We start from the raw sequence: 115343 nt of genomic DNA, 5'->3' as shown, positions 1-115343 counted from the left end.
ACCTTCGGCAAGGTGTTCTGGCAGGAGGCGGCCGGCGTGCTGATCTACCTGCTGATGGCGGTGATCCTGCTGTGGAAGCCGCAGGGGCTGTTCAAGGCGGGATGACATGAATCCGACGACATCGCCGGCGCGCCGGCACGCTGCCCGCAACGCCACGCTCGCCACCGCGCTGGGCTGGCTGGTGGCCTTCGCGTTGCTGGCCGGGCTGCCGCTGCTGCTGACCGCGGACAGCCACAAGTTTTATATCGAGCTGCTCAGCAAGGTGATGATCATGGCGATCTTCGCGCTGTCGCTGCAGTTGCTGATCGGCTACACCGGGCTGGTCAGCCTGGGGCATGCCGCGTACTTTGCCATGGCGGCGTATGCCACCGCGATGCTGGCGCCACAGGCCGGCCCGGGCAATGGCTGGCTGCTGCTGGCCGGCGCGCTCGCGGCATCGGCCGCGCTGGCGCTGGTGGTGGGGGCGCTGGTGCTGCGCACGCGCGGCGTGTATTTCATCATGGTGACGCTGGCGTTCGCGCAGATGGTGTATTTCGTCTTCCACGACACCAACGTCGCGGGCGGCAGCGACGGTACCTATATCTACTTCCGGCCGGAGTTCCCGGTGCCCGGCGAACACCCGCTGACGGTCAACGACCCCATGCACTTCTACTGGATGGTGTGGCTGGGGCTGGTGGTGACGGTGGCGGTGCTGATGCTGGTGCTGCGCTCGCGCTTCGGCCACGCGCTGGTCGGCATCCGCCACAATGAGCAGCGCATGCGCGCGGCCGGCTATGCCACGTACCGTTACCAGCTTGGCGCCTTTGTCGCGGGCGGGCTGCTGGCGGGGCTGGCCGGGTTTCTCTATGCGATCCAGTTTGGCTTCGTCAATCCGGAGATCGCGTCGTGGCACCAGTCCGGCAACGCCATGCTGATGGTGATCCTGGGCGGCGTGGGCAGCCTGGCCGGCGCGGTGCTGGGCGCTTTCTCGTTCGTGCTGCTGGCCGAGTGGTTCAGTACGCTGACCAAGCACTGGCAGTTGCTGATGGGCGGCTTCATCATCGTGGCGGTGGCGCTGCTGCCGCGCGGACTGGTCAGCCTGCCGTCGGTGCTGCGGCACGGGCGCCGCGGACGCCGCAATGGCGATGCCGGCAACGGCACGGATGAGGCCGCGGGCACCGCGGACAGCCGCGGCGAAGGGCACCGGAATACGGAGGCCGCATGACATCGCAAGGCACCCCGATCCTGCAGGCGCGGCAGCTGACCCGGCGCTTCGGCGGCCTGACCGCCGTGGCTGACGTCGACCTGTCGCTGGCACTGCATGAGATCCATGCCGTGATCGGCACCAACGGCGCGGGCAAGTCCACGCTGATCAATATGCTGTCCGGTGAATTGCCGCCGTCGTCCGGCCGCCTGCACCTGAAGGGCGAGGACGTGACCGGCTGGTCGCAGCCGCGGCTGGCGCGCCACGGGGTGGGGCGCAGCTACCAGCGCAACAACATCTTCCTGCCGCTGACGGTGCGCGAGAACTGCCGGCTGGCCGCGCAGTCGCGCGCGCAGCGCGCCTGGCGCCTGTGGGAAGGCGCCCAGCGCTGCCGCACCAGCGCCGCGCTGGCCGACGAGGCCATGGAGCGCGCCGGCCTGGCGCACCTGGCGGACCGGCTCGCCAGCGATCTTGCGCATGGCCAGAAGCGCCAGCTGGAGGTGGCGATGTGCCTGGCCACGCAGCCGGTCGCGCTGCTGCTGGACGAGCCGCTGGCCGGCATGGGCGCGGAAGAGTCGGCGCGGATGCTGGCGCTGTTGCGCGGCCTGCGCGAGGGCCACGCCATCCTGCTGGTCGAACATGACATGGACGCGGTGTTCTCGGTCGCCGACCGCATCACCGTGATGGTCAACGGCGCCGTGATTGCCACCGGCAGCCCCGAGGCGATCCGGACCAACCACGAGGTCCAGGTCGCCTACCTGGGTGAGGAAGAGAGCGAGGCTGCATGAACGCACCGACCAATGCGCCGATGATCGAAGCCACCGGCATCAACGCCTGGTATGGCTCCAGCCACGTGCTGCGCGACGTCGACTTCACCGTGGGCGTGGGCGAGACGGTCGGACTGCTGGGGCGCAATGGCATGGGCAAGAGCACGCTGTTGCGCACGCTGCTGGGCCATGTGCGCCAGCGCCAGGGGCAAATCCGCGTGGCCGGCCGCGATGTCTCGCGCGCGCAGCCGTTCGAGGTGGCGCGCCTGGGCGTGGCCTATGTGCCGGAGGGCCGCGGCATCTTCCCCAGCCTGTCGGTGCGCGAAAACCTGCTGATGGCCGCGCGCAAGGGCTGCAACGGCCGCAATGACTGGGACGAAGCGCGCGTGCTCGACCTGTTCCCGCGCCTGAAGGAACGCCTGTCCCATGGCGGCCAGCAACTGTCCGGCGGCGAGCAGCAGATGCTGTCCATCGGCCGCGCGCTGATGACCAATCCCGACTGCCTGGTGCTCGACGAAGCCACCGAAGGGCTGGCGCCGCGCATCGTGCGCGAGATCTGGGAAGTCATCGCCACCGTGCGCGGCACCGGCATCGCCTCGGTCGTGGTCGACCGCAATTTCCGCTCGGTGCTGGCGCACGCCGACCGCGCCGTGGTGCTGGAGAAGGGCCGGGTGGTGATGGCCGGCCCCGCGTCGGACCTCGCCGGCAAGCCCGAAGCCCTGGACCGCTATCTCGGCGTCTGAACGCGGAGTGCCTTATGCGGCTCCTCTGTTGCGCTGCCGCAACGGCACTTGCGGGCGCGAAGTCACGCAGTTTTGCTCAGCCGGGGCTTGACCATCGGCCGCTTCCCTCCCATCCTTGCGAAGTCACGAAAGCGGCATCCCTTTTTGCCGCAGTGGTCGATAGTCGACAGTTCAACTAGAATTGCGCGCGTTTGTGCAATGCAATAAGAACCGCAAGAAGAACCGGAAACGGGCGCAGCCTCCTGTTGCGCCGGATGGGAACGGATTGCGGCAGAGCCAACAGAGCTGCCGGCGAGCCGGCCGAGCAGACCCAATTTCATGACCCAGTCCACAACCAGCCATTATTTTGTCGAGAGCCCCAGTACGCGCGCCCTGGTGATCGGCGCGGTAGGCGTCGTCTTCGGCGATATCGGCACCAGCCCGCTCTACTCGCTCAAGGAATGCTTCAGCCAGGAACACGGCATTCCGTTCAGCCCTGAAGCCGTGCTTGGCATCATCTCGATGCTGTTCTGGGCGATGATCATCGTCGTTTCGCTCAAATACGTGATGTTCGTGATGCGCGCCGACAATGACGGCGAGGGCGGCGTGCTGGCCCTGATGGCGCTGGCGCTGCGCACGGCGGCACCGCGTTCGCGCATGGCGCACCTGCTGATGATGCTGGGCATCTTTGGCGCATGCATGTTCTATGGCGATGCGGTCATTACGCCGGCAATCTCCGTGCTGTCGGCGGTGGAAGGCCTGGAAATCGCCGCGCCGGGCCTGTCGCATTTCGTCATACCGATCACGCTGGTCATCCTGTGCGCGCTGTTCTTCATTCAGCGCAGCGGCACGCATGCCGTGGGCAAGCTGTTCGGCCCGATCATGGTTGTGTGGTTCATCGCGCTCGGTGCGCTGGGGCTGCTGCACCTGGTGAAGGCGCCGGGCATTCTTCTGGCAGTCAGCCCGCACTATGCGATCAGCTTCCTGATGGAGCATTCGCTGCAGGCCTTCGTCGTGCTGGGTTCGGTGTTCCTGGTGCTGACCGGTGCCGAGGCCCTGTATGCGGACATGGGCCACTTCGGCGCGCGCCCGATCCGCTATGGGTGGTTCGTGCTGGTGATGCCCTGCCTGATGCTCAACTATTTTGGCCAGGGCGCGATGTTGCTGAACAACCCGGCAAACGTCTCCAATCCGTTCTACCTGATGGTGCCGGACATGCTGCAGTTGCCGATGGTGCTGCTGGCGACCGCCGCCACGGTGATTGCTTCACAGGCCGTGATCTCGGGAGCCTTCTCGCTGACCAGCCAGGCTATCCAGCTTGGCTTCGTGCCGCGCATGCGCATCCGCTATACCTCCGCAGCGGAAATCGGCCAGATCTACCTGCCGGTGATCAACTGGATCCTGCTGGTACTGGTGGTGATCGTGGTGATGGCGTTCAAGAAATCCGACAACCTGGCTGCTGCCTACGGTATCGCCGTCACGACGACCATGGTGATCACGACCTTCCTGGCGGCGGTCGTGATGCGGAATGTCTGGAAGTGGAATCCGGTGCTGGTCACGCTGATCGGCCTGTCATTCCTGCTGGTCGACCTGGCGTTCTTCGCGGCCAACTTGCTGAAGATCGCCGAAGGCGGCTGGTTCCCGCTGTTGATGGGCGCTACGGCCTTCTTCCTGCTGATGACCTGGTACAGCGGCCGCAAGCTGCTGCGCGCGCGCAGCCTGGAAGACGGCATCCCGCTCGAGCCCTTTATCGCCGGCCTGCTGGCGCACCCGCCGCACCGCGTCGAGGGCACCGCGGTGTTCCTGACCGGCAATACCGATTCCGTGCCGGTGTCGCTGCTGCACAACCTGAAGCACAACCGCGTGCTGCACGAGCGCGTGGTGTTCCTGACCTTCGTCACGCGCGATATCCCCTACGTGGACGATGACAAGCGCGTGAGCAGCAAGGACCTGGGCGGCGGCGTCTATATCCTGAAGTCCGAATACGGCTTCAAGGAAACGCCGGATGTGCAGAAGGTGCTGGACCTGGCCGACCGCAAGCTGGGCATGCACTTTGAACTGATGGAGACCTCGTTCTTCATCGCGCGCGAATCGGTGATCCCGTCCAAGCTGCCGGGCATGCCGATGTGGCGCGAGAGCCTGTTTGCCTGGATGCATCAGAACGGCGCCAAGCCGTCCGACTTCTTCCAGATCCCGGCCAACCGGGTGGTGGAGCTGGGCACCAAGGTCGAGATCTGAACGCGCGGGCAGCGGCGCCCGCATCCGTCGATCCTTCGCAACCCCCGGGGCGCGCCGCCAGGCCACCCCGGGGGTTTTGCCATCCGCACCGGCGCCTGAGCCTGCGGCGCCGGGACTTTAGTCCTGAGTCACCAGGATGCGGGCATCGCTCACGTGGCCGCGATACGCCTCGAAGATGCGGCGCAGCGCCGCTTCCATGCTGATCTCGGGCTTCCAGCCCAGTTCCTCGACGGTGTTGTCGATCTTCGGCACGCGGTGCTGCACGTCCTGGTAGCCCTTGCCGTAGAAGTCGCCCGACGAGGTCTCGACGATCTGCGTCTTGCGCGCTTCGTCAGCGTACTCGGGATAGTCCGCCGCCATCTTCAGCATCATCTCGGCCAGCTCGCGCACCGAGTGGATATTGCCCGGGTTGCCGATGTTGTAGATCTTGCCGCTGGCCACGCCGTTGGGGTTCTCGATGATGCGCATCAGCGCGCTGATGCCGTCGGCGACATCGGCGAAGGCCCGCTGCTGGGCGCCGCCGTCGACCAGCTTGATCGGCTCGCCGCGCACGATATGGCCGAGGAACTGCGTCACCACGCGCGACGAGCCTTCCTTCGATTCGAAGATCGAGTCCAGCCCGGCGCCGATCCAGTTGAACGGGCGGAACAGGGTGTAGTTCAGGCCTTGCTCCATGCCGTAGGCGTGGATCACGCGGTCCATCAGCTGCTTGGAGCAGGCATAGATCCAGCGCGGCTTGTTGATCGGGCCGTAGACCAGCGGCGACGCCTCGGGGTCGAATTCTTCGTCGCTGCACATGCCGTAGACCTCGGAGGTCGACGGGAACACCAGGTGCTTGCCGTACTTGACCGCGGCGCGCACGATCGGCAGGTTGGCCTCGAAGTCCAGCTCGAACACGCGCAGCGGCTGGCGCACGTAGGTGGCCGGGGTGGCGATGGCCACCAGCGGCAGCACCACGTCGCACTTGCGGATGTTGTACTCGATCCACTCCTTGTTGATGGTGATGTCACCTTCGAAGAAGTGCATGCGCGGGTGGTCGACGAGGTCGCCCAGGCGGTCCGACGACATGTCCATGCCGTAGACTTCCCACGGCGTGGTTTCCAGGATGCGACGCGTCAGGTGGTGGCCGATGAAGCCGTTGACGCCAAGGATCAGTACTTTCTTGCCTTGCATTGGGTTTAACTGTGGCAGGGATTCAGGGGTGCGCCGGCGCGCCTAGCGCTCGCCGGCGAAGGGAAAGTTGGTAACAGCAACGCGCCGCCAGTCGCGTGCGATGACATGCATCGGCGCGCGCGTGCTCAGTTCGGCGAACGCCGATGGCGACAGCAGTGCCACGGCGGGCGGGCCATGCTGCCAGGCTTCGACGAAGGCATCGCGGGTCGGCAGCCACTTCTGCGGCTCCTGCTCGGTGCCGAAGGCAAGCTCGTCGGCCTGCGCCACCATGGTGAGCGGATGGCGCAGGTAGAAGGGCAGGGTATGGTCAAGCAGGCCGACCGCGTAGAGCGGCATGCCGGGACGCAGCACGCGCTCGATCGGCGCGATCATGTCGATGCCGGAGGCCGAACGGCCGATGGTTTCATGGCCGAGCAGCGCCACGGAGAATGCCAGCAGCATGCCGAAGGCATAGCCCGTGACGCTGGCCATGCGGCTCTGCCGCCGCAGCAGCCACAACGCGACGGCGGCACTGGCAATCACCAGCGCGAAAGCCAGCGCCGCCCAGATCGCATAGGCGCGGTACAGCACATTCGGCGTGTTGTTGGAATTCAGCGTGGCCACGATCGGGCTTGCCAGCAGGCCGATGGCGCCGATGACCAGCATGACGCGCAGTTGCCGGGTCCAGGCGCGCTCGCCGGTCTGGGTCAGGGCCACGCCTGCGAGGATGGCCAGTGCCGGGAACACGGGCACGATGTAGCCCGGCAGCTTCGACCCCGACAGGCTGAAGAACACGAAGATCGACACCGCCCACAAGGCGGCCATCAGCGCTGGCTGGAACGGCTTGATACCGCCGGTGCCGCCGGTGTCGCTCACGCCGGCGCGCTGCCTGACGGCGCGGAACATGCCGGGCACCAGCCCCAGCCAGGGCAGGAATCCGCCCACCAGCAACGGCACGAAGTACCACAGCGCACCCTTGCGCGCATGCACGGTCGAGGTGTAGCGCTGCCAGTGCTCATGGATAAAGAAGAAGCGCAGGAATTCCGGGTTGCGCTGGTCCACCAGCCAGAACCAGGGCACCGTCACCAGCAGCATCAGCGCAATCCCGGCCGGCGCGTGCAGGCGCCGCCACAGTGCGAGGTCTCGCGTCACGCAGGTGTATATCACCAGCACCAGCCCCGGCAGCGCCAGGCCTACCAGTCCCTTGGTCAGCACCGCCACGCCCATTGCCGCCCAGCACGCCAGCATCCAGTTGCGGCGCGCCGCCGGCGTGGCGTCCGGATGCTGGGCCAGCAGCATGAACGCAAGCACGCAGGCCATGACGCCCGACAGGGTCATGTCCAGCGTATTGAAATGCGCGGCAACGTTCCACATGGGCGCAGCCGCGAGCACCAGTCCGGCCAGCAGCCCGGCACGCGCACCGAACCAGCGCGCGGTTGCCAGCATCGACACACCCAGCCCGATCATGCCGGACAGCGCCACGCACAGCCGCGCCTGCCAGTCGCCGATGCCGAACAAAGAGAATGACACCGCGGTGGCCCACATATGGAACGGCGGCTTCTCGAAGTACTTCAAGCCGTTGTAACGGATCGTGACCCAGTCGCCGGTGCTCAGCATCTCGCGCGCGATCTCGGCATAGCGGCCTTCGTCGGGGCCCAGCAGGTGGCGCACATCCAGCGTGCCGAACCACAGCAGCACGAAGGCCAGCACCACCAGCGCAACCACGGGAATACCCGCGAAGCGGGCGGCATGCCACGGCGCGGCGGGGCGGGCGGTGTCGTGCCCAGGCTCGTCGGCGAGGCGATCGGAACGATGCTGCATGCGGGATGGGCTCGGCGTGAAAGGGGTGAACGAGGTGTGGAGGGGGCGTGGGTGACAAGGCTTGTCCACGCCAAAGTTCAGCGCCGCGTTGAACGGCCAGGCGCTGGCAAGGAGAGCGGGAGGATAATTGCCGAACCTTAACGGAATATTAAGGCGGCTCGCGCACAATGCCGTGATACGTTCGAGATACTTGCGCCTGGCGTGGCGCACACGCAACACACGCCGCAACTGATCAAAGAATGAGACTCCTTATTGTTGAAGACGACCCGATGCTGGGAGATGGTCTGCGGCGCGGTCTGCAGCTGCTCGACTATGCGGTCGACTGGTTCAGCGCTGGCGCCGAAGCCGACCATGCGCTCGACGTGGTTCACTACGATGCCGTGGTGCTCGACCTGGGCCTGCCGGGGGAAGACGGCATGTCGCTGCTGTCGCGCTGGCGCGCGCGCGGCTGCCGCATCCCGGTGATCGTGCTGACCGCGCGCGATGCGATCGACAGCCGCATCGGCGGCCTGGACGCCGGTGCGGACGACTACCTCGTCAAGCCGATCGCCCTCGATGAGCTGGCCGCCCGGCTGCGTGCCGTCACCCGCCGCGCCGCCGGCCTGTCGTCGCCAGTGTGGAAGCACGGCGCGCTGGAGTTCCACCCGGCCGCACGCCAGGCGTACTGGCAGGGCAAGTCGGTGGAGCTGACCAGCCGCGAAGCCATGCTGCTGGAGCTGTTGCTGGCGCATCCCAACCGGCTGCTGACGCGTGACTTCCTGCGCGACAAGCTCTATGACTGGCAGGGCGGGGTCGAAAGCAATGCGCTGGAGGTCCACATCCACCATCTGCGCCGCAAGATCCACCCCAAGATCGTGCGCACCTTCCGCGGCGCCGGCTACACGCTTGGCGCGGCCGAGGACTGCGCATGACGCTGCAGCGCCGGCTCATCCTTGCGGTGCTCATTGCCGCGCCGGTGGTGTGGCTGCTGACTATCGGCATGACCTATGTGCGCGCCCGCCACGAAATCAACGAACTCTATGACACCGACATGGTGCGCATGGCGCTGCAGCTGCACTCGGTGCTGCCGCTGGTCGACGTCGCCGCGGCACCGTCGCGCGCCATGCAGCCCCACCTGGTCGAGGGCGACCAGGGCGACGCGGGGCTGGGCGACCTCGCCATTGCTGTGTGGCTGCCGGACGGCAAGCCCTTGCATATCGATCCGGACGGCGACCTGCTGCCACGCGCCCCGGGCATCAAGGGCTTTACCGACGTCGCCATCAACAAGGCGCGGTGGCGCCTGTACTACCTCGACGATCCCGGCAGCGGCTGGCGCGTGTGCGTCGGCCAGCAACTGGGCGAGCGCAATGAGCTGATCCTGTCCTATATCGCCGCGCAGGTGCTGCCTTGGGCAGCGGGCCTGCCGGTGCTGATCGGCCTGCTGATCTGGTTCATGCGGCGCGCCATGACGCCGGTGCGGGCCCTGTCGACGGACATCGAGGGCCGCGCCCCCGAGGACCGCCGCCCGCTCAGCCTGCAAGCCGTGCCGGGCGAACTGGTGCCGCTGGTCCATGCGATGAACTGCTTGCTGGCGCGGGTATCGGATTCGATCGAGCACGAACGGCGCCTGACCGCCGATGCCGCACATGAGATGCGCACGCCGCTGGCCGCGCTCAAGGCGCAGTGGGAGATCGCCGAGCGCTCCACCGATGAGGCCGAGCGCGCGCAGGCACGCGCCAACGTGGCCACCGGCATCGACCGCATCAGCCGGCTGGTGTCGCAGCTGCTGACGCTGAGCCGCCTGGAAGATGCCGCCAGCCTGCCGTCGCGCCAGCCGGTCAGCTGGTTGCCGGTGGCGCAGCAGGCGCTGTCGGACTGCCTGGCGCTGGCGCAACAGAAACAGGTCGACGTGGAACTGGAATGGCCGCCGCAGGGACAGGCGCCATTGCCGGTGGCGGGCGACACCAACCTGTTGTCGCTGTTGCTGCGCAACCTGCTCGACAACGCCATCCGCTACAGCCCGCCGGGCGCGCTGGTGACGGTCGACTTCCGGCCCGACAGCGTCACGGTGCGCGACCAGGGCCCGGGCGTGGCGCCTGACGTGCTGGCGCGCCTGGGCGACCGCTTCTTCCGCGGCGGCGCCGGGCAGCGCGAGCAGGGCCACGGCCTCGGCATTTCCATCGCGCAGCGCGTGGCGCGGCTGCATGGGCTGGAGATCGCGTTTGCCAACCGCTCGGATGGAGCAGGCAGGGGGCTGGCCGTGCGGATTGCGTATAGCGGCTGAAATGAAAAACGCCCCACACGGTTTCCCGTGCGGGGCGCGTGTTGCCATCCTCGTGCGGCTCAGCGCTTGAGCTTGGCGAAGGCCGCGGCCATGGCGCCGGCCGGCTCTGCCTCGCGGCGCCCGCCGCCAGAGTTCTTGCCGCCGCCGTTGCGTTGGCCACCGCGGTCGCCACGGTCGCCGCCGGCGCGCGCCGCGGCCTGGCCGGGCTCGTCGTCCAGGCGCATCGACAGGCCGATGCGGTTGCGCTTGACGTCGACCTCCATCACCTTGACCTTGACGATCTGGCCGGCCTTGACCACTTCGTGCGCGTCCTTGACGAACTTGCTGGACAGCGCCGAGATATGGACCAGGCCGTCCTGGTGCACGCCGATATCGACAAACGCGCCGAAGGCCGCCACGTTGGTGACCACGCCTTCCAGCACCATGCCGGGAAGCAGGTCCTTCACGTCTTCCACGCCTTCCTGGAAGGTCGCGGTCTTGAACTCGGGGCGCGGGTCGCGGCCCGGCTTTTCCAGTTCGGTCAGGATGTCGCGCACGGTCGGCAGGCCGAACGACGCATCGGTGAATTTTTCGGGCGACAGGCCGCGCAGCGCGTCGCGGTTGCCCATCACATCGCGCAGCCCCTTCTTGACGTGCTCCAGGATGCGTTGCACCACCGGATACGCTTCCGGGTGCACCGAGGAGCGGTCCAGCGGATTGTCGCCATCGTTGATGCGCAGGAAGCCGGCCGCCTGCTCGAAAGTCTTGTCGCCCAGGCGCGGCACTTTCTTCAGCGCATCGCGGTTGGTGAAGGCGCCGTTGGCGTCGCGGAAATCGACGATATTGCGCGCCAGCACCGAGTTCAGGCCCGACACGCGCGCCAGCAGCGGCGCCGAGGCGGTGTTGACGTCCACGCCCACGGCGTTCACGCAGTCCTCGACCACGGCGTCGAGCGCGCGCGCCAGCTCGCGCTGGTTGACGTCATGCTGGTACTGGCCCACGCCGATCGACTTGGGATCGATCTTGACCAGCTCGGCCAGCGGATCCTGCAGCCGGCGGGCAATTGACACCGCGCCGCGCAGCGATACATCCAGGTCCGGGAATTCCTTGGCAGCCAGTTCCGACGCGGAGTAGACCGAAGCCCCGGCTTCGCTGACCACGATCTTGGTCAGCTTCAGTTCGGGCATCTGCTTCATCAGGTCCTGCACCAGTTTGTCGGTCTCGCGGCTGGCGGTGCCGTTGCCGATCGACACCAGCGCCACGTTGTGCTGTTTTGCCAGGCGCGCCAGCGTGGCGAGCGAGCCGTTCCAGTCGCGGCGCGGCTCGTGCGGGTAGATGGTGGCAGTTTCCAGCAGCTTGCCGGTGTGGTCAACGACCGCGATCTTGCAGCCGGTGCGGATGCCCGGGTCGACGCCCATCACCGACTTGGGGCCGGCCGGCGCGGCCAGCAGCAGCTCATGCAGGTTGCGGCCGAACACTTTGATCGCCTCGCCCTCGGCGGTTTCGCGCAGCTGCGTCAGCAGTTCGGTTTCCAGGTGCGGCTGCACCTTGACACGCCAGCACCAGCGGCACACGTCGCCCAGCCACTTGTCGGCCGGGCGGCCGAGGTTCTGGATGCCGACGTGGCGCGCGATCATGCCTTCGCACGGATGCGGCACCATCGCGTCCTGCTCTTCGCCCAGGCCCAGCTTGACCATCAGCACGCCCGCATTGCGGCCGCGGAACAGCGCCAGCGCGCGATGCGACGGCACCGTGCGGATGGTCTCGCTGTAGCTGTAGTAGTCGCGGAACTTCTCTTCCTCGGCAGTTTCCTTGCCTTCCATCACGGTGGAGGCCACCACGCCGTTGTTCCACAGGTGCTCGCGCAGCTTGCCCAGCAGTTCGGCGGTCTCGCCGAACTGTTCCGACAGGATGTCGCGCGCGCCGTCCAGCGCGGCCTTGACGTCGGGCACGCCGCCGTCGGCGGTGGGATTGCCGTTGACGTACCTGGCGGCCTCGGCCTGCGGGTCCAGCGTGGGATCAGCCAGCAGTGCCTGCGCCAGCGGCTCCAGGCCGCATTCGCGTGCAATCTGGGCGCGCGTGCGGCGCTTGGGCTTGTAGGGCAGGTAGAGGTCTTCCAGCGTCTGCTTGGTCTCGGCGGCCTCGATGGCGGCCTGCAGCTCGGGCGTGAGCTTGCCTTGCTCCTGGATCGACGCGAGGATGGTCGCGCGGCGGTCTTCCATGTCGCGCAGGTACAGCAGGCGCTCTTCCAGGTTGCGCAGCTGCGTGTCATCCAGGTTGTCAGTCACTTCCTTGCGGTAGCGGGCGATGAAGGGGACGGTGGCACCTTCGTCAAGCAGCGCCACGGCCGCGGCCACCTGGCGGGGCTGCACGGACAGTTCAGCCGCGATGAGCGAGACAATCTTTTGCGAGACGGATGCGGGCAGGTTGGACATCGGAGAGCGCAGCGTGAAACGCAGTCAGTCGAAAGCGGGGCATTTTGCCACAAGCGCGGGCGTGGTTTGCCGGGGCGGGCGGTGGACGCGCGGCAGGCGGCTTCCCGGGCACGTTTGGAAGGGGGGCGGGGCAGGCCGGTGCGCGGCCCGGATGCTAGAATCCGGTCATGATCGTCAAGTCCCGTCCGGCCGCCGTCCAGGCCACCCTGCTGGCCATGCCAACCTTCGCCAACGTGCCCGAATCTTCCCTGTTCCGCTTCGGCCCCCTGGCTGCACTGGCCGTGGCGGCTTGCGCCGTGCTGGTGCCGCTGCGCGAGGCCCAGGCGCAGGCTTCGGCGCCTGCCGCGCCGCCCGCCGCCAGCGTTGCCCCGGGTGCCCAGCGCGACTTTGCCGCCGAGCGCCAGGCGATTAGCGATTCGCGCGCCTGGACCAACTACCGCTTTGCCGCGGCTGAGCGTGAGTGCTACGGCAAGTTCTTTGTCAACCACTGTATCGACAAGGCCAAGGAAGCCCAGCGCGAGGAACTGCTGGTGCTGCGCAAGCGCGAGCTCGAAGTGGGCGAGGCCGAACGCGCCCACCGCGCGGCCGAACGCGACCGCGAACAGGCGCTGCGCCGCGCCGAGTTCGAGGCCAGCCAGCCCCAGCGCGCCGCCAGTGAGCAGACCAGCCGCGAGGCCTTCGAGAAGAAGCAGCAGGAACAGCAGCTGCGCGATGCGCAGCGCCAGGGCGAGGCGCCGCAGCGTGCCGCCAACACGCAGGCTTATGAGAAGAAGCAGTCTGACTACGATGCCCGCATGCAGGAGGCGCAGCAGAAGGGCGCGGAGCAGGCCCGCCAGCGCCAGGAGAACGTGAAGGCATACGAGGCCAAGCAGCGCGACCTCGAACAGCGCCAGAAGGAACTGGAAGAGCGCCGCGCCAAGGCGAAGGAGCAACAGGGCCAGGCGTCAGCGCCGCGCCCGTTCGGCTTCTGAGGCCCGGCACCGTGACTGCGCAGCGGAGGCATAGATGGACAGCAACCTGAACACCCTGGAGCGGCGCATCATGGAGTTGCAGATCGAGCACCGCGACCTCGACTTCCTGATCGACCGGCTCGCCAGCGACGCCGTGCATGACGAGCTGCAACTGCGCCGGCTGAAAAAGCGCCGCCTCAAGCTGAAGGACGCGATCACGCTGCTGCAGCTGCAGCTCGAACCCGACGTGCCGGCCTGAGCGCATCCGCGCCAGGCTGCCGAATGCTGCCGGCTTCGGCCGGCGGCCCATAAAATATTCCCCCTGCCTTGTCCGATCTTCCAGATTCCCCTGAGCTGTCCGATGACCTTGGCGCAAGCGACGCCGAAGCGCCCGCGCATGCCGCCCCCGCCGACGCCGGCGCCAGCCGCGGCGCCGAGCTTGCCACCATCTTTGCCGATACCGGCACGCTGGCCCAGGCCATTCCCGGCTACCGGCCGCGTGCCTCGCAGCACAAGATGGCCGAGGCCGTCGCCGACGCGATCGCACAGAACGATTCCGTGATCGTCGAGGCGGGCACCGGCACCGGCAAGACCTACGCCTACCTGGTCCCGGCCATGCTGTGGGGCGGCAAGGTGATCCTGTCCACCGGCACCAAGAACCTGCAGGACCAGCTGTACCTGCGCGACATTCCTACCGTGCGCCACGCGCTCAACGTGCCGGTCTCGGTGGCGCTGCTCAAGGGCCGCGCCAACTACGTCTGCCACTATCACCTGGAGCGCGCGCAGGCGGGCGGGCGCCTGGCCTCGCGCCAGGATGCGGCGTGGCTGCGCGATATCGGCCGCTTTCTCAAGGAAACCTCCACCGGCGACAAGGCCGAGCTGGCCTCCGTGCCCGAGAACGCGCCGGTGTGGCAGATGGTGACTTCCACGCGCGACAACTGCCTCGGATCGGAGTGCCCCTACTACAAGGACTGCTTCGTGATGCGCGCGCGCAAGGAAGCGCAGCAGGCCGACGTGGTGGTGGTCAACCACCACCTGTTCTTTGCCGACGTGGTGCTGCGCGACACCGGCATGGCGGAACTGCTGCCCACGGCCAATACCGTGATCTTCGACGAGGCGCACCAGCTCCCCGAGACCGCCACGCTGTTCTTCGGCGAGACCCTCTCGACCAGCCAGCTGCTGGAAATCGCCCGCGATACCGTGGCCGAGGGCCTGTCGCATGCGCGCGATGCGGTGGACTGGGTGGCGCTCGCCGCACCGCTGGAACGCGCCGCGCGCGACCTGCGGCTGGCCTTCAGCAAGGACAACGCGCGGCTGGCGCTGGGCCAGATCGAGGCCGACCGCCGTGTCGCCGAGCCTTTCAACGAGACGCTCGATGCACTGGACGAGGCGTTGTCCGGTTTCGTCGAGATGCTCGAAAGCCAGGCCGAGCGCGCCGAATCGCTGCAGCAATGCCATCGCCGCGCGCTGGAGCTGGCCAACAAGCTGGCGGCCTGGCGCACCGATGCCGCGCCGGCCCCGCGGCCGCCGGAAGGCGAGGGCGAAGCAACGCCCGCGGTGTCCGCCGGCCCTGAAACCGTGCGCTGGGTCGAGGTGTTCTCGCAGACCGTGCAGCTGCACCGCACGCCGCTGTCGATCGCGCCGATCTTCACGCGCCAGCGCGACGGCCAGCCGCGCGCTTGGGTCTTCACCTCCGCCACGCTGTCGGTAAAGGGCAATTTCACCCACTATGCCGCGCAGCTGGGGCTGGACAAGGACCGCTCGCTGACGCTGCCCAGCCCGTTCGACTACGCGAAGCAGGGCCTGCTCTACGTGCCGCGCGACATGCCGGCGCCGCAGTCGCCGCAGTTCACCGACGCCGTGGTGCAGGCGGCGCTGCCGCTGATCGAGGCGGCAGGCGGGCGCACCTTCCTGCTGTGCACCACGCTGCGTGCCGTGCAGCGTGCTTCCGACCTGCTGTACGACGCCTTTGCCGAGCGCGGCCTGAACCTGCCGCTGCTGGTGCAGGGCCAGGCCAGCCGCACCGAGTTGCTGGACCGCTTCCGCGAGCTGGGCAATGCAGTGCTGGTCGGCAGCCAGAGCTTCTGGGAAGGCGTGGACGTGCGCGGCGAGGCACTGTCGCTGGTGATCATCGACAAGCTGCCGTTCGCACCGCCGGACGACCCGGTGCTGGCCGCGCGCATGGAAGTGCTGCAGAAGAAGGGCCTGAGCCCCTTTGCCGTGCACCAGCTGCCGCATGCGGTGATCACGCTCAAGCAGGGCGCGGGGCGGCTGATCCGCTCGGAGTCGGATCGCGGCGTGCTGGCGATCTTCGACACGCGCCTGGTCGAGAAGCCCTATGGCCGCCAGATCTGGCAGAGCCTGCCCCCGTTCACGCGCACGCGCGAGGCGGCAACGGTGGTGCGGTTCCTGGAGTCGCTGCGCGGTCCCGGCAAGGAGGCTGCGGCCGGGCAGGTCGAAGCCAGCGCCGAAGACCCGGCCGAGGACTGATCGCCGCAGGCTGTCGCGGCGCCGGGCAAAGAAAAACGGGACGTATCGGATGATACGTCCCGTTTTTTATAGCCGCTGGCCAGCCTGTGTCAGAACACTTCCCACCAGGACTTGTCCTTGCGGCGTGCGCCGTACTTGATGAAGTCGCTCTCGGGGAAGTTCTTCTCCATCACGCGCGCGGTGTCATCGCGCAGGTCCTTCATGCCCATCGCGTCATACGAGCGGATCATGATGTACAGGGCCTCTTCGTTGGCCGGTGCGCCGTCGTAGTCCTTCAGCGACTGCTGGGCACGGTTGAGCGCCGCCAGGTAGGCGCCGCGCCGGTAGTAGTAGCGCGCGGCATGCACTTCGTGCTGGGCCAGTGCGTTGACGATGTACTGCATGCGCAGCGTGGCGTCTGGCGTGTACTTGCTTTCCGGGTAACGCGTGATCAGCGTATGGAAGGCGTCGTACGCGGCGCGCGCGGCCTTCGGATCGCGCTCGCTCAGGTCCTGGCCCGAGAAGCGGCCCAGCCAGCCGAGGTTGTCGTTGAAGTTGATCAGCCCCTTCAGGTAGTAGGCGTAATCGATATTGGGATGATTCGGGTGCAGCTGGATGAAGCGGTCCACCGCCGCCAGTGCCGCCGCGGTTTCGCCATCCTTGTAGTTGGCGTAGGCGGTATCGATCTGCGCCTGCTGCGCATAGCGGCCGAACGGATAGCGGCCTTCGAGCTTTTCATACAGCTTGACGGCGCGCGTGAAGTCGCCGCCATCCAGCGCATCCTTGGCTTCCGAATATAATTTGTTGGCCGACCAGCCGGCGGTCTCGTCGGGCTGGTCCGCAAGCAGGCCGCATGCAGACAGCATGACGCAGCCGCCTGCGAGCAGAACCGCTCCTATTGTCGTGCGCCAGCGCGCGCGTTTCATGCTCTGCAATTGCATGGGCAATCGTATCCCGGATGAAGAAAAATAGCGTCAAGCATTATAGCCCAAGCCCCCAGCCCAACTCCGAAGCAGGAGATGGCGTGGGAGGACTCCCACCAGAACGGGTGCGCGCAGCCGCGTCCGTGGCCGATTTTGAGGCCAATCCTGAGGAATTTGAAGACCTTGTTGAGACACCGTCCGGCAGCGCAAGGGAGGCCGTGAGCCTGTCGTTGGAGGTGGATAGCGCCTCCCACGGCGAGCGGCTCGATAAATTGCTGGCGCGTCACTTCAGCGAGTTCTCGCGCAGCCGCCTGCAGCAGTGGATCGAAAGCGGCGCGGTGCGCGTCGACGGCCAGGTGCGCCGTCCGCGCGATGCGGTCCAGATGGGCAACCGGATCGAGATCCAGCCGCAGGCCGCGCCGGAATCGTCCGCCTTCTCGCCCGAGGACGTGCCACTGGACGTGGTCTATGAAGACGACACCCTGCTGGTGATCAACAAGCCCGCCGGGCTGGTGGTGCATCCGGCTGCCGGCAACTGGAGCGGCACCGTGCTCAACGGCCTGCTGCACCGCGACCCCGCCGCCGCCGCGCTGCCGCGCGCGGGCATCGTGCACCGGCTCGACAAGGAAACCTCGGGGCTGATGGTGGTGGCGCGCTCGCTGACCGCGCAGACCGACCTGGTGCGCCAGCTGCAGGCGCGCACGGTCAAGCGCACGTATATCGCGCTGGTCTGGGGCCGCACCTACGACGAAGGCACCATCGACGCCCCCATCGGCCGCGACCCGCGCGAGCGCACGCGCATGGCGATCGTGCATACCGCCAGCGGCAAGCCGTCGCGCACGCATTTCCGCACGCTGGCCACGGTGCCGCTGGGGCGGGGCTTCGTGTCGATGGTGATGTGCAAGCTCGAGACCGGGCGCACGCACCAGATCCGCGTGCATTTCGAATCCATCGGCCATCCGCTGGTGGGCGACCCGGTTTATTTCCGCGCCACGCAGCGCGGCCAGCGCCCGGCGATCCGCGTGACGCTGCCGGTGCCGTACGAGCGCCAGGCGCTGCATGCCTACAAGCTCGGCCTGGTGCATCCGGCCACCGGACGGCACATGTCGTGGACCGCGCAGCCGCCCGAGGACCTGCAGGCGCTGATCGATGCGCTGGACTTCGAAGGCGCGCAGGCCGACGACGAAGAAGAGGCCTGGGACGAGGTGTGGGAAGGCGGCGAAGCCCACTGGGAATACGCTGGCGATGACGAAGACGCAGCCGACGACGGTAATGACGATGAGCGCGACGCCTGATCCGGCCTGGCTGGTGCCCGACTGGCCCGCGCCGGCGCGGGTGCGCGCGTTATCCACGACACGCCAGGGCGGCGTCAGCAAGGGCCCGTATGGCCTTGCCGACGGCGCGCCGGGCGGCCTGAACCTGGGCACCCACGTTGGCGACGATCCCGCCGACGTGGCGCGCAACCGCGAACGGCTCGCTGCGTGCCTGCCGTCGATGCCGCAATGGCTGGAGCAGGTGCACGGCTGCGCGGTGGCGACCGTCGATCATGTGGCGGCGCCCGCCGATCCCGTGCCGCAGGCCGACGCGAGCCTGGCGGTGGCGCCGGGCCATGTCTGTGCCGTGATGACGGCGGATTGCCTGCCGGTGCTGCTGTGCGATGCGCAGGGGACGGTGGTGGGCGCCGCGCATGCGGGCTGGCGCGGCCTGTGCAACGGCGTGATCGAAGCCACGCTGGCACGGATGCAGGCGGCTGCCTGCGGTGGTGCGGCGCGCTGGCTGGCGTGGCTGGGTCCGGCGATCGGCCCCGATGCCTTCGAGGTGGGTGCCGAAGTGCGCGAGGCCTTCCTCGCGCAGGCATATCCCGGCGAACAGGCCGCGGTTGCCGCGGCCTTCCGCGCCGGTGCGCCAGGCAAGTATTTCGCCGATATCTATGCGCTGGCACGCACGCGGCTCGCCCGCGCGGGCTGCGTGGAAATCCATGGCGGCGACGCCTGCACTGTGGCCGACGCCGGGCGCTTCTACTCCTACCGGCGCGACGGCGTGACCGGCCGCATGGCCAGCCTGGTCTGGCTGGCGGACTGAGCCGGCCGCCGCCTCATTCGTCCTTGCCCTTGGCCGCCCCTTTGGCTGCTTCCCCGGCCTCCTGGGCGCGCTCGGCTTCGGCCTTGCGCCGCCGCCGGCCGGGCGTGCCCATGATGTAGAGCACCAGCGCCACGGGCGCGAGCCCATACATCAGAAAGGTGGCAACCCCCGCCACCACGTTGTGCTCGGTGATCGCCATCATCAGCGCCACGTAGAGCCAGCCAATGGCCACGATGTACATCAAACTTTCATCCTTCTCGCCTATGCTCTGTGGCCTCGGCAGATGCGAGCGCTGCATACCGTCCGGTAGGTCGGGGAGCGCGCAGCGCCGGGGCTGATTCCCGCATTGACAGCGCGTGCGTTGCAAGGCAACAATGGGCTCAAATGTCTCGGGATCGCTGACGATTCCCAGGTTTTACCGGCAAGCATACCGCATGGCACTGCCATGCCCGGGTGTCGCGCTTGCCGGATAAAAGGGAGCCGCTATCGGGATGGGCGCAAGCCATGGCCGCAGCAGGTGCGGCCGAGGCTTCTGGCCAGTTCCAGGGCAGATGTGCCGGCAGACCCTCCCGTTTTCAGGGAGGCGCAGCCGGGTCCATTCGGATAGCATCTCCCCATGCAGAAAGTGCCGGCCAGGGCAATGCCCGGAGCCGGTTCGAATAGTGACGGCAGAGAGACAATCAGATCATGGCGACCGGCAAAGGTGCGGCAGCTTCCACGCAGAAAGGCAAGTCCCAACCATTCAAGTTCACGCCGGGGCCATTCGATCCAGCCACGTGGCTGGAATGGTCCCGCCAGTGGCAGGGCACTCAGGGCAACGGCCACGCGGCCGCGGCAGGCATTCCAGGCCTGGACGGGCTGGCGGGCCTGAAGATCGAGCCGGCGCAGCTGGCCGGTATCCAGCAGCGCTACATGAAGGACTTTACGGCGCTGTGGCAGGCCATGGCCGAGGGCAAGCCCGAGGCTACCGGTCCGCTGCACGACCGGCGCTTTGCCGGCGACGCGTGGCGCAACAACCTGCCGTTCCGTTTTGCCGCGGCCTTCTACCTGCTTAACGCGCGCGCCATGACCGAACTGGCCGACGCCGTCGAGGCCGACGCCAAGACGCGCCAGCGCATCCGCTTTGCGATCTCGCAATGGGTCGATGCGATGTCGCCCGCCAACTTCCTCGCCACCAACCCTGAAGCGCAGCGCCTGCTGATCGAGTCGGGCGGCGAATCGCTGCGTGCGGGCGTGCGCAACATGATGGAAGACCTGACGCGCGGCAAGATCTCGCAGACCGACGAGACCGCGTTCGAAGTCGGCCGCAATGTCGCGGTGAGCGAAGGCGCGGTGGTCTACGAAAACGAGTACTTCCAGCTGCTGCAGTACAAGGCGCTGACCGAGAAGGTCCACGCGCGGCCGCTGCTGCTGGTGCCGCCGTGCATCAACAAGTACTACATCCTCGACCTGCAGCCGGAAAGCTCGCTGGTGCGACATGCGGTGGAGCAGGGCCATACCGTGTTCCTGGTGTCGTGGCGCAATCCGGACGCCAGCATGGCCGGGAGCACCTGGGACGACTACATCGAGAACGCCGCCATCCGCGCCATTGAAGTCGCGCGCGACATCAGCGGCCAGGACAAGATCAATGTGCTGGGCTTCTGCGTGGGCGGCACCATCATCTCGACCGCGCTGGCGGTGCTGGCCGCGCGCGGCGAGCACCCGGCGGCCAGCCTCACGCTGCTGACCACGCTGCTGGACTTTGCCGACACCGGCATTCTCGACGTCTTTGTCGACGAGGGCCACGTGCAGTTGCGCGAGGCGACGCTCGGCGGCGGCGCTGGCGCGCCGTGCGCGCTGCTGCGCGGCCTCGAGCTGGCGAACACCTTCTCGTTCCTGCGCCCGAACGACCTGGTGTGGAACTACGTGGTCGACAACTACCTGAAAGGCAACGCGCCGGTCCCGTTCGACCTGCTGTTCTGGAACGGCGACGCCACCAACCTGCCGGGGCCGTGGTACTGCTGGTACCTGCGCCACACCTACCTGCAGGACGATCTCAAGGTGCCCGGCAAGCTGACCGTATGCAACGAGCCGGTGGACCTGGGCAGCATCGACGTGCCGACCTATCTCTACGGTTCGCGCGAAGACCATATCGTGCCGTGGACCGCGGCCTATGCCTCGACCGCGCTGCTGAAGAACAAGCTGCGCTTCGTGCTGGGTGCATCGGGCCACATTGCCGGCGTGATCAACCCGCCGGTGAAGAAAAAGCGCAGCCATTGGACCAACGATGCGCTGCCGGCGTCGCCGCAGCAATGGCTGGCCGGCGCCACCGAGCATCATGGCAGCTGGTGGCCGGACTGGTCGGCATGGTTGGCCGGCCATGCCGGCGCCAAGCGTGCCGCGCCTGCCGGGTACGGCAATGCGCGCTACCCTGCGATCGAACCCGCGCCTGGGCAATACGTCAAGGCCAAGGCATGATGCCTGCATGACGGCCGGCGTGCGTCATGCACGGCGCCGGCAGACTTGCAGGTTCCCCCGATTTCATTGAGAGGACTACACCATGACTGACGTTGTCATCGTATCCGCGGCCCGCACCGCGGTAGGCAAATTTGGCGGCTCACTGGCCAAGATCCCGGCGCCTGAACTGGGTGCCATCGTCATCAAGGCCGCGCTGGAGCGCGCCGGCATCAAGCCGGACCAGGTCAGCGAAGTAATCATGGGCCAGGTGCTGACCGCCGGCTCGGGCCAGAACCCGGCGCGCCAGGCGTCGATCAAGGCCGGCCTGCCGGCGATGGTGCCGGCCATGACCATCAACAAGGTGTGCGGCTCGGGCCTGAAGGCCGTGATGCTGGCCGCCAACGCGATCATGGCGGGCGACGCCGAGATCGTGGTGGCCGGCGGCCAGGAGAACATGAGCGCCGCCCCGCACGTGCTGCCGGGCTCGCGCGACGGCTTCCGCATGGGCGATGCCAAGCTGGTCGACACCATGATCGTCGATGGCCTGTGGGACGTGTACAACCAGTACCACATGGGCATCACCGCCGAGAACGTGGCCAAGGAATACGGCATCACGCGCGAAGCGCAGGATGAATTCGCGGTCGGCTCGCAGAACAAGGCCGAGGCCGCGCAGAAGGCCGGCAAGTTCGACGAAGAGATCGTGCCGGTGCTGATTCCGCAGCGCAAGGGCGATCCGGTGGCCTTCAAGACCGACGAGTTCGTGCGCCAGGGCGCCACGCTGGACAGCATGTCCGGCCTCAAGCCCGCCTTCGACAAGGCCGGCTCGGTGACCGCCGCCAACGCCTCGGGCCTGAACGACGGCGCCGCCGCGGTGGTGGTGATGTCGGCCGCCAAGGCCAAGGAACTGGGCCTGACCCCGCTGGCCACGATCAAGAGCTACGCCAACGCCGGCGTGGATCCGAAGGTGATGGGCATGGGCCCGGTGCCGGCTTCCAGGCGTGCCCTGTCGCGCGCCAACTGGACCCCGCAGGACCTGGACCTGATGGAAATCAACGAGGCCTTCGCCGCGCAGGCGCTGGCGGTGCACCAGCAAATGGGCTGGGATACCTCCAAGGTCAACGTGAACGGCGGCGCCATCGCCATCGGCCACCCGATCGGTGCGTCGGGCTGCCGTATCCTGGTGACGCTGCTGCACGAGATGAAGCGCCGCGATGCCAAGAAGGGCCTGGCCTCTCTGTGCATCGGCGGCGGCATGGGCGTGGCGCTGGCAGTCGAGCGCGATTAAGGGTGTGCCGGCCCGCGCAGGTTCGCGCGGGCCCGGCGGCAAATAACGAAAAGCCAATCAAGGAGTGGACATGACTCAGCGCATTGCGTATGTGACCGGCGGCATGGGTGGTATCGGAACCGCCATTTGCCAGCGGCTGGCCAAGGATGGCTTTCGCGTGGTGGCCGGCTGCGGCCCCAACTCGCCGCGCCGCGAAAAGTGGCTGGAGCAGCAGAAGGCCCTGGGCTTCGATTTCGTAGCCTCGGAAGGCAACGTGGCTGACTGGGACTCGACCAGGACGGCATTCGACAAGGTCAAGGCCGAGGTCGGCGAAGTCGATGTACTGATCAACAACGCCGGCATCACCCGCGACGTGGTGTTCCGCAAGATGACCCGCGCCGACTGGGATGCGGTGATCGACACCAACCTGACCTCGCTGTTCAATGTCACCAAGCAGGTGATCGACGGCATGGCCGACCGCGGCTGGGGCCGGATCGTCAACATCTCGTCGGTGAACGGGCAGAAGGGCCAGTTCGGCCAGACCAACTACTCCACCGCCAAGGCCGGCCTGCACGGCTTCACCATGGCGCTGGCGCAGGAAGTGGCAACCAAGGGCGTGACGGTGAATACCGTTTCGCCGGGGTATATCGCCACCGACATGGTCAAGTCGATCCGCCAGGACGTGCTCGACAAGATCGTCGGGACCATCCCGGTCAAGCGCCTGGGCCTGCCGGAAGAGATCGCCTCGATCTGCGCCTGGCTGTCGTCGGAGGAGTCCGGTTTCTCGACCGGCGCCGACTTCTCGCTCAACGGCGGCCTGCATATGGGCTGATCTGCCGGACTGGTTCAGCCAGTCGGCAGTCCGCGCCGGCGCCCGCGTATTGCGGTGCAGCCAGCGCGGCGCACAAGGCGGAGGAGGCTTCGTTCCGCCACCTGTTTCGCGGGCCGTCAGGGCCCGCGAATCGTTTCTGCCTGCGCGGCATTCCCCCCTTTTTGCGCCAGTTCACCGGGTTTTCCTTAAGCCCGGTCGCTTTTCTTAGTGCCTTGTTGGGCATAGAATCAGGGCAGCGGCGCAGCCAGCACCATAGTCGTGCAGCGCGGCCCTCGCGGGGGCGAGGTTGCAGGCCGCCACGCGCAGCCATGCGCGAACAGGCCACAAGCTGGCCGGCACGACAACAAGCAGATGGCGCGGGCGGTACCGATTTGCGCACTGCACCCCGTGCGGTGCAGCAGCGCGCAAACAGCGACGACACAAGGACAGAGCACCGATGGCCACGACCAAAAAAGGCGCAGAGCGACTGATCAAAAAGTATCCCAATCGCAGGCTCTACGATACCCAAACCAGCACCTACATCACCCTGGCCGACGTCAAGCAACTGGTCATGGATACAGAGGATTTCAAGGTCGTCGACGCCAAGTCTGGTGACGAACTGACCCGCAGCATCCTGCTGCAGATCATCCTGGAAGAAGAGACCGGCGGCGTGCCGATGTTCTCCAGCGCCATGCTGTCGCAGATCATCCGCTTCTACGGCCATGCCATGCAGGGCATGATGGGCACCTACCTGGAAAAGAACATCCAGGCCTTCATCGACATCCAGAGCAAGCTGGCCGAAAACTCCAAGGGCCTGTACTCCGGCGAAGCCTTCAGCCCCGACATGTGGTCGCAGTTCATGAACATGCAGGGCCCGATGATGCAGGGCATGATGAGCAACTACATCGAGCAGAGCAAGAACCTGTTCGTGCAGATGCAGGAACAGATGCAGAGCCAGGCCAAGAACATGTTCGGGACGTTCCCGTTCAACCAGCCGGAAAAGAAGTAACACACCAGCGGCGGCGGGCCCTGCGCCTGCCGCGCTTCCCGCACGCTGGCAGTCAGTCAGCGCTCGCATGCAGGCGGATGCCCAGCGCCCGCATCACCTTCCAGATCGTCCCGAACTCCGGATTGCCTTCGCCTGACAGCGAACGGTAGAGGCTTTCGCGCGACAGGCCGGTTTCACGTGCCAGCCGCGTCATGCCGCGAGCGCGTGCCACCACGCCGAGCGCATAGGCGATGAACCGATCGTCGTCGCCGGCTTCGGCGAGGCAGGCATCCAGGTAGGCGGCGATCTCTTGCCCGGTCCTCAGATGTTCAGCGGAGTCCCAGGGGCGGGTTGGTTCTTTCATGGCTCACTCCGAAAGCAATATTCGATGTCCGGGTCGCCCAGATGTCGGGCATACCATACTGTAGCCTACCGGCTACAGTACCTGAATCACCGATCCCTGAAAACCCCGAAAACCCCGAAAACCCAAAGCAGGTAGAATGCGCGCTTTGCGCCCGTCAGGGCTGCAGACAATCACGCATACTCTCTACAGCGGCGGCTCAGTGTGGACTCGCCTTCTGCGCGAACTCCCATGACCTCCGTTATCCAATGTGCTCGTCTGGCGCCGGCCGTGAAGGCCCGGCCCTCCGCTTCGGCAAATGGCCTTGCCATGAGCCGGCTGTTCCTGGCCCCCATGGAAGGGCTTGCCGACTATGTCCTGCGCGACGTGCTGACCGACACCGGCGGCTACGACGGCTGTGTGTCCGAGTTCGTCCGGGTGACGGGTTCGTTGCTTCCGGCGCGCGTCTACGAGCGGGATACGCCCGAGATCCTCGCCGGCGGTTATACCCGAAGCGGGACGCCGATGGTGATCCAGCTGCTCGGCAGCGACCCGGAATGGCTGGCGCGCAATGCGGCCTATGCCGCGACCTTGTCGCCACATGGCATCGACCTGAACTTCGGCTGTCCCGCCAAGGTCGTCAACCGGCATGGTGGCGGCGCGATGCTGCTGACGAACCCCGAACTGCTGAACCGGATCGTTGCGTCGGTGCGCGCCGCGGTGCCGGCTCATATCCCGGTGACGGCGAAAATGCGGCTGGGCGTCTCCGATACCTCGCTGGCCATCGACTGCGCCACGGCGCTCGCCGAAGGCGGCGCGGCCTCGCTCGTCGTGCATGCCCGGACGCGCGACCACGGCTACCGGCCGCCCGCCCACTGGGACTGGATCGCGCGCATTGCGGCGGCCGTGGACGTGCCCGTGATTGCCAACGGAGACGTCTGGTCGGTGGCCGACTGGGAGCGCTGCCGGGACGTCAGCGGTTGCGCCGACGTGATGATCGGGCGGGGCGCCGTGTCCGACCCTTTCCTCGCTTTGCGCATTCGCGGGCTGATGGACAGCTCGCCATCGGACGAGGAATGGCGGCTGGTGCTGCGCCAGATCGCCACTTACCTGAAGAAGCTGCATGCCCGGATCGCCTCCTGCCACGAGCACGGGCGCGTGAAACTGTGGCTCAGCTATCTCAAGCGGACGTGGCCGCAGGCCGCCGAACTGCACGACGCCATCCGGCGCATGCAGGACTCGCTGGAGATAGAGCGTGTCCTGGAAAGCCTGCCGGGGGCCGCTACCGCGCCGCAATGACGCGGCGTTACCGAGCCTGCGCCACATGTGTGGAGTCAGGCGCCGGGAAATCATGGCAAACGGTTAAAATGGCCGATTGGCTTTTACCGCCTGGCGGCTTTGTTCCTGCATTGTTCATACATAGGCCGCCGCGCCTGCCCCACATTCGGATTGCACTGTGAAAAACCCTTCAGAATCAACGACCCAGAAAGACCATAGTCCGCGTGTGGGATTTGTTTCCCTTGGCTGCCCGAAAGCGCTGGTCGACTCCGAGCAAATCATCACGCAACTGCGCGCCGAGGGCTACGCCATCAGCGGCACCTATGACGGCGCCGACCTGGTCGTGGTCAATACCTGCGGTTTTATCGACGAGGCCGTGCAGGAGAGCCTGGACGCCATCGGCGAGGCACTGACCGAGAACGGCAAGGTCATCGTCACGGGCTGCCTGGGCGCGAAGAAGGATGCTGCAGGCCGCGACATCGTGTCGTCGGTGCACCCCAAGGTGCTGGCCGTGACCGGCCCGCATGCGCTCGGCGAGGTGATGCAGGCGGTGCACACGCACCTGCCCAAGCCGCATGATCCGTTCACTGACCTGGTGCCGGCCGCCGGCATCAAGCTCACGCCCAAGCACTACGCCTACCTGAAGATTTCCGAGGGCTGCAACCACCGCTGCTCGTTCTGCATCATCCCGTCGATGCGCGGCGACCTGGTCTCGCGCGCGGTGGCCGAGGTCATGCTGGAGGCCGAGAACCTGTTCAAGGCCGGCGTCAAGGAACTGCTGGTGATCTCGCAGGACACCAGCGCCTACGGCGTCGACGTCAAGTACCGCACCGGTTTCTGGAACGGCCGCCCGCTCAAGACCCGCATGACCGAACTGGTGGCGGCGCTGGGCGAACTGGCGGCGCAGTACGGCGCCTGGGTGCGCCTGCACTACGTCTACCCGTATCCGCACGTGGACGAGATCATCCCGCTGATGTCGCAGGGCCACGTGCTGCCATATCTGGACGTGCCGCTGCAGCATGCCCACCCGGACGTGCTCAAGCGCATGAAGCGCCCGGCCAATGCCGAGAAGACCATGGACCGCATCCGCGCCTGGCGCGAGATCTGCCCGGAACTGACCATCCGCAGCACCTTTATCGCCGGCTTCCCCGGCGAGACCGAGGCGGAGTTCCAGACCCTGCTCGACTTTATCGCCGAGGCTGAACTGGACCGCGTCGGCTGCTTCGCCTACTCGCCGGTGGAGGGCGCCACCGCCAACGAACTGCCAGGCGCGCTGCCCGATGAGGTGCGCGAGGAACGCCGCGCCCGCTTCATGGAAGTGGCCGAGGAAGTGTCGGCGCGCCGCCTGCAGCGCAAAGTCGGCCAGACCCTGCGCGTGCTGGTGGACGAGGTCAACCAGGAAGGCGGCATCGGCCGTTCGTCCGCCGATGCACCGGAAATCGACGGCCTGGTCTATATCGCGCCGCCGGAACGCAATTCCCTGCGCTACCGCGCCGGCGAGTTCGTCGACGTGAAGATCACCGGCGCCGACGGCCACGACCTGTGGGGCGAGGTCTGAAACGGGTTGATTAAGTAAAAGTACGCTCGTTCGATTTCGCTCCGATCCCGCTATACTGTGCGGTGCAACATAACCTCATGGAGACAAAGTCATGACGCGTGAAGTGGTGGTGGTGAGCGGTGTCCGTACCGCGATCGGGACCTTTGGGGGCGCCCTGAAGGATGTGGCGCCGGCAGAACTGGGCGCACTGGTGGTGCGCGAGGCACTGGCGCGCGCGCAAGTGTCGGGCGACGATGTCGGCCATGTGGTGTTCGGCAATGTGATCCAGACCGAGCCGCGCGATATGTACCTGGGCCGCGTCGCGGCCGTCAACGGCGGCGTGTCGGTCAACGCGCCCGCGCTGACCGTCAACCGCCTGTGCGGCTCGGGCCTGCAGGCCATCGTCAGCGCCGCGCAGACCATCCTGCTGGGCGATGCCGACGTGGCCATCGGCGGCGGCGCGGAAAGCATGAGCCGCGCGCCGTACCTGGCGCCGGCGGCACGCTGGGGTGCCCGCATGGGCGACGCGGGCCTGGTCGACATGATGCTGGGCGCGCTGCACGACCCCTTCCATCGCATCCACATGGGCGTGACCGCCGAGAACGTCGCCAAGGAATACGACATCTCGCGCGCGCAGCAGGACGAGGCCGCGCTGGAATCGCATCGCCGCGCCTCGGCCGCGATCAAGGCCGGCTACTTCAAGGACCAGATCGTCCCGGTGGTAAGCAAGGGCCGCAAGGGCGACGTGACCTTCGACACCGACGAGCACGTGCGCCATGACGCCACCATCGACGACATGACCAAGCTCAAGCCGGTCTTTGTCAAGGAAAACGGCACCGTCACCGCGGGCAATGCCTCGGGCCTGAACGACGCCGCCGCCGCCGTGGTGCTGATGGAGCGCGCCGAGGCCGAGCGCCGTGGCCTGAAGCCGCTGGCCCGCCTGGTGTCCTACGGCCATGCCGGCGTGGACCCGAAGACCATGGGCATCGGCCCGGTGCCGGCGACGAAGATCGCGCTGGAACGCGCCGGCCTGCAGGTGTCGGACCTGGACGTGATCGAAGCCAATGAGGCCTTCGCCGCGCAGGCTTGCGCGGTGACCAAGGCGCTCGGCCTGGACCCTGCCAAGGTCAACCCGAACGGCTCGGGCATCTCGCTGGGCCACCCGATCGGCGCCACCGGTGCCCTGATCACGGTGAAGGCACTGCACGAGCTGAACCGCGTGCAAGGCCGCTACGCGCTGGTGACGATGTGCATCGGCGGCGGGCAGGGCATTGCCGCCATCTTCGAGCGTATCTGAGGTTAGCCTTGCGCCTGGCTTTGCAGACGAAGACCCTTTGGACGCTCGGTCTGGCCGCCGCGCTCGCCCTGGCGAGCGCGGCGCAGGCCGGGCCGGCGACCGAGCTGTCGACCGGCCCGGTTAGCGTTGCGCCAGCGGCTGCATCGGCCGGCGGCGAAGGCCTGGGCATCAACCAGGCTATCCGTGATGGCGAAGCCCGGCGCGGCGCCTCGCTTTCCACTGGCGCGCCGAAACCGCTGGCGCCGCGGCCGGAATATGCGTCGCTGCCGGTCTATGTCGGCAAGGTTGGCGACCAGCCGGTGCGCTTGCGCCTGGGTCCCAAGCCCGACGAGCGCGACAGCGTGCGCGGCGAGTACGCCGGCCGTGGCGCCGGTGTGCGCCTGCTGGCCGGCGAGTGGGAAGACGGCGCCTTCCTGATGGAAGAGTCCGACGACGGCACGCGCGTGTCGGGCAACTGGGAAGGCAACATCGACGCCAGCGGCGCCGTGCGCGGCACCTGGACCGATGCGTTCAACCCGGCGATCGTGCTGCCGTTCTTCATCCGCCCGCTGGGCATGTTGGTGATTCCCCCGTTCGACATGACGCCCAACAGCGGCGTCACCTACGCGCCGCCGCCGCCGAAGTCCTCGATTTCCGGCTGGTAAGCCGCTTCGCGGTGCCTGCCGCCGCCATCGCCGGTGGCGCGGCCGGCATTTGCTGGTAAGCTCGAAGGCTCATCGAGTCTCATTCCTGACCGTTCCACCCCATTGCCTGAGTGACATCACCAGGCAGCGTGCGTGGCCGGCCAGCAGCCAGCAAGGAAACCGCCGTGTCCGATTCGCCATCCGACAAGCCCGCGTCCCCCGCCCATTACCTGCAAACCGTTGCGGTCCAGCCCGAGCTGGAGATTGCGCCCGGCTTTGCCTCGTTTTCTCCCGCCACGCACCGCGGCTCGACCGTGGTGTTCCGCAACCTGGCCGAACTGCGCGCACAGGGCGACGGCACCACCACCTACTGGCGCTATGGCCTGCACGCCACGCCGACCAGCGAGGCGCTGTGCCAGCACCTGGCGCTGCTTGAAGGCGCGCGCCACACGCTGCTGCAGCCGTCGGGTCTCGCGGCGATCTCGCTTGTCTACTTCGCGTTGCTCAAGAGCGGCGACGACGTGCTGGTGCCGCACAACGTCTACGGCCCCAACCGCGACCACGGCGAGTGGCTGGCACGCGAATTCGGTGTGACCGTGCGCTACTACGATCCGATGGACGCCGCCGCGGTGGCGGCGATGATCAGGCCCAATACGCGCCTGATCTGGATGGAGTCGCCCGGTTCGGTGACCATGGAAGTGCCCGACTGCGACGCCATCGTGGCCGTGGCCAGGGCGCGCGGCGTGCTGACCGCGATCGACAATACCTGGTCGGCTGGTATCTACTTCCGTCCGTTCGAGCGCGGCATCGATATCTCGGTGCAGGCGCTGACCAAGTATCAGTCCGGCGGCAGCGACGTGCTGATGGGCGCGGTGCTGACCTGCGACGATGGCCTGCACGACCGCCTCAAACGCACCCGCATGCTGATGGGCTGGGGCGTGTCCGCCGACGACTGCCACCTGGTGCTGCGCGGGCTGCCGAGCCTGCCGGTGCGCCTGGCCGCGCACGACCGCGCCGCCCGCGAAGTGGCCGAATGGCTGCACCAGCGGCCCGAGGTGGCACGCGTGCTGCATCCGGCGCTGCCGGATTGCCCCGGTCACGCCAACTGGCGGCGCGAGTTCACCGGCGCCAGCGGGCTGTTTGCCATCATCCTGCGTGCCCGCTATACGCGCCAGCAGGTGGATGCGTTCGTCGAGGCGTTGCAGCTGTTTGCCATCGGCTGGTCCTGGGGCGGGGCCCATAGCCTGGCCGTGCCCTACCACGTGCAGAGCATGCGCCCGGCGGGCACATGGCCGCCGGCCGGCTGGCAGGATACCGGCGAGCTGGTGCGGCTCTATATCGGCCTGGAAGACACGCGCGACCTGATCGCCGACCTGCGCCAGGCGATGGCGGCCACGCTCGCCGCTTAGGTGGTGCTAGGTCGGCTGTCTCAGCGCGAGGTTGAGCTGGTCGACGACTTCGGCCCAGTCGGCGTCGTCCAGCAGTTCGTCGCGCAGCAGCGTGGCCTGGGCGGGGGTCCAGAACGGTGCCTCGGCCAGCTCGATATCGTCGGGCAGCGGTGCATGCGTGCCGATGAAGCCGCGGATGCTGGCTTCGTCCGAGGGCAGGCCGAGTTGGGCGAACAGTTCGGAAAACTGATGGAAGGTCGATTCCATGGCGGTCGGCTCCGTGTTGTTGGCCTGAGGTAGTGTAGGGCAGCGGCCAGGCTGGCGTGCCCAGGAAACAAAAACGGACGCTGCTGCGTCCGTTTTGCATGCCGGGGCCGTGCGCTCAGGGCGTATCCGTGCCGGGTATCGTCCTGGCGCTCGCGGGCCTGGCGGCCTGGGCTGCCTGCAGCATCGCCCAGACCGACTCCGCCGGCCCGCTGTTGCCGCGGCCCGGGATCAGTGCGGGAACAGCGCCAGCAGGCCGTCCAGCCCGACATGGTTGAACGCGACGCTGGCCTGCGCGCGCACCACCGGCTTGGCCCGGAAGGCCACCGACAGGCCGGCTACGGCCATCATCTTCAGGTCATTGGAGCCATCGCCCATGACGATGGCCTGGTCCGGCGTGGCACCGATCTGGGCGCAGACTTCCTGCACGGTGCGGGCCTTGACGTCGGCATTGACGATCTCGCCGACCACATTGCCGGTCAGCTTGCCGTCGACGATCTCCAGCGTATTGGCGCGGGTCACGTCGAGCTTGAGCCGGGCCTTGAGCTTCTCGGTGAAATGCACGAAGCCGCCCGACACCAGCAGCGTGCGCAGGCCCAGCGCCTGCACGGTCTGCAGCATGCGCTCGGCGCCCGGCGACAGCCGCAGCCGCCCGTCATAGACGCGGTCCAGCACGCTCGCGTCCAGGCCCTTGAGCAGGGCCACGCGGCGGCGCAGGCTCTCGTTGAAATCGGTGATCTCGCCGCGCATTGCAGCTTCGGTAATGGCCGAGACCTCGGCCTTGAGGCCGCAGAAATCGGCGATCTCGTCGATGCACTCGATCGTGATCAGCGTCGAGTCCATGTCCATCGCCACCAGGCGAAAGTCGGACAGCCTGCGCCCCGCGGGCACCACCGCCCAGTCGATCGCGCGCGGGCCGCAGAAGTCATCCAGCGCATCGCGCAGCGCCGGCGTCAGCGGCGCGCAGTCCTCGGCGGCGGCCACGGTGTCGCTGCGCAGCACCAGTTCAGAGGCGCGGGCCAGGGTGCGGGCGGTGTCGAGGTCGGCGGCGGAAAGCGGGGCGGTGCTCTGGAGGATCAGGGGCATGACGAAAGAGGATCGGGCGCTTGCCAGGCTGGCGACACCAAGCTGGCGGCAAGGCGGGGGGCTGCAACGCGGCAAAACCGCTATTGTAGCCCCCCGCAGCGCGCCGGGCGAGCCGCTCAGCGCTGCGCCATCACCATGTAGTCCACGGTCAGGCTGGACAGCGCGCGCACGCCGTTGATCAGCGCCGGTTCGTCCACATAGAACTCGGGCGAGTGGTTCGACGGCGCCTTGGTCACATCCTGGCCCTTGGGCGTCACGCCGAGGTTGAAGAACAGGCCCGGCACCTTCTCCTGGTAGAACGAGAAGTCCTCGGACGCGGTCGCCTTGGGCGTGATCAACCAGTTGCCTTCGCCGGCCACGCGCTGCAGCGTGGGCGCCATCTTCTCGGTCAGGGCCGGCTGGTTGACGGTGGCGTTGTACAGCTCCACCACGCGGAAATTGGCCTCGGCGCCGGCGCTGGTGGCGATGGCCTCGGTGGTGCGCTTCATGCGGGCATGAATGTCCTTCTTCATGCCTTCGTCATAGGTGCGGATGGTGCCCATCATCTCGCCCTTCTCCGGCACGATATTCATGCGGTTGCCGCCATGGATGGCGCCCACGGTGATCACCGACGGCTCCAGCATGGCATTGACCTGGCGGCTCTGGATGGTCTGCAGGCCCATCACGATCTGCGACGCCACCACGATCGGGTCGATCCCGCCCCACGGCCGCGCGCCGTGGGTCTGGCGGCCCTTGACGTCGATCCAGAACTGGTCGGCCGCCGCCATCGACGGGCCGCTGCGCCAGCCCAGCTTGCCCGATTCGATGCCGCTGCTCACATGCAGGCCGAAGATCGCATCGACCTTGGGATTGTCCAGCACGCCCTCGGACACCATCTGCTTGGCGCCCCACATGTTGGAGCCATTGGGCTCGAAGTCGGCCGGGCTTTCCTCGGCCGGCTGGAAGATGAACTTGATCGTGCCGGGCAGCTGGTCCTTCATGCCGGCCAGCACTTCCGCGGTGGCCATCAGGATGGCGACGTGGGTGTCATGGCCGCAGGCGTGCATCACGTCCACTTCCTTGCCCAGGTACTGGCCCTTGGCCTTCGACGCAAACGGCACGTCCACGCGCTCCTTCACCGGCAGCGCGTCCATGTCGGCACGCAGCGCCACCACCGGGCCGGGCTTGCCGCCCTTGAGCACGCCGACCACCCCGGTCTTGGCCACGCCCGTCTTCACTTCCATGCCGAGCTTGCGCAGATGATCAGCCACCAGCGTGGCCGTGCGGGTTTCGTAGTTGCCCAGTTCCGGACGCTGGTGGATATCGCGGCGCCAGGCGATCAGCTGCTGCTCCACCGCCTTGGCGCGGGTCTCGATCTGTGCGTGCAGGGCGTCGGCGCTGGCCGGTGTGGCTGGCGCCTGGGCCAGCGCACTGTCGTATGGCAAGGCCGGCATCGGGCAAACGGTGTTTTAGCCATGCGCGAGCCGCTTGCGGTGAAAGTCGCTTGGGCGGTTCTTTGGGGAGGGGATGGCGGTGACGCCGTCCTCTTACCCGCTCTTTATTGTTGGTGTGATGCAGGCAGTGCTGAGGCCACGCCGGATAGCGTGGCCGGAAGGGCGCCGCGCCATGTGCCTTCGCCGGGCACACGGCGCGGCAGAGGGGATATCAGGCCGCCACGCGCAGGCTGTCGACGACTTTGTGCAGGAAAGCCTCGCAAGCCGCCAGCTGCTCCAGCGAAACAAACTCATCCGGCTTGTGCGCCTGCTGGATATCGCCAGGCCCGCACACCACGGCCGGAATGCCCGCGCGCTGGAACAGGCCGGCCTCGGTGCCGTAGGCCACCTTGTTTGTGTCGCGGTCGGCGGTCAGCGCGCGCACCAGCTGCGTGATGGCCTCCTGCTCGGCCACGTCGAGCGACGGCGCGGCGGCGATCTTGCTCAGCGTCAGGCCGGCATCGGCATGCTCGGCGCGCATCTTCGGCAGCAGCACGTCGTTGGCGTAGGCCTGGATGCGCGCATAGATGGCTTCCGGGTCCACGCCCGGCAGGTTGCGGAACTCGAACACGAACTCGCACAGCGCCGGGATGGTGTTCAGCGCGATGCCACCCTGGATGGTGCCGGTCTGCGCGGTGGTGTAGGGCACGTCGAAGGCCTGGTCGTAGGGGCCCTTGGCCTTGAACTCATCGGCGATGTCGCGGATGAAGCAGATCAGGCGCGCGGCGTATTCGATCGCATTGACGCCGCGCGGCGTCAGCGACGAATGCGCGGCCTGGCCCCTGACGCAGCAGCGGTAGGCGTTGATGCCCTTGTGCGCCACGATCACGCGCATGCTGGTGGGTTCGCCGACGATGCAGCCGCCGGGCGTCACGCCGCGGTCGCGCAGTTCGGCCAGCAGGTAGGGCGCGCCCATGCAGCCGATCTCTTCATCGAAGGACAGTGCGTAGTGCACCGGCTCGCGCAGCTTTGCCTGCAGGATGGCCGGCAGCAGCGACAGGCTGGTGCCGATAAAGCCTTTCATGTCGCAGGTGCCGCGGCCATAGAGCTTGCCGTCGCGCACCACCGGCTTGAACGGGTCGGTGGTCCAGTCCTGGCCGTCCACCGGCACCACGTCGGTATGGCCCGAGAACACGATGCCGCCGTTGGTGTCGCCGTTGGCGGCGGGCACGGTGACGAACAGGTTGGCCTTGTCTTGCTGCGGGTTGTAGCTCAGATGCGGCTTCAGCCCCTTGGCCAGGAAATGGTCGCGCACCGACTCGATCAGGCCCAGGTTGGAATGGCGGCTGGTGGTGTCGTACGCGACCAGCCGCTGGGTCCATTCAAGCGCGCTGCCGCGCGCGGCGGTTTCGGTGACGGGCTGGCGATGGGAGGCGGCGTGGGCGGGCATGGGGCGATATCACTAACTTGTTAAGGATTCGATGCTACACCCGGCCACGCGCTGCGTCCATGCAGGATACTAGGCCAGTTGCCGCAACGTATGCTTGATGGTCTGCGCGCGGATCGCCACGTCGGGCATCTTGGCCTCGATGCGCAGCTTGTCCTGCCCGGCCAGCTTGATATGGCGGTTCTTCTGCACCAGGTCGATGATGCGCATCGCGTCGATCGGCGGGTTGGGCACGAACTGCACGCTGATGCTGGCCTCGCCCGCGTCGATCTTGCGCACGCCCAGCGGCGCCGCGGCAATGCGCAGCCGGTGGGTTTCGACCAGCGCCTGTGCCTGCGCCGGCAACCGGCCGAAGCGGTCGATCAGCTCTTCCTGGATATCGTCCACGCGCTCCGCGGTCTCGCAGTTGGCCAGCCGCTTGTACAGCGACAGGCGCTCGTGCACGTCGGCGCAGTAGTCGTTGGGCAGCAGCGCCGGCGTGCCCAGGTTGATCTCGGTGGTGGCGGCCAGCGGCGCCATCAGGTCGGGCTCCTTGCCGGCCTTGAGCGCCTTGACCGCGGCGTTGAGCATGTCGGTGTAGAGCTGGAAGCCGATCTCGTGGATCTCGCCCGACTGCTTGTCGCCGAGCACCTCGCCCGCGCCACGGATCTCCAGGTCGTGCATGGCCAGGTAGAAGCCCGAGCCCAGTTCCTCCATCTGCTGGATCGCCTCCAGCCGGCGCTGCGCCTGCTTGGTCAGGCCTTCGACGTCATGCACCAGCAGGTAGGCATAGGCCTGGTGGTGCGAGCGCCCGACCCGGCCGCGCAGCTGGTGCAGCTGCGCCAGGCCGAACTTGTCGGAGCGGTGGATCAGGATGGTGTTGGCGGTCGGCACGTCGATGCCGGTCTCGATGATGGTGGTGCACAGCAGGATGTTGTCGCGGCGCGCGACGAAGTCGCGCATCACGCGCTCCAGCTCGCGCTCATGCATCTGGCCATGCGCGACGGCAATGCGCGCCTCCGGCACCAGCTCGGCCAGCCGCGCGCGCTTGTTCTCGATGGTCTCGACCTCGTTGTGCAGGAAGTAGACCTGGCCGCCGCGCTTGAGCTCGCGCAGGATGGCCTCGCGGATCACGCCATCTTCCTCGCGCCGCACGAAGGTCTTGATCGCCAGCCGCTTCTGCGGCGCGGTCGCGATCACCGAGAAGTCGCGCAGGCCTTCCAGCGCCATGCCCAGCGTGCGCGGGATCGGCGTGGCGGTCAGGGTCAGTATGTCGACCTCGGCGCGCAGGGTCTTCAGCGCCTCCTTCTGGCGCACGCCGAAACGGTGTTCCTCGTCGATGATGACCAGGCCCAGGCGCTCGAACCTGACCTGGTCGGACAGGATCTTGTGCGTGCCGATGACGATGTCGACGGTGCCTTCGTTGATCTGCTTGATGGCCGCGTCGATCTCTTTCTTGGTCTTGAAGCGCGACAGCTCGACGATGCGCACCGGCCATTCGGCAAAGCGGTCGGACAGCGTCTGGAAATGCTGCTCGGCCAGCAGCGTGGTCGGCGCCAGCATCGCCACCTGCTTGCCGCCCAGCACCGCGACAAAGGCCGCGCGCAGCGCCACCTCGGTCTTGCCGAAGCCGACATCCCCGCACACCAGGCGGTCCATCGGCTTGCCCGAGGTCATGTCGGCGATCACGGCGGCAATGGCGGCGGCCTGGTCCGGCGTTTCCTCGAAGCCGAAGCTCTCGGCAAAGGTCTCGTAGTCCTTGGGTGAGAGCGGGAAGGCAAAGCCCTCGCGCGCGGCACGGCGCGCGTACAGGTTGAGCAGCTCGGCCGCGGTGTCGCGGATCTGCTGGGCAGCCTTGCGCTTGGCCTTGTCCCACTGGCCCGAGCCCAGGTGGTGCAGCGGCGCGGTATCCGGGTCGGCGCCGGAGTAGCGCGAGATCACGTGCAGCTGGTGCACCGGCACGTACAGCTTGCTGGCCTTGTCGTAGTCCAGGTGCAGGAATTCCTCGTCGCCCTGGCCCATGTCGAGCGTGACCAGGCCCTGGTAGCGGCCGATGCCGTGCTCGCTGTGCACCACCGGGTCGCCGATCTTCAGCTCGGCCAGGTCGCGCACCATCGAGTCGACGGCGGAAGCCTGTTCCTGCTTGCGGCGTCCGGTGCGGCGTGCGGTGCCGGCATACAGCTCGGCCTCGGTGACAAAGGCGATTTGCCCCTGCGGCAGCGCAAAGCCGCTCTGCAGCGGCGCCACCGCGATCGAGAAATGCGAGTCGCCGGCCAGGAACGCGGCAAAGTCGTCCACCGGCTGCGGGCGCAGGCCGCTTTCGGCAAAGAGCTGCAGCAGCGTCTCGCGCCGCCCGGCCGAGTCGGCGCACATCAGCACGCGGGTCTGCTTGTCGAGCAGCAGCGCTTCCAGGTTGACCAGCGGGTCGTCGGCGCGGCGGTTGACCGCGACGTCGGGCAGGATGGCCGAGAACGCTGCCTGGTCCGCATTGGCCTCGGCCTGCAGCACCAGCCGCGCCATCGGCTTGGCGGCGACGAAGAACTGCTCCTCGGACAGGAACAGGTCCGCGGGCGGCAGCAGCGGGCGCTCGCGGTCGTGGCGCATGAAGTTGTAGCGCTGCGTGGTATCGGCCCAGAAGCGGCGGATGGCCTCGTCGACATTGCCGGCAAAGACGAGTTGCGTCTCGGCGGGCAGGTAGTCGAACACGGTGGCGCTGTGCTCGAAGAACAGCGGCAGGTAGTACTCGATGCCGGCCGACGGCACGCCGTTGCCAATGTCCTTGTAGATCGGCGACTTGGTCGGGTCGCCCTCGAACAGCTCGCGCCAGCGGCCGCGGAAGGCGGTGCGCGCGGCTTCGTCGAGCGGGAACTCGCGCCCGGGCAGCAGGCGCACTTCCTTGACCGGGTACAGGCTGCGCTGGGTGTCGGGGTCGAACGCGCGGATGGTCTCGATCTCGTCGCCGAACAGGTCGATCCGGTACGGCAGCGCCGAGCCCATCGGGTACAGGTCGATCAGGCCGCCGCGCACGCTGTATTCGCCGGGGCGCATCACCGCGCTGACGTGCTCGTAGCCGGCCAGCGTGAACTGGGCCTTGAGCGCGTTCTCGTCCAGGCGCTCGCCCTGCTTGAAGAAGAAGGTGTAGGCGGCCAGGAACGCCGGCGGCGCGAGCCGGTACAGCGCGGTGGTGGCCGGCACCAGCATCACGTCGCATTGCCCGGTCTGGATGTCGTGCAGCGTGGCCAGGCGCTCGGATACCAGGTCCTGGTGCGGCGAGAAGCTGTCGTAGGGCAGGGTTTCCCAGTCGGGCAGCAGGCGCACGCGCAGCTCCGGCGCGAACCAGGGGATTTCCTCGGCCAGGCGCTGGGCATCGACGGCATGGGAGCAGACCACGGCCAGCATCGGCGCGCGCTCGCGGTGCTGGCGCGCGTACGCGGCCACCGCCAGCGCATCGGCCGAGCCGCGCAGGCCGGCCACGCTGTGGCGCAGCCCCGGCTTGACCAGCGGCAGGTTGACAAAGGGGAAGGCGGGCTTGGCGTCAGGCATGTCGGCAGCGGGGCGTTCAAAACGACGACACCCCGCCGGCGTTGCGGGCGGGGGGCGGAACAGGGGATCTCAGGTGCCCATGGCGCCTGCCGCGTACGATAGCGCGGCATGGCGGCGGGCAAGGGCCGTATTATAGAATGCGCACCGGTTGTCCCGCTGACCATGCTGGCCGGCGGGCGCCCGCGCCTCTTTCACTCCACGCCGATCCTGTGTCCGCTCGCCGCTTTGCCCTGATTCCCTGTGCCGGTACCGGCAGCCGCGCCGGCGGTGCCGTGCCCAAGCAATACCAGACCGTGGCCGGCCGGCCGATGATCTGGTATGCGCTGGCGGCATTCTCGGCGTGCGACGCCATCAACGCCACCGCATTGGTACTGGCGCCCGACGACATGCCGCTGGAATCGCGCTTCGGCGCGGCCGCGTTTGCCGGGCTGCGCTTCGACACCGCCTTTGTCGGCGGCGATACCCGCCACGCCTCGGTGCTGGCTGGCCTGCACCACCTGGCGCAGCTGGGCGCGACCGACAGCGACTGGGTGCTGGTGCACGACGCCGCGCGCCCGGGCCTGACCCCGGCGATGATCCACGCCCTGGTGCGCGCAGTGGAAAGCGACGGCGACGACGATCCGGACGCTGCCATCGGCGGCATCCTGGCAGTGCCGGTGCCCGATACGCTCAAGCGCGCGCAGGACGATGCCCGCATCGGCGCCACGGTGCCGCGCGAAGGGCTGTGGCAGGCGCAGACGCCGCAGATGTTCCGCCTCGGCGTGCTGCGCCAGGCGCTGCAGGACGCCATGGCGGCGGGCGCGGTGGTGACCGACGAGGCCAGCGCGATCGAGCGCCTGGGGCTGCATCCGCGGCTGGTCAACGGCTCGCTGCGCAATTTCAAGGTGACCTACCCGGAGGACTTCGCACTGGCCGAAGTGCTGCTGGGCAACGACGGCAAAGGAGCCTAATCGCATGATGCCTTTCGATATCCGCGTGGGACAGGGCTATGACGTCCACGCACTGGTGCCCGGCCGCAAGCTGATCCTGGGCGGGGTCGAGATCCCGCACGACCGCGGCCTGCTGGGCCATTCCGATGCGGACGCGCTGCTGCACGCGGTCACCGACGCGCTCTTCGGCGCGGCCGCGCTGGGCGATATCGGCCGGCATTTTCCCGACACCGACCCGCAGTTCGCGGGGGCCGACAGCCGCGCGCTGCTGCGCGAGGCCGCGCGCCGCGTACGCGCGGCGGGCTATGAAATCGGCAATGTGGATGCCACGGTGATCGCGCAGGCGCCCAGGCTGGCGCCGCATATCGGTGCGATGGTGGCCAACCTGGCGGAAGACCTGGGGATTGCACCCGGGCGTTGCAACGTCAAGGCCAAGACCAACGAGAAGCTGGGCTTCGAAGGGCGCCAGGAAGGCATCGTGGCCCAGGCCGCGGTGCTGGTCTGGCGCGCCTCGGTGGCGGACGTGCAGGACTGAACTAGGCGCGCGGGGCGTCGGGCGCCGGCGCGCTATCCGGCGTGATGGCGTAGGTGTAGTCGATCAGGCGGGCCATGGCGCCGCTGCGCGCGCCGGCTTCGGTACGCTTGGCGAAGCCCATCTGCTGACACAGCCGGTTGGCCGATGCCATTTCCGGCATCGTACGCACCACCAGCGTGGGCGCGCCGATATCGCGTGCGCGTTGCACGCAGATCTGCATCAGGGTGCGGCCCAGGCCCAGGCCGCGCGCCTGCGGGCTGACCGACAGCAGCCGCGCTTCCGGCTGGGTCAGGGTGATGGTGCTGCCGTCCAGTGCCGGCAGCGTGGCGCCCGGATGGCAGAACAGCACGGCGCCCATGATGCCGTGATCGGTTTCCGCCACCCACCATTCCATGTCCGGATGGCTGGTCGCCAGCACCGCCTGCATGCCGCGCTGGAACGACGCGCGGCAGTCTTCCATGATGGCCAGCTCATATTGGCCGTAGGCTTGTTGCGTGACGGCGGCGATGTCGCCCCAGTCATGCACCGCCGCGAGGCGGTAGTGAAAGCGGGGAGAAGTCGGCGAAGGCAGGGTCATGGCAACCTGAAAGTGCGTGTACTGCCTGGATTGTAGGCCGATCGACGCACGTGTGCAGCCCTGGTGCGGGGCGGTTGCAGGATGGGAACAGCCGGCAATTCCCGATGGGAAGCTGCCGGCTGCTGTGCTACGGCCGCCGTGGCAGGGCTTACTGCGCGGCGATCACGTTGGCGGCCGCCACGATCACGGCGGCGATGCGGCCGACGTCGCGCAACTGCTGCGCGGTCATGCCCTGTTCGTTCTTCAGCAACTGGTAGTGCGACTTCACGCAGAAGTGGCACTTGCCCACGATCGAGGCGGCCAGCGCGTACATCTCGAAACGGCGCTTGTCCACGCCGCCATGGGTAGCGTAGGCGTTCATGCGCAGGCCGGCCGGCTGGGTGGCCAGGTCGGGATCGTCGGCCATTTCGACGTACGGGTACCAGGTATTGTTCATGCCCATCAAGGCGGCCGCGGTCAGCGCGCCATTGGTTTCCTCGGGCGACAGCACGCCGGCATTGCGGATGGCATCCACCAGCACCTTGCTCTGCGCCGCGAAGGCCGCCGCCAGCGCCACGCCCACCGCATCGTTGCCTTCCAGCGACGAGCGCGCAATGGTGCCGTCCACGTTCAGGCGGATGTCCTTGGCGAAATCGGGGATGAGATTCTTAATCGTGCTGAGGAATTCCATTTATTTCTCCTATCGATCGGGGCTCAAAAAACCCGCGCGAGCGGGTTTTGATGCGGAGGGCAGGGCCCTCCGCGAATCGCCACAGTGTCTGGCGACTGACAGCAAATTACAGCGTGGCGCCACCAACGGCACGGTTGCACGGGCACAGCTCGTCCGTTTGCAGGCCGTCCAGGATACGCAGGACTTCTTCCGGGTTGCGGCCAACGTTCAGGTTGTTCACCGACACGTGCTGGATCACGTTGTCCGGGTCGACGATGAAGGTCGCGCGCAGGGCAACGCCGGCAGCGCGGTCACGCACGCCCAGCTGGTCGATCAGCGAACCGGTCACGTCGGCGAATTGCCACTGGTTCAGCTTGTTCAGGTCCTTGTGCTCGCGGCGCCATGCCAGCTTGACGAATTCATTGTCGGTCGAGCCGCCCAGCACGATCGCGTCGCGGTCGGCGAAGTCGCCGTTCAGCTTGGCGAAGGCCACGATTTCGGTCGGGCACACGAAGGTGAAGTCCTTCGGGTAGAAGTAGATGACCTTCCACTTGCCTTCGAACGACTTTTCGGTGATGTCTTCGAAAGCCGACTGGCCGTTCTCTTCGTGATTGTTGAAACCCGGCTTGACACCGACGACGTGGAAGGCTTCGAGCTTGTCACCAACGGTCTTCATAGACTTTCTCCTGATACGGTTGCAATGAAAGCGGTGCGGCTGCAGCGCTGCCGGCGTGGGACCGGGACTGGACTTTGCTGCAATGCACCGCGACAAAACGTGATTATGCGTCATCATCCGGCACGGGGGCTAATTGATATTCTCAAACAGCCCGATAGGCACAAGGCATGTGGCGCATAGGAGCGGCCCCTCATGACTGGGTCATGCGGAAGGCCGAGTATGCCATGCGCGATGGGCCCGCTTATGGCAAGTTGGTGACGATTGCCGCGAAATCAAGCCGGATGCAGCACAGCCCCCGCGCGGCGCGCGCGGAAAATCACCAGCGTGGCGACCAGCCCGCACAGCGCAGCGAACATCAGCCACAGCCCCGGTGCCGCCTTGTTGCCGGTGGCGTGGATCAGGTAGGTCGAGATCGCCGGGGTGAAGCCGCCAAACAGCGCCGTGGCCAGGCTGTAGGCCAGCGAGAAGCCGGTGGTGCGCACGGCGGGCGGCATGATCTCGGTCAGCGCCACGACCATCGCGCCGTTATAGCTGCCGTACAGGAACGACAGCCACAGCTCGACCATCAGCAGCCGCGAGAACGACGGCTCTGCCACCAGCCACGACACGGCAGGGTAGGCGGTCAGCAGTGTCGCCACGGTGAAGAACACCAGCAGCGGCTTGCGCCCGATGCGGTCCGACAGCGCGCCCATGAGCGGCAGCCAGATAAAGTTCGACAGGCCCACGCACATGGTGACGATCAGGTTGTCGGTGTCGCCCAGCTTCAGCACGGTCTTGCCGAAGGTCGGCGTGTACGCGGTGATCATGTAGAACGACACCGTGGTCATCACCACCATCATGCAGCCGGCCAGGATGATGCGCCAGTTGTCCAGCATCGAGCGGTAGATCTCGCTGATGGCGGGGCGGTGCTTGCGCGCCTTGAAGGCTTCGGTCTCTTCCAGCGAGCGGCGGATCAGGAACAGGAACGGCACGATCAGGCAGCCGACCAGGAAGGGAATGCGCCAGCCCCATTCGTCCATCTGCGCCGGCGCCAGCGTGGCATGCAGGATCACGCCCAGCAGGCCGGCAAAGATCACCGCCACCTGCTGGCTGCCCGACTGCCACGCGACATAGAAGCCCTTGCATCCGGGCTTGGCGATTTCCGACAGGTAGACCGAGACCCCGCCCAGTTCCACGCCCGCCGAGAAGCCCTGCAGCAGGCGCCCGGCCAGCACCAGCAGCGGCGCGGCCACGCCGATGGTGGCGTAGCCCGGCACGCAGGCGATCAGCAGCGTGCCCAGGGCCATCAGCACCAGGGTCATGATCAGGCCCTTGCGGCGGCCATGGTGGTCGATATACGCGCCCAGCACGATCGCGCCCAGCGGGCGCATCAGGAAGCCCGCGCCGAAGGTGGCGAGCGAGAGCATCAGCGAGGCGAACTCGTCGCCGCTGGGGAAGAACGTCCTGGCGATGGCGGCGGCGTAGAAGCCGTACACCATGAAGTCGTACATTTCTAGGAAGTTGCCGCTGACGACGCGGAACACGGTGCGGAACCCGTGCTGCGAGCCGGAGGTGGCTGCGGAGGTATCTGACATGGCTGTCTCTCAGTCACCGCCGGTGGGGCCGGCGGCATGATTTTTTCGGAGAAGTCAGCCAGGCGCGCGGGCCGCGCCGTGAGGGGAAGGATCGCCGCGGGCCTGATGACGGGGGCCAGTGTGCGCCGAGCCCCTGTCATTGCCCTGTCAAATGCCTTTCAGAAGGCTATCAACGGCTGTCGATAACCTGTCAAAGTGCCTGGCAGGCGCCCGATATGACCGATCAGGCGCGCCGGAAGCACGCGCTGACCACCAGCCCCGTGGCCGGGGCGGCGCGGTTGGCCAGCAGCAGCCGGCCGCCGTTGCGCTGCATGATGCGGTTGACGATGGACATGCCCAGCCCGGCGCCCTTGGCCTCGCTGCGCGCGCTGTCGAGCCGGTAGAAGGGCCGCGTGAGCAGCGACAGCTGGCCGTCGGGCACGCCGACGCCGTGGTCGGCCACCGTCAGCACCGCCTCCTTGTCGTCCACGCGCGTGGAGATTTCCACCACGGCCATGCCGCTCTGCTCGTCCTTGGCATAGCGGCGCGCGTTCTCGACCAGGTTGTCCAGGATGCGCTGCACTTCCATGCGGTTGGCCACCGCCATCACCGGCGCGTTGGCGCGCACGTGCACGCGCACGTCGTCGTGCGCGGCATAGACGCCCACGGCATCGTGCACCAGGGCCGACAAGTCCACCGGCTCGACGGTCTCCAGCGGCGGGCGCGCATAGTTGAGGAACTGGCCGATGATGGCGTCCATCTGTTCGATGTCGGCGATCATGGCGTCGCGCGTGATGCCGTCCATCGGTGACATCTCGGTTTCCAGCCGCAGCCGCGTCAGCGGCGTGCGCAGGTCGTGCGAGATGCCGGCCAGCATCACCACGCGGTCGTCGTCAAGCTGGCGCAGGTCGCGCACCATCTGGTTGAAGCTGTGGTTGGCCAGCGCCACTTCGCTGGCGCCGTGCTCGGGCAGCGGCGGCGGGTCGCCGCCGGCGCCGATGGCGCGCGCGGCGTTGGCCAGCCGCTTGAGCGGGTAGTTGACGCGCGCAGTGATAAAGGCCGCGCCGATGATCGACAGCAGCAGCGCGGCAATACTCCACCACAGCCACTGGATGCCGGGCACGCGCTCGAAGCGCTCGGGGCTGATCGCCACCCAGTAGTCATCGCCCTCGATCTCAAAGCTGACCCACACGCCTGGAATGTCGTTGACAGTGGTGGCCAGCACCGTGTCTTCGCCCAGCCGGCCGCGGATCTCCTGCTGCACCAGCGTGGTCAGGAACGGGTTGGCGGTGGGCGCGGCGAAGTCGTCGTCCTTCTCGCGCGGATAGACCTTGATGCCTTCGTTCTGCACCAGGTCGAGCAGCAGGAAACGCCGCCGCGCGGGGTCGGAATAGAGCAGCGCGGCGCGCGTGAGCTTGACCACGCTGACCACCTGCATGGCGATCTGCTGCGCGCGCGGGGCGCGTTCGAACAGCCGGTAGCTCTGGAACCAGATGCCCAGCGAGATTGCCAGCAACAGGGCGATCAGCATGAAGGTCCGCCAGAACAGCGAACCAAAGAACCGCGTTGCGGTACGGCCGATTACGGTCGCCACGATAGGAACAGCGGCCGCAATCGGTTATTTCACGCCATCGGGGATGAAGACGTAGCCCAGGCCCCACACCGTCTGGATAAAACGGGGGTTGCTCGGGTCCGGCTCGATCAGCTTGCGCAGGCGCGAGATCTGTACGTCCAGGCTGCGGTCGAACACTTCGTATTCACGGCCGCGCGCCATTTCCATCAGCTTTTCGCGCGACAGCGGCTGGCGCGGGTGGCGGGCAAACACCTTGAGCACCGAGAACTCGCCGGTGGTCAGCGTGATTTCCTCGTCATTCTTGGTCAGCGTGCGCGTGGCCAGGTTCAGCACGAAATCGCCGAAGGCGAAGGTTTCGGGCGTTTCCGACGGGGCGCCGGGCACTTCGGCCGGGCCCTTGCGGCGCAGCACCGCGTGGATGCGCGCGATCAGCTCGCGCGGGTTGAACGGCTTGGGCAGGTAGTCGTCGGCGCCCATCTCCAGGCCGACGATGCGGTCCACGTCCTCGCCCTTGGCGGTGAGCATGATGATCGGGGTCTGGTCATTGGCCCCGCGCAGCCGGCGGCAGATCGACAGGCCGTCTTCGCCGGGCATCATCAGGTCCAGCACCAGCAGGTCGAAACGCTCGCGCAGCCAGAGCTTGTTCATCGCGGTGGCGTTTTCCGCCACCAGCACGGTAAAACCCTGTTCGCCCAGATAGCGGCGCAGCAAATCGCGCAGACGCGGGTCATCGTCGACGACAAGAATCTTGTGGCTGGTATTTTCCATGGCGGTATCTTAGCGACTATCGCTTTCGCTCAAAATGGCTTAACAAAACGTTACATACTTTACCCCGTGGTATGGCAGTGTGCACCAATCGTGCGATTACACTGCGCAATCCGTCTTTTTCGGCGCCACGCGCGGCAGATTTCCGCGCATTTGCACCGACGATCCACTGCTCCGACCAGCCTGCCCAGCCCGCGCTGGCGCGATGCTTGCAGAGGGTGCGGCGCCTGACGGGGTACCGGAATTCCAGGCTTCAGGGCAGTCCAACCACTGTTTTTTCCCGAAGCCAAAACCGCCATTATCAATGAAAGTGAACCGAACCCGGCACGGGCATCCGCAGCAAGGTATCGTCGGCGCATGCCTTGCGCTGGCGCTGTGCATGCCGGCCGGGACGGCACTGGCGCAATCGGCAGGTATGGCCAACCTGCTCAAGCACCATCCCTCGAGCCAGGCCAGCGATCCTGGCAACGGCCAGCGCGAGGCCCGGGCCCGTGCCGAACGCCACCGCGCCGAGCAGCGCGACGCCGAGCGCCGGCGCGTGGACGACCGCAGCAGCTCGCGCCTGTCGCCGGACGAGCGCCGCAAACTGCGCAAGAACCTCTACGACTTCGGACGCGATATCTACCAGGGCGGCTAATTCGTTCTTTTCGTGCTTCGCTCCATGGTACGCCACTGTGGCGCTTAGCCGCGGGGCTGGAAGTGCCGCAGGAAGTCCACGAAGACCTCCGCCGCCAGTTGTGCATCCTCCGCCGTGATCGTTTCCAGCGGATTGTGGCTGATGCCGCCGTTGCCGCAACGCACGAACAGCATGGCCACATCCGTGATGCGCTGCATCATCATGGCGTCATGTCCGGCGCCGGAGGGCAGCTCAAATGCCCGCAGCCCGCGCTTCTTCAGCACCGCCCCGAACTGGTCCATCAGCCAGCGCGCGCATGGCGCGTTGTTGACCGGGGGCACGCGCTCTACCTGCGCGCTCAGCCCGCGCCGTTCCGCGATCTGGCCGATGCCGGCGACGATATCGGCGATGGCGGCCTCGCGGATGCCATCCTCGCCGGCACGAATGTCCATCGAGAAAGTGCAGGCCGCCGGGATGACATTGCCCGACCCGTTGGGCACCTGCAGCTGCCCCACCGTACCGACCAGCGTCGGCGCCGCCGCGCAGCGCTGCTCCACCAGCAGGATCATCTCGGCAGCGCCCGCGGCGGCGTCGCGGCGCATGCCCATCGGCGTAGTGCCGGCGTGGCTGGCCAGGCCTTCGACCCGCACCGTGAAGCGGCTGCTGCCTGCGATCTGCGTGACCACGCCCAGCGCCAGGCCATGGTGCAGCAGCACCGGGCCCTGTTCGATATGCACTTCGACAAAACCCAGCAGCGACGCCGGATCGATCGCCGCGTCGCGCAGGGCTTGCAGGTCGCCCGCGCCGGGCAGGTCCGATGCCGCCAGCGCTTCACGCAGCGTGATGCCGTCAGCGTCCTGGCGCTCCAGCAGGGCGGGATCGAAGCGGCCCGCCAGCACGCTGCTGGCCAGAAAGCTGGTCTTGAAGCGCAGGCCTTCCTCTTCGGCGAATCCCACCACCTCGAAGTGATAGGGCAGGCGGATACCGGCCTGGTTGAGGGCGCCGACCACCGCAATCGGCAGCAGGATGCCAAGCCGGCCGTCATAGCGCCCGCCATTGCGCACGGTGTCGAAGTGCGAGCCGGTCATCAGCACGCGTGCGTGGGGCACGGCGGGGTCGGCCGCATAGCGGCCGATGACGTTGCCGATGGCGTCGATCCGCACCTGCATGCCGGCCGCCGCCATCCACTGCGCAAGCTGGCCTTGCGCGGCGCGGTGGGCCGGGGTCAGGTAGGCGCAGGTCAGGCCGCCTTCCATGTCGGAGAAACGGGCGAGCTGGTCGGCGTGGGCGAGGATGGTGTCGCCGAGGGAAGCGGGGGTCTGCGTCATGGCGGTACGGCTCGGGACGGGTCGAAGAGAGGGGAAAGGGCGGCGGCAGGGCGCTAGCTGTTGCGCACCCAGGTCTTCCAGGCGATCCACAGCTTGCGCAGCGGCGTCAGCGCGATGCGCTGGTGCAGCACCTGGAACTGGCTGGCTTCCAGTTCGTCGAGCAGCGCATGGTAGATCGCGCCCATCAGCAGACCGGCACGCTGGGCGCGGCGGTCCTGCTTCGGCAGCAGCGCCAGCGCCTCATGGTACAGCGCGCGGGCACGGCCGGCGTGATACTGCATCAGCGCGACAAAGCGCTCGGAGTGCTGGCCCTTCAGGATTTCGGAGGCCGGCACCTGGAACTGCTGCAGCGTGTTGACCGGCAGGTAGATGCGCCCGCGCCGGGCGTCTTCGCCGACATCGCGCAGGATATTCACCAGTTGCAGCGACTGGCCGAGCTTTTCCGCAAAAACCAGCGTCTGCGGTTCGGTGTAGCCGAACAGCCGCGCGCTGAGCGTGCCGACCACGCCGGCCACGCAGTGGCAGTAGCGGGCCAGGCCGGCTTCGTCCAGGTAGCGGGTCTGGGTCAGGTCCATCTCCATGCCTTCCAGCACCTCGGCCATCTCGGCCTGGCTCAGGCCAGCGCCGGCCACGTGCGGCTGCAGGGCCTTGGTGGTCGGATGGGTCGGCGCGCCATCGAACAGGCGGCGCAGTTCGGCGCGCCACCAGTCCAGCTGCTGGTGCGCCAGGCCGGCGTCATGGCTGTCGTCGACCACGTCGTCGACCTCGCGGCACCACGCGTACAGCGCGGTGATGGCGCGGCGGCGCTCGGCCGGCAGGAACAGGAAGCTGTAATAGAAGCTCGAGCCGCTCTGGGCGACTTTCTCTTGGCAATACTGATCGGGCGTCACGCCGGTCTCGGGTCGAAGATATGGGGGGGAAGCGCCAGGGAGGGCTACGGCAGCGGCGCGCCGGATTGTAGCATCGCGCCAGGCGGGGTATGGTCGCGCATGCGGAAGCGCCGTCAGCGCAACTCACCGGCCAGGAACGACATCTGAGTGTTCATTCCAGCCGTTTCGTCGCCTGCCGTTTGACGCACCCCGGGGTCGTCGCTATATTACTGACCGGCAAGTTATTTATTGCCGGCGCCGGCTTCCGGCGGCCCGTCCGCCAGCCCGTCGGGTTCTCCGGCACAGGGCCGGCACAAGGGCTGCGGTCACCGGCCGGTCTCGTCAGTTGTTCCCATCCGATTCGTTGCCTACCGATGCCAGTGCTTTGCCAAGTGCCGGAAGTTGCGGCTGCAGATATCCCTGTCGTTACGATGCCGCCGCGCCGCACCGGCCCTGGCATGATCGTGGCCGCACTTTTGACCGCCGGCATGCTTGTCCTGGCCGGTTGTGGCAAGAAGGCCGAGCCGGCGCCGGAGGTCCGCCCGGTGCGCCTGATGCAGCTGAGCCCGCACAGCGGCAAGACCGCCTTCGAGTTTTCCGGCGACGTGCGCCCGCGCGTGGAGTCGCGCCTGGGCTTCCGCGTGGGGGGCAAGATCGCCGCCCGGCTGGTGGATGTGGGTGCGGTGGTCAGCAAGGGCCAGCCGCTGGCGCGGCTGGACCCAACCGACCTGTCGCTGGCCGAAGCCGGCTCGCGCGCCCAGTTCGAGGCTGCGAAGACTGACCGCGACCTCGCTGCCAGCGACCTGAAGCGCTACAACGACCTGTTCGCCAAGGGCTTTATCAGTGCCGCCGAGCAGCACCGGCGCCAGGCCACCTACGACGCCGCCGAATCGCGGCTGCGCCAGGCCCAGGCCGGGCTGCGCAGCCAGTCCAACCAGACTGCCTATTCTGTACTGCATGCCGACGCCGACGGGGTGGTCACGGCCATCGATGCCGAGGTGGGCCAGGTGGTCACCCCGGGCCAGCCGGTGGTGCGCGTGGCGCAGACGGCGGAGAAGGAAGTGGCCATCGGCCTGCCCGAAGACCAGGTCGACCTGCTGCGCGGCATTACCGACGTGACCATCCATACCTGGGCCGAGCCGCAGCGCACGCTGCCCGGCCGCGTGCGCGAGATTGCCGCCGCGGCCGACCCGGTCACCCGCACCTATGCCACCCGCGTGACGGTGCCGAACCCGCCCGCGGACCTCAAGCTCGGCATGACCGCCGTGGTGACCTTCATGCGCACCGGCGCCACCCCGGCGATCCGGGTGCCGCTGACCGCGCTCTTGCAGGAGCAGGGCCGCAACCAGGTCTGGATCTATGACGCCGCGGCCAGCACGGTGAAGCCGGTGGCGGTGACGCTGGGCGAGGCCATCGGCAACGAGGTGGAGGTGCGCCAGGGCCTGGCGCCGGGCCAGACCATCGTCACCGCCGGGGTCCACCTGCTGCGCGCGGGCCAGAAGGTGCGTCCGCTGCAGACGGTCGCGCCTGCCGCAGGACCTGCATCGGCCCCGGCCGCCGCCCCGAAGCAGGGGTGAGCGGATGGACCATTCCCGCTTCAACCTGTCGCGCTGGGCGCTCGAGCACCAGCCGCTGACCCGCTACCTGCTGGTGGTGCTGCTGCTCGGCGGCCTGCTGGCGTTCTTCCAGTTGGGCCAGGATGAGGATCCGCCGTTTACCTTCCGCGTGATGGTGGTGCAGGCCTTCTGGCCCGGCGCCACCGCCGAGCAAATCGCGGTCCAGGTTACCGACAAGATCGAGCGCCAGCTGCAGGAAGTGCCGTATGCGGACAAGATCCGCAGCTTCTCCAAGCCGGGCGAGACTACGGTGATCTTCCAGCTCAAGGACACCTCGCCGGCCAAAGAGACTGCGCAGGTCTGGTACACCGTGCGCAAGAAGATCGGCGACATCCAGCAGACGCTGCCCGCCGGCGTGCGCGGGCCGTTCTTCAACGACGAATTCGGCGACGTGTACGGCACCATCTACGCGCTCTCGGCCGACGGCTTCAACTACAAGGAGCTGCGCGAGTACGCCGATCTGGTGCGCCAGGAGCTGCTGCGCGTGCCGTCGGTGGCCAAGGTGTCGCTGATCGGCCTGCAGGACGAGAAGGTCTATATCGACTTCAACCAGGCGCGCTTTGCCCAGCTGGGGCTGGATATCAACGCCATTGCCGACCAGATCTCGCAGCAGAACAACCTGACCGGCAGCGGCGTGCTGGTCACCCCGACCGACAACCTGCAGGTGCGCCTGTCGGGCCAGTTCGCCAGCGTGGAAGACCTGGAGAACCTGGTGCTGCGCGGGCCCAACGGCATCGCCAATATCCGCCTGGGCGACATCGCCCATGTCTACCGCGGCTATGTCGACCCGACCCAGACGCGCATGCGCTTCAATGGCAAGGACGTGATCGGGCTGGGGATCTCGATGCAGAAGGGCGGCGATATCATCGAGCTGGGCAAGAACCTGCGTACCGCGTTCGACCGGCTGCGCACCCAGTTGCCGGTGGGCATCGAGATGGACCAGGTGCAGGACCAGCCCGAGGCCGTCAAGCGCTCGGTCGGCGAGTTCGTGCACGTGCTGATCGAGGCGGTGGTGATCGTGCTGGCGGTCAGCTTTGTCTCGCTGGGCCTGCACACGCGGCCGCTGCGGCTGGACGTGCGCCCGGGCCTGGTGGTGGCGCTGACCATCCCGCTGGTGCTGGCGGTGACCTTCCTGTTCATGCATATCTTCGGCATCGGCCTGCACAAGATATCGCTGGGGGCGCTGATCGTGGCGCTGGGGCTGCTGGTCGACGACGCCATCATTGCGGTCGAGATGATGGTGCGCAAGCTGGAAGAGGGCTTCTCCAAGATGGAGGCGGCCACCTTCGCCTATACCTCCACCGCGATGCCGATGCTGACCGGCACGCTGATCACCGCGGCCGGCTTCCTGCCGGTGGGCCTGGCGCGTTCGACGGTGGGCGAGTACACCTTCGCGATCTTTGCGGTGACGGCGCTGGCACTGGTGCTGTCGTGGCTGGCGGCGGTCTACTTCACGCCCTACCTGGGCTACCTGCTGCTCAAGACCCGCGGCCCGGGCGCGGGCGAGCCCCACGAGGTCTTCGACACGCCGTTCTATGCGCGCTTTCGCCGGCTGGTGGACTGGTGCGTGACCTGGCGCAAGCTGGTGATCGCGATCACGCTGGTGGCCTTCGGCTTGGGCCTCTACGCCTTCAAGTTCGTCGAGAAGCAGTTCTTCCCGGATTCCAGCCGCCCCGAGCTGATGGTGGAGCTGTGGATGCCCGAGGGCACCAGCTTCACCCAGATGGAGACCGAGGCCAAGCGCTTTGAGCAGCTGGTCGGCAAGGACAAGGACGTCGAAAGCCTGGCCACCTTCGTCGGCAGCGGGGCGCCGCGCTTCTACCTGCCGCTGGACCAGATCTTCCCGCAGACCAACGTGGCGCAAGTGATCGTGATGCCGGTCAGCACCGAGGTGCGCGATGCGCTGCGCCGCCGCGTCATCAGGCTGCTGGATGCCGAGTTCCCGTACCTGCGCGGCCGCGTCAAGCTGCTGCCCAACGGCCCGCCGGTGGCCTATCCGGTGCAGTTCCGCGTGATCGGGCCGGACGCCGCCGGGGTGCGCCGGCTGGCCGACCAGGTCAAGGCCGAAATGCGCGCCAACCCCAACACCGTCGGCGTCAACGACAACTGGAATGAGAACGTCAAGATGCTGCGCCTGGACATCGACCAGGACAAGGCGCGCGCGCTGGGCGTGACCACCAATGCCATCGCCCGCGTCACGCAGACCGTGCTGACCGGCGTGCCGGTGGGCCAGTACCGCGACGGCGACAAGCTGATCGACATCCTGATGCGCACCCCGCGCAATGAGCGCGATGCGATTTCGGACCTGAACAACATGCTGGTGCCGACCAACACCGGGCGCATGGTGCCGCTGACGCAGGTGGCGCGCGTCACGCTGCGCTCGGAACCGGGCGTGGTGTGGCGCGAGAACCGCGACTTCGGCGTGACCGTGCAGGCCGACGTGGTCGACGGCATCCAGGGCCCGACGGTGACCGCACAGATCAGCCCGAAACTCGACAAGCTGCGCGCGCAACTGCCGCCGGGCTACCGCATCACCGTGGCCGGCGCGGAAGAGGAAAGCGGCAAGGCAGGTGCCTCCATCGCGGCGCAGCTGCCGCTGTGCATCTTCCTCATCTTCACGCTGCTGATGCTGCAGCTGCACAGCTTCTCGCGCGCGGCCATGGTGTTCCTGACCGGCCCGCTGGGGCTGATCGGCGCCGCCGCCACGCTGTTGCTGCTGCGCGCGCCGATGGGGTTTGTGGCGCAGCTCGGCATCACCGCGCTGCTGGGCATGATCATCCGCAACTCGGTGATCCTGGTCGACCAGATCGAGCAGGACGTCAGCGCCGGCGTGCCGCAATGGACCGCCATCGTCGAAGCCGCGGTGCGCCGCTTCCGGCCAATCATCCTGACCGCCGCCGCGGCGGTGCTGGCGATGATCCCGCTGTCGCGCTCGATGTTCTGGGGGCCGATGGCGGTGGCGATCATGGGCGGGCTGATCATTGCCACGGTGCTGACGCTGCTGTTCCTGCCGGCGCTGTACGCGGCGTGGTTCCGCGTGAAGCGTCCGGAGGACGGGGTGGGGGCGCTGGCGGGCTGAAGCGCCGTGCGGCTCAGGCCGCGCGGCTGTTTGCGGAGCAGGCTCCGGCAAACGTCTGGGTAAAGGCCGCGGCCGCCTGCGATGCCTCGGCCATCAACCGAGCCACGATCTGCGCCGCCGGCTCGATGGCATCGCAGAAGCCGCCGGCCGGCCCCAGCGAGACGATGCCGGCATCGACCTCGCCATCGGCATAGACACGCTGGCGCGTGCGCGACGACAGGATCAGGTCGCCGAATTCCGCATGACTGCGCGCCCCGGCCGCTTCCAGGCGCTGCACTTCGCGCGCGGTCTCGTTGGCCAGCACGCGCCAGGTGTCGCCCAGCGAGCCGAGGATGGCGGTGGAGCAGTGCTGGTCGGACTCGACGATGCGCTGCTTGAGCGCCGCATGCGTGCGGATCTCGGCCGCGACCATGAAGCGGCTGCCCATGACCACGCCGTCCGCCCCCATGGCCAGCGCGGCCGCGATCTGGCGGCCATTGCCGATGCCGCCGCCCAGCAGCAGCGGCACGCGCAGCCGCGCCAGCGCAAAGGCGCCGTTGACGAAGGTGGGCAGCTGGTTCGCGCCCGGATGCCCGCCTTCTTCCATGCCGACCAGTGTCACCGCATCCACGCCCATGCGCTCGGCGCTCAGTGCATGGCGCACGCTGGGGCATTTGTGGATCACGATGGCGCCGCCCTGGTGGATCGGATCGACCAGGCCCTCGGGTGCGCCGCCGGCAGTCTCGAAGCAGCGCACGCCTTCTGTCAGCGCCACGTCGATCCACGCCTGGACATTGCGGTTCTGCTCGGGCCGGCGTGCCAGCGTCAGGTTGACGCCGAACGGCCGGCCTGCCGTCAGGTCGCGGCAGCGGCGCAGGTCGTCGCGCAGCGCGGCCAGCGAGTCGAACGAGCGCGCGGTGATAAACCCCATCGCGCCGGCATTGACCATGGCCGCGACGATGCGCGATTCGCCCAGGTGATGCATGCCGCCCAGCACGATCGGGTGGCGGATCGACAGCAGCTCGGTGATGCGGGTGCGGAACGTGGCTGGCATGGGAGGCAGGGATTCAGGCCGCGAGCGTCTCGCGCACGAAGTCGGTGATGGTGGCCTGCGGCTGCGCCAGCAGGGCCTGGCCGGCAAGGCGGTTCCAGTACGCCTCGGAGCCGTCCGCCATGCGCCATTCATGCAGGCGCCGGGTGTAGAGTTGCAGGTCGTATTCCTCGGTCACGCCGATGGCGCCGTGCAGGGCGTGCGCGGTGGCGGCGACCAGTGGCACCGCCATGCTGGCGCGGGCCTTGGCGATTGCCACCGGCATGCGGGCGGGAAGGGGGCCGTCGCCGGCAAAGGCGAGCTCCGCCGCGATGCCCGCCGCCGCCACATGCTGCGCCATCACGCTGAGCTGGTGCTGCACGGCCTGGAACTTGCCGATCGACTTGCCGAACTGGGAGCGGTCGTTGCAGTACTGCAGCGTCATGTCGAACACGCGTCCCATCGCGCCGGCGATGGCGGCGGCGTGGATGGCGGCGCTGAAGTCGCGCACGCGCTCGCCATGGTCGCCGACCGGACCCGGCAGGTCCCGCGCGGCCCACACCAGCGTGGCCGCCAGGCTGCCGTGCACGCCGGCCGGCTGGCGCGATGCCTGCGACGCATCGAGCAGCAGCATGCAGCCTTCCACGTTGGCCAGCACCCAGTCCGCGATCGCGCCAAAGGGCAGCAGCGGTGCGGTGATGGTGCCGCCGGCGCCTTGCAGGCACTGGCCGGCCAGCGTGATCATGCCGGCCGGCGCCGCCTTGCCCGTGGGCGCCAGCAGCGCGCGGGCGGCAATGGCCTGCGCCGCCGGCAGCGGCAGCGCGTGGCTGCCGAAGAGGGTGAAGACCGGTCCGATCGCCTGCAGCGTTAGGGCAGCACCGCCGGCGGATTCCGGCGCCATCAGCTCCAGGAAGCCGGCATCGGCCAGTGCTGCCCACAGCGGCGCGGGCGATGCGCCGCCCTCGATGGCGCGCACCGCGGCCGGGGTGGCGTGGTCGCGCAGGATGTCTTCGATGGCTTCGGTAAACATGTCCATGTCGTCCCTCTGGAAGTCTGGTTCTTTTCAGCGCAGGCCGAGGCCGCGGGCGATCATGCCGCGCAGCACTTCGCGCGTGCCGCCGCGCAGCGAGAAGGTGGGTGAGATCTGGCTCAGGAAAGCCAGCGTGCGGTACAGCTCGGGGTTCGGCGCGGCGCCGGGGTCGGCGCTAATCACGGCTTCAAGCAGGGCGGGGATGGATTGTTCGAACTCGGTGCCCAGGTCCTTGACCAGCGCTGCTTCCACCACCGGGCTTTCGCCGCGCGCCAGGCGCGCGGTCACGGCCACCGACAGGCTGCGCAGCGTGGCCAGCTGGGTCACGAAGCTGCCGAGTAGTGCGGCATTGGCGGCATCGGCGTCCGAGGGCTTGCCGGCGCGCAGCGTCTGCACCCAGCGATCCACCAGCACGATGCTCGAATAGAGCCGCTCCGGGCCGCTGCGCTCGAATGCGAGTTCCGCCGTGACCTGCTCCCAGCCGCCGCCTTCCTCGCCGACCAGCGAGCCCTCGGGCAGGAACACATCGTCGAAGGCGACCTCCGAGAAATGCGCGTCGCCGGTCAGGTCGACGATCGGGCGTACCGTCACGCCGGGCGCGCCCAGGTCGATGATGAACTGCGACAGTCCCTTCTGGCGGTCTTCCGGCGCGCCGGACGAGCGCACCAGCGCGATCATGTAGTGGCAATGGTGCGCGTTGGTGGTCCAGATCTTGCGCCCGCTCAGGCGCCAGCCGCCATCGCAACGCGTGGCGCGGGTGCGCACGCTGGCCAGGTCCGAGCCGGCGTCGGGCTCGCTCATGCCGATGCAGAAGAAGGCGCTGCCGTTGCAGATGCGCGGCAGGTAGAAGTCCTTCTGCGCCGGCGTGCCGTACTTCAGGATCAGCGGGCCGCTCTGGCGGTCGGCGACCCAGTGCGCGGCCACCGGCGCGCCGGCGGCCAGCAGCTCTTCCACCAGTACGAAGCGCTGGAATGCATCCATGCCGGCGCCGCCATGGCTGGCCGGCAGCGTCACGCCGACCCAGCCGCGTTGCGCCAGCCGGCGGCTGAAACCGGCATCGAAACCCATCCACGAGCGCGCGCGGATATCGGCGCTGGCGGCAGGCAGGTGCTCGGCCAGGAAGCGCCTGACTTCGGCGCGCAAGGCTTGCGCCGCGGGCGGCAGCGCGGTCAGGCGGAAGGCGTCCAGCAATTGGCTCACGTCTTACTCCTTGGTGGCGGCAGGCATTGCCGCCACGGTCATTGGGCTTTCCAGTAGCGGTCGCGCAGGGCCTGTTTGTACAGCTTGCCGGTGGGCAGGCGCGGCATGGCGTCGGTGAAGTCGATCGAGCGCGGCACCATGTAGCGCGCCACCTTGCCGCGCAGGTATTCAAGCAGGGTCTCGGCCAGCTCGGGGGACGGCGCGATGCCGGCGGCCGGTTCGACGATGGCCTTGACCTCTTCGCCCATCTCCGCATTGGGCACGCCGATCACGGCGGCGTCGCCGACGCTGGGATGCACCACCAGCGCATCCTCGATTGCCTGCGGGTAGATGTTGACGCCGCCCGAGATGATCATGAACGCCTTGCGGTCGGTCAGGTACAGGAAGCCGTCTTCATCGAGCCGGCCGATGTCGCCCACCGAGGTCCAGGTCGGGTGGCGCGGGTGCTGCGCGGCGCGCGTCTTGTCCGGATCGTTGTGGTAGTGGAAGGGCAGGGTTTCGCGCTCGAAATACACCATCCCGCTTTCGCCGCAGGGCAGCTCGTTGCCCTCGTCGTCGCAGATATGCAGCACGCCCACCAGCGCCTTGCCGACCGAGCCCGGGTGCGCCAGCCATTCCGCCGTGTTCAGCGTGGCTACGCCGTTGCCTTCGGTGGCGGCGTAGTACTCGTGCACGATCGGCCCCCACCAGGCGATCATCTCGCGCTTGATTTCCTGCGGGCAGGGCGCGGCCGCGTGGATCGCGACGCGGTGGCTGGACAGGTCGAAGGCCGCGCGCTGCGCCGGTTCCAGCTTGAGCATGCGGATGAACATGGTCGGCACCCACTGGCTGTGGGTGACGCGGTAGCGCTCGATCATGCGCAGCGCCTCGACCGCGTCGAACTTTTCCATGAAGACCACGGTGCCGCCGCCGAACTGGGTTTCCAGCCCGTAGCCGAGCGGCGCGGTGTGGTACAGCGGCGCGGGCGACAGGTAGATGGTGTCGGCATCGAAACCATAGCGGACGAACTGGGCCCGGCGCGGCGAGCCCGAGCCTTCGGTCACATAGCCCTGCGGCTGCGCACGCACGATGCCCTTGGGCCGGCCGGTGGTGCCCGAGCTGTAGATCATGGTCGCGCCCATCCATTCCTCGGCCAGGCGCTCGGCCGGGTGCGCGGCGATGGCTGCTTCGTAGCTGTCCCAGCCGGGGATGGTGCCGTCCACCATCAGCCGGCTGCGGCAGGTCGGCATCAGGTCCGTCAACTGGTCGGCCAGCTCGCGCATCGCACAGGAGGTCACTACCACCTGCGCCTGGCTGTCCTCGATCAGGTAGGCGGCCTCGGGCGCAGTCAGGAAACGGTTGACGGGAGTAATCAGCAGCCCCGAACGCAGCGCGGCCCAGCACAGCTCGAAGCAGCGCATATTGTTCTCGAGCACCATCGCGATATGGTCGCCGCGACGCAGGCCAAGCGCGTACAGGTACTGGGCAAAGCGGTTCGAGCGCTGGTCCAGCTCGCCGTAGCTCAGGACCTCGCCCGTGGTGCCGTTGATGGCGGCGGGCTTCTCGGGATTCAGGGCGGCGTGATCGCCCAGGTACTTTGGGGTCGGGTTCATGGTACGGGTCCGTGGATGCGGTGCTCAGTGCGGGATCAGGCGGCTGGAATCTCGCCCGACGTGTCGGCATTGGCCCGCGGCCTGGCGGACCAGCGCGGGAATATGCTGGCCCAGCTCGGCGGCGTCCCAGCGGCCGGCCTTCTCGATGCGCGGGCCGGCGTGCCAGCCTTCAGCCACCGTGATGCGACCGCCGCGCACGCCGAACACGCGCCCGGTGACGTTGCCGGACTCGACGCTCCCCAGCCACGCCACCAGCGGCGCCACGTTGCCGGCATCGAGCGGGTCGAAGCCGGGCGCGGCGCCGGCGGTGAACTCGGCGCGGCGCTTGGCGATGATGTCTTCGGTCAGCCGGCTCATCGCGGTCGGGTAGATCGCGTTGACGGTGACGCCGTAGCGGTCCAGCTCGCGCGCGGCGATCACCGACATCGCGGCGATGCCGGCCTTGGCCGCGCCGTAGTTGGACTGGCCGGCGTTGCAGTACAGGCCGGACGACGAGCTGGTGTTGATCAGGCGCGCCGCGCGCTGGCGCCCGGCCTTGGATTCCTCGCGCCAGTAGGCGGCCGCGTGCCGCGACGGCGCGAAGGTGCCGCGCATATGCACGCGGATCACTGAGTCCCAGTCTTCCTCGGTCATGTTGACCAGCGCGCGGTCGCGCAGGATGCCGGCATTGTTGACCAGCACATCGAGGCCGCCGAAGGTCTCGATGGCGGCGCGGATCTTGCGCTCGGCGCCGGCCCAGTCGGCCACGTCGTCGAAGTTGGCGATGGCCTCGCCGCCGCCGGCGCGGATCTCGGCCACCACTTCCTGGGCCGGGCCGCTGGTGGCACCGCCGCCTTCGCCGCGCCCGCCGAGATCGTTGACGACCACTTTCGCGCCCTAGCGGGCGAACTCCAGCGCATATTCGCGCCCGATGCCGCGGCCGGCACCGGTGATAACGACCACGCGGTCCTTGCAAAGCTGTGACATGGTGAATCCTGTTCTCTTGGGTTGTGCGGGGCCGCGCCTTCAGCGCGCGCTGACGTCGTAGGTCTTGACCAGTTGCCCGTAGCGCACCCGCTCCGAGGCGATCATGGCGCCCATCTGCTTGCCCGGCTCGGCCAGCACTTCGGCATAGGCCGTGCGCGCGGCGAAGTTGCGGAATTCCGGCGTGCCGAGCGCCTTCAGCAGCGACGCTTCCAGCTTCTGCGCGATCGGCTCCGGGGTCTTGCTGCTGACGCCAAAGCCGATCCACACCGACAGCTCGTAGTTGGCTACGCCGCTTTCACGCACGGTCGGCACGTCGGGCAGTTCGGGATGACGCGTGCGGGTGGTCACGGCCAGCGGGCGCAGCTTGCCGGCGCGCAGCAGCGGCAGGGCGCCGCCGACATCCAGCAGGGCCAGGTCCACCGCGCCGCCCATCAGGTCGGTCTGCACCTGCGCCGCGCCCTTGTACGGAATGTGGTTCAGGTCGATGCCGGCCATCTGCTGCAACTGCAGCCCGCCCAGTCGATAGTGGTAGCTGTAGTTGGCAAGGCTGACCGTATGCGGCTTCCTGCGCGCGGCGGCGAGTACGTCGGCAAAGCTCTTGTAGGGCGAGTTGGCGCCCGTGACCAGCACCGCAGACGCGCGGATCGCGGCGGCCAGCGGGCGGATGTCGCGCGGGTTGTAGGGCAGCTTGTCGTTGACCAGCGGGTTGATGACCATGGCGCTGGGCGAGATCATCAGGATGCTGTAGCCGTCGGCCGAGGCGTTGAGCAGGCTCTGCACGGCGATGATGGTGTCGGCGCCGGGGCGGTTCTCGACCACGGCCGCCTGGCCCAGGTCCTTGCCCACCAGCTCGGCGACAAAGCGGGTGACCGAGTCCGAGCCGCTGCCCTGCGTCAGGGGCACGATAAAGCGCAGCGGATGCGAGGGGAAGTTGTCGGCGGCGCTTGCCGGCAGAGCCGGCAGCAGCATCGCGCAGGCCAGGCCAAGGCCCAGCAGGCGGGAAAGCGTGGAACGTTTCATGGCAGTCTCCTTGCGGGGCACTGCCGGCAGCACGATGCCGCCGGCGCGCCACCTCATTGCTCTGGTTCGGTCCGTGGCTCAGTACTTGCCGTACAGCGTCACCACGCAGGCGCCGCCCAGGCCGAGGTTGTGCTGCAGTGCCAGCTTCGCGCCTGCCACCTGCCGATGCTCGGCGGTGCCGCGCAGCTGGTGCGTCAGCTCGTAGCACTGGGCCAGGCCCGTGGCGCCCAGCGGGTGCCCCTTGGACAGCAGGCCGCCCGAGGGGTTGACCACCACCTTGCCGCCGTAGGTGTTGTCGCCGTCCATCACGAACTTCTCGGCGCCGCCTTCGGGGCAGAAGCCCAGGGCTTCATACGAAATCACCTCGTTGTGCGCGAAGCAGTCGTGCAGCTCGCACACGTCGACGTCCTCGGGGCCGATGCCGGCCTGCTCATAGACCTTGTTAGCTGCCGAGCGCGTCATGTGGGTGCCGACGTAGTTCAGCATCGACGGCGGGTCGAACGAGGCGGGCGGATCGGTGGTTAGCGCCTGCGCCACGATCTGTACGCCGGTGCGCAGGCCGTGCTGGCGGGCAAAGCGCTCCGACACCAGGATCGCCGCGGCGCCGCCGCAGGTGGGCGGGCAGGCCATCAGGCGCGTCATCACGCCGGGCAGCAGTTCCACGTCGTTCATCACGTCTTCGGTGGTGACGACCTTGCGGAACAGCGCCAGCGGGTTGTTGGCGGCATGGCGGCTGGCCTTGGCGCGCACTGCGGCAAAGGTTTCCATGCGGGTGCCGTAGCGATGCATATGCTCGCGGCCGGCGCCGCCGAAGGTGCGCAGCGCCTGCGGCAGGTGGGCCATGTCGGCGGTCAGGCCGTGCATGATCGGCTGGAAGCGGGCGCGGGTGACGGGGCGGTCATCCCAGTGCGACTTGAGCGCGCCGGCCTGCATCTGCTCGAAGCCCAGCGCCAGCACGCAGTCGGCATCGCCGGTCTCGATCGCCTTGCGCGCCAGGTAGAGCGCGGTCGAGCCGGTCGAGCAGTTGTTGTTGACGTTGATGATGGGGATGCCGGTCATGCCGACTTCATACAGCGCGGTCTGGCCGCAGGTGGAGTCGCCGTAGACATAGCCGGCAAACGCCTGCTGCACCTGCTCGTAGCCGATGCCGGCGTCCGCCAGCGCGCGGCGCGTGGCCTCGGCGCCCATTTCGGTATAGCTCAGGCTTGCGCCGGGCTTGGCGAAGGGGATCATGCCGACGCCGGCAACCAGGACTTTCTCGCTCATGATGGGTTCCTGAAGGAGGTTTCGAAAGAGGGGCTCAGAGCTTGCGCGCGATCAGGTCGCGCAGCACTTCGCTGGTGCCGCCGAAAATGCGGGTCACGCGCATGTCGGCAAAGGCGCGCGCGATCGGGTACTCGAGCATATAGCCGTAGCCGCCGTGCAGCTGCACCATGTCGTCGATGCACTTCCACATGGTCTCTGTGGCGTACAGCTTGGCGATAGCGGCTTCCTGGAGCGTCAGCTTGCGTTCCATGTGCTTGCCGATGTAGTAGTCGACCATGGTGCGCATCGCAACGGCCTGGGCCTTGACGTCGGCCAGCTTGAACTTGGTGTTCTGGAAGTCCCACACGGTCTGGTTGAAGGCGCGGCGGTCCTTCACGTACTGCAGCGTCAGCTCCAGCTGGCGCTCCAGCTTGGCGGCGCAGTAGACGGCGATGATCAGGCGTTCCTGCGGCAGTTCTTCCATCAGGTGGATAAAGCCGCCGTTCTCGTTGCCGATCAGGTTGGTGACCGGCACGCGCACGTTGTCGAAGAACAGCTCGGCAGTGTCGGCGGCGTGCTGACCCACTTTTTCGAGCTTGCGCCCGCGGCGGAAGCCCGCGCGGTCAGCCTCGACCATGATCAGGCTCACGCCCTTGGCGCCCGCCGCCGGATCGGTCTTGCAGACCACCACGATCATGTCGGCGTTCAGGCCGTTCGAGATAAAGGTCTTGCTGCCGTTGATGACGAACTCGTCGCCGTCGCGCACGGCGCTGGTACGGATCGACTTCAGATCGGAGCCGCTGCCGGGCTCGGTCATGGCGATGGCCAGGATCTTTTCGCCGCGGCAGATCTCGGGCAGCCATTTGCGCTTCTGTGCCTCGGTGCCCAGGCGCACGATGTAGGGCGCGGTGATGTCCGAGTGCACCGAGAAGCTCGGGCCGGAAATGCCGGAGCGGTGGTATTCCTCGGCCAGCACGGCGGAGTGGCCGAAGTCGCCGCCGCCGCCGCCGTATTCCTCTGGCACGGTGACGCACAGCAGGCCCTCGCGGCCGGCCTTGAGCCAGGTCTCGCGGTCGACGCAGCCGGCCTTGTCCCATGCCGCCTGGCGCGGCAGGCATTCACGCTCGAAGAAGCGGCGCGCGGTTTCCCTGAACATCTCGTGGTCTTCGCGATAGACGTTGCGGATGATTTCCATCGATGGCTCCCGGTCTGACTGGTGGACGGCAGCAGTGTTGCTGCCTCGTTGGGTCCAGTGTGGCCGGGGGCGGGTGGGAAGTCCCTACACCGGTGGTGTAGGTGGGGCAGATCAGGGGGTGGGCAGGGCGCCGGCATCGCGCAGCCGCGCCACGGCTTCGTCACGCCCGGTGACTTCCAGCTTGGCGTAGACATTGCGCAGGTGCCACTTCACTGTGTCGAGCGACACGTTGAGGATGCGGGCGATCTTCTTGTTCGGCATGGCCTGCGCCAGCAGGCCCAGCACTTCCTGCTCGCGCTCGCTGAGGGTGGCCAGGCGCGCGAGCTGCGCGGCAGGCGCCGGCGAGACGGCGGGGCTGGTGCAGGCGACCGGCCCGGCGGCGTCGGCCAGGCGCTGCGCGTAGAACGCCAGCACCGGGTCCAGGCTGTCGTCGCCGGCCAGCGCGGCCAGCATGGCCGGCACCCGCGGCGAGGCGTCGAGCAGGCTGCGCACCAGCCCGTGGCGGTGGCCGATGCGCAGGGCGTCGACCAGTTGCCGGCGCGCGGCGGCGGCGTCGCGGCGGCCCTGGTGGGCCAGCGCCATCAGCATGCGCAAGGTGGCCACGCGGGACCAGCGCCCGCCCGCCTCGGACAGCGCGGCCAGCGGCTCCAGGCGCGCCAGCGCGCCGTCGAAGTCGTTGTGGTGCAGGCACATGCCGATGCGGGCCAGGTCGGCGTGGACCCGCACTTCCCAGGCGGTGCTGCGCACCGCGCCGGCATGCCGGGCCGCCAGCGCTTCCAGCCGCAGCAGGGCGTCGTCGGCGGTGTCGACATGGCCGTCCTCCAGCAGCCGGCGCGAGCGCAGCGACAGGGCGCCGGCCACTAGGCGGTCGACCCGGTGGCGCTGCCCGTAGCGCTCCAGCCGGTCCAGAGATGCTAGCGCGCCGGCGTGGTCGCCGGCGTGCCAGCGGGCGCAGGACAGTGCCAGCAGCGCCCGCAGCACGGTGTCGGGGATCGAGATGCGCACCAGCACGTCGATGCGGGCGTCGAGCAGGCTGGCGGCGGCTTCGACATCGTTGAGTTCGTACAGGGTCTCGCCCAGTAGCGCGGCCGCCATGCAGGCCACGCCGGCGCAGGCCGCGCCGCGCTGCTCTGCATCGGCCAGCACGTCATGCAGCACGCGCTCGGCCACCAGCACCTGGCCCTCGACCGCGTGGGTCATGCCGCCCATGCAGCGGCCCAGCAGCGTGCCGCGCGGCGCGCCGTCGCAGGGTGCGCCGTCCTCGATCACGCGTCGCGCCTGGTCGTATTCGCCGCGGTAGATATGTATCCACGACAGGATGTTGCCGCGCCCGGTCAGGGTGAAGCCGTCCGCGCCGGCGGGCACGCGCTGCAGCGTCGGCAGCAGGTTGGCGACGGCGTCGGAGTCGTCGCGCAGCAGCGCCATGCTGCCGCGCAATATCGCCAGCGCATAGTGCTCGCGCGGGCCCAGCCGCCCGGCCTGGGCCTGCATCCGCTGCAGGCTGTCATGCAGTCCCTCGGCATCGCCCGCATACATCTGCAGGTGGGCCTGGACCAGCAGCAGGCCGAAACGGGCCCGGATCTGCTCGGCCGGAAGTTGCCGCACCAGCGCGGCCAGCTGGCTGAGTTCGCCGCGTTCCAGCAGGCCGTGGGCGCGGCCGTGCACCATGTCGGCGGCGGCCGCGCTGTCGCCGGCCAGCACCGCATGCCGCACGGCCTCGTCCGCGTCGCCGTGCGCGTTGAACCACTGCCAGGCTGCCGCGTGCATCGCGGCCTGCGTGCCGGGCGGCAGCCCGCCCAGGCGTCCCAGCAGCACCTCGCGCAGCAGCGGGTGCAGGCGGTACCAGGCTTCGCCATGGCTGTCGTTGCCGATCTGCGCGATGAAGAGGTCGTCGCGCGCCAGGTGCGCCAGCCGCGCGGTGATTTCGGCGGCGGCATTGGGGCGGCCCAGCAGGGTGGCGCACAGCGCGCCGCAAAAGCGGTGGCACAGCGCCATGCGGGTGAGCAGGTCGAGGTCGTTCGGCGTCAGCCGCACCAGCACCTCGCGCTCGAAGTAGCTGGCAAAGGTCTGCGCGTCGCGCACCTGGACCGGGTTGTACGACCCGCCGCGCTTGCCCTTCAGGTCGATGGCAAATAGCTGCAGGCCGGCGGCCCAGCCGTCCGTGAGTTCATGCAGCCGGCCGGCATCGCGGGCGTCGACGTGACCCAGCTGCTCCTGCAGGAAGCGGGCAGATTCCTGTGCGGAGAAGCGCAGGTCGGGCAGCCCGAAGGTCGACAGCAGCCCCTGCGTGCGCAGCCGCGCCAGCGATACCGGCGGGGCGGTGCGCGACGCCAGCACCACATGCAGCTGCGGCGGCGCGTAGTCGAGCAGCCAGCGCAGCGCCAGCACCACGCCGGGGTCGTCAAGGTGATGGACGTCGTCCAGCATCAGCACCAGCTCGCGCCGGCGCGCGCCGATGGCCCTCACCAGCGTGATGACCCAGTGCTCCACCGCGGACTGGTGGCCGTCGCGGCCCATCAGCACCCAGGCGTCGCGCACGATGGTGGGATCTACCGTGGCCAGGCTGGCGACCAGGCCGTTGAAGAACGCGGCGAGGCTGTTGTCCTCGGGCGCGAGCGACAGCCAGGCGACGTCGAAGTCCAGTGTCAGCAGGGCCTGGCGCCACGCCGCCAGCGTGCTGGTCTTGGCGCAGCCGGCCGGACCCTGGACCACCACGCAGCGCTGGCGCCGCGCCTCGGCCAGGCGCGCCAGCAGGGTGTCGCGCGGCATCAGCGGGCGGGAGCCGCGCGGCGGCACCAGCTTGGTCGGCGTGACCGGAAAGGCGGGTGTGGCGGGTGCCGCGGACTGGCTGGCGAGTTCTGCTGGCGCGGCTCCGGCCGGGGGCATGCTGGGCTCCTCTTGTCCGTGTGGCGCGGGCCGGCGGACCAATGCGATGACGGCATTGTAGGAGCGCCGTGCGGGCTGGCGGCGCCTTCGGGTGGTGGGCCACCTGATGCGGGTGGGGCGCCGGGCGCCCACCTGCGTGCCTTTTGCGTTACTGGTTCACGCCTGGTGCGCCATGATCCGCTCCGCCAGTGCCACCAGGCTGCGGTCGCTGCCCGCGGGGCCAAGCAGCGAGATGCCGAGCGGTGCGCCGTCGCGGCCGGCCAGCGGCAGGTTCAGCTGCGGGAAGCCGCTCAGCGGTGTCAGGCACAGCGTCTGGGCGGCCAGGTTGCGATAGGTCTCCAGCGATGCGATCGGCTCGGCGCGCAGCGGCGCGATATCGGGCATGGTCGGCAGCACCATCACGCCGTCCTGGCCCAGCAGCCGGCCCAGGTGCGCCGTGAAGTCGCGGCGCACCGCGCTGGCTTCTTCGAACTGCCCGCGGGTGACAGCTTTCGAGAACGCAAAGCGTGCCGCGACATCGGCGCCAAGCTCTAGCCCGTATTGCTCGATGAGGTCACCGTCGCTCTGCCAGGCCTCCCAGCCCTGCACATAGCGGAACACCCACCACAGCTCGGTCAGCGGCCGGTCGGACGCTGTGACCGGCGCGGCCTGGCCCAGTGCCGCCTCGATCCGGGCGACGGCCGGCGCCAGGGCGTCGCGGGCCTCCGGCGTCGGCTGGGCGAACAGGTCGGTGGCGAACAGCAGCCGCGGCGCGGCCGGCAGCGGCGCCGGGTCGATGCCGAGCATCACCTCGGCCACGCGCGCGAAGGTGCCGATGTCGCGCGCAAGGAAGCCGCAGGTATCCAGGCTCTCGGACAGCGGCAGGCTGCGTTCCAGTGAAATGCGCCCGTGCGTGGGCCGGATGCCGAACAGGCCGCAATGGCTGGCCGGCGCGCGCACCGAGCCGCCGGTGTCGGAGCCCAGCGCGAAGTCGCACAAGCTGTTCGATACCGCCGACGCCGAGCCCGATGACGAGCCGCCGGTGATGCGGTCCGGCGCCGCGCCGTTGACCGGGCGGCCGTAGTGGGCGTTCTGGCCGTTCATGGAGAAAGCCAGCTCGTCGGTATGGGTCTTGCCGACGAAGGCGGCGCCGGCATCCAGCAGCCGCTGCACTGCCGGCGCGGTCGCGCCCTTGATGCCCGAGCGCGCCAGCACGTGCGGATTGCCGCCGCCGGTCGGATAGCCAGCCACGTCGAACAGGTCCTTGACGGCAAAGCTCAGGCCCTGCAGCGGGCCGCTGGCGGCGTGCGGGACGGCAACCTCCGGATAGGGCATGAAGGCGCGGGCGGGGTGGGTGGCAAGCGTCATGAAGGGTTCCTGGGAAGCGTTGGGGTTCAGGGACAAGGGTTAGGCCGCGGTGGCCACCGCCGGCTCGGCGGCCAGCACGCAGCTGACGCGATGGCCGGTGCCGACGGTGACGGCCGGCGGCACCTCGGCCAGGCATTGCGGGCGCGCATGCGGGCAGCGCGGCGCGAAGGTGCAGCCCGGCGGCAGCGCGGCCAGGTCGGGCGGGGCGCCGCCGATGGTCTGCAGGCGCTGGCCGCGTTCCATGGCGTGCTGGCGGCTTTGCAGCAGGGCGATGGTGTAGGGGTGGCGCGCCGCGCGCAGCAGGATGCGGATCGGACCTTCCTCGACGATGCACCCGCCGTACATCACTGCGACGCGGTCGGCGATCTCCACCGCCGCGCCGATATCGTGGGTGACGAAGACGATGGACAGGCCAAGCTCGCGCTGCAGTTCGCGCAGCAGGATCAGCACCTGGATCTGCACGGTGGCGTCCAGCGCCGTGGTGGGTTCGTCGGCCAGCAGGATCTTCGGCCGTGCGGACAGCGCCAGCGCGATCATGGCGCGCTGGCGCATGCCGCCCGACATCTCGTGCGGATACGCCGCCAGGCGCCGCTCCGGGCTGGGAATGCGCACGGACTCAAGCGCCTTCAGCGCGCGCTCGCGCGCTTCGGCGGCCGGGACCTTGTCGTGGGCGCGGATGCATTCGACGATCTGCTGGCCCACGGTGTAGACCGGGTCCAGCGCCAGCAGCGGCTCCTGGAACACCATCGCCATGGTGCCGCCGCGCAGCCGGGCCAGCGCGCGCTTGTCGAGCGCCATCACGTCGGCGCCGTCGACGCGGATCTGGCCTTCCATGCGGGCGCGGCGCGGCGGGTGCAGGCGCATCAGCGCGCGCAGCGTGACGCTCTTGCCCGAGCCGGATTCGCCGATCAGGGCCACGGCCTCGCCGGCGCGCACGTCGAGCGAAACGCCGTTGACTGCGCAGATGGTCTTGCCGCCGCCGGAGAAGGTGACGCGCAGGTCCCGCACCGAGATCATCGGCGCGCCGGGCGTGCTTTGTGGAGTGTTGGACATGGTGAGTTCCTCAGGGCGCGATGGCCAGCAGGCAGGCGACCGGATGCCCGGCCACGAGGTTAGTCAGCTGCGGCTCGCGCCGCGCGCACACGTCCTGTGCCATGGCGCAGCGCGGATGGAAGCTGCAGCCGGGGGGCGGGTTGATCGGGTTGGGCGGGTCGCCGGCCAGCGGCGCGACCTCGGTGCGGTGGTCCGGGTCCATCGACGGCATTGAGGCCAGCAGCGCGCGCGTGTACGGGTGCGCCGGGTGGCGGTAGAGGGTCTCGGTGTCGCCGATCTCCACCACCTTGCCCAGGTACATCACCATGACGCGGTCGCACAGGTAGCGGATCACGTTGAGGTCGTGGCTGATGAAGACGTAGGTCAGGTCGAATTCAGCCTTCAGGTCCAGCAGCAGGTTCAGCACCTGCGCCTCGACCGATTTGTCCAGTGCCGAGACCGCCTCGTCCAGGATCACCAGCCGCGGGCGCAGCGCCAGCGCGCGGGCAATGTTGACGCGCTGGCGCTGCCCGCCCGACAGTTCGTGCGGATAGCGCCCGGCAAAGCGCGCCGGGTCCAGCCCCACGCGCTGCAGCAGGTAGCGCGCGCGCTCGGTCGCTTCGCGCGCCGGCACGCCATGCACGCGCGGCGTGAAGGCGATCGATTCCTCGATGGTCAGGCGCGGGTTCAGCGACGAATAGCTGTCCTGGAACACCATCTGCACCTGGCTGCGGAACTGCTTCATCGGCAGCTGCGCCGAGCCCACGCCCTGCGCGTCGAAGATCAGCTCGCCGCTGTCCTGCTGCGTCAGCTGCATCAACAGCCGCGCGGTGGTGGACTTGCCGCAGCCGGACTCGCCGACCACGCCGAGGGTCTCGCCCTTGAGCACGTCGAAGCTGACGCCGTCGACCGCGCGCACCGACGCGGCACGCGCGCGCAGGCCGGGCATGCCGGACTTGATGGGAAAGTGCTTGACCAGCTGGTGGGCGATCACCAGCGGCTGGGCCGGGCCGCCAATGTCGCGGCCGGCCTGGGGTGAGGGAGCCTGCATCAGTGCTGGCATGGTTCAGTCCTTGATTTCCATGGCCGAGCGGATGCCGTCGGCCAGCAGGTTGAACGAGACCGAGGTCAGGAAGATCATGGCGCCGGGCAGGGCGGCGACCCACGGCTGAGTGTAGATGGCCGTGCGCAGCGTGTTGAGCATCAGGCCCCACTCCGGCTCGGGCGGCTTCACGCCCAGGCCGAGGAAGGACAGGCCGGAGGCCAGGATCATCGACACCGAGATCAGGCTGGTGGCATAGACGAAGATCGGCCCGAGCACATTGTTGAGCACATGCGCGCGCACGATCGTCAGCGACGATGCGCCCGAGGCACGCGCCGCGTCGACAAACTCACGGTTGCGCACCTGGGTGGTCACGCTTTCCGCCACGCGCACGATCTGCGGGATAAAGACGATGGTCAGCGACAGCAGCGCATTGCCCACGCCCGCGCCCAGCGTGCCCGACAGCGCGATCGCCAGCAGCACCGACGGGAACGCGTACAGGATGTCCGTGAGCCGCATGATCATGGTATTGGTCCAGCCGCCGGCATAGCCGGCCACTATGCCCAGCGCGCTGCCGATGACAAAGGTAAGCAGCACCGGCGTGATGCCCATGAACAGCGACAGCCGCGCGCCCAGCATCAGGCGCGACAGCATGTCGCGGCCAAGCTCGTCGGTGCCGAGCGGGAAGTGCTCGGTGCCGATCGGCTTGAGACGCTTGAGGATCGATGAGGCGTACGGGTCGGCGGGCATCAGCACCGGGGCGAACAGCGCCGTCAGCACCAGCGCCAGCAGCACCAGCGCGGCGAGCATGGCCAGCTTGTTGCGCAGCAGGCGCCGGCCCACCGTGGCCCAGTAGCCGGGCGAGCGCTGCACCGCGGCAGCGGCCGGGGATTGGTCGAGCGTCATGTCCATGGCGGCCTCCTTAGCTGCGCTGGATGCGCGGGTCGAACAGCGTCTGCAGCGCGTCGACCAGCAGGTTGAGCAGCACGAAGAACACCGCCAGCACCAGGATGGTCCCCTGCAGCAGCGGGAAGTCGCGCTGGAAGATGGCGGCGTTGAGCAGGAAGCCGGTGCCGGGCCACGAGAACACGGTCTCGATCAGGATCGAGCCGCCCAGCAGGTAGCCCAGCTGCAGGCCCATCACCGAGAGCGCGGTCGGCGCCACGTTCTTGAGCACGTGGCGGAACACGGCCAGGTCCGACAGGCCGCGCGCGCGCAGGCCGACGATGAACTCGTTGGCCAGGATCTCGGCCACCAGCGCGCGCACCGTGCGTGCCACGATGCCCATCGGGATCACCGACATGGTCACCGCCGGCAGCAGCATGTACTGCAGGTGCTCCCAGTCCCACGCCCAGTCGCCGGAGCCGCCCGGCCCGGCGCCGGTGGCCGGCAACCAGCCCAGCAGCACCGAGAACGCGATCACCAGCACCATGCCCAGCCAGTAGTGCGGGATGCTGACGCCCAGCACCGACAACAGCGACGCGGTGCGGTCGGCCACCGAATCGCGCAGGTAACCGGCGACAAAGCCGAACAGGCAGCCGAAGCTGAAGCCGATCAGCGTGGCGACGGTGGCCAGGCGCAGGGAGTTGACCACCGCCTTGCTCACTTCGGCCATCACCGGGCGGCTGGTGGCGATCGAGGTACCGAGGTCGCCCTGCAGCGCGCGGCCAAGCCAGTGCGCGAATTGCTCCAGGAAGGGCTTGTCGAAGCCGTAGAGCGCGGTGAGCTGGCGGCGCAGGTCTTCGGAGGCGTCTGGCGGCAGCACCGACACCAGCGGATCGCCTGGGGCGATATGGACCAGCGAGAAGCACAGCAGCGCCACCCCGAGCAGGATGGGGATGGCATAGAGGATGCGGCGGAACAGGTATTGCATGCGAGGATCCGGCAAGTTGGGGGCGTGCGTGCGCAGCGCGCGGCACGCCGGAGAGACATGGCGGGATTGCCGGGCCGCGTGGCGGTGGGGCAGCCGCGCGGCGTCCGTCTGGCGGCCGGGGGATCAGTCCATCGACATCGTCGCGATATCGATGAACCAGCTCTGCGGCTGCACCACGCCCTTGACCTTCTTCGAGATCGCGCGCGGGCCGACGTCGTGCGCGATCAGTACGAACGGCGACTCCTCGACGATGCGGGCATGCAGTTTGGCCAGCGCCGCGTCGCGCGATTTCTCGTCAAAGGACGTGCGCGCGTTCTCGATCAGCTTGTCGAACTCGGCATTGCCGAAGTAGCCCCAGTTGTTCGAGACCGGCGGCTGCGTCTTGGTGCTGACGAAGCGCACCATGGCGAAGAACGGGTCCATCGCCGCAAAGCTGACGTTGATGGCGTTGGCGCCGTGCGTGCTGGCGTCCTTGGCGCCGACGCGCCAGTTGGTGAAGAGGGTGTTCCACTCGACCACGTCGAAGTCGACGTCGATGAAGCACTCCTTCAGGTTCTGCTGCACGTACTCGTTCATCGGCAGCGGCTGCATCTGGCCGGAACCAGACGCCGATACCTGCACCTTGACCTTGACCGGCCTGGCGGCCGAGTAGCCGGCCTCCTGCATCAGCTTCCTGGCCGCGGCCGGGTCGTACCTGATATCGAACTTCGGATTGCCCCACCACGGGTTGCCGGCCTCGACGATGCCCTTGGCCTCGGCCATGTAGCCGCCCAGCAGGGTCTTCAGCCCGCCGCGGTTGACGCACAGGTTCGCGGCCTGGCGCACGCGCTTGTCCAGCCACGGCGACCCTGGCGCGAACGACAGCTGCCACGGCCACATATGCGGCTGCGCATTGGCATAGACCTGGAAACCGCGGCTCTTGATCTGGGCGATGGCGTCGGGCGCCGGCGCCTCGATCCAGTCGACCTGGCCCGACAGCAGCGCGGCGGTGCGCGCGTTGGCCTCGGGCATCGGCACCATCACCACCTTGTCGATCCTGGGCACGCGCTTCGCGTCCCAGTATTGCGCATTGCGCACCACTTCCAGGCGCTCGCGCGGCACGAAGCGGCTCATCCTGAACGGGCCGGTGCCGGCGGCGTCGGCGGCGAAGGCGACCCAGGCCTGCTTGGAGCGCTCGACCGGATCGGTGACCGAGGCCGGCACCGCGGTGAACTTCTTCTCCCACTGCGTGGGCGAGGCCATGAACAGGTTGGTCAGGTTGTAGGGGAGGAAGGAGTCCGGCTCGGAGGTGACCAGTTCCACGGTGAGGTCGTCGATTTTTTTTGCCGTGCGCAGTGTCGGCATGCGCGAGGCGGTCACGCCGACCTGGCTGGGATCGAACTGCTTCGCGGTCTTGTCCAGCACCTTGCCGACATTCCAGACCACGGCATCGGCGTTGAACGGGGTGCCGTCGTGGAACTTCACGCCGGGGCGCAGCTTGAACACCCACCTGGTCTTGTCGGCGGCGTCGACCTTCCATTCGGTGGCCAGGCCGGGGATCAGCAGGCTGGGGCCGTTGCCCCTGGACAGGTCCCATTGCGTGAGGCCGTCGTACATCGGGATGCCGGAGAAGCGGTTGCCCTCGAAGCCCTGGTCGGGCTGGCCCAGCGTGCGCGGGATGTCGGCGGCGGTCATGCCGATGCGCAGCACCTTGTCGGCATGGGCGGCACCGGGCAGCGCGAGCAGCGCCAGCACGGCTGCGCTCATGACCGAGGCAGCGGACTTGAGACCTTTCGCGAGATGGGACGGGTGGTGGTGCACAGGCTTGCTCCTGGGTTGGCTTGAAGGGACGGATGTCTCTAAAGCAAGTCATGTGCCACGGTGACGGGCCAGTGCGGGCGGCGCTGGGACAGGCTGATGGTGGTCTGCTTCTTGCTGAACGGGTGCCTTCTTCCTTTCCTTCACCGACAGCAACCAGATATGGACCAGCTACACCTTCCCCGCATCAATGGCGCCCGCCTGTGGCAATCGCTGATGGACCTCGCCGCGATCGGCGCCACGCCCAGGGGCGGCGTGTGCCGCATCGCGCTGACCGAGGCCGACCGCCAGGGCCGCGACCTGGTGGTGCAGTGGTGCCGCGAGGCGGGCCTCGACGTGCGTGTCGACGAGATCGGCAACGTCTTCGCGCGCCGCGCCGGCAGCGACCCCCACGCACGCGCCGTGGCCACCGGCAGCCATATCGACACCCAGCCTTCGGGCGGCAAGTTCGACGGCAACTTCGGCGTGCTGGCGGGGCTGGAGGTCATGCGCACGCTCGACGACCTGGGCATCGTCACGCGCGCGCCGCTGGAGGTTGCGTTCTGGACCAACGAGGAGGGCACGCGCTTTACGCCGGTGATGATGGGCTCGGGCGTGTTCGCGGGCGAGTTCGACGCGGCCTTTGCGCGCGCGCAGGCCGATGTGGATGGCGTCAGTGTGGGCGACGCGCTGGCGGCCATCGGCTACCGCGGCGCGCAGCCGGCGGGCGAGGTGCCGGGCGGCATGTTCGGGGCCTACTTCGAGGCGCACATCGAGCAGGGGCCGGTGCTCGAGGCGGCCGGGCTGCCGATCGGCGTGGTCTCGGGCGCGCTGGGGCAGCAGTGGTACGACGTGACCGTGACCGGCATGGATGCGCACGCGGGCCCGACGCCGCTGGCGCTGCGCCACGACGCCATGCTGGCGGCCGCGCGCATGGTCGACGCGGTCAACCAGATCGCACATGACGAGGCACCGCACGGGCGCGGCACGGTCGGCTACCTGCAAGTCACGCCGAACTCGCGCAACGTGATTCCGGGCCGGGTCGATTTCTCGGTCGATTTCCGCAACCTGTCGCAGGATGGCCTGGACCGCATGCATGCGGCCATGCACGCGGGGTTCGAAGGCATTGCCGTGGCCGCCGGCGTTGAGGTCGACATCCGCCAGGTGGTGAAGTTCGAGCCGTGCGTGTTCGCGCCCGAGTGCGTGGACAGCGTGCGGCGCGCGGCGTCAGCGCTGGGCCTGCCGCATATGGACGTGGTCAGCGGCGCCGGCCACGATGCGGTCTACGTCGCGCGGCGCGCGCCCACCGGCATGATCTTCGTGCCGTGCAAGGACGGCATCAGCCACAACGAACTGGAAGACGCGCTGCCCGAGCATGTCGAGGCAGGCGCCAACGTGCTGCTGCAGGCCATGCTGGCGCACGCGCGCTAGGCGCGCGCGCCAGATCCGATGCTGGTTATCGGGGCTAGTTGCAGATCGTGCCGGGAACCGGCTTGCCGGAGGCGGTCAGCCCCTGGCACGCATCGCCGTTGCCCAGGTTGGTGTCCGACGCCGAGGACGGCGACAGCTTCAGCTTGCCTGCCACGGTGCAGCACCCGCGGGCTGGCGGCGGCGCAGGCGTGCGCCTGGTCGCCGGCAGCGGCGCCGGCCCGCCGGCTTCCGCGGTTTCTTCCGCGTCAGGAAAGACGCACTGCCCTTGCTGGCAGATCCGCTCTCCTTTGCACTGCATGTCGTACTGGCATCCGGCAGCCTGGGCGAGCGATGACCAGCCAGCGGCCATCGACGCTGCCAACAGCAAGGCAGGGAATTTCATATGCCCTCCGATCAGGGCTGAGGTGTAGATGCCGGAGACAGCCTGCGCAGCGCGCAACGCCGCCCCGACACCTTCAGAATAGATCGCGGCAAGGGCCGGCGAAAGGCGCTGCCACTCAGGTGTTCTACCACCCCTGCGGTAGCCCTCAATGGGCAATGGAGCGCGAGATCGCCCACGCGCATTCCATCACCAGCGGCGCCAGCTTCTTCTGCGCCTCGGCCATGCTCCAGCGGCTGGCCGGCGGCGACACGTGCACCGCGCCGACCGCCACGCCCTGGCTGTTGACGACGGGCGCGGCCAGTCCCATGTCGCCGATGAACAGCTCCTCTTCGTTGCAGGCGTAGCCCAGCCGGCGGCACGCCGCCACGCGCTCGAAGATGGCGTCGGGATCGGTCAGCGTGGCCGGCGTGCGCGCCTCGCGCGTTGACTGCGCCAGCATCGCCATGACCTGTTCATCGGGCAGCCTGCTGAGGTAAGCCCGGCCGGAACTGGTGCAGTACATCGGGATGCGCATGCCGACCGGCGTCAGCACCGGCATGTGTTTGGCGGTCATCAGCTGCGCCACGTAGACCATGTCCAGCCCGACCGGCTCGGTCAGGTTGGCGGTCTCGCCGCTGGCGGCGGCCAACTGCGACAGGTAGGGGCTGGCCACCGGGATCAGCGCATCGGCCGCCAGGTAGTTGTAGCCGATCTCCATCACCCGCGGCGTCAGCCGGAAGCGGCGCGTCTGCGGATGCTTGTCGACGTAACCCAGTGCCTCCAGCGTATGGATGGTGCGCTGCGCCGAGCTCTTGTTCATGCCGGTCAGCGCGGCCAGTTCAGACAGCGTCAGCGTGCGGTGGACGCCGTTGAAGGCGCGCAGGACTTCGAGGCCTTTTTCGAGCGACTGGTTGAACAGCGGGTTGTCGCGGTCGGGGGTGGGCGCCGGTGGCGGGGCGGGTTTTGACGGCATGGTTACGTCGGAAGCGAGAGGCCGGGCGGCACCATCGGCGGGATGGCTGCACCACGATGAGTGAATATTGCACCAATATACGAATGTATCGATTATCGATACGATGACCAAATCATAGCGTCGATGGCGGAAGCTGGAAAGAGCCGGCGTGGGGGTGCCTGCCGAGAGAGGCGGGGCGAAGGGGCTAAGGGGGAAGGGCTAAAGGGGAGGGGAGGTTGTCAGCCCGCCACTTGGAAGGCGGGTGGTGCGAGGGAGGGGACTCGAACCCCTACACCATTGCTGGCGTCAGGACCTAAACCTGGTGCGTCTACCAATTTCGCCACCCTCGCGGTCCTTGCGGCGCTGCCCGGGCGGGCGGCCGCGATGCTCGTTGGCAGGGGCAGGACAGGAAAGCAAAAAAGGCGGCTGGAACTGCCCGCCTTTGCGCTGTCCGCTGCTGGCTGCACCGGCTGCCGAAACGTGGTGTCGGCATGGCTTGCGCCTGCACTGCAACAAGGCTGCGGATTGTAGCGCAAGGCGCGGGGGGAATCCAGCCCTACCCGGCACGCCGGTGGCGGCGGCAAGCGGCAGGGATATATTGTCGGCTTTTCCCGATTCCACACGCATGCCGATGATTTCCCTCCCGACGCTGACTCCGCTGCGCTGGCGCCTGCTTTTCTGGGGCTGCGCGGCCGCGGTGCTGGTCCTGTCGCTGCTGCCGCCGAGCCAGCCCCTGCCGACCACCGGCTGGGACAAGGCCAACCATATGCTGGCATTCGCGGTACTGGGCGTGCTGGGGCGGCGCGCCTATGCCGGGCGTGGCTGGGCCGTATTGCTGGGGCTGGTGGCGTACGGCGGCCTGATCGAGTTGCTGCAGGGGCAGACCGGCTACCGCGAGGCGGACTGGCTCGACCTGCTGGCCGACTGCATCGGCCTGGCCGCGGGCATGGCGCTGGACTGGCTGGTGCGCCGCCTCAGTGCTCCTCGGCTTCGAGCGTGAACGTTGCGCCGTCGTCCTGGCCGAGCAGGTCGGTCAGCACCGGCATGGCCTGCTGCAGCGATTCCTTCAGCCGCCACGGCGGGTTGATGATGAACATGCCGCTGCCGTGCAGGCCCAGGCCGCCCTCGACCGGATGCTTCACGGTCAGGGTGACGTGCAGCCAGCTCTTGAGCGGCAGGCCCTTGAGCTGCACCGGCAACTGCACCGATTCGCGCCGCTGCACCTGCGGGTACCAGACCGCGTAGACGCCGGTGGCAAAGCGCTCCAGCCCGTCGCGCACGGTCTGCACGGTGCGGGCGTAGTCCTGCTTGTCCTCGTAGGACGGATCGACCAGCACCAGTGCGCGGCGCGGCGCCGGGGGCAGGATGGCCTTGATGCCGCCGAAGCCGTCGCCGTCGTACAGCATCACGCGGCGCCCGGCACCGCGGAAGTTGTCGCGCAGCACCTGGATCTCGGTGCTGTGCAGTTCGAACAGCCGCAGCCGGTCATGCTCGCGCAGCATCTGCCAGGCCAGCCAGGGCGAGCCGGGGTAGTGGCGCAGGTTGCCGTCCGGGTTGAGCGCGCGCACCTGGTCCAGGTACTCGTCCAGCATCTCCGGCAGCTGGGTGCCGCCGGCGGCGGCGCGCCACAGCGGCGCGATGCCGGTTTCGAACTCGGCCTTCTTCTGCGCGTAGGCGTGGTCCAGCGCATAGAGGCCGGCGCCGGCATGGGTGTCGATGTACCAGAACGCCTTGTCCTTCTGCGTCAGGTGCTCGAGCAGTTGCACCACGACGGCGTGTTTGAGGACATCGGCATGGTTGCCGGCGTGGAAGGCGTGACGGTAGCTGAGCATGGCGGAGCGGGGCGCTTCAGGGGCGCAAATCAGGGTGCAGGACGAGGCCGTCTGCGGGAAGGCCGCTATGCTACCATCCGGCGCGGATTGCCAACCCCGGCCCCTCCCACGCCCCGGCGAATCCGCCCGGGCATTTTGCTTCCGTCGAGTTTCCTGTCCCATGCCGCGCGCACTTGAGCCCGCCGAGCCCATCCTGTCTGCCGAAGGCACCCCGTATTCGCCCCGCTACGACGATGTCTACCACAGCACCGAAGGCGGCCTGGCCCAGGCCGCCCACGTCTTCCTGGGCGGCAATGGCCTGCCGCAGGCGTGGGCCGGCCAGGGCCAGTTCGTCATTGCCGAGACCGGCTTCGGCCTGGGGCTGAATTTCCTGGCGACCTGGCAGGCGTGGCGCAACGATCCGCAGCGCTGCGGCACGCTGCATTTCGTCTCGATCGAAAAACACCCGTTCACCCGCGAAGGGCTGGCGCAGCTGCATGCCGGGCTGGACGGGCTGCAGCCGCTGGCGCAGGCGCTGCAGGCGCAATGGCCGCTGGCGCTGCCGGGGCTGCACCGTCTGGCCTTCGACGACGGACGCGTGGTGCTGACGCTGGCGCTGGGCGATGTCGGGCAGGTGCTGCCGCGACTCGCGGCCGGCGTGGATGCCTTCTACCTGGACGGCTTCGCGCCGGCGCGCAATGCGCAGATGTGGTCGCCGCAGGTGTTCCGCGGACTGGCGCGGCTGGCCCGGCCAGGCGCCAGGCTGGCCACATATGCGGCCGCGGGCTTTGTGCGGCGCGGGCTCAAGGACGTCGGTTTCGAAGTCCGCAAGATGCCCGGCTTTGGCGGCAAGTGGCACATGACGGTCGCGCGCTTCCGCCCGCAATGGAAAGCGCGCCGCCACGCGCCGCCACTGCCGGCGCAATGGGCCGAGCGCCATGCCATCGTGATTGGCGCCGGCCTGGCCGGCTGCGCCGTGACCGAGCGCCTGGCCGCGCGCGGCTGGCGCGTGACGCTGTTCGATGGGCATGACGGGCCGGCGCGGCAGACCTCGGCGCATCGCGCGGCGGCCATGCATGCGCACGTGTCCGCCGACGACAGCCTGCTGTCGCGGCTGTCGCGCGCCGGCAACCTGTACGCGCTGCGCGCCTGGACGGCGCTGGCCGAGGCCGGCCACCCGGTCGGCTGGCACGGCTGCGGCGTGCTGCAGATCGGCGAGGACGAGGCCGAGGGCGAGGCTCAGCGCGCCGCGCTGGCGGCGATGGGCTTGCCGGAAGGGTTCGTGCGCTGGATGCGCGCTGACGAGGCCGCGTCGGCCCACCACGCCGGTGTGCCGCGTGGCGGCCTGTGGTTCCCGGGCGGCGGCTGGGCGGCGCCCCCGGACATTTGTGCGGCGCAGCTGGCGCGTGCCGGCGCTGCGGTGACTGCGCGGTTTGGCTGCCGGGTCGCCTCCATCGCGCGCGTTGGCGATCAATGGCAGGCAATGGGGCAGGACGGTGACGTGCTGGCGTCGGCGCCGGTACTGGTACTGGCCAACGCACACGAGGCGCAGCAACTGCTGCCGCAGCAGCACTGGACCATGCGGCGCGTGCGCGGGCAGCTGACCACGCTGGCGTCCGCGCAGGTCGATGCGCTCGGCGGCTGGCCGGATTGCGTGGTGACCGGTGCGGGCTACCTGCTGCCGCGTGCCGCCGACGGCACCGGCCGGGTCGGCTCCAGCTACGACGCCGACGAGGGCCCGCTGGTGGCGCAGCCCGCGGTCCACGCGGCCAACCTGGTGCGCCTGTCCGGGTTGTTGTCGCGGCAGGCCGATGCCGTGGCCGCCATCGATCCGGCGGGCCTGTCGGGCTATGTCGGCGTGCGCACGGTTACGCACAACCGGCTGCCGCTGATCGGGCAGGTGCCCGATGAGGCCGCCGCGCTGGCGCAGGTCGCATCGCTGCGCGGCGCGCACTTGCGTGACCTGCCGCGCATGCCCGGGCTCTACGCCGCTCTTGCATATGGGTCGCGCGGCCTCACATGGGCTGCGCTGGCCGCCGAACTGCTGGCCAGCCAGATCGAGGGCGAGCCGCTGCCGCTGGAGTCGGACCTGGCCGATGCGGTGGATCCGGCACGCCTGCTGCTGCGTGCGCTGCGCCACGGGCAGGCCGGATAGCGGCGTACGGTGCGGCAGGGCGGTTCCGGGTGCGTTCCGGGCAAAAACTGCCGGAAGCGAATCAAAACCGTGCGATAATCCCCGTTTTCCGTTTGCGCGGAGCGTTCCGTTCGCCGGTGCGCCGCCCCGGCCGTCCTGTGGTGACGGCGCCGTGGCGGTAAAGCGGGCGGTACATGCGCAAGCGGTAGCACCTACGAACACAACTACATTTCTGGATTGGATCTACGACCATGTCGAACGTGATTGAGAACCTCGGCAAGCTGGACCGCAAGGTGACCCTGGCCATCCCCAAGGCCGAAGTGGAAAAGGAAAAGCAGGAGCGCCTGGTTCGCCTGTCGAAGACCGTGAAGATGTCGGGCTTCCGTCCGGGCAAGGTGCCGATGAAGATGGTCGAGAAGCAGTACGGCCAGCAAGTCGAGTTCGAAGTGCGCTTCGACAAGGCCGCACGCAAGTTCTTCGACATCACCAAGGAACAGGACGTCAAGGTTGCCGGCCAGCCCAAGTTCGAAGTCAAGAACGAAGGCGTGGGCGATGACGAAGTGGCCTTCGACGCCACCTTCGAGGTGTACCCGGAAGTGACCATCGGCGACCTGTCGGCTGCCGAAGTCACCCGCACCGGCACTGATATCACCGACGCCGAAGTCGACAAGACCATCGACATCCTGCGCAAGCAGCGCGTGCACTACCACGCCCGCGGCGAAGCCGGCGAGCATGGCGACGGCGGTGCCGACGTTACCGCGCAGAACGGCGACCGCGTGACGCTGGACTTCGTCGGCAAGATCGACGGTGAAGAGTTCGCCGGCGGCAAGGCCGAGGATTTCCCGTTCGTGCTGGGCGAAGGCCGCATGCTGCCCGAGTTCGAGCAGGCCGCGCTGGGCCTGAAAGTTGGCGAAAGCAAGACCTTCCCGCTGGCCTTCCCGGCCGACTACCACGGCAAGGAAGTGGCCGGCAAGACCGCCGAGTTCACGGTGACCCTGAAGAAGATCGAATGGGCCCACCTGCCGGAAGTCAATGAAGCCTTCGCCAAGTCGCTGGGCATCGCCGACGGCAGCGTCGACAAGATGCGCGCCGACATCCGCGAAAACCTCGAGCGCGAAGTGAAGCGCCGCACGCACTCCATGCTGAAGGACCAGGTCATGGAAGCGCTGCTGAAGGCGAGCGAGCTGGACGTGCCCAAGGCCCTGATCGAGCAAGACCAGGAACGCCTGGTGGAAATGGCTCGCCGTGACCTGGAACAGCGTGGCATGCCCAACGCCAAGGACATGCCGATCCCGGCCGAGATGTTCGCGCAGCAGGCCGAGCGCCGCGTCAAGCTGGGCCTGATCCTGGCCGAGATCGTCAAGGCCAACGGCCTGGAAGCCAAGGCCGACCAGATCAAGGCCGAGATCGAGGACTTCGCCAAGAGCTACGAAGACCCGAAGGAAGTCATGCGCTGGTACTACGGCGACCAGCAGCGCCTGGCCGAAATGGAAGCCTACGTGCTCGAAAACAACGTGGTAAATTTCGTGTGCGACAAGGCCAAGGTCACCGACAAGAAGGTGTCCTTCGAGGAACTCACCGCCGAAGGCAACCAGCAGCAAGCCTGAGGCCGGAAGTCACCCGCAGCCCCGCGCCACGGCGTGGGGCGGGGGCAACGTCCCGAGTGACCCCGGATTGCCTTGCGATCCGACGAATCCATGGAGAACATGCATGACCCGCAATGATTTGCTGGACCGTCTCGCCACCACGCAGGCTTCGGCACTGGAAACCCAGGGCCTGGGGCTGGTGCCGATGGTCGTCGAGCAGTCCGGCCGGGGCGAGCGCGCCTATGACATCTACTCGCGCCTGCTGAAGGAGCGCGTGGTGTTCATGGTGGGCGAGGTCAACGACCAGACCGCCAACCTGGTGGTGGCCCAGCTGCTGTTCCTCGAGAGCGAGAACCCCGACAAGGACGTGTCGCTGTACATCAATTCGCCGGGCGGTTCGGTATCGGCGGGGCTGGCGATCTACGACACCATGCAGTTCATCAAGCCGGACGTGTCCACGCTGTGCATGGGTATGGCGGCAAGCATGGGTGCCTTCCTGCTGGCGGCCGGCGCCAAGGGCAAGCGTTCGGCGCTGCCCAACTCGCGCATCATGATCCACCAGCCGCTGGGCGGCGCGCGCGGCCAGGCCTCGGACATCGAGATCCAGGCGCGCGAGATCCTGTACCTGCGCGAGCGGCTCAACACCATCCTGTCGGAAGTGACGGGCCAGCCGGTCGAGAAGATTGCGCGCGACACCGATCGCGACAACTTCATGAGCGGCGACCAGGCGGTCGACTACGGTCTGATCGACAAGGTCCTGGCCCGCCGCGGCTGATGCTGCAGGCTGCCGAGGCGCGAACCGCAGCGGCGGCCAGCCAGGCTGGCACGGGTCCAAATGGCGAAGGCTACACCGGAACGAGGCCCCGTGCCTCGTTTTTCGCTTTTGCCCCACAGCCGGGGGGAACCGCCGGTGGTGCCAATTGTTTTGGCGTATGATGCGTTGAAGCGTATCGCCGAGGAGCCTTTCGCCCCGCGGTGTGCGCACTGCAAAAGTGACTGATTCCTATGGCGGACAAAAAAGGTTCATCCAGCGAAAAGCTTCTCTACTGTTCCTTCTGCGGCAAGAGCCAGCATGAGGTCAAGAAGCTGATTGCCGGCCCGTCGGTGTTCATTTGCGACGAATGCATCGACCTGTGCAATGAGATCATTCGCGACGAGGCCACGGCGTCCGAGAAAGACGCCGCCGCGGCCGCGCGCTCGGACCTCCCCACGCCCCACGAGATTCGCGAAAGCCTGGACCAGTATGTGATCGGCCAGGAACAGGCCAAGAAGATCCTGGCCGTGGCGGTCTACAACCACTACAAGCGCCTCAAGCACCTCGGCAAGAAGGACGATGTCGAGCTGTCCAAGAGCAACATCCTGCTGATCGGGCCGACCGGCTCGGGCAAGACGCTGCTCGCGCAGACGCTGGCGCGCCTGCTCAACGTGCCGTTCGTGATCGCCGACGCGACCACGCTGACTGAAGCCGGCTACGTGGGCGAGGACGTCGAGAACATCATCCAGAAGCTGCTGCAGAACTGCAACTACGAAGTCGAGAAGGCGCAGCGCGGCATCGTCTACATCGATGAGATCGACAAGATCTCGCGCAAATCGGACAACCCGTCGATCACCCGCGACGTTTCGGGCGAGGGCGTGCAGCAGGCCCTGCTCAAGCTGATCGAAGGCACCATGGCATCGGTGCCGCCGCAGGGTGGCCGCAAGCATCCGAACCAGGACTTCCTGCAGGTGGACACGACCAACATCCTGTTCATCTGCGGCGGTGCCTTCGATGGCCTGGAAAAGGTCATCATGCAGCGCTCGGACAAGACCGGCATCGGCTTTGCCGCGCAGGTCAAGAGCAAGGAAGAGCGCGACGCCAGTGAAGTCCTGCCGCAGACCGAGCCGGAAGACCTGATCAAGTTCGGCCTGATCCCCGAACTGATCGGCCGCCTGCCGGTGGTCGCGACGCTGGCCAAGCTGGACGAGGCCGCGCTGATGCAGATCCTGGTCGAGCCCAAGAATGCGCTGGTCAAGCAATACCAGAAGCTGCTGGCGATGGAAGGCGTCGAGCTGGAAATCCGCCCGGGTGCGCTGAGCGCCATCGCCCGCAAGGCGATCCGCCGCAAGACCGGTGCCCGCGGACTGCGTTCGATCCTGGAACAGTCGCTGATGGACGTCATGTACGACTTGCCCAACTACAAGGGTGTGCAAAAGGTGGTGATCGATGAAAACACGATCAACGGCGATGCACCCCCGCTGCTGATGTACGAGGAGCAGCAGCCCAAGGTGGCAGGGTCCAACTGACGCGAGGGCTGCCAGAGGTGGTAAGTGGTCGGGACCACACCGGCAGCAGGGCGGAAAGGCCGTTCGCGTAGAAGCGAGCGGCTTTTTTTGTTTATTTCTACCGACGAGAGGGAGGAAACGCGGGTATGCTGTTTCAGAGGGGCCAGCAAGTGCAGGGAGCGGCATCTGCCTGCCTTGATGAATCGATTGGCACGTATCTTGTAATCGATTCGGGCGGCCCAATTTACGCCTTAAATGACTGACTTGGGGAAAATGATGTCCGGAACACAACTCCTCCCGGCCGAGCCGATTCGCCTTCCACTGTTGCCGCTGCGCGACGTGGTGGTGTTTCCGCACATGGTGATCCCGCTGTTCGTGGGACGCCCGAAGTCCATCAAGGCGCTTGAGACTGCGATGGAGGCGGGCAAGAGCATCATGCTCGTGGCCCAGAAGACGGCGGCCAAGGACGAGCCGACCGCCGACGACCTGTATGAGGTCGGCTGCATCGCCAATATCCTGCAAATGCTGAAACTGCCCGACGGTACCGTGAAGGTGCTGGTCGAGGGTACCCAGCGCGCAAATATCCGCGAGGTGAGCGAGGACGAATCGCACTTCATGTGCGAAGCCGTGCCCGTGCCGCCCGCACCTGGCGAAAGCGCCGAGACCGAGGCCCTGCGCCGCGCGATCGTGTCGCAGTTCGACCAGTACGTGAAGCTCAACAAGAAGATCCCGCCCGAGATCCTGACCTCGCTGTCCGGGATCGACGAGGCCGGCCGCCTGGCGGACACCATCGCCGCGCACCTGCCGATCAAGCTCGAGCAGAAGCAGAAAATCCTGGAGATGGTCAATGTGACCGAGCGCCTGGAAAGCCTGCTGTCGCAGCTCGAGGGCGAGATCGACATCCTCCAGGTTGAAAAGCGCATCCGTGGCCGCGTCAAGCGCCAGATGGAGAAGAGCCAGCGCGAGTACTACCTGAACGAGCAGGTCAAGGCCATCCAGAAGGAACTGGGCGAGGGCGAAGAAGGCGCCGACCTGGAAGAACTCGACAAGCGCATCAAGGCTGCGCGCATGCCGAAGGAAGCCAAGAAAAAGGCCGACGCCGAATTCAAGAAGCTCAAGCTGATGTCGCCGATGTCGGCCGAGGCCACCGTCGTGCGCAACTACATCGACACGCTGGTGAACCTGCCGTGGCGCAAGAAGAGCAAGGTCAACAACGACCTGGCCAACGCCGAGCGCGTGCTGGATGAAGACCACTATGGCCTGGAGAAGGTCAAGGAACGCATTCTCGAGTACCTCGCGGTGCAACAGCGCGTGGACAAGGTGAAGGCGCCTATCCTGTGCCTGGTCGGGCCTCCCGGCGTGGGCAAGACCTCGCTCGGCCAGTCGGTTGCACGCGCCACGAACCGCAAGTTCGTGCGCATGGCACTGGGTGGCGTGCGTGACGAGGCCGAGATCCGCGGCCACCGCAGGACCTATATCGGCTCGATGCCGGGCAAGATCCTGCAGAGCCTGTCCAAGGTCGGCGTGCGCAATCCGCTCTTCCTGCTCGACGAGATCGACAAGATGGGCATGGATTTCCGCGGCGATCCGTCGTCGGCGCTGCTCGAGGTGCTGGACCCGGAACAGAACCACACGTTCCAGGACCACTACATCGAGGTCGACTTCGACCTGTCCGACGTGATGTTCGTGGCGACCTCGAACTCGCTGAACATCCCGCCGCCGCTGCTCGACCGCATGGAAGTGATCCGCCTGTCGGGTTACACCGAGGACGAGAAGATCAATATCGCCCAGCGCTACCTGCTGCCCAAGCAGATCAAGAACAATGGTCTGAAGGCAGGCGAGATCGAGGTTGCCGAAAGCGCGATCCGCGACATCATCCGCTACTACACGCGTGAAGCGGGTGTGCGATCGCTGGAACGCGAGGTGTCCAAGATCGCCCGCAAGGTGGTCAAGCTGCTGCTGCTGAAGAAGGAGTCGGGCACGATCAAGGTCGATTCCGAGAACCTGGACAAATTCCTGGGCGTGCGCAAGTACGACTTCGGCCTGGCCGGCAAGGAAAACCAGGTGGGCCAGGTGACCGGCCTGGCGTGGACCGAGGTGGGCGGCGACCTGCTGACCATCGAAGCCGCGATCATGCCGGGCAAGGGCAACATCACGCGCACTGGTTCGCTAGGCGATGTGATGAAGGAGTCCGTGGAAGCAGCGCGTTCGGTGGTGCGTTCGCGGGCCCGCCGTCTGGGCATTACGGATGAGATGTTCGAGAAGCGCGACATCCACATCCACGTGCCCGAAGGCGCCACGCCCAAGGACGGCCCGTCGGCAGGCGGTGCGATGACCACCGCGCTGGTGTCGGTCCTGACCGGCATCCCGGTGCGCGCGGATGTCGCCATGACCGGCGAGATCACGCTGCGCGGCGAGGTGCTGCCGATCGGCGGCCTCAAGGAGAAGCTGCTGGCGGCCCACCGGGGCGGCATCAAGCTGGTGCTAATCCCGGAGGAAAACGTCAAGGATCTGGCCGAGATCCCGGACAACGTGAAGAACGCCATCGAGATTGTGCCGGTCCGCTGGATCGACAAGGTGCTGGAACTGGCGCTCGAGCGCAAGCCCGAGCCGTTGCCGGAAGAAGACGCCAAGCCCGCCGAAGTGGCGGACAAGGCCGCGGCCAAGGTTGAGCGTCTGCACCACTGACGCGGCCTTGGCCGTCCCAAGGAAACGCCGCGGGGCAGCGATGCCCGGCGGCGTTTTTTTTTGCGTGCGCGGGTCTTGGCAAACTGAAATCACCTGTATTACACTTGCGCCCTCGCAACGCAAACCACGGCAGCTGCCGCGAGGTGTGGAGCGATCAGCAAGTTGCAGGCAGCCGGCCTGCGATGGTCGAGCGGGTGCTTAGCTCAGTTGGTAGAGCGGCGCCCTTACAAGGCGTAGGTCGGGGGTTCGAGCCCCTCAGCACCCACCACTCTCCATCGCAAGTGCAAGAGCTACGCCGGCAGCAAGCGCCGACACAGGAGTGGTAGTTCAGTCGGTTAGAATACCGGCCTGTCACGCCGGGGGTCGCGGGTTCGAGTCCCGTCCACTCCGCCAGTTTTAAGGAAACGCCCGCGTAGCGGGCGTTTTTCATTTGTGCGGAGTGGAGGAAGCCGCCTGCGCGGCTTCCGGCGGGAATCGAAGGGCTGCGCTTGCAAGCGCAGCCGCGGCCCGCGGGACGTGGGCGAGTCCCGTCCACTCGCCAGTTTTGTTGGAAACGCCCGCATTTGCGGGCGTTTTCATTTGCTCCCTCATGTTTCCCGCCCTGCACAAAGGGTGCGTGCCCAGCGGCTCCTGATAGAATCGTGGAGTTTGTCTTTCGTGCCAATCCACTACCCGAATCCGCATGCTTGATTTCGTACGCAACAACCGGCGCCTGATGCTCTTGCTGCTGCTGGTGCTTGTTTTCCCGTCGTTCGTGTTCTTCGGCGTGGAAAGCTATTCGCGCTTCATGGACAGCTCGCACGATGCCGCCAAGGTCGACGGCCGTGCCATCAGCGTGCAGGAAGTCGACAACGTCGTGCGCGACCAGAGCGAGCGCGCGCGCCAGATCCTGGGCGCCAACTATGACCCGCGCCAGTTCGAAGGCCCGGATGCACGCAAGGCCGTGCTGGACCAGCTGATCCAGCAGCGCGTGATGGCCAATGCCGTGGCCAATGAGCACCTGACGGTGTCCGACGCCAAGCTGCTCGAAGAGATCAGCAACCTGCCGGCGATCGCGCAACTGCCGCGCACCAAGGACGGCAAGATCGACGACAAGGCCTATCTGCAGCTGCTGCAGTCGCAGGGCATGACGCCCGAGCAGTTCGATGCCCGCATGCGTTTCGAGCTGGCCACGCAGCAGCTGAGCGCTTCGGTTGCCGCGACGGCGTTCATGCCCAAGTCGCTGATCGAGCACCTGCTGGCCGTGCGCGACCAGCAGCGCGATGTGCAGACGCTGCTGTTCAAGCCGGCCGGCTATGCCGCCAAGGTGCAGCCCGATGCCGCCGCGCTGAAGGCCTACTATGACGGCCACCAGCAGGCCTTCTCGGTGCCGGAGCAGGCCAAGGTGGAATACCTGGTGCTGTCGGGCGAGGCGCTGGCCGCTGCGCAGGCGGTGACGCCGGAAGAGCTGAAGTCTTACTATGAAAGCAATATCGCGCGCTTCCGCGTCGACGAGCAGCGCCGCGCCAGCCATATCCTGATCGCCGCGCCGAAGGATGCGCCGGCTGCCCAGCGCCAGGCCGCGAAGGACAAGGCCACCAAGCTGCTGGAAGACCTGCGCAAGCATCCGGATACCTTCGCCGACGTGGCGCGCAAGAACTCGCAGGACCCGGGCTCGGCGGAGAAGGGCGGCGACCTGGGCTTCATGGGCCGCGGCGCGCTGGTCAAGCCGTTCGAGGACGCCATGTACGCGCTCAAGGACGGCCAGATCAGCGACGTGGTGGAGACCGACTACGGCTACCACATCATCAAGCTGACCGGCATCAAGCCCGCGGAAGCCAAGCCGCTGGATGCCGTGCGCCCGGAACTGGAAGCCGAGCTGCGCAAGCAGTTTGCCGACAAGAAGTTTGCCGAGCAGGCCGATGCCTTCGGCAATACGGTCTATGAGCAGGCCGACAGCCTCAAGCCCGCCGCCGACAAGTTCAAGCTGGCCATCCAGACCGCTGACAACGTCACGCGCCAGCCGAACCCGGCGCTGGGCGCGCAAAGCCCGCTCAATAACGAGAAGCTGCTCAAGTCGCTGTTCAGCGACGACGCGATCAAGAACAAGCGCAATACCGAGGCCGTCCAGGTGGCCCCGAACACGCTGGTGGCTGCGCGCATCGTCGAGTACCGCCCGGCGACCGTGCGCAAGTTCGAGGAAGTCGAGGCCAGGGTGCGCGAGGGCTATATCGCCCAGCAGGCGGCCGAGCTGGCACGCAAGGACGGTGAAGCACGACTCGCCGCGCTGAAGAAGGCCGACAGCGCCGACGGCTTCGGCGCGGTGCAGACCGTGTCGCGCACCAAGGCCGAGGGCATGGCGCCGCAGGCCGTGGAAGCCGTGATGCGCGCCGATGCCGCGAAGCTGCCGGCAGTGGTGGGTGTCGACCTGGGCGCCCAGGGCTATGCGGTCTATCGCATCACCAAGGTCAGCCAGCCGCCCGAGGCCAATCCGGCCCAGCGCCAGGCCGCGGCGCAGCAGATGTCGCAACTGTCCGGCCAGACCGACCTGCAGGCCTTCTATGAGAGCCTGAAGGCCCGGTCCAAGGTCAAGATGCTGACGCCGGTGGGTGCTACGCAGGCTCAGGGCGCTGAGTAAGCGGTTTGGCTATATGGTAAGCAGAGACCCCTGCCGTATTGGGTTTTTTGTTATTGGGGGTGGGGTTGCTTGCTCGCTGGGTTGGGGATGTCGGTCGGGTTTGATGTTGTCGTAGGTTTAAGCGCCTGGTTCCGCCCTGCTGGGCGGGTCACTTTTTGTCCGAGCGACAAAAAGTAACCAAAAAACGCGTCGCCTCAGGCGGCTGGCCATCCATTCCTCGGTGTTGGTGGGTCCAGCGGCGGTGATTTCCGTTCGATGGGGTTGGTGGTTCGACCCTGCAACGCACCCTGTCCGGTGCCTTGCGTCGACGGACTATTGGACGAACTCGACTTTAGGCTATTGGCAGCCTGCTAAACACGTTATCGGTGGGACGCCTACGGCTGCGCTGCGCGCACTCAGTATCGTAGGTCGAAGGCACTGGCACGGAGTGCGTCGCTGCGCTCGCACGGGGCGGTCGGGATGCCGGGCCAAAAGCGCAAATCAGGACGTGGCCGTTGGCTCTGCCACGTTAGGGCCGGCGCGAAGCGCAGCCGAAGGCGTCCCACCGAAGCGGTTCTTAGCAGGCTGCCAACCGCCTAAAGTCGGGTTCGTCCAATAGTCCGTTGATGTGGGCACAGACAGGGTGCGTAGCAGGCCCGAACGGCCAACCACGCCAAACGGCAAGCACCACCGCCCGAACCACCAACACCGCCAAATTGGTGGCCAGCCGCCAGAGGCGACGCGTTTTTTGGTTACTTTTTGTCGCTCCGGACAAAAAGTGACCCGCCCAGCAGGGCGGAATCAGGCGGTCAAACCTACGACAACATGGAACCCGACCTACATACCCAAGCAAGCCAACGAGCAAGAAGCCCCGCCGGCTAAAGCCGGCAAAACAGCCCCCGCATGCCAAGAGCGAATTCCGACAGCACAGCGCCAAGCCCCAAAACAGCCCCCCTCACCCCCCACCGCTACGCCTGAGCATCGGCTTGAGCTGCGGCCACACCGTATCGAGCAATGCCGGCTGTGCCGCGGCGGTAGGATGGATGCGATCCGCCTGGAACCAGTCCTGCCTCGTGATCACCTGGTCGAGGAGGAAGGGCACCAGCCGCACCTTGTACTCGCCGGCCAGCTTCGGATACAGCGACACGAACTTCTCGGTGTAGTCCGGCCCGTAGTTGGGCGGGATGCGCATGCCGATCAGCAGTACGCCCGCGCCGGCCTTCTGCGCCGTGGTGACAATATTGCGCAGGTTGGCCTCGGTAGTCTGCAGCGGCAGGCCGCGCAGCGCGTCGTTGGCGCCGAGTTCGACCACCACGATGGCCGGCCGGTGGCGCGACAGCAGGTCCGGCAGCCGCGTCTTGCCGCCGATGGTGGTCTCGCCGCTGATGCTGGCATTGACGACGCTATAATCGAAGCGCTCCTGCTGCAGACGGTCCTGCAGCAGCGTGACCCAGCCCGCGCCGCGCGCGATGCCGTACTCGGCGGACAGGCTGTCGCCAAGCACCAGCAGCGCGGGTGCGGCTGCCTTGGATGTTGCAGGCGTTTGTGCTTGTACTGTGGCCGATATCGCCAGTGCCATGCCGGCTGCCAGCAACAGCCTGCGCTTTTTCCCTCGGATCCCTATATCCATGTCTTCTTCCATTCTCGCTGTCGAGTCCCTCGGAAAGACCGTTGCCGACACGACCGGTTCGCTGACGATTTTGCACGACGTGACCTTTTCCGTCACGCCGGGCGAAACGCTCGCCATCGTGGGGGCGTCCGGATCGGGCAAGTCGACGCTGCTGGGGTTGCTGGCCGGGCTGGACCTGCCCAGCACGGGCGCCGTACGGCTGCAGGGCCAGGACCTGTACGCGCTGGACGAGGACCAGCGCGCCGCGGTGCGCGGCCGCCATGTCGGCTTTGTGTTCCAGTCATTCCAGCTGGTGGCCCACCTGACCGCGCTGGAGAACGTGATGCTGCCGCTGGAGCTGCGCGGCGAAACCTCGCAGGTGCGCGAGCGCGCCGTGGACATGCTGCAACGCGTTGGCCTGGGCGCGCGCCTGGGGCACTACCCGCGCACGCTGTCCGGCGGCGAGCAGCAGCGCGTGGCGCTGGCGCGGGCGTTCGTGGCGCGCCCGGACATCCTGTTTGCCGATGAACCCACCGGCAGCCTCGATACCGCCACCGGTGAAGCGGTCATCGCGCTGATGTTCGAACTCAACCGCGATGCCGGCTCCACGCTGGTGCTGGTCACGCACGACCGCTCGGTGGCATCGCGCTGCGGCCGCATCCTGACCATCGAAGCCGGCCGCGTGGCCAGCGACGAATGGATGGGCGCCGAGGTCTAGCTGGCGGCGCCCGCCTTCAGCACCGCGCGGGCGCGGTCGATCAGCGCGGAGGTGGAGGCATCGTGCTGGCCAGTCGCATTGCCGGCCAGCTCGGCCTCGATCGGGCGGGCCAGGATCTTGCCCAGCTCCACGCCCCACTGGTCGAAGGAGTTGATCTTCCACACCACGCCCTGCACGAAGGTGCGGTGCTCATACAGCGCAATCAGCGCACCCAGCACATGCGGTGTCAGGTTCTCCATCAGCAGGGTGTTGCTGGGGCGGTTGCCTTCGAACACCATATGCGCGATGCGCACTTCATCCTTCAGTCCGGCGGCGCGCAGCTCGTCGGCGCTGCGTCCGCGCATCAGCGCCTCGGCCTGCGCGAAGCAGTTGGCCAGCAGCTTGGCGTGATGGCCCGGCAGCCGGCGCGGCGGCACCAGCGGCGCGACAAAATCCACCGGCACCACCTGCGAGCCCTGGTGGATCTGCTGGAAATAGGCGTGCTGGCCGTTGGTCCCGGCCGTGCCCCACACCACCGGCGAGGTATGCGCGCGGATGGGCTGTCCGTCCAGCTGCACTGACTTGCCGTTGCTTTCCATCTCCAGTTGCTGCAGGAAGGCGGGAAACAGCTCCAGCGAGGTGGAGTAGGGCGCCATGCAGCTGGTCGGCAGGTTCCAGAAATTGCGGTACCAGATGCCCAGCATGCCCAGGATCACCGGCATGTTGCGCTCCAGCGGCGCGGTGCGGAAGTGCTCGTCCATGGCGCGCCCGCCGGCCAGCAGGTCGGCAAAAGCATTGAAGCCCACCGCCAGCGTGATCGACAGGCCGACCGACGACCACAGCGAGAAGCGTCCGCCGATCCAGTCCCAGAACTCGAACATATTGGCCGGGTCGATGCCGAATTCGCGCACCGCGTCGGTATTGGTCGAGACCGCGACGAAATGCTTGGCGAGGTCCTGCTCGGCTACGCCGTTGGCGACAAACCAGGCGCGCGCGCTGTGCGCATTGGCCATGGTCTCCAGCGTGGTGAAGGTCTTGGAGCAGACGATCACCAGGGTCCGCTGCGGGTCCAGCCGGACCAGGGTCTCGGCCAGGTCGGTGCCGTCGACATTGGAGACGAAGTGCATGCGCGGCCCGGTATTGCCGTCGGCATCTGCCAGGTGCGACAGCGCGCGGCACACCATGCGCGGCCCCAGGTCGGAGCCGCCAATGCCGATATTGATGACATCGGTGATGCGTTCGCCGGTGGCCCCCTTCCAGGCGCCGCTGCGCACGCGCTCCGAAAAATCGCGCATGCGCACCAGCACCTTCTGGATCGCCGGCACGACCGGTTCGCCGTCGACCCTGTAGCCGGCGCCGGCGGTGGCGCGCAACGCCACATGCAGGGCCGCGCGGTCTTCGGTGGTATTGATATGCTCGCCCGCGAACATGGCGTCGCGGCGTTTGGTCACGCCGGCCTCGGCCGCCAGCTGCACCAGCAGGCGCATGGTGTCGGGCGTGATCCGGTTCTTCGAGTAGTCGAGATAGAGCCCGGCGGCTTCCAGCGAAAATTGCGCGACGCGCTGCGCGCCTTCGCGATCGAACCAGTCGCGCATCTGTGCGTCGCGAAGGGTGTCGTGGTGCCGCAAGAGGGCGTTCCAGGCGTGAAGGTCAGTGGGCATGCAGGACAACCGTTGTTGCGCGAGCCGCGTGGCGTTGCCGGCTCGCAGGACTGAGTCGCAAGTATATCGTCAGCGCTGCCGGCATCCGGCCCGGCAGCGGTGCCATATCGTTACCACTTGCAACATAGCAGCCCTGGCGCGGGCTCAGTATCGGACATTGTCTGACGGCGCGTGCCGGGCAGGCGCCGGTTACGCCGCTCTGGATCAGCGCGTCATGCGCGCGCCCCGGCCAGCAACTGGTTGAAGACGGTGCGCGCCGGCGCGTACAGCTCGCTTGCCGTGACGCCTGCGGGCCCGGTGCCCTGGGCGACCAGGACATCGGCGGCCCGGCCGTGGATCCACACGGCCGCCTGGGCCGCGGCCAGCGGCGCCATGCCTTGCGCCAGCAGCGCGCCCAGCATGCCTGCCAGCACGTCGCCGGTGCCGGCGCTGGCGAGTGCCGCATTGCCGGTCGGGTTCAGCGCGCATGGGCTGCCGTCGGGTGCGGCGATCACCGTGCCCGATCCCTTCAGCACGACCACGGCCTGCCATTGCGCAGCCAGCGCTGCGGCGGCGGCGGGGCGGTTGCGCTGTACCTCGGCAACCGGCACGCCCATCAGCCGCGCGGCTTCGAGCGGGTGCGGCGTCATCACGCAAGCCGCGCCGCTGGCGGCCAGTGCCCCGGCCAATGCCGGATCGGCGGCCAGCAGGTTCAAGGCATCGGCATCCAGCACCAGCGGCAACGGCGCGGCTTGCAGCAGCCGGGCGAACTGCTTGTGCGCGCCGGCATCCGTGCCCATGCCCGGACCGATCACCAGTGCCGACATCGAAGCGAGGGCCAGTGCATCGACGGCATGCAGCATCAGCTCCGGATGCAAGGGATCGAGCAGCGGCGCGGGCTGCGCCAGGAAGCCGATATGCACCTTGCCAGCGCCGAGGAATTGCGCGGCCCTGGCGCCGAGCAGCGGCGCGCCGGTCATGCCCAGGTTGCCGCCGATGACCGCCAGCGAGCCGTGCGTGCCCTTGTTGCTGGCGTGGCGACGGCGCGGCAGCGCGGCGCTGAACAGCGCCGGGCCGTTTGCCAGGCAATGGGGTGTTTCGTCCGGCGGATAGTCAAGGCCGATCGGTGCGATATCGACCTCGCCGGCGCAGTCGCGCCCGTCCAGCGTCAGCAGCCCGAGCTTGGCGGCGATAAAGGTCAGCGTGCGCCGGGCGCGCACGGCCGGCGCGCCCGCGCCGGTGTCGGCGAACAGGCCACTGGGGATGTCCAGTGCAAACACCGGCAGCGCGCTGCGGTTGAGTTGTCCGATCCACCACGCCATGGTGCCGTCGGCGGGGCGGTTCAGGCCGATGCCGAGCAGGCCGTCGACGATCGCGGCGGTGCCCGCGGGCCAGTCCGCGTCATGCGAGGTATCCGTGCCTGCGACCACGCTGATGGGCACCCCGGCTGCGTGCGCCTGCTGCCAGGCGGTTTCGGCATCAGCGGGCAGGCGCTGCGGGTCCGCGGCCAGCCATAGCTGCACCGCGCGGCCAGCGCTGTGCAGCAGCGTGGCGGCGACCAGCGCATCGCCGCCGTTATTGCCGGGGCCTGCCAGGAACAGCAGCGGGCCGGAGGGCGCATGGCAGGCCAGCCAGCGCGCGGCCGCGGCACCGGCGCGCGACATCAGCGTGAAGCCGGGCAGTTGCGTGTAAGCGGCGTTCTCGATGCGGCGGATGGCGGCCACGTCGTACAGCGGTACCGGCGCGGATGCGGCCGCGTCGAGGGCAAACCAGCCGTCGCCGCTTTCGGGCGAGTTGGCGGTAGAGGCAGAGGGTGTCATGTCTGGTTATCTGGCGGGCCCCAACCCGTAGCGGTCGGGCTGCTGGCCCTCCATGTCGATGTCGGGGCCGCCATGGCTGCCGGAAGCACTGGCGCTGTGTCGAACCTGAATTGCCCCGCGCGCTCAGTCGTCGCGCTGCGAGGGTTGCACGATGCCTTCCAGCGCAAGGGCCGTGCCCAGCAGGTCGGCATCGCGCATCGGGCCGTGCGACAGCATCAGCCCCACCGGCAGCTCGTCCGGCGCGTGGCAGGGCATCGAGACCGAGCAGCCGTCAAGGAAATTGAATGCCGAGGTATTGCGCAACAGCAGGGCATTGACGCGGAAGAACTGCGCGTCATCGGTGCGCAGCGGCGCAATCTCGGGCGCGACCATCGGCACGGTCGGGCAGACCACGGCGTCGAAGCGGGCCAGGCGCGCTTCCATGCGGGCGATCCAGTCCAGCCGCGCGCGGCCCAGGTCGATATAGTCGGCGGCGCTGATATTGGCGCCGCGGTCGATGCGCGAGGCCACGCGCGGGTCGTACAGGTCGCGCCGGGCGGCCAGTACGTGGCGGTGGATGGCATAGGCCTCGGCCGAGCTGAAGCCGCCCTGGGCGTTCAGGCCGGCCAGTTCGCCGAGCTCGGGCAGGTCGACGTGCTCAATCTGCACGCCGGCGGCCGACAGCCGGCCCAGGGCGCGGTCGACGGCGCGGGCCACGGTCGGGTCGAGGTCGTCCAGCAGGACCTGGCGCGGAATCGCCAGCCGCGTGGCGGCGGGGTTGGTCACGCGCGGGATCACCGCGCTGTCGGCGATCACGCTGTCCACCGCGATGCAGTCGCTGACCGTGCGCGCCATGGCGCAGGCGGTGTCCAGCGTGTACGACAGCGGAAACGCCCCGGTCAGCGGCACGCGCCGCGTGGTGGGCTTGAAGCCGGTGATGCCGCACAGCGCGGCCGGGATCCGGATCGAGCCGCCGGTGTCGCTGCCCAGCGCCGCGACCGCCAGCCCCAGTGCCACCGAGACCGCCGCGCCCGACGACGAACCGCCCGGGATGCGGGCCACGCCATCGGCGCTGGCCGGATTCACCGGCGTGCCGTAGTGGGGGTTGATGCCGACGCCCGAGAATGCGAACTCCGTCATGTTGGTGCGCCCGACCAGGGCGGCCCCGGCCGCGCGCAGCCGGGCGACGACGGTGGCGTCCGCCGCGGCCGGCGCGGCATCCTTGCGCACCAGCGAGGCGGCACGGGTCGTTTCGCCCGCCACGTCGTACAGGTCCTTGACCGAAACCGGGAGGCCGGCCAGCGGATGCAGCGCCTTGCCGGCGCGGCTGGCCGCATCGGCGGCGCGCGCGACCTGGGCGGCGGCCTCGAAGGTGCTGTGCAGGAACACGGCTTCGGCGGCCGGCGTGGCGGCCCGCGCCGCGGCCTGCCCGATGATCTGCGCGCGGCTGGTGGCGCCGTCGCGCAGGCGGGTGTTGAGGGTGTCGAGGTCGGGAAGCATGGGTGGCATGGGGTCGGCAAACGGCGTGCAAGGAGGGCGGGGCGGGCAGCGCCGTGGCGGAGCTTGCCTGCCAGCGCGAGGAAGGGCGGTGCACATGCGCCGGGCCAGTTGTGGCCGGCGTCCTCCCTCATGCTTTACCTGTATTTATTAGGTGTTCATGCTCATAATTCGCCAATAAACTGTCAAGCTAAAATTGCCGGGGCGCGCTCGGGGCTTATACCTAGCAGCGCCAGCGCCGCCCCCATCGAAAGGAGTTTCCCGCATGCCACGCAAGCCAGCCGAGAGCGAGCACATCACGGACGCCGTGGCCGATGCCCCTGCCGTTGCCAATGAGGCAAGGCCGGCCACCGCGCTGTCGCGCGCGGCCGGCGCCAATATCGTGTCGTCATCGCACCTGGTGTCGGTGCGCAGCCCCGAGTTGTCCGAGTTCGAGTTCGGGCTGAACACCGCCTATAACGCCTACAGCCGCTGGGTGGTGCGTTGCATGGGCGCGGCCGGCGTGCGCGACCTGACCTTCCTGGACGTGCTGGTGCTGCACCACGTCAACCATCGTGGCCGGCCCAAGCGGCTGGCCGATATCTGCTTCGTGCTGAACGTGGAAGACACCCACCTGGTGACCTACGCGCTGAAAAAGCTGCAGGCACTGACGCTGGTGAGCGGGGAGCGGGTTGGCAAGGAGGCGACGTATTCGACCACCGCGGCTGGCGCCGAGGCCTGTGCGCGCTACCGAGAGATCCGCGAGCAATGCCTGACCAGCAACTTCACCGAAGGCAGCGAAGAGAATGCTGAGATCGGCGAACTGGCCAGGTTGATGCGGGTACTGACCGGACTGTACGAGCAGGCCGCGCGCTCGGCGACGTCACTCTGAGCCGTTTATACGGAGAAAGTGATGCATAAGCATTATCACGAAAACCCGTCACACGGGGCCGCCGTGATGCCGCAGTGCAAAATCCGGGTGCCGGCAAGGTACAATACCGGTTTCCCGCCGGCCGGCGCCCCATGCAGCGGTGCCGGCTAAGCAGCAGCCCCTACCTCACCGCCTCCCCGACCGCTACGATCATGGCGCATTTCTCATGCTTCCCCGGCGCTTTGGCGCTTTCCGCCTTCCGTCAGCAACGCCTGCTCACCGCCCTGCGGCAGATCGACGCCGATATTGAATCGGTGCATGGCCAGTTCCTGCACTTTGTTGACGCCCAGACGCCGCTGTCGGCCGAAGAGCAGTCCCGCGTGGCGGCGCTGCTGACCTACGGCGCCCCGTTCGCCGAGCAGCCCGAAGGCGACCGCTTCGTGGTGATTCCGCGCTTCGGCACGATCTCGCCGTGGGCCAGCAAGGCCACCGACATCGCCCATAACTGCGGCCTCACGCACATCCACCGCGTCGAGCGCGGCATCGAGATCACCGTGCTCTGCAAGAAGGGCCTGCTGCGCGGGCGCAAGACGCTGGACGCGGGCACCCGCGCCGCCGTCGCCGCGCACCTGTTCGACCGCATGACCGAGACCGTGGTCGCCACGCGCGATGACGCCGCCGGGCTGTTCCAGGAGTTGCCGGCCAAGCCGCTGCGCTTTATCGACATCTCGGCAGGGCGCAGCGCGCTGGCCGCGGCCAACGTCGAGATGGGCCTGGCGCTGTCCGATGACGAGATCGACTACCTGGTCGACGCCTACGGCAAGCTGGAGCGCAACCCGACCGACGTCGAGCTGATGATGTTCGCGCAGGCTAACAGCGAGCACTGCCGCCACAAGATCTTCAACGCCACCTGGACCATCGACGGCGTGCAGCAGGACAAGTCGCTGTTCGCGATGATCCGCAATACGCACCAGCTCAATCCGCAGGGCTCGATCGTGGCCTACTCGGACAACTCCGCGGTGATGGAAGGCGGCATGGCCGAGCGCTGGTTCCCGCGCGGCGACGACCACAAGTACGGCCGCCACGAGGCGCTGACGCACACGCTGATGAAGGTGGAAACGCACAACCACCCGACCGCGATCTCGCCGTTCCCGGGCGCTTCCACCGGCGCCGGCGGTGAAATCCGCGACGAGGGCGCCACCGGCCGCGGCGCCAAGCCCAAGGCCGGCCTGACCGGCTTCACGGTGTCCAACCTGATGCTCCCCGAGGCGGTCGAATCCTGGGAAAACGACCGTGACGCCGCCCAGCCGGTGACGCACCGCAACCCGGACGACAAGCCCGGCGTGACCGGCAAGCCAGACCGTATTGCCTCGCCGCTGCAGATCATGATCGACGGCCCGCTCGGCGGCGCCGCCTTCAACAATGAGTTCGGCCGCGCCAACCTGGGCGGCTACTTCCGCGTCTACGAGCAGAACGTCGGCGGCACCGTGCGCGGCTATCACAAGCCGATCATGATCGCCGGCGGCATCGGCAATATCGACGCCTCGCACACGCACAAGGACCCGCTGCCGGCCGGCACGCTGCTGATCCAGCTGGGCGGCCCGGGCATGCGTATCGGCATGGGCGGCGGCGCCGCCAGCTCGATGGCGACCGGCACCAATACCGCCGACCTGGACTTCGATTCGGTCCAGCGCGGCAACCCCGAGATGGAGCGCCGCGCGCAGGAAGTGATCAACGCGTGCTGGCAGCTGGGCGACGCCAACCCGATCCTGTCGATCCATGACGTCGGCGCGGGTGGCATCTCCAACGCCTTCCCCGAACTGGTGGACGGGGCCGGCCGCGGCGCGCGCTTCGACCTGCGCCAGGTGCACCTGGAAGAGTCCGGCCTGTCGCCGGCGGAAATCTGGTGCAACGAGTCGCAGGAGCGCTATGTTCTGGCGATCGCGCCGGACAGCTTCCCGCAGTTCCAGGCCATGTGCCAGCGCGAGCGCGCACCGTTCGCCGTGGTGGGCATCGCCACCGAGGAACAGCAGCTGCAGCTGGTCGACGCCAATGTCGACGCCACGCTCAAGGAGCACTACACCGTCAACATGCCGATGGACGTGCTGCTGGGCAAGCCGCCGCGCATGCACCGCGACGTCAAGCGCGTGGACGAGGCGCTGCCGGCCGTGGACGTGACCGGCATCGGCCTGGAGCAGGCCGTGCGCGACGTGCTGCGCCACCCGACCGTGGCCAGCAAGTCGTTCCTGATCAGCATCGGCGACCGCACCGTCGGCGGCATGAACGCGCGCGACCAGATGGTCGGCCCGTGGCAGGTGCCGGTGGCCGACGTGGCCGTGACCACGCTCGACTACCAGGGCAACGCCGGCGAGGCCATGACCATGGGCGAGCGCACCCCGCTGGCCGTGATCAACGCCCCGGCCTCGGGCCGCATGGCGATCGGCGAGGCGCTGACCAACCTGGCCGCCGCGCCGGTCAAAGACCTGGGCAAGGTCAAGCTGTCGGCCAACTGGATGGCGGCCTGCGGCGTGGAAGGTGAAGACGCGAAGCTGTACGACACCGTGCATGCAGTCGGCATGGAGCTGTGCCCGGCGCTGGGCATCAGCATCCCGGTCGGCAAGGATTCGCTGTCGATGCGCACCAAGTGGCAGGACGACGGCGTCAACAAGGAAGTGGTGGCGCCGGTGTCGCTGATCATCTCGGCCTTTGCCGCGGTGGACGACGTCAACCACACGCTGACCCCGCAACTGCGTACCGACGCGGGCGACACGGTGCTGATCGGCATCGACCTGGGCCGCGGCAAGAACCGCATGGGCGGCAGCATCCTGGCGCAGGTGACGCAGCAGGTCGGCGACAGCGCCCCGGACGTCGACAATGCCGAGGACCTGAAGAACTTCTTCAACGTGATCCAGCGCCTGAACCGCGAAGGCAAGCTGCTGGCCTACCACGACCGCTCGGATGGCGGCTTCATGGCCGCGCTGGCGGAAATGGCCTTTGCCGGCCACTGCGGCATCTCGCTCAACGTCGACATGCTGGCGCTGGACCCGCAGCAGGAGCAGGACTACGGCGACGCCAAGAACTGGGCCCAGCAGGTGGCCGAGCGCCGCAACGACCAGACCCTGCGCGCGCTGTTCTCGGAAGAACTGGGCGCGGTGGTGCAGGTGCGCATGGATGACCGCGACTCGGTCTTCGCCGTGCTGCGCGAAGCCGGCCTGTCGGCCTGCAGCCATGTGGTGGGCAAGCCCAACGCGACCGACCAGATCGAGGTCTACCGCGACGCCAAGAAGGTCTTCGGCGCCTCGCGCACCGACCTGCAGCGCAACTGGAGCGAAGTCAGCTGGCGTATCGCGCGCCTGCGCGACAACCCGGCCTGCGCCGACAGCGAGTACGACCGCCTGCTGGACGCCGCCGACCCCGGCATCAGCCCGGTGCTGACCTTCGATGCTGCCGAAGACATCGCCGCCCCGTTCATCGCCACCGGTGCCCGTCCGCGCGTGGCGATCCTGCGCGAGCAGGGCGTCAACTCGCAGATCGAAATGGCGTACAGCATGGACCGCGCCGGCTTCGACACGCACGACGTGCACATGAGCGACCTGATCGCTGGCCGCGCCAACCTGGCCGACTTCACCGGCTTCGTCGCGTGCGGCGGCTTCAGCTACGGCGACGTGCTGGGCGCGGGCGAGGGCTGGGCCAAGACCATCCTGTTCAACGGGCAGATGGCCGAGCAGTTCGCGGCCTTCTTCAACCGCCAGGACACCTTTGCGCTGGGCGTGTGCAACGGCTGCCAGATGATGAGCAACCTGGCCCCGATCATCCCAGGCGCCGGTGCCTGGCCGCAGTTCACGCGCAACCAGTCGGAGCAGTACGAAGCGCGCTACGTGACCGTGGAAGTGCAGTCCTCGCCGTCGATCTTCTTCGCCGGCATGGAAGGCAGCCGCATCCCCATCGTTGTGGCCCACGGCGAAGGGTTTGCCGACTTCTCGCAGCAGGGCAATATCGACCAGGCCCATGTGGCGCTGCGCTTTGTCGACAACTACGGCGCGGTCACGCAGGCCTATCCGCTCAACCCGAACGGCTCGCCCGATGGCATTACCTCGGTGACCACCGTCGATGGCCGTTTCACCGTGCTGATGCCGCACCCGGAGCGCGTGTTCCGTGCCGCGACCATGAGCTGGGCGCCGGATACGTGGAAGCAGGTTGCCGACGGCGGCAGCCCGTGGATGCGGATGTTCCGCAATGCGCGGAAGTGGGTGGGGTAAGCACCAGCCCAGGGCCTGCGCCCTTCGTCCCGACCCAGAGCCACCGGCAGCGCCGGTGGCTTTTTAGTTTTTCGGCGATGCACGCCGCCAATGCGCGGATGGCGATGGCCATTTCGCTTCGCATCTTGGAATCTTCCGCATTTTCCGCCGTTTTTGCCCTGTTACTCTGGCGCTGACTCACGATCGGAAGCAGGGCTGGTCCCCTTGCAGCCGGGTCGTTTGAGCACGGTACGGTTGAATCGGAGATCCAGTCATGAAGCAGACGGCGCAGTCGTCCCCGGCAGTCGATGCAGACTATATGTTCGCCCCGGTCCCGCGCGATGCGCGCAGGCCGACCTGGAAGCAGGTGATGGTGTGGGTCGGGTTTGGCTACGTTGCCACCGGCCTGTTTATCGGCGGCACCCTGGCCGGGCCGGCGGGTGGCGCGGGCGTTTCCTTCCCCATGGCGTTGCTGGCCATCGCCATCGGCATGGGCATCCTGTTCGTGCTGACCTCGCTGCTGGGCGTCATCGCGCAACGAACCGGGCTGAGCCTGGCCCTGCTGTGCCGTTATGCCTACGGCGCCAAAGGCATGAACCTGCCGATGCTGGCGATGGGGCTGCTGACGCTGGGCTGGTTCTCGGCGATCACGGGCATGGTGGGGGATATCTGGGGGGCCTTCATTGGCAACCCGAGCGGCATCGTGGTGCTCGACCCGGGCCGGATGGGGTACCCCATCGCCCCCATTACACTGGAGGTCTTCGCGGCATGCCTGCTCTGCGGGCTGTTGTTCACCGCGACTTCCATGTCCGGCATGAAAGGGCTGGAGCGCCTGGCGGTGCCGGTGGCGCCCGTCATCATGCTGATCGCGGTGCTGGTCGGCATCGGCATGCTGGACGAGGGCGGCGGGCTCGGCAGTTTTATCGCGGCCTCCTCGCAGAAGAGCGGTTTGCCGCTATCGTCGGCCGTCACCATGCTGGTGGGGAGCTGGATTGCCGGCGCCATCATGGGCGTCGACCTGTTCCGCTTCAGCCGGAACGCCCGAGCGGTGTGGCTGGGCTCGGCAGCCTGCTTCCTGCTGACGAATCCGTTGCTCAATATCGTCGGCTATATCGGCACCGTCACCGTCGGCGAATACAACTATGTGTCGTGGATGCTGGAGAAGAGCTTCCTGCTGGCACTGGCGGGCGCGGTCACGTGGACCTTGTCGCTATGGACCACCAACGATGCCGAGCTCTATTGCAATGCGCTCTACACGGGTCCCGTGCTGCAGTCCTGCGGCTTCGGGGTCGGCAAGAAGCAGCTCGTCCTTGTGGCAGGCCTGGCCGGTACCGTGCTCGGCTCGCTCGGCTTCTACCAGATGTTCTTTTCGCACTTCATCAACTACCTCGGCATCATGGCGCCGCCGCTGGCCGGCCCGCTGCTGGCGGACTACTACGTCAAGCACAAGGGACGCTATGACGTTCGCGAACTGGATGCCCAGCCGGCGTTCAACCGGGCGGGCGTGGGCGCGGCGCTGACCGGCATGATGCTGGGACTCGGCCTTGAACTGAACCAATGGCTGGCCGCCTGGCCGAACGGCCTGGTGGCGCTGCTGGCCACCGTGCTGCTGTACTTGCTGTTGCACCCGATACTGAACGCGAAGCCGCGTCCGCTGGCGCAGAGGGCATCATGAAGAAGGTCTTCCTGAATGAATTCTCGACGGCCGAGCTCGAGGCGATGTTCGCCGCCGGTGACATCGACAGTGCGATCACGGTATTCGGCAGTTGCGAAAGCCATGGCGGCCACCTGCCACTGGGGCCAGACCTGTTCGTGCCCACCGAAGTGGCCGGCAGGCCGCGCAACGGCTCGAGCGCACCGTCGTGGTCCCGGGCGTGCCGTTCGGCACCTCGATGCATTACAACGCCAATCCGATGGCGATCTCGCTTCGCTTCGAGACGGTGACGGCCGTCGCCGAGGATATGTTCGAGAGCCTGCTTGCCTACGGCATCCGGCACATCTTTGTGCTGAACGGCCATGACGGCAATATCGCGCCGCTGGAAATTGCGCAGCGCAAGGTCAAGCAGCGGCATCCGGAAGCCGTGTTCGCCTATATGCCCGCCTGGTGGTACCTGGTCGGCAATCTGCTCGGGGACGGCTTCTTCGCCGAGTGGGATGGGCTGGGGCACGGCGGCGAAGGCGAAACCTCCATCACCATGGCGGTGCGCCCGGAATTGTGCGACCTGAGCAAGGCCGTGCGCCAGATGCCCGATGACAGCATCCGCCTTGGCGAGCGCGTGCAGATCATGTGGGATATCGCTGAAGTTTCCGCGACGGGCGCCACGGGCGATCCTACGCGGGCCAGCGCGGAGAAGGGCAGCAAGATGCTTGACGCCCTGGTGGGGCTGGTGGTCGGCAGTATCAGGCAGCTCGACGACGAAGGGTGGCGTTACGATCGCCGTCAGTAGCGGGCGAATAGTAAAGGGCGAATCAGTCCGGTATCGGCGCGCGCAAGCGTGAACTCCACGACGCATATGCATAAGTCAGCATCCGCCCGGCCTCGAAATCAGGGGGCGGCCTGATCTCGCCGCGAGCCTCCTTGTACGCCACCGCGGCGTGCAGGATCTTCTCGGGCGCGTAACGGTCACGCAGGGGGAGATGGGGATGGAGCCGGCGCCAGCCAGGGGCGGCGCCGTCCAGGGTCGCCCAGGCCAGTGCGCAATAGCACATGCCCCGGGACGAGAGATGCCAGAGTTGCCAGTAGCGGCCAGTCGACTCCACGCGCTGCATCCTTGTATATGACAGGACCGGCGGGGGCGACCGGACCAATGCTTACTGGATCCTGGCCTTGTCCTTCAGCGCCTTCATCATGGCCTGGAACTGCTCGCGCTGCCAGTTCTGGTCGCCCATCAGCATCTGCGTCAGCTGCGGCTTGACCTCTTCGAACGACGGGATCTTGGCGTCGCGCGTGTCAACCAGTTCGATGATGTGCCAGCCGAACTGGGTCTTGACCGGGGTATCGGTCATCTGGCCCTTCTTCAGGCCGGTCATGGCTGCGGAGAACTCAGGCACGTAGCTGCTGCTGTTGGCCCAGTCCAGGTCGCCGCCGTTGGCGGCCGAGCCCGGGTCCTTGGACGAGGCCTTGGCCATGTCCTCGAACTTGGCGCCGCCCTTGATCTTGGCGATGATCGCCTTGGCGTCGGCTTCCTTTTCCACCAGGATGTGGCGGGCGTGGTATTCCTTGCCGTTGCCGAACTGCGACTTGATCTTGTCGTACTGCTTGAGCAGCTCGGCGTCGCTGGCGCCGTGGGTCTTGACGTAGTCTTCGAACACCGCGCCGGCCAACACGTTCAGGCGAGCCTGTTCCAGTTGCTCCTGCACGTCGTCGCGCTGGGTCAGGCCGCGCTTGTTGGCTTCCTGGGAGAGCAGTTCGCGGTCGATCAGCATGTTGCGGGCGCGCGTGCGCAGCTCCGGGTTGTCGGGCTGGCCGGTGCCGGCGATCAACTTGTCCAGCTTTGCCGACGGAATGGCCTTGCCATTCACCACGGCGGCATTCTGGGCGAAGGCCGGCAGGCTGCCGGCAGCAAGCACAGCCGCCAGGCTGAACGAGAGGACGGTGGTCTTCATGGAATCAGGTCTGAGAGTTGCTGGAAGAATCGCGTGATTGCGCGAGGGATTGTGTGCGGGATTGATACTCTTGGTCGGTGAACGCAGTCACGGCGAGCGCGTGGATCTGCGTGGGGAACAGACCGCGCAGCGCATCATACACCATGCGGTGTCGGGCAACCCGGTTGTGACCTGCAAAGCGCTCGCTGACGATTGTCACGTCGTAATGTCCACCGCCGGACGCGGCGCCGGCATGCCCGGCGTGCGCCGCGCTGTCATCGCGCACGGCAAGGTGGCTGGGGGCGAGCGCTTCGCGCAGCATCGCCTCGATCGTGGCGGGATCGGCTGCCATCAATGGTTTCCTTGGTTTCGGGGGGCGGGAGCGGGCAGTCAGTCCTGGCTGTTCTCGGGCATGTGGCGCGACAGCCAGACGCTCTGCGCGACGATGAATACCAGCATCAGCCCCATGCTGCCGAACAGCTTGAAGTTGACCCAGGCCTCGGTCGAGAACTGGAAGGCCACGTACAGGTTGAGCACGCCCATGGCGGCGAAGAAGCCGGCCCAGGCGGCGTTGAGCCGCGTCCACACGGCATCGGGCAGGGTCACCTGTTTTTCCATCATGGCGCGGATCAGGTTCTTGCGCCAGCCGATCACCGAGCCCAGCAGCGCGGCCGCGAACATCCAGTACAGCACGGTCGGCTTCCACTTGATGAAGGTTTCGTTGTGCAGCACCAGCGTGGCGCCGCCGAAGACCCCGATGATCAGCAGGCTGACCCACTGCATCGGCTCGACCTTGCGGTGGCGGAACCAGACCCAGCCGATCTGCAGCACCGTGGCGCCAATGGCCACGGCGGTGGCGGTGTAGATGTCGGCCAGCTTGAAGGCGGCAAAAAACAGGATGACCGGGAACAGGTCGAACAGGAATTTCATGCGGTACCAGGTTGTGTCAGGCGTCCTTGCCGGAGCATTAGCGCTGCGGGTCGCGCCGGGGTTCGTCGCCGCTGCCGGCACCGTGGGCATCATCCGCCGCACGCTGTGCCGGGTCGCGATCATCGAATTTTAGCGCAGCCGAGTTGATGCAATAGCGCAGGCCGGTCGGGGCGGGGCCATCTTCGAATACATGGCCCAGATGGCTGCCGCATTCCTTGCAGCGTACCTCTACGCGCGTCATGCCGTGGCTGTGGTCGACATGCTCGGCAATCACCTCGCCGTTGATCGGGCGGAAATAGCTGGGCCAGCCGCAGCCGGCGTCGAACTTGGTGGCGGATTCGAACAGCGGCGTGCCGCAGCCGACGCAATGATAGATGCCATTGTCCCAGTGGTCCCAGTAGCGGCCGGTGAACGGGCGCTCGGTGGCGGACTCGCGGGCCACGCGGTATTCGATGTCGGAGAGTTGTTCACGCCACTCGGCGTCGGTCTTGGTGGTGGTCATGGTTTGTCCTCGCGGGTCTTCGTCTGAAGGGTTTCCTCAGGTCAGGCGTTGGTCGTGCGAACTGCGTGAACCTTACACCGGCTGGTGCCGGCGTGCAGGCCGCCTCACGATGAGCAGCTGACCTCCAGCCCCGACGCCCAGTCCGGCGGCAGCGCCGCGTAGTGCTCGGCCTCCGGCTGTTCGTCGAACGGTCGCGACAGCACCGCCAGCAACCGGTCCACTTCGCTGAAGTCCTTGTCGCGGGCGTACCGGATGGCGGTCTCGGCCAGGTGGTTGCGCAGCACGTATTTGGGGTTGACCGCCAGCATTTCCAGCTCGCGGGCGGCATCGTGCGATGGCTCGGCGCGCAGGCGCGCGCGGTAGTCGGCCACCCAGGTGTCGAAAGCGGCGCGGTCCAGGAACAGGTCGCGCACCGGCGCGTCGCGCGAGGCGTCGGTGGACGAAATGCCGCACAGCTTGCGCCAGAACAGCGTGTAGTCCACGCGCTGGCCGTGCAGCAGCTGGAACAGGCTGGTCAGCAGCGGCTCGTCGGACTTGTCGTCGCCGCCGGCGGGCGGGCGCAGGCCCAGCTTGGCGCGGTAGTGGCGGAAGAACGCGGCGGCGTAGCGGTCGCGGAACGGGTCGAGCGCGGCGCGCGCGGCTTCCACGGCGGCGTCGCGTGCGGTTTCCTGGTCGGATTCACCTGGCACCAGCCACAGCGGCAGCAGCGCCTGCGCCAGGCAGTGCAGGTTCCAGAACGCCACCTGCGGCTGCTGGCTGTAGGCATAGCGGCCCTGCGTGTCGGAGTGGTTGCAGATATGGTTGGCGTCGAATGCATCGAGAAAGCCGAACGGGCCGTAGTCGATGGTCAGGCCCAGGATCGACATATTGTCGGTGTTCATCACGCCGTGGCAGAAGCCCACCGCCTGCCAGTGCGCGACCAGGTCGGCGGTGCGCAGCGAGACTTCGCGCAGCATTGCCTGGTAGGGCTGGGCATCGTCGCGGCACGCGGGCATGAAGTTGTCGATGACAAAGTCCGCCAGCTTGCGCAGCGCGGCCACGTCGTCGTGCGCGGCGAAATGCTCGAAGTGCCCGAAGCGGATAAAGGTCGGCGACAGCCTTGTCACCACCGCGGCGGTCTCGATGGTCTCGCGGCGCACCGGGGCGTCCGAGCCCATGATCGACAGCGCGCGCGTGGTCGGCACGCCCAGTGCGGCCATGGCTTCGGAGCAAAGGTACTCACGGATCGACGAGCGCAGCACCGCGCGGCCATCGGCCATGCGCGAGTAGGGCGTCAGGCCCGCGCCCTTGAGCTGGATTTCCCACGGGCCGTTGGCGGTCTCGGCCTGCGTCAGGCGGATGGCGCGGCCGTCGCCGAGCTGGCCGGCCCAGACCCCGAACTGATGCCCGGAATACACGCTGGCGAGCGGGTCGGCCCAGTCCGGCACCTGGTTGCCGACAAAGGTCTCGATAAAGTCCTGCCGGCTGCCGATGCTGGCGTCCCAGCCGAGCAGCGCCGCCGCGGCCGGAGCCACCCCCACCAGGTAGGGTGACGGCAGCGGCGTGGGACGCAGGCGCGTGAAGAACTGCGCGCCGAGATCGGCGAAGCCGGGCGCGGTGCGAAAGGGCACGGACAGCGTGGCTGGCGTGGCTGCGTCGGTGGGCTGCGGAGCTTGTGACTGGGGCGTGTCTGGCATCGCGTAGGGGCGCCTCGGGGCGCAAGGGGGCGGTGCGAATTCCGTGCGGTCGTCGATGTGCCGGGAACCGTGTAAAGGTCGGTGCAGCGCGGCATGCCGAGGGCACGAAAATGCGATGGTGGCTAGGGAAAACGACATGTTGAGGCGCAACATGCCACGCAGTATTGTACGTCCTCAACGGCACTCGACTGCTCGACCGAGTGAATGCCGCCATGCGCCGCACGGTTATTTTCCTCCTTCAGTGCGCACATGAATCCGGTGCATGGACTTCCGCAGAATTGCGGCCCGACGACTAGCAGCACGCGACGACGGCAACACACAGCAACGCGACGACAGTACGGCAAGTGCACCACTGGATCGGCTCGATGCTGATTCCATGCATGCGAACGACCGCCAAAAAATAGTACGGTTGTTCGTTTTTCGGCGGGACAGACCACACCTCAGGAGGCAGGTACATGGCATTGATGGGTCAAATGATGAGCGCGCCGCTGCTCATTTCCTCCATCATCAAACACGCCGCGCGTTATTACGGCAGCACCGAGATCGTCTCGCGGCGCACGGAGGGCGACCTGCATCGTTATACGTACCGCGATTGCGAACTGCGTGCCCGCAAGCTGGCGCAGGCGCTGGGCGCACTGGGCGTGAAGCAGGGCGAGCGCGTCGGCACGCTGGCCTGGAACGGCTATCGCCACCTGGAGATCTACTACGGCGTATCCGGCATGGGCGCCGTCTGCCATACCGTCAACCCGCGCCTGTTCCCCGAGCAGGTCGCCTATATCGTCAACCACGCGGAAGACGGTTATATCTTCTTCGACCTGACCTTCCTGCCGCTGGTGGAAGGCGTCGCGCCGCATTGCCCCAACGTCAAGGGCTGGGTGGCGATGACCGACCGCGCGCATATGCCGGCCGAATCCAGGGTGCCGCTACTGTGCTACGAGGAACTGGTCGAGGCCCAGGACGGCAACTACGAATGGCCGCAGTTCGACGAGAACCAGGCGTCGAGCCTGTGCTACACCTCGGGCACTACCGGCAACCCCAAGGGCGCGCTGTATTCGCACCGCTCGACGGTGCTGCATTCGTATGCGTCGGCGATGCCGGACGCGCTGGGCTGCTCCGCCAGCGACGTGATCCTGCCCGTGGTGCCGATGTTCCACGTCAATGCCTGGGGCCTGCCGTATTCGGTGCCGCTGGTCGGTGCCAAGCTGGTGCTGCCGGGTGCCAAGCTGGACGGGGCCTCGGTCTATGAATTGTTCGAGCAGGAGAAGGTGACCTTCTCGGCCGGCGTGCCAACGGTGTGGCTGGGCCTGCTGCAGCACGTGCAGTCGAACAAGCTGAAGTTCTCGACTTTCCACCGCACCGTGATCGGCGGCTCGGCCGCGCCGCCGGCGATGATCCGCGCGCTCGAGGCGCTGGACGTCGAGGTGATCCACGCCTGGGGCATGACCGAGATGTCGCCGCTGGGCACTTCTTGCAAGCTGCTGGCCAGGCACCAGGGCCTGTCCGATGCCGACCGCCACAAGATCCAGGAAAAGCAGGGCCGCGTGATCTACGGCGTCGACATGAAGATCGTCGATGGCGACGGCAAGGAGCTGCCGTGGGACGGCAAGGCCTTCGGCGACCTGATGGTGCGCGGCCCGTGGGTCATCGACCGCTACTTCCGCAACGATGCCAGCCCGCTGGTCGACGGCTGGTTCCCGACCGGCGACGTCGCCACCATCGACGCCGACGGCTTCATGCAGATCACCGACCGCAGCAAGGACGTGATCAAGTCCGGCGGTGAATGGATTTCGTCGATCGATATCGAGAACGTCGCCGCCGCGCACCCGGCGGTGCATATGGCGGCCTGCATCTCGGCCTACCACCCCAAGTGGGACGAGCGCCCGCTGCTGGTGGTGGTGAAGAAGCCCGGCGCCGAGGTCACCCGCGAGGAACTGCTGCAGTTCTTCGAAGGCAAGGTCGCCAAGTGGTGGATTCCTGACGACGTGGCCTTTGTCACCGAGATCCCGCTGACCGCCACCGGCAAGATGCAGAAGCTCAAGCTGCGCGAGCAGTTCAAGGACTACAAGCTGCCGACTGCCTGAGGCCGGCACACCCGCAGTCCGGTGCGCCATGCCAGCTTGCGGCGTGGCGTATCCGGGGCGGGCCGGGCGCGCGACGGTTGGCGCGCCCGGCCCGCCGCCATCAACGACAAGCCAACGAAAAGAATGAAGGAGACAGGTATGACCAAGATGCGTCCGCTGGTGGCCGGTGTGGCCATGTTTGCCGCAGTCGGTTCTGCGCTGGTTTCGGGTACCGCATTCGCGGATACGGTGAAGATCGCCTTTATCGATCCGTTGTCGGGGCTGATGGCTCCCGTTGGGCAGAACCAGCTCAAGAGCTGGCAGTATGTTGCGGACATGGCCAACCAGAAGGGCTGGGCAGGCGCGCACAAGTTCGAGGTGGTGGGCTTCGACAACAAGCTGTCGCCGCAGGAAAGCCTGACCATCCTCAAGCAGGCGGTCGACCAGAACATCCGCTATATCGTGCAGGGCAACGGCTCGTCGGTCGGGATGGCGCTGGAGGACGCGGTGGCCAAGCACAATGAGCGCAATCCGGGCAAGGAAATCGTCTACCTGAACTACGCCGCGGTGGACCCGGACATGACCAATTCCAAGTGCAACTACTGGCATTTCCGGCTCGACGCCAACTCGGACATGAAGATGGAGGCGCTGACCACCTTCCTGGCCAAGGACCCGAACGTCAAGAAGGTCTACCTGATCAACCAGAACTACTCGTTCGGCCACCAGGTGGCGCGCGCGGCCAAGGACTACCTGAAGCGCAAGCGCCCGGACATCCAGATCGTGGGTGAAGACCTGCATCCGCTGGCACAGGTCAAGGACTTTGCCCCGTATGCCGCCAAGATCAAGGCCTCGGGCGCCGACACCGTGATCACCGGCAACTGGGGCAGCGACCTGGCCCTGCTGATCAAGGCGGGCAAGGACGCCGGCCTGACCACCAACTACTACACCTACTACGCCGGCACCACCGGCGTGCCCACGGCGATGGGCGCGACCGGCGCCGAGCACGTCAAGTACGTCGGCTACTACAACCCCAACAACAAGGGCTTCAAGGGTGCCGACGTCATCGAGGGCTTCAAGAAGAAGTACAACGACGACTTCTACGTGATGGCCTCGTACACCGGCATCGCCATGCTGGCGAAGGCCTTCAAGGACAGCGGTTCGACTGATCCGGTCAAGGTCGCCAAGGCGCTGGAGGGCATCAAGGTCGACAGCATGAACGGCCTGGTCGAGATGCGCAACTCCGACCACCAGGCGCAGCAGCCGCTGGTCGTCGCCACCTGGACCAAGGTTGACGGCAAGGACGTCAAGTACGACCAGGAGAACACCGGCTACGGCTGGAAGACCAACGCGCTGATGGACCAGTACGTGTCGGCCCAGCCGACCTCCTGCCAGATGAAGCGGCCGGGCTGATCCTGCCCGGGACGGGCCGGTCACGCTGACAAAGTGGCCGCCCGGCCTGCATACTTCCGGTCTTTCCGGCCGTAATTTCGGTCTTTGTTTCGGACGATAACGGGGGGCGTCCGGGGGCGTTGTCCGCCCCCGGAGGGGGCGCTCACCCTCAATCCACCCGGACGGATGCCGGCTTGCCCACGCATGGCGGCACCAGCTTGAAGGACACGCTGTGGAATTCTTCATCATCTCACTGCTGAACGGCATCAGCTACGGGCTGCTGCTGTTCATGCTCTCATCGGGCCTGACGCTGATCTTCAGCATGATGGGCGTGCTCAATTTCGCGCATGCCAGCTTCTACATGCTGGGCGCCTACTTTGCCTACACCATCGCCAGCAAGGTCGGCTTCTGGCCGGCGCTGATCTTCGCGCCGCTGCTGGTGGCCGGAGCGGGCGCACTGGTGGAGCGTTTCGGCCTGCGCACGGTGCACAAGTACGGCCACGTGGCCGAACTGCTGTTCACCTTCGGCCTGGCCTACCTGATCGAAGAGGGCGTCAAGCTGGTGTGGGGCCTGGCGGCGGTGCCGTACCGGATTCCCGCGGAACTGGACGGCCCGCTGTTCACCGTGTTCACCTCATCCTTCCCCAAGTACCGCGCCTTCATGATGCTGGTGTCGCTGGGCATGCTGGTGGCGATCTACCTGGTGCTGACGCGCACCCGCATCGGCCTGGTGATCCAGGCCGCGCTGACGCACCCGGAGATGGTCGAGGCGCTGGGCCACAACGTGCCGCGCGTGTTCATGATGGTGTTTGGCGGCGGCGCCGCGCTGGCCGGGCTGGCCGGCGTGATCGGCGGCAATGCCTTCGTCACCGAGCCGTCGATGGCGGCGGCGGTCGGGTCGATCGTGTTCGTGGTGGCGGTGGTGGGCGGCATGGGATCGCTGGTAGGCGCCTTTATTGCGTCGATCCTGATCGGCGTGCTGCAGACCTTCGCGGTCACCATCGACGCCTCGCTGGCGGGCCTGATGACCAGCCTCGGGCTGGCCGTCAGCGACGCCACGCCGTTCTATGCCTTGTGGAAGCTCACGGTGGCCCAGGTGGCGCCGGTGCTGCCATACCTTTTGCTGGTGGTGATGCTGATCTTCCGCCCGCGTGGACTGATGGGAACCCGGGAGAGCTGACGCCATGGAGCGAGCGATGCAACAACCTCGCGAGCCGGTGGTGACCGGCCGCACCCTGCGCTACCGGCCGCTGAACCTGGTGCGCTGGATCATCTGGAGCCTGACCGTGCTGGTCATGCTGGTGATGCCACTGATCTTCACCGGGGGCTTCGCCATTACGCTGATGTCGCAGATGGGCATCATGATCATCTTCGCGCTGTCGTACAACATGCTGCTCGGGCAGACCGGCATGCTGTCGTTCGGTCATGCGGTGTATGCGGGCCTGGGGGCCTTTATCGCCGTGCATGTGCTGAACATGATCGGCGCGGGCAAGGTGTGGCTGCCGGTGTCGATGCTGCCGCTGGTGGGCGGGCTGGCCGGCGCCTTCTTCGGCGTGATCTTCGGCTATGTCACCACCAAGCGGTCCGGCACCACGTTTGCCATGATCACCATGGGCATCGGCGAGATGGTGTTCGCCAGCTCGCTGATGTTCCCGGAGTTCTTCGGCGGCGAGGGCGGTATTTCCACCAACCGCGTGGTCGGCGATCCGTTCCTGGGCATCACCTTCGGGCCCGGGCGCCAGGTCTACTACCTGATCGCGGCGTGGTGCCTGCTGTCGATGGTGGCGATGTACGCCTGGACGCAGACGCCGCTGGGCCGCATCGCCAACGCCGTGCGCGACAACCCCGAGCGGGTCGAGTTCATCGGCTACAACACCCAGCGCGTGCGTTACCTCGTGCTGATCCTGTCGGCGTTCTTCGCCGGCATCGCCGGCGCGCTGGGCGCCATCAACTTCGAGATCGTATCGGCCGAGAACGTCAGCGCGGTGCGCTCGGGCGGCGTGCTGCTGGCGGTGTTCATCGGCGGCGCTGGCGTGTTCTTCGGGCCGGTCATCGGCGCGGTGGTGTTCGTGCTGTTCGCGGTGGCGCTGTCGGACCTGACCAAGGCCTGGCTGCTGTACCTGGGCCTGTTCTTCGTGCTGATGGTGATGTTCGTGCCGGGCGGGCTGGCCAGCCTGCTGCTGATGCAGATGCCGCTGCTGGGCAAGGGCAGGCTGGGCCGCATGCTGCCGTCGTATGCGCGTGCGGGCGGGGCCGGCGCGGTGTTGCTGCTGGCCATGATCCTGACGGTCGAACTGGTCTACAAGGTGCAGGTCGACAGCGCCAACGGCACCGCGATGTCGCTGTTCGGCGTCGGCTTCGATGCCGCAGCCTGGACCCCATGGCTGGTGGCGGCGGTGCTGTGGGCGGTGGGGCTGGCCGCGTGGCGGCTGGCGGTGCGCGCCGCGCGCGCGCAGTGGGACAAGGTGCAGGCAGAGATCGCAGGAGGCAGGGCATGAGCGCGGCGGCACTGGAACTGACCGATGTACGCAAGAAGTTCGGCCAGACGGAGATCATCCGCGGCGTCAACCTGAGCATCCCGAAGGGTGAGCGCCATGCGCTGATCGGCCCGAACGGGGCCGGCAAATCGACCACCTTCAACCTGATCTCGGGCCGCTTTGCACCGACGAGCGGAACGGTGCGCCTGAACGGCGAGGAGATCGGCGGGCTGCAGCCCTTTGTCATCAACCGCATGGGGCTGTCGCGCAGCTTCCAGATCACCAATATCTTCCACCGGCTGACGGTGTTCGAGAACCTGCGCTGCGCGGTGCTGTGGTCGCTCGGCTACAAGTATTCATTCTGGCACCGGCTCACCGGCCTGCGCGACGCGCGCGAGCGTGCCGACGAAGTGCTGGAGCTGATCGGCATGCAGCATCGCCGCGATACCCAGGCGGGCTTGCTTACCTATGCCGAGCAGCGCGCGCTGGAGATCGGCATCACCATCGCCGGCGGCGCCGAGGTGATCCTGCTGGACGAACCCACCGCGGGCATGAGCCGCTCCGAGTCGGACCATGCGGTCGAGCTGATCCGCAAGGTCACCGTGGGCAAGACGCTGGTGATGGTGGAGCACGACATGAGCGTGGTGTTCGGCCTGGCGGACCGGATCTCGGTGCTGGTCTATGGCGAGGTGATCGCCACGGATACCCCGCAGGCCATCCGCAACAACCGCAAGGTCAAGGAAGCCTACCTGGGCACCACGCTGGACGAAGACATCACCGAAGGAGCGCACTGATGGGCAAGCGCATGCTGGACGTGACGGACCTGCACGCCTACTACGGCAAGAGCCATATCCTGCACGGCGTGGATGCCCATATCGATGAAGGCGAGATCGTTGCGCTGCTGGGGCGCAACGGGGTGGGGCGCTCGACCATGGCCAAGGCCATCCTGGGCATGGTCAGGGCCGAGGGCTCGGTGAAGTTCCGCGACGAAGAGATCCTGGGCCGGCGCACCTTCGAGATCGCGCACCTGGGGATTGGCTATGTGCCGGAGAACCGGGATATCTTCCCGACGCTGACCGTGCGGCAGAACCTGCTGCTGGGCGAGAAGCGCAACCCGCGGCAGGCCAAACCGCGCTGGACCGTCGAGGACATGTACAACATGTTCCCGCGGCTCAAGGAGCGCGAGAACACCTCGGCCGGCGTATTGTCAGGCGGCGAGCAGCAGATGCTCACGCTGTGCCGCACGCTGATGGGCGACCCGGACCTGGTGCTGATCGACGAACCCACCGAAGGGCTGGCGCCGATGATCGTGACGCTGGTGGGGGACTACCTGAAGACGCTGAAGGAGCGTGGCATTTCCGTGCTGCTGATCGAGCAGAAGCTCGCCATCGCGCTGGATATTTCGCAGCGGGTGTATGTGATGGGGCACGGGCATATTGTGTTCGAGGGGACGCCGGCGGAACTGAAGGCCAATGCGCAGGTGCGCAAGGAGTGGCTGGAGGTTTGAGCCAGACCAGATGTGCTCTCCCTTTCCCGCAAGCGGGCGAGGGGGGCAAATCGCTTACAGGCTCACGTCACCATACGGATAGAAGTCCTTCAGTCGAAGGTTGCCGTATTGAAGCCCATCGAGCCGGGTCGTGCCGAGAAATGGCTCGCCAGGCTCCGTCACGATGATTGTCTTCGCGAAGCCGCCGTCATCGAAACTCTGGCGGAAATGCACGCGGGACTTGATGACGAACACCTTATAGGCTGACAGGTCCGCGCCCAGGTCGGTAATCTCCGTGAGCTCCTTAACCCGAACTTTGACTTCTCGAATAGCCGGAACCCGCATCGGCGCTGGGTTTCGGCTATTTTTGAGGCTATTATGTAGCCATGTAAATTAGTATTTATCTATTGCGTTTCAGCAGATTTATGCTTG

The 115343-nt window shown here is 67.5% G+C and carries 94 protein-coding genes, 3 tRNA genes and 1 pseudogene (1 of these 98 running past the window's edge); 48 read left to right on the top strand and 50 right to left on the bottom strand.

The window, feature by feature from the left end; translation table 11 throughout:
* The 4 genes in view from DN412_RS06750 to DN412_RS06735 are tightly spaced (at most 1 nt apart) and all read left to right on the top strand, a layout consistent with a single transcriptional unit that may run on beyond the window.
* Positions 1-105 carry the 3' end of a branched-chain amino acid ABC transporter permease gene (locus DN412_RS06750; RefSeq protein ID WP_078196007.1) on the top strand. 762 nt of this gene lie to the left of the window's left edge, so the window shows 105 of its 867 coding nt (coding positions 763-867); the start codon falls outside the window, past its left edge; it ends in the stop codon at positions 103-105.
* Position 106: 1 nt separating this feature from the next.
* Positions 107-1204: a branched-chain amino acid ABC transporter permease gene (locus DN412_RS06745; RefSeq protein WP_115013801.1), complete on the top strand. Its 1098-nt coding sequence runs from the start codon at positions 107-109 to the stop codon at positions 1202-1204.
* On the top strand, positions 1201-1971 hold the full coding sequence (locus tag DN412_RS06740; protein WP_078196009.1) for an ABC transporter ATP-binding protein: 771 nt from the start codon (positions 1201-1203) through the stop codon (positions 1969-1971). Before DN412_RS06745 ends, DN412_RS06740 begins: the two co-directional genes overlap by 4 nt.
* Entirely contained in the window at positions 1968-2693 is a 726-nt protein-coding gene (locus DN412_RS06735; RefSeq protein ID WP_115013800.1) for an ABC transporter ATP-binding protein, read from the top strand. The genes DN412_RS06740 and DN412_RS06735 overlap by 4 nt, the downstream gene beginning before the upstream one ends.
* A 62-nt stretch (positions 2694-2755) precedes the next feature.
* Here the strand turns inward: DN412_RS06735 and DN412_RS42965 are convergent, their stop codons facing one another.
* A complete protein-coding gene (locus tag DN412_RS42965; RefSeq protein ID WP_133303029.1) occupies positions 2756-3013 on the bottom strand; it encodes a hypothetical protein in 258 nt (85 codons plus the stop codon).
* On the opposite strand from DN412_RS42965, the gene DN412_RS06730 reads away from it, so the two are divergent.
* Complete coding sequence (locus DN412_RS06730; protein ID WP_115013799.1) at positions 3012-4910, top strand: potassium transporter Kup; 1899 nt, start codon at positions 3012-3014, stop codon at positions 4908-4910. The two genes, DN412_RS42965 and DN412_RS06730, sit on opposite strands and share 2 nt — an antisense overlap.
* A 117-nt stretch (positions 4911-5027) precedes the next feature.
* Here the strand turns inward: DN412_RS06730 and DN412_RS06725 are convergent, their stop codons facing one another.
* A complete protein-coding gene (locus DN412_RS06725) occupies positions 5028-6083 on the bottom strand; it encodes a bifunctional UDP-4-keto-pentose/UDP-xylose synthase (RefSeq protein WP_115013798.1) in 1056 nt (351 codons plus the stop codon).
* Positions 6084-6125: 42 nt separating this feature from the next.
* Positions 6126-7883 carry an ArnT family glycosyltransferase gene (locus tag DN412_RS06720; protein WP_115013797.1) on the bottom strand — a complete coding sequence of 586 codons (1758 nt, stop codon included), beginning with the start codon at positions 7881-7883 and terminating at the stop codon, positions 6126-6128.
* Positions 7884-8122: 239 nt separating this feature from the next.
* Between DN412_RS06720 and DN412_RS06715 the strand changes: the two genes are divergently transcribed.
* Positions 8123-8794, top strand: coding sequence for a response regulator (locus tag DN412_RS06715; RefSeq protein WP_115013796.1), 672 nt, complete (start codon positions 8123-8125; stop codon positions 8792-8794).
* On the top strand, positions 8791-10146 hold the full coding sequence (locus DN412_RS06710; RefSeq protein WP_115013795.1) for an ATP-binding protein: 1356 nt from the start codon (positions 8791-8793) through the stop codon (positions 10144-10146). Before DN412_RS06715 ends, DN412_RS06710 begins: the two co-directional genes overlap by 4 nt.
* Positions 10147-10205: 59 nt before the next feature.
* Here DN412_RS06710 and DN412_RS06705 read toward each other — a convergent pair whose 3' ends face one another.
* Positions 10206-12560 (bottom strand): Tex family protein, encoded by a 2355-nt coding sequence (locus DN412_RS06705; protein ID WP_115013794.1) that lies wholly within the window; start codon positions 12558-12560, stop codon positions 10206-10208.
* Between the two features lie 167 nt (positions 12561-12727).
* On the opposite strand from DN412_RS06705, the gene DN412_RS06700 reads away from it, so the two are divergent.
* The 3 genes from DN412_RS06700 (at position 12728) to yoaA (ending at position 16000) form a co-directional block, all read left to right on the top strand.
* Positions 12728-13531 (top strand): hypothetical protein, encoded by an 804-nt coding sequence (locus tag DN412_RS06700; protein ID WP_115013793.1) that lies wholly within the window; start codon positions 12728-12730, stop codon positions 13529-13531.
* Between the two features lie 34 nt (positions 13532-13565).
* Positions 13566-13769 (top strand): DUF465 domain-containing protein, encoded by a 204-nt coding sequence (locus tag DN412_RS06695; protein WP_013956445.1) that lies wholly within the window; start codon positions 13566-13568, stop codon positions 13767-13769.
* A 68-nt stretch (positions 13770-13837) separates the two neighbouring features.
* Positions 13838-16000, top strand: a complete 2163-nt coding sequence (yoaA, locus tag DN412_RS06690) for a DNA repair helicase YoaA (RefSeq protein WP_078196018.1) — start codon at positions 13838-13840, stop codon at positions 15998-16000.
* A gap of 89 nt (positions 16001-16089) precedes the next feature.
* Here yoaA and DN412_RS06685 read toward each other — a convergent pair whose 3' ends face one another.
* Complete coding sequence (locus tag DN412_RS06685) at positions 16090-16920, bottom strand: outer membrane protein assembly factor BamD (protein WP_115013792.1); 831 nt, start codon at positions 16918-16920, stop codon at positions 16090-16092.
* Between the two features lie 17 nt (positions 16921-16937).
* Between DN412_RS06685 and DN412_RS06680 the strand changes: the two genes are divergently transcribed.
* Together DN412_RS06680 and pgeF are read left to right on the top strand one after the other, a co-directional pair.
* The gene (locus DN412_RS06680; RefSeq protein ID WP_115013791.1) at positions 16938-18197 is read left to right on the top strand and encodes an RluA family pseudouridine synthase; all 1260 of its coding nucleotides are present in this window, start codon (positions 16938-16940) and stop codon (positions 18195-18197) included.
* Positions 18181-18984: a peptidoglycan editing factor PgeF gene (gene pgeF, locus DN412_RS06675; RefSeq protein ID WP_115013790.1), complete on the top strand. Its 804-nt coding sequence runs from the start codon at positions 18181-18183 to the stop codon at positions 18982-18984. Before DN412_RS06680 ends, pgeF begins: the two co-directional genes overlap by 17 nt.
* A 13-nt stretch (positions 18985-18997) precedes the next feature.
* Here pgeF and DN412_RS06670 read toward each other — a convergent pair whose 3' ends face one another.
* Positions 18998-19225 (bottom strand): hypothetical protein, encoded by a 228-nt coding sequence (locus DN412_RS06670; RefSeq protein WP_115013789.1) that lies wholly within the window; start codon positions 19223-19225, stop codon positions 18998-19000.
* Positions 19226-19671: 446 nt separating this feature from the next.
* Here DN412_RS06670 and phaC point away from each other — a divergent pair, with 446 nt between their 5' ends.
* The 4 genes from phaC (at position 19672) to phaR (ending at position 24504) form a co-directional block, all read left to right on the top strand.
* Positions 19672-21441: a class I poly(R)-hydroxyalkanoic acid synthase gene (gene phaC, locus DN412_RS06665; protein ID WP_115013788.1), complete on the top strand. Its 1770-nt coding sequence runs from the start codon at positions 19672-19674 to the stop codon at positions 21439-21441.
* Positions 21442-21523: 82 nt separating this feature from the next.
* Positions 21524-22705, top strand: a complete 1182-nt coding sequence (locus DN412_RS06660; protein ID WP_115013787.1) for an acetyl-CoA C-acetyltransferase — start codon at positions 21524-21526, stop codon at positions 22703-22705.
* Positions 22706-22775: 70 nt separating this feature from the next.
* On the top strand, positions 22776-23516 hold the full coding sequence (locus DN412_RS06655; RefSeq protein WP_078196025.1) for a 3-ketoacyl-ACP reductase: 741 nt from the start codon (positions 22776-22778) through the stop codon (positions 23514-23516).
* 436 nt (positions 23517-23952) lie between these two features.
* Positions 23953-24504 carry a polyhydroxyalkanoate synthesis repressor PhaR gene (gene phaR / locus DN412_RS06650; protein ID WP_115013786.1) on the top strand — a complete coding sequence of 184 codons (552 nt, stop codon included), beginning with the start codon at positions 23953-23955 and terminating at the stop codon, positions 24502-24504.
* 52 nt (positions 24505-24556) lie between these two features.
* Here phaR and DN412_RS06645 read toward each other — a convergent pair whose 3' ends face one another.
* Positions 24557-24847 carry an addiction module antidote protein gene (locus DN412_RS06645; RefSeq protein WP_115013785.1) on the bottom strand — a complete coding sequence of 97 codons (291 nt, stop codon included), beginning with the start codon at positions 24845-24847 and terminating at the stop codon, positions 24557-24559.
* A 306-nt stretch (positions 24848-25153) separates the two neighbouring features.
* Between DN412_RS06645 and DN412_RS06640 the strand changes: the two genes are divergently transcribed.
* The 5 genes from DN412_RS06640 to DN412_RS06620 all read left to right on the top strand — a co-directional run bounded on the left by DN412_RS06640 (position 25154) and on the right by DN412_RS06620 (position 30967).
* Positions 25154-26122, top strand: a complete 969-nt coding sequence (locus DN412_RS06640) for a tRNA dihydrouridine synthase (protein ID WP_115013784.1) — start codon at positions 25154-25156, stop codon at positions 26120-26122.
* 157 nt (positions 26123-26279) lie between these two features.
* On the top strand, positions 26280-27659 hold the full coding sequence (rimO, locus tag DN412_RS06635) for a 30S ribosomal protein S12 methylthiotransferase RimO (protein WP_115013783.1): 1380 nt from the start codon (positions 26280-26282) through the stop codon (positions 27657-27659).
* Positions 27660-27750: 91 nt separating this feature from the next.
* Complete coding sequence (gene bktB / locus DN412_RS06630) at positions 27751-28935, top strand: beta-ketothiolase BktB (protein ID WP_115013782.1); 1185 nt, start codon at positions 27751-27753, stop codon at positions 28933-28935.
* Between the two features lie 8 nt (positions 28936-28943).
* Positions 28944-29579, top strand: a complete 636-nt coding sequence (locus DN412_RS06625; protein WP_115013781.1) for a hypothetical protein — start codon at positions 28944-28946, stop codon at positions 29577-29579.
* A 164-nt stretch (positions 29580-29743) separates the two neighbouring features.
* A complete protein-coding gene (locus tag DN412_RS06620; RefSeq protein ID WP_115013780.1) occupies positions 29744-30967 on the top strand; it encodes a cystathionine beta-lyase in 1224 nt (407 codons plus the stop codon).
* A gap of 6 nt (positions 30968-30973) precedes the next feature.
* Here DN412_RS06620 and DN412_RS06615 read toward each other — a convergent pair whose 3' ends face one another.
* The 5 genes from DN412_RS06615 to mfd form a co-directional block, all read right to left on the bottom strand.
* The gene (locus DN412_RS06615; protein WP_115013779.1) at positions 30974-31213 is read right to left on the bottom strand and encodes a DUF2789 domain-containing protein; all 240 of its coding nucleotides are present in this window, start codon (positions 31211-31213) and stop codon (positions 30974-30976) included.
* Positions 31214-31441: 228 nt separating this feature from the next.
* A complete protein-coding gene (gene serB / locus DN412_RS06610; protein WP_115013778.1) occupies positions 31442-32296 on the bottom strand; it encodes a phosphoserine phosphatase SerB in 855 nt (284 codons plus the stop codon).
* A 116-nt stretch (positions 32297-32412) separates the two neighbouring features.
* Complete coding sequence (locus DN412_RS06605) at positions 32413-33720, bottom strand: amidohydrolase (protein ID WP_425267402.1); 1308 nt, start codon at positions 33718-33720, stop codon at positions 32413-32415.
* A gap of 220 nt (positions 33721-33940) precedes the next feature.
* Complete coding sequence (gene argE / locus DN412_RS06600) at positions 33941-35158, bottom strand: acetylornithine deacetylase (protein WP_115013777.1); 1218 nt, start codon at positions 35156-35158, stop codon at positions 33941-33943.
* Positions 35159-35227: 69 nt separating this feature from the next.
* Positions 35228-38677, bottom strand: coding sequence for a transcription-repair coupling factor (mfd, locus tag DN412_RS06595; RefSeq protein WP_115013776.1), 3450 nt, complete (start codon positions 38675-38677; stop codon positions 35228-35230).
* 209 nt (positions 38678-38886) lie between these two features.
* Between mfd and ispD the strand changes: the two genes are divergently transcribed.
* Together ispD and ispF are read left to right on the top strand one after the other, a co-directional pair.
* Positions 38887-39627: a 2-C-methyl-D-erythritol 4-phosphate cytidylyltransferase gene (ispD, locus tag DN412_RS06590; RefSeq protein WP_018311415.1), complete on the top strand. Its 741-nt coding sequence runs from the start codon at positions 38887-38889 to the stop codon at positions 39625-39627.
* Positions 39628-39631: 4 nt separating this feature from the next.
* On the top strand, positions 39632-40141 hold the full coding sequence (gene ispF / locus DN412_RS06585) for a 2-C-methyl-D-erythritol 2,4-cyclodiphosphate synthase (RefSeq protein ID WP_115013774.1): 510 nt from the start codon (positions 39632-39634) through the stop codon (positions 40139-40141).
* A gap of 1 nt (position 40142) precedes the next feature.
* Here ispF and DN412_RS06580 read toward each other — a convergent pair whose 3' ends face one another.
* From DN412_RS06580 to ompR, 6 genes are all read right to left on the bottom strand, one after another.
* On the bottom strand, positions 40143-40718 hold the full coding sequence (locus tag DN412_RS06580) for a GNAT family N-acetyltransferase (RefSeq protein WP_115013773.1): 576 nt from the start codon (positions 40716-40718) through the stop codon (positions 40143-40145).
* 148 nt (positions 40719-40866) lie between these two features.
* On the bottom strand, positions 40867-41388 hold the full coding sequence (locus DN412_RS06575; protein ID WP_078196041.1) for a carboxymuconolactone decarboxylase family protein: 522 nt from the start codon (positions 41386-41388) through the stop codon (positions 40867-40869).
* Between the two features lie 106 nt (positions 41389-41494).
* A complete protein-coding gene (locus DN412_RS06570) occupies positions 41495-42043 on the bottom strand; it encodes a peroxiredoxin (RefSeq protein ID WP_115013772.1) in 549 nt (182 codons plus the stop codon).
* 272 nt (positions 42044-42315) lie between these two features.
* A complete protein-coding gene (gene tcuC / locus DN412_RS06565) occupies positions 42316-43617 on the bottom strand; it encodes an MFS transporter (protein ID WP_115013771.1) in 1302 nt (433 codons plus the stop codon).
* A gap of 223 nt (positions 43618-43840) precedes the next feature.
* Positions 43841-45190, bottom strand: coding sequence for a sensor histidine kinase (locus tag DN412_RS06560; protein ID WP_078196044.1), 1350 nt, complete (start codon positions 45188-45190; stop codon positions 43841-43843).
* A 24-nt stretch (positions 45191-45214) separates the two neighbouring features.
* A complete protein-coding gene (ompR, locus tag DN412_RS06555) occupies positions 45215-45937 on the bottom strand; it encodes an osmolarity response regulator transcription factor OmpR (RefSeq protein WP_010810107.1) in 723 nt (240 codons plus the stop codon).
* A gap of 301 nt (positions 45938-46238) precedes the next feature.
* Between ompR and DN412_RS06550 the strand changes: the two genes are divergently transcribed.
* Positions 46239-46571 carry a hypothetical protein gene (locus tag DN412_RS06550; protein ID WP_115013770.1) on the top strand — a complete coding sequence of 111 codons (333 nt, stop codon included), beginning with the start codon at positions 46239-46241 and terminating at the stop codon, positions 46569-46571.
* A gap of 44 nt (positions 46572-46615) precedes the next feature.
* Here the strand turns inward: DN412_RS06550 and DN412_RS06545 are convergent, their stop codons facing one another.
* Both DN412_RS06545 and hpnD read right to left on the bottom strand, forming a co-directional pair.
* Positions 46616-47878, bottom strand: coding sequence for a Zn-dependent hydrolase (locus DN412_RS06545; protein ID WP_115013769.1), 1263 nt, complete (start codon positions 47876-47878; stop codon positions 46616-46618).
* A gap of 53 nt (positions 47879-47931) precedes the next feature.
* The gene (hpnD, locus tag DN412_RS06540; RefSeq protein WP_115013768.1) at positions 47932-48768 is read right to left on the bottom strand and encodes a presqualene diphosphate synthase HpnD; all 837 of its coding nucleotides are present in this window, start codon (positions 48766-48768) and stop codon (positions 47932-47934) included.
* 410 nt (positions 48769-49178) lie between these two features.
* On the opposite strand from hpnD, the gene DN412_RS06535 reads away from it, so the two are divergent.
* Positions 49179-50324, top strand: a complete 1146-nt coding sequence (locus DN412_RS06535) for an efflux RND transporter periplasmic adaptor subunit (protein WP_115013767.1) — start codon at positions 49179-49181, stop codon at positions 50322-50324.
* Positions 50325-50328: 4 nt separating this feature from the next.
* Complete coding sequence (locus DN412_RS06530) at positions 50329-53442, top strand: efflux RND transporter permease subunit (RefSeq protein WP_115013766.1); 3114 nt, start codon at positions 50329-50331, stop codon at positions 53440-53442.
* 13 nt (positions 53443-53455) lie between these two features.
* On the opposite strand, the gene DN412_RS06525 is transcribed toward DN412_RS06530, so the two are convergent.
* The 15 genes and pseudogenes from DN412_RS06525 to DN412_RS06455 all read right to left on the bottom strand — a co-directional run bounded on the left by DN412_RS06525 (position 53456) and on the right by DN412_RS06455 (position 72625).
* A complete protein-coding gene (locus DN412_RS06525; protein ID WP_115013765.1) occupies positions 53456-54475 on the bottom strand; it encodes an NAD(P)H-dependent flavin oxidoreductase in 1020 nt (339 codons plus the stop codon).
* 13 nt (positions 54476-54488) lie between these two features.
* Entirely contained in the window at positions 54489-55481 is a 993-nt protein-coding gene (locus DN412_RS06520) for an acyl-CoA dehydrogenase family protein (RefSeq protein ID WP_115013876.1), read from the bottom strand.
* A gap of 33 nt (positions 55482-55514) precedes the next feature.
* Entirely contained in the window at positions 55515-56681 is a 1167-nt protein-coding gene (locus tag DN412_RS06515; protein WP_115013764.1) for an acyl-CoA dehydrogenase family protein, read from the bottom strand.
* Positions 56682-56719: 38 nt separating this feature from the next.
* A complete protein-coding gene (locus DN412_RS06510) occupies positions 56720-58273 on the bottom strand; it encodes an acyl-CoA synthetase (RefSeq protein ID WP_115013763.1) in 1554 nt (517 codons plus the stop codon).
* A 35-nt stretch (positions 58274-58308) separates the two neighbouring features.
* A pseudogene (locus DN412_RS06505) lies at positions 58309-59239 on the bottom strand (SDR family oxidoreductase).
* A 39-nt stretch (positions 59240-59278) separates the two neighbouring features.
* A complete protein-coding gene (locus DN412_RS06500; RefSeq protein WP_244222578.1) occupies positions 59279-60259 on the bottom strand; it encodes a Bug family tripartite tricarboxylate transporter substrate binding protein in 981 nt (326 codons plus the stop codon).
* Positions 60260-60337: 78 nt separating this feature from the next.
* Positions 60338-61525, bottom strand: a complete 1188-nt coding sequence (locus DN412_RS06495; RefSeq protein ID WP_115013762.1) for a lipid-transfer protein — start codon at positions 61523-61525, stop codon at positions 60338-60340.
* Positions 61526-61559: 34 nt separating this feature from the next.
* The gene (locus DN412_RS06490; protein ID WP_115013761.1) at positions 61560-62699 is read right to left on the bottom strand and encodes an acyl-CoA dehydrogenase family protein; all 1140 of its coding nucleotides are present in this window, start codon (positions 62697-62699) and stop codon (positions 61560-61562) included.
* A gap of 111 nt (positions 62700-62810) precedes the next feature.
* Positions 62811-65585, bottom strand: a complete 2775-nt coding sequence (locus tag DN412_RS06485; RefSeq protein WP_115013760.1) for a winged helix-turn-helix domain-containing protein — start codon at positions 65583-65585, stop codon at positions 62811-62813.
* A gap of 156 nt (positions 65586-65741) precedes the next feature.
* A complete protein-coding gene (locus tag DN412_RS06480; RefSeq protein WP_115013759.1) occupies positions 65742-66932 on the bottom strand; it encodes an amidase in 1191 nt (396 codons plus the stop codon).
* A 39-nt stretch (positions 66933-66971) separates the two neighbouring features.
* Positions 66972-67985, bottom strand: coding sequence for an ABC transporter ATP-binding protein (locus tag DN412_RS06475; protein ID WP_115013758.1), 1014 nt, complete (start codon positions 67983-67985; stop codon positions 66972-66974).
* A gap of 10 nt (positions 67986-67995) precedes the next feature.
* Positions 67996-69027, bottom strand: a complete 1032-nt coding sequence (locus DN412_RS06470; RefSeq protein ID WP_208647574.1) for an ABC transporter ATP-binding protein — start codon at positions 69025-69027, stop codon at positions 67996-67998.
* A 3-nt stretch (positions 69028-69030) separates the two neighbouring features.
* A complete protein-coding gene (locus DN412_RS06465) occupies positions 69031-69918 on the bottom strand; it encodes an ABC transporter permease (RefSeq protein WP_115013756.1) in 888 nt (295 codons plus the stop codon).
* A 10-nt stretch (positions 69919-69928) separates the two neighbouring features.
* Positions 69929-70879 (bottom strand): ABC transporter permease, encoded by a 951-nt coding sequence (locus DN412_RS06460; protein WP_115013755.1) that lies wholly within the window; start codon positions 70877-70879, stop codon positions 69929-69931.
* Positions 70880-71002: 123 nt separating this feature from the next.
* Positions 71003-72625, bottom strand: coding sequence for an ABC transporter substrate-binding protein (locus DN412_RS06455; protein ID WP_078196063.1), 1623 nt, complete (start codon positions 72623-72625; stop codon positions 71003-71005).
* 213 nt (positions 72626-72838) lie between these two features.
* Here DN412_RS06455 and DN412_RS06450 point away from each other — a divergent pair, with 213 nt between their 5' ends.
* The gene (locus DN412_RS06450) at positions 72839-74086 is read left to right on the top strand and encodes a Zn-dependent hydrolase (RefSeq protein WP_115013754.1); all 1248 of its coding nucleotides are present in this window, start codon (positions 72839-72841) and stop codon (positions 74084-74086) included.
* A 34-nt stretch (positions 74087-74120) separates the two neighbouring features.
* On the opposite strand, the gene DN412_RS06445 is transcribed toward DN412_RS06450, so the two are convergent.
* The 3 genes from DN412_RS06445 to DN412_RS06435 form a co-directional block, all read right to left on the bottom strand.
* Positions 74121-74468: a hypothetical protein gene (locus DN412_RS06445; protein ID WP_078196065.1), complete on the bottom strand. Its 348-nt coding sequence runs from the start codon at positions 74466-74468 to the stop codon at positions 74121-74123.
* A 145-nt stretch (positions 74469-74613) separates the two neighbouring features.
* Complete coding sequence (locus tag DN412_RS06440) at positions 74614-75420, bottom strand: IclR family transcriptional regulator (RefSeq protein ID WP_115013753.1); 807 nt, start codon at positions 75418-75420, stop codon at positions 74614-74616.
* A 242-nt stretch (positions 75421-75662) separates the two neighbouring features.
* A tRNA-Leu gene (locus DN412_RS06435) sits at positions 75663-75749 on the bottom strand.
* A 275-nt stretch (positions 75750-76024) separates the two neighbouring features.
* On the opposite strand from DN412_RS06435, the gene DN412_RS06430 reads away from it, so the two are divergent.
* Complete coding sequence (locus DN412_RS06430) at positions 76025-76399, top strand: VanZ family protein (protein WP_115013752.1); 375 nt, start codon at positions 76025-76027, stop codon at positions 76397-76399.
* Here DN412_RS06430 and DN412_RS06425 read toward each other — a convergent pair.
* Entirely contained in the window at positions 76374-77231 is an 858-nt protein-coding gene (locus DN412_RS06425; RefSeq protein WP_115013751.1) for a 23S rRNA (adenine(2030)-N(6))-methyltransferase RlmJ, read from the bottom strand. The two genes, DN412_RS06430 and DN412_RS06425, sit on opposite strands and share 26 nt — an antisense overlap.
* Positions 77232-77391: 160 nt before the next feature.
* On the opposite strand from DN412_RS06425, the gene mnmC reads away from it, so the two are divergent.
* The 8 genes from mnmC (at position 77392) to DN412_RS06385 (ending at position 88497) form a co-directional block, all read left to right on the top strand.
* On the top strand, positions 77392-79365 hold the full coding sequence (gene mnmC / locus DN412_RS06420) for a bifunctional tRNA (5-methylaminomethyl-2-thiouridine)(34)-methyltransferase MnmC2/FAD-dependent 5-carboxymethylaminomethyl-2-thiouridine(34) oxidoreductase MnmC1 (RefSeq protein ID WP_115013750.1): 1974 nt from the start codon (positions 77392-77394) through the stop codon (positions 79363-79365).
* Positions 79366-79595: 230 nt separating this feature from the next.
* On the top strand, positions 79596-80951 hold the full coding sequence (gene tig, locus DN412_RS06415; protein ID WP_115013749.1) for a trigger factor: 1356 nt from the start codon (positions 79596-79598) through the stop codon (positions 80949-80951).
* A gap of 103 nt (positions 80952-81054) precedes the next feature.
* The gene (gene clpP, locus DN412_RS06410) at positions 81055-81705 is read left to right on the top strand and encodes an ATP-dependent Clp endopeptidase proteolytic subunit ClpP (protein ID WP_011615108.1); all 651 of its coding nucleotides are present in this window, start codon (positions 81055-81057) and stop codon (positions 81703-81705) included.
* 230 nt (positions 81706-81935) lie between these two features.
* Complete coding sequence (gene clpX, locus DN412_RS06405) at positions 81936-83213, top strand: ATP-dependent Clp protease ATP-binding subunit ClpX (RefSeq protein WP_078196071.1); 1278 nt, start codon at positions 81936-81938, stop codon at positions 83211-83213.
* A gap of 255 nt (positions 83214-83468) precedes the next feature.
* On the top strand, positions 83469-85880 hold the full coding sequence (gene lon / locus DN412_RS06400; protein ID WP_115013748.1) for an endopeptidase La: 2412 nt from the start codon (positions 83469-83471) through the stop codon (positions 85878-85880).
* A 192-nt stretch (positions 85881-86072) separates the two neighbouring features.
* A tRNA-Val gene (locus DN412_RS06395) sits at positions 86073-86148 on the top strand.
* A 48-nt stretch (positions 86149-86196) separates the two neighbouring features.
* Positions 86197-86273 (top strand) — tRNA-Asp (locus DN412_RS06390).
* Between the two features lie 289 nt (positions 86274-86562).
* Entirely contained in the window at positions 86563-88497 is a 1935-nt protein-coding gene (locus DN412_RS06385; RefSeq protein ID WP_115013747.1) for a SurA N-terminal domain-containing protein, read from the top strand.
* A 934-nt stretch (positions 88498-89431) separates the two neighbouring features.
* Here DN412_RS06385 and DN412_RS06380 read toward each other — a convergent pair.
* Positions 89432-90106 (bottom strand): arylesterase, encoded by a 675-nt coding sequence (locus tag DN412_RS06380; RefSeq protein WP_115013746.1) that lies wholly within the window; start codon positions 90104-90106, stop codon positions 89432-89434.
* On the opposite strand from DN412_RS06380, the gene DN412_RS06375 reads away from it, so the two are divergent.
* A complete protein-coding gene (locus DN412_RS06375; protein ID WP_115013745.1) occupies positions 90105-90803 on the top strand; it encodes an ABC transporter ATP-binding protein in 699 nt (232 codons plus the stop codon). The two genes, DN412_RS06380 and DN412_RS06375, sit on opposite strands and share 2 nt — an antisense overlap.
* Here DN412_RS06375 and pgi read toward each other — a convergent pair.
* From pgi to DN412_RS06360, 3 genes are all read right to left on the bottom strand, one after another.
* Positions 90800-92443 carry a glucose-6-phosphate isomerase gene (pgi, locus tag DN412_RS06370; RefSeq protein ID WP_115013744.1) on the bottom strand — a complete coding sequence of 548 codons (1644 nt, stop codon included), beginning with the start codon at positions 92441-92443 and terminating at the stop codon, positions 90800-90802. The genes DN412_RS06375 and pgi overlap by 4 nt on opposite strands.
* A 212-nt stretch (positions 92444-92655) precedes the next feature.
* Positions 92656-94242: an NAD(P)H-hydrate dehydratase gene (locus tag DN412_RS06365; RefSeq protein ID WP_115013743.1), complete on the bottom strand. Its 1587-nt coding sequence runs from the start codon at positions 94240-94242 to the stop codon at positions 92656-92658.
* A gap of 123 nt (positions 94243-94365) precedes the next feature.
* Entirely contained in the window at positions 94366-95730 is a 1365-nt protein-coding gene (locus DN412_RS06360; RefSeq protein WP_115013742.1) for an amidase, read from the bottom strand.
* Between the two features lie 253 nt (positions 95731-95983).
* On the opposite strand from DN412_RS06360, the gene DN412_RS06355 reads away from it, so the two are divergent.
* The 5 genes from DN412_RS06355 to DN412_RS06340 all read left to right on the top strand — a co-directional run bounded on the left by DN412_RS06355 (position 95984) and on the right by DN412_RS06340 (position 103253).
* Positions 95984-96589: a winged helix DNA-binding protein gene (locus DN412_RS06355; RefSeq protein ID WP_115013741.1), complete on the top strand. Its 606-nt coding sequence runs from the start codon at positions 95984-95986 to the stop codon at positions 96587-96589.
* 191 nt (positions 96590-96780) lie between these two features.
* On the top strand, positions 96781-100827 hold the full coding sequence (gene purL, locus DN412_RS06350; protein WP_115013740.1) for a phosphoribosylformylglycinamidine synthase: 4047 nt from the start codon (positions 96781-96783) through the stop codon (positions 100825-100827).
* 253 nt (positions 100828-101080) lie between these two features.
* A complete protein-coding gene (locus tag DN412_RS06345) occupies positions 101081-102481 on the top strand; it encodes a purine-cytosine permease family protein (RefSeq protein WP_115013739.1) in 1401 nt (466 codons plus the stop codon).
* Positions 102478-102750, top strand: a complete 273-nt coding sequence (locus DN412_RS44405) for a creatininase family protein (protein ID WP_244222577.1) — start codon at positions 102478-102480, stop codon at positions 102748-102750. Before DN412_RS06345 ends, DN412_RS44405 begins: the two co-directional genes overlap by 4 nt.
* Positions 102669-103253, top strand: coding sequence for a creatininase family protein (locus tag DN412_RS06340; RefSeq protein WP_341868062.1), 585 nt, complete (start codon positions 102669-102671; stop codon positions 103251-103253). Before DN412_RS44405 ends, DN412_RS06340 begins: the two co-directional genes overlap by 82 nt.
* Positions 103254-103275: 22 nt before the next feature.
* Here DN412_RS06340 and DN412_RS06335 read toward each other — a convergent pair whose 3' ends face one another.
* The 6 genes from DN412_RS06335 to DN412_RS06310 form a co-directional block, all read right to left on the bottom strand.
* Positions 103276-103575, bottom strand: a complete 300-nt coding sequence (locus DN412_RS06335) for a hypothetical protein (RefSeq protein ID WP_115013738.1) — start codon at positions 103573-103575, stop codon at positions 103276-103278.
* Between the two features lie 42 nt (positions 103576-103617).
* Positions 103618-104412: a peptidylprolyl isomerase gene (locus DN412_RS06330; protein ID WP_115013737.1), complete on the bottom strand. Its 795-nt coding sequence runs from the start codon at positions 104410-104412 to the stop codon at positions 103618-103620.
* 4 nt (positions 104413-104416) lie between these two features.
* Complete coding sequence (locus tag DN412_RS06325) at positions 104417-104743, bottom strand: BolA family protein (protein WP_078196086.1); 327 nt, start codon at positions 104741-104743, stop codon at positions 104417-104419.
* A gap of 38 nt (positions 104744-104781) precedes the next feature.
* Positions 104782-105321, bottom strand: coding sequence for a septation protein A (locus DN412_RS06320; protein ID WP_078196087.1), 540 nt, complete (start codon positions 105319-105321; stop codon positions 104782-104784).
* Between the two features lie 37 nt (positions 105322-105358).
* The gene (gene msrB, locus DN412_RS06315) at positions 105359-105823 is read right to left on the bottom strand and encodes a peptide-methionine (R)-S-oxide reductase MsrB (protein WP_078196088.1); all 465 of its coding nucleotides are present in this window, start codon (positions 105821-105823) and stop codon (positions 105359-105361) included.
* A gap of 104 nt (positions 105824-105927) precedes the next feature.
* Positions 105928-107499 (bottom strand): protein adenylyltransferase SelO, encoded by a 1572-nt coding sequence (locus tag DN412_RS06310; protein ID WP_115013736.1) that lies wholly within the window; start codon positions 107497-107499, stop codon positions 105928-105930.
* A 455-nt stretch (positions 107500-107954) separates the two neighbouring features.
* On the opposite strand from DN412_RS06310, the gene DN412_RS06305 reads away from it, so the two are divergent.
* From DN412_RS06305 to DN412_RS06280, 6 genes are all read left to right on the top strand, one after another.
* On the top strand, positions 107955-109580 hold the full coding sequence (locus tag DN412_RS06305) for a 3-(methylthio)propionyl-CoA ligase (RefSeq protein WP_115013735.1): 1626 nt from the start codon (positions 107955-107957) through the stop codon (positions 109578-109580).
* 138 nt (positions 109581-109718) lie between these two features.
* Positions 109719-110969 carry a branched-chain amino acid ABC transporter substrate-binding protein gene (locus DN412_RS06300; protein WP_115013734.1) on the top strand — a complete coding sequence of 417 codons (1251 nt, stop codon included), beginning with the start codon at positions 109719-109721 and terminating at the stop codon, positions 110967-110969.
* A gap of 211 nt (positions 110970-111180) precedes the next feature.
* Complete coding sequence (locus DN412_RS06295; RefSeq protein ID WP_115013733.1) at positions 111181-112128, top strand: branched-chain amino acid ABC transporter permease; 948 nt, start codon at positions 111181-111183, stop codon at positions 112126-112128.
* 4 nt (positions 112129-112132) lie between these two features.
* A complete protein-coding gene (locus tag DN412_RS06290) occupies positions 112133-113446 on the top strand; it encodes a branched-chain amino acid ABC transporter permease (protein WP_115013732.1) in 1314 nt (437 codons plus the stop codon).
* On the top strand, positions 113443-114219 hold the full coding sequence (locus tag DN412_RS06285) for an ABC transporter ATP-binding protein (RefSeq protein WP_115013731.1): 777 nt from the start codon (positions 113443-113445) through the stop codon (positions 114217-114219). The genes DN412_RS06290 and DN412_RS06285 overlap by 4 nt, the downstream gene beginning before the upstream one ends.
* Complete coding sequence (locus tag DN412_RS06280) at positions 114219-114932, top strand: ABC transporter ATP-binding protein (protein ID WP_115013730.1); 714 nt, start codon at positions 114219-114221, stop codon at positions 114930-114932. Before DN412_RS06285 ends, DN412_RS06280 begins: the two co-directional genes overlap by 1 nt.
* Before the next feature lie 54 nt (positions 114933-114986).
* Here the strand turns inward: DN412_RS06280 and DN412_RS06275 are convergent, their stop codons facing one another.
* On the bottom strand, positions 114987-115166 hold the full coding sequence (locus DN412_RS06275; protein WP_133303028.1) for a hypothetical protein: 180 nt from the start codon (positions 115164-115166) through the stop codon (positions 114987-114989).
* Positions 115167-115343 lie beyond the last annotated feature (177 nt).

The sequence above is a fragment of the Cupriavidus lacunae genome (assembly GCF_003353055.1).
Lineage (GTDB): Bacteria > Pseudomonadota > Gammaproteobacteria > Burkholderiales > Burkholderiaceae > Cupriavidus > Cupriavidus lacunae.
The sequence above is the reverse complement of the archived record's forward strand: the minus strand, read 5'-3'. Positions and strand labels throughout refer to the sequence as shown.

What these genes read in the sequence shown, in the direction of transcription:
- DN412_RS06535 (WP_115013767.1), top strand. Translation starts at nt 49,179, where the DNA reads ATGCCGCCGCGCCGCACCGGCCCTGGCATGATCGTGGCCGCACTTTTG.
- DN412_RS06530 (WP_115013766.1), top strand. Translation starts at nt 50,329, where the DNA reads ATGGACCATTCCCGCTTCAACCTGTCGCGCTGGGCGCTCGAGCACCAG.
- DN412_RS06575 (WP_078196041.1), bottom strand. Translation starts at nt 41,388, where the DNA reads ATGGAATTCCTCAGCACGATTAAGAATCTCATCCCCGATTTCGCCAAG.
- mfd (WP_115013776.1), bottom strand. Translation starts at nt 38,677, where the DNA reads ATGCCTGACGCCAAGCCCGCCTTCCCCTTTGTCAACCTGCCGCTGGTC.
- purL (WP_115013740.1), top strand. Translation starts at nt 96,781, where the DNA reads ATGGCGCATTTCTCATGCTTCCCCGGCGCTTTGGCGCTTTCCGCCTTC.
- DN412_RS06570 (WP_115013772.1), bottom strand. Translation starts at nt 42,043, where the DNA reads ATGAAGACCGTTGGTGACAAGCTCGAAGCCTTCCACGTCGTCGGTGTC.
- clpX (WP_078196071.1), top strand. Translation starts at nt 81,936, where the DNA reads ATGGCGGACAAAAAAGGTTCATCCAGCGAAAAGCTTCTCTACTGTTCC.
- DN412_RS06485 (WP_115013760.1), bottom strand. Translation starts at nt 65,585, where the DNA reads ATGCCCCCGGCCGGAGCCGCGCCAGCAGAACTCGCCAGCCAGTCCGCG.
- DN412_RS06385 (WP_115013747.1), top strand. Translation starts at nt 86,563, where the DNA reads ATGCTTGATTTCGTACGCAACAACCGGCGCCTGATGCTCTTGCTGCTG.
- DN412_RS06445 (WP_078196065.1), bottom strand. Translation starts at nt 74,468, where the DNA reads ATGAAATTCCCTGCCTTGCTGTTGGCAGCGTCGATGGCCGCTGGCTGG.
- DN412_RS06645 (WP_115013785.1), bottom strand. Translation starts at nt 24,847, where the DNA reads ATGAAAGAACCAACCCGCCCCTGGGACTCCGCTGAACATCTGAGGACC.
- DN412_RS06615 (WP_115013779.1), bottom strand. Translation starts at nt 31,213, where the DNA reads ATGGAATCGACCTTCCATCAGTTTTCCGAACTGTTCGCCCAACTCGGC.
- DN412_RS06715 (WP_115013796.1), top strand. Translation starts at nt 8,123, where the DNA reads ATGAGACTCCTTATTGTTGAAGACGACCCGATGCTGGGAGATGGTCTG.
- clpP (WP_011615108.1), top strand. Translation starts at nt 81,055, where the DNA reads ATGACCCGCAATGATTTGCTGGACCGTCTCGCCACCACGCAGGCTTCG.
- tcuC (WP_115013771.1), bottom strand. Translation starts at nt 43,617, where the DNA reads ATGTCAGATACCTCCGCAGCCACCTCCGGCTCGCAGCACGGGTTCCGC.
- DN412_RS06430 (WP_115013752.1), top strand. Translation starts at nt 76,025, where the DNA reads ATGCCGATGATTTCCCTCCCGACGCTGACTCCGCTGCGCTGGCGCCTG.
- DN412_RS06280 (WP_115013730.1), top strand. Translation starts at nt 114,219, where the DNA reads ATGGGCAAGCGCATGCTGGACGTGACGGACCTGCACGCCTACTACGGC.
- DN412_RS06685 (WP_115013792.1), bottom strand. Translation starts at nt 16,920, where the DNA reads ATGCAATTGCAGAGCATGAAACGCGCGCGCTGGCGCACGACAATAGGA.
- lon (WP_115013748.1), top strand. Translation starts at nt 83,469, where the DNA reads ATGTCCGGAACACAACTCCTCCCGGCCGAGCCGATTCGCCTTCCACTG.
- DN412_RS06580 (WP_115013773.1), bottom strand. Translation starts at nt 40,718, where the DNA reads ATGACCCTGCCTTCGCCGACTTCTCCCCGCTTTCACTACCGCCTCGCG.
- DN412_RS06355 (WP_115013741.1), top strand. Translation starts at nt 95,984, where the DNA reads ATGCCACGCAAGCCAGCCGAGAGCGAGCACATCACGGACGCCGTGGCC.
- ispF (WP_115013774.1), top strand. Translation starts at nt 39,632, where the DNA reads ATGATGCCTTTCGATATCCGCGTGGGACAGGGCTATGACGTCCACGCA.
- DN412_RS06745 (WP_115013801.1), top strand. Translation starts at nt 107, where the DNA reads ATGAATCCGACGACATCGCCGGCGCGCCGGCACGCTGCCCGCAACGCC.
- phaR (WP_115013786.1), top strand. Translation starts at nt 23,953, where the DNA reads ATGGCCACGACCAAAAAAGGCGCAGAGCGACTGATCAAAAAGTATCCC.
- DN412_RS06285 (WP_115013731.1), top strand. Translation starts at nt 113,443, where the DNA reads ATGAGCGCGGCGGCACTGGAACTGACCGATGTACGCAAGAAGTTCGGC.
- DN412_RS06700 (WP_115013793.1), top strand. Translation starts at nt 12,728, where the DNA reads ATGATCGTCAAGTCCCGTCCGGCCGCCGTCCAGGCCACCCTGCTGGCC.
- DN412_RS06680 (WP_115013791.1), top strand. Translation starts at nt 16,938, where the DNA reads ATGAAGAAAAATAGCGTCAAGCATTATAGCCCAAGCCCCCAGCCCAAC.
- tig (WP_115013749.1), top strand. Translation starts at nt 79,596, where the DNA reads ATGTCGAACGTGATTGAGAACCTCGGCAAGCTGGACCGCAAGGTGACC.
- DN412_RS06525 (WP_115013765.1), bottom strand. Translation starts at nt 54,475, where the DNA reads ATGCCAGCCACGTTCCGCACCCGCATCACCGAGCTGCTGTCGATCCGC.
- DN412_RS06670 (WP_115013789.1), bottom strand. Translation starts at nt 19,225, where the DNA reads ATGTACATCGTGGCCATTGGCTGGCTCTACGTGGCGCTGATGATGGCG.
- DN412_RS06360 (WP_115013742.1), bottom strand. Translation starts at nt 95,730, where the DNA reads ATGCCACCCATGCTTCCCGACCTCGACACCCTCAACACCCGCCTGCGC.
- DN412_RS06480 (WP_115013759.1), bottom strand. Translation starts at nt 66,932, where the DNA reads ATGACGCTTGCCACCCACCCCGCCCGCGCCTTCATGCCCTATCCGGAG.
- DN412_RS06710 (WP_115013795.1), top strand. Translation starts at nt 8,791, where the DNA reads ATGACGCTGCAGCGCCGGCTCATCCTTGCGGTGCTCATTGCCGCGCCG.
- ompR (WP_010810107.1), bottom strand. Translation starts at nt 45,937, where the DNA reads ATGGAAAATACCAGCCACAAGATTCTTGTCGTCGACGATGACCCGCGT.
- DN412_RS06345 (WP_115013739.1), top strand. Translation starts at nt 101,081, where the DNA reads ATGAAGCAGACGGCGCAGTCGTCCCCGGCAGTCGATGCAGACTATATG.
- DN412_RS06325 (WP_078196086.1), bottom strand. Translation starts at nt 104,743, where the DNA reads ATGGCAGCCGATCCCGCCACGATCGAGGCGATGCTGCGCGAAGCGCTC.
- DN412_RS06310 (WP_115013736.1), bottom strand. Translation starts at nt 107,499, where the DNA reads ATGCCAGACACGCCCCAGTCACAAGCTCCGCAGCCCACCGACGCAGCC.
- DN412_RS06365 (WP_115013743.1), bottom strand. Translation starts at nt 94,242, where the DNA reads ATGACACCCTCTGCCTCTACCGCCAACTCGCCCGAAAGCGGCGACGGC.
- DN412_RS06380 (WP_115013746.1), bottom strand. Translation starts at nt 90,106, where the DNA reads ATGGATATAGGGATCCGAGGGAAAAAGCGCAGGCTGTTGCTGGCAGCC.
- phaC (WP_115013788.1), top strand. Translation starts at nt 19,672, where the DNA reads ATGGCGACCGGCAAAGGTGCGGCAGCTTCCACGCAGAAAGGCAAGTCC.
- DN412_RS06740 (WP_078196009.1), top strand. Translation starts at nt 1,201, where the DNA reads ATGACATCGCAAGGCACCCCGATCCTGCAGGCGCGGCAGCTGACCCGG.
- DN412_RS06455 (WP_078196063.1), bottom strand. Translation starts at nt 72,625, where the DNA reads ATGAGCGCAGCCGTGCTGGCGCTGCTCGCGCTGCCCGGTGCCGCCCAT.
- DN412_RS06450 (WP_115013754.1), top strand. Translation starts at nt 72,839, where the DNA reads ATGGACCAGCTACACCTTCCCCGCATCAATGGCGCCCGCCTGTGGCAA.
- DN412_RS06425 (WP_115013751.1), bottom strand. Translation starts at nt 77,231, where the DNA reads ATGCTCAGCTACCGTCACGCCTTCCACGCCGGCAACCATGCCGATGTC.
- DN412_RS06500 (WP_244222578.1), bottom strand. Translation starts at nt 60,259, where the DNA reads ATGAAACGTTCCACGCTTTCCCGCCTGCTGGGCCTTGGCCTGGCCTGC.
- DN412_RS06655 (WP_078196025.1), top strand. Translation starts at nt 22,776, where the DNA reads ATGACTCAGCGCATTGCGTATGTGACCGGCGGCATGGGTGGTATCGGA.
- DN412_RS06660 (WP_115013787.1), top strand. Translation starts at nt 21,524, where the DNA reads ATGACTGACGTTGTCATCGTATCCGCGGCCCGCACCGCGGTAGGCAAA.
- bktB (WP_115013782.1), top strand. Translation starts at nt 27,751, where the DNA reads ATGACGCGTGAAGTGGTGGTGGTGAGCGGTGTCCGTACCGCGATCGGG.
- mnmC (WP_115013750.1), top strand. Translation starts at nt 77,392, where the DNA reads ATGCCGCGCGCACTTGAGCCCGCCGAGCCCATCCTGTCTGCCGAAGGC.
- DN412_RS06550 (WP_115013770.1), top strand. Translation starts at nt 46,239, where the DNA reads ATGAAAGTGAACCGAACCCGGCACGGGCATCCGCAGCAAGGTATCGTC.
- DN412_RS06475 (WP_115013758.1), bottom strand. Translation starts at nt 67,985, where the DNA reads ATGTCCAACACTCCACAAAGCACGCCCGGCGCGCCGATGATCTCGGTG.
- DN412_RS06730 (WP_115013799.1), top strand. Translation starts at nt 3,012, where the DNA reads ATGACCCAGTCCACAACCAGCCATTATTTTGTCGAGAGCCCCAGTACG.
- DN412_RS06705 (WP_115013794.1), bottom strand. Translation starts at nt 12,560, where the DNA reads ATGTCCAACCTGCCCGCATCCGTCTCGCAAAAGATTGTCTCGCTCATC.
- DN412_RS06520 (WP_115013876.1), bottom strand. Translation starts at nt 55,481, where the DNA reads ATGTTTACCGAAGCCATCGAAGACATCCTGCGCGACCACGCCACCCCG.
- DN412_RS06490 (WP_115013761.1), bottom strand. Translation starts at nt 62,699, where the DNA reads ATGGAAATCATCCGCAACGTCTATCGCGAAGACCACGAGATGTTCAGG.
- pgi (WP_115013744.1), bottom strand. Translation starts at nt 92,443, where the DNA reads ATGCCCACTGACCTTCACGCCTGGAACGCCCTCTTGCGGCACCACGAC.
- DN412_RS06460 (WP_115013755.1), bottom strand. Translation starts at nt 70,879, where the DNA reads ATGCAATACCTGTTCCGCCGCATCCTCTATGCCATCCCCATCCTGCTC.
- DN412_RS06335 (WP_115013738.1), bottom strand. Translation starts at nt 103,575, where the DNA reads ATGCAGCGCGTGGAGTCGACTGGCCGCTACTGGCAACTCTGGCATCTC.
- DN412_RS06320 (WP_078196087.1), bottom strand. Translation starts at nt 105,321, where the DNA reads ATGAAATTCCTGTTCGACCTGTTCCCGGTCATCCTGTTTTTTGCCGCC.
- DN412_RS06545 (WP_115013769.1), bottom strand. Translation starts at nt 47,878, where the DNA reads ATGACGCAGACCCCCGCTTCCCTCGGCGACACCATCCTCGCCCACGCC.
- DN412_RS06330 (WP_115013737.1), bottom strand. Translation starts at nt 104,412, where the DNA reads ATGAAGACCACCGTCCTCTCGTTCAGCCTGGCGGCTGTGCTTGCTGCC.
- serB (WP_115013778.1), bottom strand. Translation starts at nt 32,296, where the DNA reads ATGCCCCTGATCCTCCAGAGCACCGCCCCGCTTTCCGCCGCCGACCTC.
- DN412_RS06725 (WP_115013798.1), bottom strand. Translation starts at nt 6,083, where the DNA reads ATGCAAGGCAAGAAAGTACTGATCCTTGGCGTCAACGGCTTCATCGGC.
- DN412_RS06305 (WP_115013735.1), top strand. Translation starts at nt 107,955, where the DNA reads ATGGCATTGATGGGTCAAATGATGAGCGCGCCGCTGCTCATTTCCTCC.
- DN412_RS06720 (WP_115013797.1), bottom strand. Translation starts at nt 7,883, where the DNA reads ATGCAGCATCGTTCCGATCGCCTCGCCGACGAGCCTGGGCACGACACC.
- DN412_RS06470 (WP_208647574.1), bottom strand. Translation starts at nt 69,027, where the DNA reads ATGCCAGCACTGATGCAGGCTCCCTCACCCCAGGCCGGCCGCGACATT.
- DN412_RS06300 (WP_115013734.1), top strand. Translation starts at nt 109,719, where the DNA reads ATGACCAAGATGCGTCCGCTGGTGGCCGGTGTGGCCATGTTTGCCGCA.
- DN412_RS06290 (WP_115013732.1), top strand. Translation starts at nt 112,133, where the DNA reads ATGGAGCGAGCGATGCAACAACCTCGCGAGCCGGTGGTGACCGGCCGC.
- DN412_RS06375 (WP_115013745.1), top strand. Translation starts at nt 90,105, where the DNA reads ATGTCTTCTTCCATTCTCGCTGTCGAGTCCCTCGGAAAGACCGTTGCC.
- DN412_RS06695 (WP_013956445.1), top strand. Translation starts at nt 13,566, where the DNA reads ATGGACAGCAACCTGAACACCCTGGAGCGGCGCATCATGGAGTTGCAG.
- argE (WP_115013777.1), bottom strand. Translation starts at nt 35,158, where the DNA reads ATGCCCGCCCACGCCGCCTCCCATCGCCAGCCCGTCACCGAAACCGCC.
- DN412_RS06640 (WP_115013784.1), top strand. Translation starts at nt 25,154, where the DNA reads ATGAGCCGGCTGTTCCTGGCCCCCATGGAAGGGCTTGCCGACTATGTC.
- msrB (WP_078196088.1), bottom strand. Translation starts at nt 105,823, where the DNA reads ATGACCACCACCAAGACCGACGCCGAGTGGCGTGAACAACTCTCCGAC.
- pgeF (WP_115013790.1), top strand. Translation starts at nt 18,181, where the DNA reads ATGAGCGCGACGCCTGATCCGGCCTGGCTGGTGCCCGACTGGCCCGCG.
- DN412_RS42965 (WP_133303029.1), bottom strand. Translation starts at nt 3,013, where the DNA reads ATGAAATTGGGTCTGCTCGGCCGGCTCGCCGGCAGCTCTGTTGGCTCT.
- DN412_RS06495 (WP_115013762.1), bottom strand. Translation starts at nt 61,525, where the DNA reads ATGAGCGAGAAAGTCCTGGTTGCCGGCGTCGGCATGATCCCCTTCGCC.
- DN412_RS06510 (WP_115013763.1), bottom strand. Translation starts at nt 58,273, where the DNA reads ATGAACCCGACCCCAAAGTACCTGGGCGATCACGCCGCCCTGAATCCC.
- DN412_RS06465 (WP_115013756.1), bottom strand. Translation starts at nt 69,918, where the DNA reads ATGGACATGACGCTCGACCAATCCCCGGCCGCTGCCGCGGTGCAGCGC.
- DN412_RS06440 (WP_115013753.1), bottom strand. Translation starts at nt 75,420, where the DNA reads ATGCCGTCAAAACCCGCCCCGCCACCGGCGCCCACCCCCGACCGCGAC.
- DN412_RS06735 (WP_115013800.1), top strand. Translation starts at nt 1,968, where the DNA reads ATGAACGCACCGACCAATGCGCCGATGATCGAAGCCACCGGCATCAAC.
- DN412_RS44405 (WP_244222577.1), top strand. Translation starts at nt 102,478, where the DNA reads ATGAAGAAGGTCTTCCTGAATGAATTCTCGACGGCCGAGCTCGAGGCG.